The sequence below is a fragment of the Campylobacter sp. CFSAN093260 genome (assembly GCF_012890095.1).
In the GTDB taxonomy this organism is placed as follows: Bacteria; Campylobacterota; Campylobacteria; order Campylobacterales; family Campylobacteraceae; genus Campylobacter_D; species Campylobacter_D jejuni.
The window spans coordinates 748,371-862,870 of the sequence record NZ_CP040618.1; the positions used below are offsets into that span (position 1 = coordinate 748,371).

The window sequence follows — 114,500 nt, forward strand, 5'->3', positions numbered from 1 at the left end:
AAGTTCTTCTAGACTTTTTAATACCATACCTTTAAGTGATCCTTTTGCAGTTTTGCAAATCATTCTAGCAAGCTGGAGTATAGATTTAATGGCTTTAATAGGAGCTTTGATTATATTTTTTATCTATGGTTTGCTTTTAGGAAGGGTTTTTTGCTCTTGGGTTTGTCCTGTTAATTTAATCACAGATTTTGCTGCTTTTGTGCGAAATAAATTAACCCTTAATAATAAATTTTTAATTTTGCCTAAAAATTTACGCTATTTTGTATTGGTCTTGGTTTTAGTCCTTTCTTTTGTATTTTCATTGCCTGTGTTTGAAAGTTTTTCTTATATAGGAATGATACATAGAGGGATTATTTTTGCTACAAGTTCTTGGATTTTTGTAGCCTTTATACTTTTTTGTATCGATACTTTTTTAAGTCCTAGGGCAATTTGTTCACATTTTTGTCCACTAGGAGCTTTTTATGCTTTTATTTCTCGTTTTGCTTTGCTTAAAATAAAGCATGATAGTGATAAATGCACTAAATGTTATGAATGTATCCGTATTTGTCCTGAAAAACAGGTTTTGTGGATGGTTGGAAAAGAAAGTACTAGCGTGAAATCAGGAGAGTGTATAAGGTGTGCAAGATGTATAGAAGTTTGTAATGATGATGCTTTGAATTTTAATATTTTTGATTTAAGGAATAAATGATGAAGAAGAAATTGGTTTTATTAGGAAGTGCTGCAGTGGTATTTTTTGCCGCTTGTGCAATGAATAGTGGGGTAAGTTCAGAACAAATTGGACTTAGAAAAGCAAGTTTAGAAAATGAAAATAAAGTAAATTTAGTGGAGGCAAATTTCACAACTTTACAGCCTGGGGAATCTACTCGTTTTGAGCGTTCTTATGAAAATGCACCACCATTAATTCCGCATGCTATTGAAGATTTGTTACCTATAACTAAAGATAACAATATGTGCTTAAGCTGCCATGATAAGGCTATAGCAGCAGATGCTGGTGCAACTCCACTTCCTGCTAGTCATTATTATGATTTTAGACACAATAAAACCACAGGAGATATGATTAGCGATAGTCGTTTTAATTGCACTCAGTGTCATGTTCCACAAAGTGATGCAAAACCTTTAGTGGGAAATAGCTTTAAACCTGAATTTAAAAATGAACAATTAAAAAGTCGTTCAAATTTAATTGATGTGATTAATGAGGGTGTAAAGTAAATAAATGAAAAAATTTCTTTTTATTTTGAGTCTTTTTTGTGTTTTGTCTTATGCTTATGAGCTGAAATTAAATGCCAATATAACAGCTTTAAAGCTTGATAAGCAAAACTTATATATAGGCACTGATAAAGGTGAAATTTTGCAATATAACATTAAAGATAAAAGTTTAAAAGAACTTTTATCTTTGCCAAAGATTAAAAATTATTATGGTGATGATTTTGCTAAAATTTACAACATTGATATTTTTAAACATACACTTTTAATACTTAGCGAGGGTGATTTTGGTGCTAAAAATTTAAGTTTTTATAAGGAAAATTTACAAATCAAAAAGCTCGAAGAAAATAGCATAATAAAAGCATTTTTTATCAATGAAAATACTTATCTTTTGATTTCTATTGGTTCTGAAATAGAATTGATTGATAAAAGTTTAAAAAATATAAAAAAATTTAATTTTTCCCATTCTAGTCTTAATGATGCAGTTTTAAATGAAGATAAGAGTAGACTAATTGCAGGTTTTGAGAGTGGCGAAGTAGAACTTTTTGATTTGAAAAATTGGAAGATGTTGAAAAACTATGATAAAATGCATAAAGATAATATCTATCAAGTAGATTTTAAAAATAATGTTATTTTAAGTTGTGGAACGGATAGGCGTATAGGAGTTGTAAAAAATGAAGAACAAAATTTTTTACAAAAAGATTTTTTGATATATACTTGTGCTTTAAGTCCTAGTGGAGAATTCGCTGTTTATAGCGATAATGAAGCTGGAGTTAGTGAAGTTTTTAGCACAAGTGATTTTAAGCCTGTTAAAACTTTTAATAATGAAAATTTGATGAGTGAGTTTATTATTTTTTTAAACAATAAAGATTTTATCGTTTCAGGCTTTGGTGATAGTATAATGTTTAGGAGTATTGATGAATAATCTTTCTAGTGTTTTGATTTTAGCAAAAGAAGAATATATAAATGATTTAAAAAAGGCTATATCTGAAATTCCTTTTTGTTCTGTAGAACTTTGTGAAAATGAAAAGATTATAGTTGTGATTGAAAGTGAAAATTTAGAAGATGAGTTAAACTCTTATAAAATGCTTGAGAAATTGCCAAATATTATCAGTATTAATATGGTTTTTTCTTATCAAGATTTAAATGATGATATCCAAAAAGCAATCAATAGCGGCGCAATAGAAACGATAGAAAAAAATGAAAATGCTGAGAATGTTCGCTACTATGGTAGTGTATTTAATCAATTTTCTTAAAGTGTAAAGATGGTATTTTTAATCCCATTGCTTATTATAATTGGTGTTATTTTTGGAATTGATTATGTGTATTTTAAAAATCAAGATTTAAAAGCGCAAGTTAAAAAAGAACAAAAAGAATTAAATTCTAGTTTAGAGAAAGAAAAAAAAGAATATATAGAAAAACTGTTTAAAACAAAATAGACATTAAAAAACATCTTATTTTCTTAAAGATAAATTAAAAAGCTTTTTGCTAGAATTAAAGAAAAATTTTAGGAAACAGTGATGAAAAATACAGTCACTGAAGCTTCTATCTATGAGGCTCAAGGGTTAAAAGACGAAGCTTTAGAAATTTATAAAAATATCTTAAAAGAAGATCCGGATAATCAAAACGCTATCGATGCGGTTCGTCGTCTTAGTGGTTTTAGATCCAAGCATAAAGACTTAAACACTCAAATGTTGGATTTTTTTATTAATATGAAAAGCGATGAAGAAATTAATGAATTTAAAAGGTGGTTGATAAAAATATGAATTTGGAAGATTTAGCTAAAAAAACCATTAGCGAAGTTAGCTCTATCATGGAAGAGCAAAGAAGACAAAATGAAATTTTAAAAGAACAAGAATTAAATAGAAAAACTGAAATAAAAGATGAATTACCACCTATGGAGTTTGTATGCGAAGAGCTTGATACTCCGCAAGACTTAGAAGATAAAATTTCTATGGCAAAATTTGAAGAAGAGCAAAAAATACAAAATAATATTGAAATTTCTACTCAGGAAAATAAAGAGTTTAAAAAAGAAGAGCCTTTTTTACAAAGTGAAATTTTAAATCCTAGTGTTATGACAGAGGTTCAAACGCTTAATGAGGATATTTTTTTAAAACATCTTAGAGAGAGAATTTTAGTTCTTTTTGAAGGTTTAAATAGCATAAAAAAAGATGATCTTGAAAATAGGTTAAACTTGACCATAAATTTTTTAGAGTTTTTACTTGCAAATATCGAAGATAAGCTTAAAAAATAATCCCGATTTACAGTTTATTGCTGAGTTTTTAACGCCTTATACCAAACGAGCGTATTTGGTTGGAGGTAGCGTTAGGGATTTGTTTTTAGGCTTAAAAATTTGTGACTATGATATAGAGCTTTATGATATAAAACCTAAAGATTTTGAAAAGATTATGCAAAAATTGGGCGCACAAGGCTTTGGAAAAAGTTTTTTTGTGTATAAGTTTAAAAATTATGATTTAGCTCTTGCTAGAACCGAAAATAAAATAAGCTATGGACATAAAGGTTTTGAAGTTCAAATTTGTAATGATGAAAAACTTGGCGCCAAAAGACGCGATTTTACCATAAATTCTATGATGATTAATCTTTTTAACGATGAGTTTTTAGATTTTTATGGAGGATTAAAAGATCTAGGAGCAGGCTTTTTAAGGCATATTGATAAACAAAGCTTTCAAGAGGATAGTTTAAGAGTATTAAGAGCGGTAGTATTTGCTTCAAGGTTTAACTTTAAGATAACTAGCGAAAGCTTGAAATTGATGCAAAGTATGGATATAACTGATCTTAGCAAAGATAGGATCAATGCAGAGCTTTATAAATTCTTTAAAAGTCCTAGACTTGATGTCGGCTATAGATATTTACAAGAACTTGGCTTAGAGAAACAGGTTTTCGGCTTTGAGAGTGTTTTTAAGAGTTTGGAATTTCAAAATTTACTCAGACAAAGTAGAGAATTTGTAAAAAGCGATGCTTTATTCTTGTATTTGTATTTGAATTTTTTTAATTTAGAAAAAGATATATTTTTTAAAAGAACTAAACTTAAAAAAGAATACCTAAAATACGCAAATCAAGCTTTTTATCTTGATGATATAAGTGATTTTGAACTAGCAAAAATTGCTTTTGAAATGCCTTTGAAGGAATGGCTTGGACTTTGGAGTAAAAAGCGTATTGAGCAAGCTAAAAGATTAGGGCTTTATGAGAATAAGTTTGAAAGTAAAATTTTAGCAAAAGATTTCATAAATGCTGGATTTTGTGGTAAAATTCTTGGCCTAAAGCTTCAAGAAGCAAGAGAGAATGAATTAAAAGAATATATAAAAGGTTTAGCTAAATGATTTCTGTATTAAAAATTTGCACCAAAGATCAAAAAGGTTTAATCTATAGAATTTCTGATGTTATTTTTAAATATCATATCAATATAGTAAAAAACGATGAATTTGTAGGCGAAGGAATGTTTTTTTTTCGTGCTCTTTTAGAAGGTGAGTTTGATAAAGAAGCTTTTATAGGAACGCTTGAGGCTATGCTTGGACAAGAAGCCTTGATAGAGCTTTGCGAGAAGAGAAAAAAAGATATTGTTGTTTTTGCTACTAAAGAAAGTCATTGTTTGGGAGATTTGCTAATAAAGCATTATAGTAACGAACTTGAAGCAAATATCAAAGCTGTGATTTCAAATCACAACTCTTTAAAGGATTTAGTTGAGAAATTTGAAATTCCTTATCATTTTATCAGCGCTGAAAATTTAGATCGTAAAGAGCAAGAAAATCAGATTTTAAAATGTCTTGAACAATATAAATTTGATTATTTGGTTTTAGCAAAATATATGCGAATTTTATCTCCTGATTTTGTTAGGCATTTTGAAGGCAAGATTATAAATATTCACCATTCTTTTTTACCTGCATTTATAGGAGCAAATCCTTATAAACAAGCCTTTGAAAGAGGGGTTAAAATAATTGGAGCTACGGCACATTTTGTAAATAATAATCTTGATGAAGGTCCTATTATCACTCAAGCTGTTTCGCCTGTAAACCATGAATTTACTTGGCAAGATATGCAGCAAGCAGGTAGAAATATAGAAAAAGATGTTCTTTCAAAAGCACTTGATTTGGTTTTTGAAGATAGAATTTTTATACATAATAATAAAACTATAATATTTTAATGCGATAATTTTACTATAGTTTTATTTAAAGCATTAAAAAAATAATCAATATTCTCTTTTTCATGCGTATAATGCAAGCTTATTCTTAACCAACCTGGTTTTGTTTTAAGTTTTTGATTATCTTTTAAGCCTAGCAAATCATGACCATAAGGCCCAGCACAAGCACATCCAGCGCGTGTTTCTATGTGGTATTTTTTACTAAGTTCGTAAGCGATATCAAAAGGAGAAATTCCTTTGATATTGAAAGCAAAAATAGGCAATCGGGTTTTTAAATTCTTTGCGTATAAAATTAAATTAGGTATAGTTTTTAGTTTTTCAAAAAAATAATCTTTTAAAATTTCTTCTTTTTTTTCTATATTTTTAACCCCTATAGAATCTTTGATTTTAAAAGCTAAGCTAGCGCGAATGAGTTGTAAAATTCCAGGTGTTCCTCCTTCCTCTAAAGCTTCTTCATTACAAAGGTAGCATTGTGAAGTGCGAGAAACATAGCCCACAGTTCCACCTGCTGCAAAGCTAGGCTTGTTTCCACAAAGATCTTTTTTGATAGCTAAAAGTCCAGAACCGCCAATACCACCGATTAATTTATGAGAACTTATAAACAACGCATCATAGTATTGACAAGATATGTTTTTATAGGGAATAAAACTAGATGCATCAAAAGCAACTATCCCTTTAAATTTACGAACCATTTCAGAAATGCGTTTGTAATCACTTAGTATCCCAGTAACATTTGAAGCTAAAGAAAAGCTAGCGATTATTTTTCTTTTTTTGTTTTTTTGTAAAGTTTTTTCTAGAAAATCAAAATCAATTTCCCCATTTTTATCCAAGGGAATTCTAATACATTCGCACAAGCCTTCTCGAAATGAAAGTTCATTAGAATGATGCTCATAAGGCCCTACGATAACTAAAGGTAAAGTATTTTTATCAATTTGCGTAAAATATCTTTCTTTTACAAGAGGGGGAATGTAAATGCCGATCAATTCTTGAAATTTTTTAATAGCACTGCTTGATCCTGTTCCGCAGGCTATAAGGGCAAAATTTTCATCTAATGATAAACTTTTTTTTATATCTTTTCTTGCTTGTTCGTAAATTTGTTGAGTTTTAAAAGAATTTAAAGAGCTATCAGAATGTGTGTTTGCATAGGTTGGGAGAATTTTTGAAATTTCTTTTTCTACACATTTTAGAGCTAAAGCACTTGCTGTGAAGTCAAAATGCAAAATACCTTTTTTTAAGATCAATTCTTTTTTTAAATCTGAAATTTGCAAATACAATCCTTATAAAAATTTGCTAAAATTATACTATAAAAATGCTTTATAAAAGGAAAAATATAAAATTTAAGAACTTTGTAGATTTGCATAAGAATTTGTCTTTAAGTAAGCTTTTTGATTTTTATAGTGTGTTTGAAGGTTTTGAAAAATTAAACATTTTAAATTTTGAAGACGATGTATTTACAAATATAGAGCGAATTTTGCTTGATGATTATCTAAAAATTAAAAGTTATTTCGCCTTGGATGAAACAAGTTCTTACGCTCTTACTTTACTAGCTAAAAACAATCGCAAGCGTTTTTCTATCAATAGAAAAATTCAGCATTTTAAAGCTTTATCTACACTTAAATATCTTTTAGAAACAGGTATAATAAAACTTGAGTATAGTAAGGAAGCTAAAAAAATAAAAGATAAAAGACAAAAAATCAAAAAAGAACTAAGATCTTATGTTGTCCAAGATAAGATTATATTTAACAACCATTTTACTCGTTTCTTTTTTTATTTTTTAAAGCCCAATGAAAAGCTTATTTTGCAAAATCGCTATAAAGAAGTTTTAGAATGCATTAAGGAAAAATTTGAACTTTATCAAAGTTTTTGTTTTGAACAGCTTTCTAGAGAATTGCTTGAGAAAAAATTCAATATCAATGGAGTGCAAAGTTACTGGGATAAGAATTTAGAACTTGATCTTTATTATCAAGATGAAAATTTGTGTTTTGTCGGAGAAGTTAAATTTAAAAATAAAAAAATTTGTAAAAATATTTTAAATCTTTTAAAATCAAAAGCAAAGTCTTTAAATTTGGCTCCAAATTATTATATTATAATCTCAAAAAATGGTTTTAGCAAGGAATTTGATAAAATATGCGAACAGAATTTGCTTTTACTTGATTTGAATGATTTTAAGATTTTATTAGAGGAATGATAAATGAATGAAAGTATTTTAAAAAGTTTAGACTCAAATGAAAAAGAAACCCTACAAAAAGGCTTAGAAAGTCTCATAGAACAAACTTATGTAATAGAAAATGAATACAAAACTTTAAATGAAAACTATAATTCCTTACGCGCAATGGTTGATGAGATTATAGAGGTGTTGCCTAGTGCGCTTTGGATTTTAGATAAAGAAAAAAATATTATTTTACAAAATCAAGAAGCCTTGAAAAATCCAAAATTACTTAGTATCATTAGTCTTGATAAAATTCGCGATGAGCTTGAATTTGAAGGTAGGTTTTATGCGGTAAAAATCATAGCACATAATGAAAAAACTATAGTTTCAGCTACAGATATTAGCGATGAAAAACGCAATGAAAGGCTTGCAAGCATGGGTAGTGTAGCGGCTCATTTGGCACATGAGATAAGAAATCCTATTGGATCTATATCTTTACTTGCTTCAACCCTTTTTGCTCGTAGTGAGCTTAAAAATAAGCATATAGTTCTTGAAATCCAAAAGGCTATTGCCAGAGTAGAGCGTATCGTAAATTCAACTCTACTTTTTACTAAGGGTGTACACATCAATGCTTTAAATTTTAATCTTTTAGAGTTAAAAGAAGAGTGTGAAAGTGCCATTAACTCTTATAATTTCACTTCTCAAATAGACTTTGAAATATCTTTTTTGGATAAGCAGATTTGTGCTGATAAAGCTCTTTTTGGTTTGGTTTTGCAAAATTTGATTTATAATGCTATTGATGCGATAGAAGAAAGCGAATGTGAAAAGCCTATGATTAAAATTTTAGCAAGTTGTGATAATGAAAAAATATGTATCAGAGTGTATGATAATGGTTGTGAAATAAAAGATGAGAAATTGGTTTTTGAAGCTTTTAAAACAACAAAACTTAAAGGCAATGGGCTTGGCTTGTCTCTTTCTAAAGAAATCATAAACGCTCATAAGGGAGAGTTAAGTTTTCAAAGTGATCCTAAGAATTTTTATTTTACCTTACCTTTGGTGTGATAAATATTTTCTTTTCACCCCAAAATGGAACAGATTTTGCTTATATTATTTTAATATATTTAGATTGAAGGCAAAAAATCTAAATTAAGGAATTAATATGAGTATCTTTAGTATCAATGATAACTCAAACTATGGTTCTATACTTTCACAAGCAAAAGCTAATAAAGAAAGTAAAGAAAATTCTAAAATAAGTTTTGCTAATGCTTTTTTAAAACAAAATGCCAGCAAGTTAAGTGATATAGAAAGTAAAAATTCACAAACTCTAGCAAGAAGTGAAATATTAAGTAACAACAATGCATTAAGCAATAATTCAAATTCTACTAATATATCAAATAGTAGTAATACTAACCTTAGTATTAATAATGCTACTAAAACAAGTTCTCCTAATTATGATATATCAAGTGAATTTAAAAACTCTATTTATACTCTAAAATATAAACAAGCAGATTTAAGCACTGATACAGCCTATGGTTATAGTGTGGATAAAGATGGTTATATGGGAAGTGATTTTAACAAAGCCGCAGGATTACCTGAAGATTTTAAGATACATAAATCTACTTTGGATGAGATAGAGAGATTTAATCAACATGGTATGGCTGATGAAACTAGTGGTAATTATTATAATAGTTTTGATATGGCTTCTATTGTTAAATCCCATTATAATAGTTTTAATCAAGTAATAAGTGCATTTCCAAATGATAAAACAAGTTTTAGCGAAGCTGATTTAGAGCAATTACCAAAAGGACTAAATGATGGTTGCAATCAAAACAAAGAATATATTGTAACACATATATTTAACGCAGAACAATTTCACGAAGCACAAGCGATTAAATATTCTACTATGAATTTGGGTATGAACCTTATGAAACTTGACTTTTCTCCACAAAGCATGGAGCAAGGACCTTCAAATGAAGGTGAATTTAATCCTGATATGTCAGTTTATCCACAAAATGAAGATGGAAATTATTCTAAAGAAGCTTTATTTATGAGTTTTTTAAAATCCTATCCGCCTTTTCCATCTCCAAATCAAGTTGTTTTTAGTCCTGAAGCAAAAGTTTGTGAAGCAAAACTTGAGCTAGAAATGAAAGCAAATCCTTCTTTTGATATTTCCTTAGATGACATTATGACAGGCAAAGTAGATTTTGCAAGTTTATTAAAAGGCTATGCGCAAGATGGTTGGCTTGATGCAGGTATTTATGCAATGGAAAAAGGAGTTAAATGGCAAAATGTATACGTAGGCAGTGGAATCTCTTTTGATAGAGAATTTCATCAAGCAAAAGCTAATGGTTGGAAAGCAAGTAATGAAAGTATAAATTCTTTTGTAAATAATATAATGGATAGATTTAATAATCTTATAGGGCAGACTAGGGTTTAGGAAGTATTTGCACGAAGTCAAATTAAAAATGATGACATTTGCAAATACTTATGCAAATCACATAAAGCTAGGTGCATCGTTTGAAAAGAGTATCAAATCTCCGTGTTTTGTTTCTTTAGCTAGAGTTTGAACTAGCTGACTCTTTTCTTTAAGTATAATGGTTTTTATTTTTAACTCTTTTTTGAAAATTTCAGCATTGATTTGTGCACTAATGATAGCAAGATCAAAACACTCATTGATGATTTTAGCAAGTTTTATATTTTCTTCTTCGCTTACTTCTACTATACCAGGACTTACTAAAACTTTGCGTCCTTTATAGCTTTTACAAAGTTTATAGCTTGTGCTCATACCTTTAAAATTTCCATTAAAACCATCATCTATGATAAATTTAGGCTCTCTTGAAAGCACTTGCAAGCGATGTTCTACGGAATTTATATTTAAAACTTGCTTTTGAATTTTTTCTAGTTTTATGCCAAGATAATGAGCACAAAGTATACAAACACAAAGATTTTGCGCATTAAAATCCCCTAAAATTTGACTTTTAAAATCATAGGATTTATTTTCTATATCGACTTTAAATTCTAAACCTTCAAGACTTGAATGAATAAGACTTAATTTATCATCATAAAGGCTGATGAGTTTATCTTCTTCTTTTTGGGTGCTAGAGTGTAAAAAAGCCTTTTCTAGTCTTTTGGAATTTAAGGCTTCAAGTTTGGTTGAGCGGATATTTTCAACACTTTTAAAATACTCTAAATGTGCATTGCCTATCTCTCCTACTATGCTGATTTGAGGTTGTAAAAAATGCGTGATTTCATCGATATCGCCTTTAAGTCTAGCACCTGCTTCAGCTATGTAAATTTGAGTATCTTGACTTAAATTAGCATTGATATCAGCAATTATACCTAGCAAGGTATTGACAGAGCGTGGTGTTTTGTAGCTTTTAAAGTCATCTTTTAAAAGTTCGTATAAAAAATTTTTAATACTTGTTTTTCCAAAACTTGCGGTAATGAGTATGATTTTTAAATTTTCATTGGCTCTTAGTTTGGCTTTGGCTTGTTTTTTATAATATAAATTTGTAAAAAACTCATAAATTTTAAGACTCAATAAAGCAAAAGGAAGACTAAAAAGATTAAAAAGAAAAGAAAAACGCAAAGCAAGGATGGTAAAAATAGCATTATAAACAAAAACAAAAACAAAAAACCATTTAACCTTACTTGTAAAAACAAGCTTTTTATCTATGTCTTTATTCCAAAAATACAAAATCGGAGTATGGATCAATGCAAAATATGCCAAAGAGTATAAAGGAAAAGCTAAGAATAAAAAATAAGGGATAAATAAAAAATACAAATGCCATAAAGGTTTATGATAATGAAAAAACACGCGTTTAAATTTATAAGAATACCATTGTAAAGCACTCATAAGATAAAAAGCTATACAAAAATTAAAAAATAAAGAATTGATAAAATAAAGAGTATTGATAAGCATTTAAATTTCCTTAATTTTTTGAGCTATGAAAGCAGAATATTTTAAAAAGAAAAAATGATCCCCCTCTAAAGGATAAAAAGTGCTATTTTTTAAAAGTTGATGCATTTTTTCACCACAATACAAAGGCGTGGCTTCATCGCTTTTTCCCCAAAAAACCAAGCTTTTAGCCTTTTGCTTGGCAAAAATTTCACCAAAATCCTCATCAACAACATTTTTAAAGGTTTCATACATCATAGGGCTAAGATTTGCTCCATCTTTACTAGCAAAATAGCGATAAAATTTTCCCAAACCAAAGAGTTTTAAAATTTTAAAAATACGGATTTTAAAACGCACTTTTAGGGATTTTTTAGCTAAAATTCCTGCACTTGAAAGTAAGATTAGGGTGTCTTTTTCTTTTGCGAGTAGGGTGCTTACTTTTCCACCAAAAGAATGCCCCATGAAAAAACAGACATTGAGTTTTTTTTGTTTTAAAAAAAGTTCTGTGATATTGGCATAATCTTGAGTGTTTAAAATTTCTTCCACACTTGAATTTCCAAAACCCGCCAAATCCATATAAATTTGACAAAAGTCTTTCAAAAAAGGATAAAAACTTTGCTTCATAAGTTCTTTATTGGCTCCCCAGCCGTGTAAGATAAGTATTTGCGGTAAGATAAGATCACCTAAAATTTCATAAGAAATTTGATAAGTTTTGTTTTTATAAGAAAGTTGAGTTTGAGCCATTTTAAGCCTTTTGATTTTTGTAGATATTTTCTAAAAGTTGCATGGCGTTTTGTAAGCGTTCAAATTCCTTCATGCTAAGCATTACAGCTTCAAATTTGTTATTTTTTAAAATAACTATTTTTCCACTTTCGCTTTTTTTGAGTTTTTCCATAATGGGGCTAAAATTTCTTACCACTTCGGTGGCAGTGTAAATTTCATCTTGTTTAAAAGAGAGCATTTTTCTTCCTAAAATACGCTAAATTTTATGTATAATTTAGCGTATTTTGACTTAAAAGCTTATAATTTTCCTTTTTGTCCGTTGATAGAGTGAAGGAAGTTGTAGCTGATTTTTATCATTTTTTCAAGTGAAATTTGATCAGCTAAAGCGTTTAAAGTAGTACTAAAATCTTTAAAAAGATAATTAGCCAAAGAACCAGGATTTGGGTTGATTTCATTTAAATATATTTCATTATCCAGTATAAAAAAATCGCAGCGTATTAAAGCACCTTTAAACAAAGGATTGTAGATCTTTTTAAAACTATCTTTGAGTTTTTCTTTTAATTCTTCGCTTAAATTTGCTTCTATAAGCTCATTGTGTCCTGAAAAGCTAAGATATTTTTGTTCAAAGTCTAAAAATTCTTTTTTCTTTGGCTCTTCTATGATGGAAAAAACAAACTCATCATTGATCATACATCCTGCAAGATTGTATTCTTTGATATTGTTTTTAAATTCTTCCACTACAAGATCATTATCAAATTCAAAACCTACATCTTTGGCGTATTCTAAATCTTTTTCATCTTTTACTATACTAATACCTATGCTACTTCCAAGTCTTGCAGGTTTGATAATGCAAGGAAAACTAAGCTTTTCTTTAGAGTTTTGCCCTTTTCTTACCATGGTATAATCAAGTGTTTTTACTCCAACGCTTTTGGCATAAAGTTTGGTAAGTTCTTTGTTGAAAGATAATACGCTGGCTTCAAGCCTAGGTCCTATAAATTTAATAGAATAAAACTCAAATAAAGCTGCAATTTTTCCATCTTCTCCATCTCTACCATGGATAAGATTGATCACGCACTCGCACTCTAGTTTATTTTCTTTTAAAAAGCCTTTGCTAAAAAAACCTCCTTGTTTGATGAAAAGTTCTTTTTCTTTTTTATAAGCTTTGGTGCTAAAAGTTTTAGAATTCATTTTTTCACTTGGGATATGATAAAATCTTCTTTCTTCATCACAAAAAATAAATTCTAAATTTTGATTGATAACTTTTTTAAGTACTACAGCACTTACTATACTGATCTCATGTTCATAAGAATTTCCGCCAAAAAGTATTGCAAATTTCATTTTATTCCTTTATCCTAGTTTTTTAAGAGCTTCTTTGATGAGTTCGCTTGTGCCTGTTGCTTGAGCACTTGCTAAAACACTTATGATTTTTTCTTGTTTAAAGCCTAGAGTAAGAAGTGCGGCTAAGGCTTCACTTTTATCATCGCTTACATTTTCAAGTTTGGTTTTTGTATCTGAAAGTTCTATTATAATGCGTTTCGCACTTTTTGGACCTATACCAGGTACTTTTTTAAGTACGCTTTCATCGCCTAAACTTAACGCTTTGTAAAAAGAATTTACATCAAGACTAGAGCATACCGCCATAGCAGTATTTGCACCCACTCCATTGACTTTTAAAAGCATTTCAAACATTTTTTGTTCATCTTTATCCAAGAAGCCATAAAATTTATTAGAATCTTCTTTGATGATTTGAGTAATAAAAAACTCATGCTTTTCTTGAGTTTGAATTTTAGCAGAACAAAAAAGCGAAATAAATATCCCATAACTTAAACCACTAGCACATTTAACAATGATAAAAGTAGGTTCTTTTTTTGTGATTATTCCTTCGATGCCGACAACCATGCTATATCCTTTTCTTCATAATCTAATTTTTTATGTATTTCTATACTTTCTTGGTTGTTTTGTATGACTTTTTTAATACCTATAAATTTAGCACTTTCATTAACAAATGAAGAGTAAAAAATATCTTCTTTAGGTTCTAGAAGTGAAAATTTGATCTCATTCATGTCAGTCCATTTGCCGCTTTTATTTATAAAAGTTGCTTCAAAAAGCATTTTTTGCAAATTGATTAATTCTAATTGTAAAGATTTTTTGCGTTCAAGAAGTTCTTTTTCTTCATTTTGTAGTTTATTTAATTCAAGATTTTGTAAAGAGAAATCTTTTAGGGCTTTTTCGTATTGTATAGGAACATTTTGACCTTGATTTTTAAGTTCTGTTATCTTTTTTTCAACGCTTAAAATTCCATTTTTGCTTGATAAAATGTATTGTCTTATTTTATTCATTTTATGATTTAACTTAGAAATTTGCTCTCCTAAAATCGCAAATTCTTCATCATAATTTTTATCAAGAGTTTTAATTTTAGCATGAAATTTATTGTTATCCCCGTTGATGCGTTCTATTGTGGTGTTTTCAAAAAACACACAAGAATTATTACTTTCTAAATTTTCTATATAGATTTTATCAGCTTGTATATTTCCGCCTAAACTTTTTTTAATTCTCACTTCTTTAGCTTTGATTGTTCCACCTTCGAGCAAATCTATATTTAAAATTTCGGCTTCTACAAATCCTCTATGAGTTTTTATATAGGCTTGTTTGGCTTGAATTTTGGCTTTAGAATGTGTAGTGCCTTCAATTTTCATTTTAGCGGCATTAAGTTGAGTGTTGCTTCCTACGCTTCCGACTACATTTAATTCTTCACATTCTATCCCAACCCCAGAATTTACAGCATCTTTTACTTCTGAAAGAAATTTTATATTGATTTTGACATTTTTGTCTAGTCCAGCTCTTATAATCCCTATATTTTTAAAATCTACTCCATTAAAATCTAGTTCATTGGCAATATCAAATTTTTCACCATCTTGTACTACATAACCTTTTTTTAAGGCTATATATTCTGTGTATCCATCTTGCTCTACTTGTTTAAAAGCCGAAGAACAAGAAAATTTAACTTTATTTTCATTTGCGGCTAAAACTTTTAAGGTGTGTAAATTTAAGTCTTTTCCTTCTTTACCTTGTTTAAATTTAGCGTGTTTTAAAACAACTTCATTTTCATCAACAACAATAATACCTGAGCGTTTTTCATCGATAGTGTAGTTTTTGGTTTTTTCTTTATAAGTCAAGATCAGAGATTCATCTTGACTTTCTATAGGATCAATACCTTGTGCAACGGTGATTTGTATAGTTTTATTTAAAGGGGTGTTTTTATGTTGGTTGCAAAAAGACATTAATTTTTTCTTAAAATCAAAAATGCGGATACCTATTAAAAATTTAAGTTTCAACATCTTTTTATAAATATTTTGCAAAAGTTCTAGTGCTAGTTTTTCATGAAAGTCTAAATTTGTAAAATCAATTTGAGCAACTATTTTGGTTAAATTTTTATTTGCAACTAGTTTGACTGCTTGAGATGCTTTGCTTTGGTTTATACCGTGGAAAATTTCTATTTTGTATTCTTGCTTGATTTGAAGATCATTTTTTAAAAAAATTTCATCTTTATCAAAAAGAGTTAATTCTTTTTCAGAGATTTTTTCCCATTCTAAATCTCCAAAACGATATTGTGTAGAAAATGCCAATAAACTAAAATCAAGCTCATTTAAGTTAAGGTTTGTTCGTGAAGCTACGCTTAAAAGCTCTCGAGCTGGATTTTCTGTATAGGCAATAATTTTTTCATCCAAAGCCAAAACTTTCCCCTTGTAAAAAATTAAGAATGTAATTATAGTCAATTTTTAATCAATTTTAGTTAAAATAGTTCTCTTTATATTTTGAAATTTATGAAAAAATTTAATGAAGAGTTTAGTATTTAAAAATTTTATTATCAATGCTTTAGGAATTTTATTTTCAAGAATTTTAGGGCTTGCTAGAGATGTTTTAATAGCGCTTTTTTTAGGAGCAGGGCTTTATAGTGATATTTTTTTTGTGGCTTTAAAAATGCCTGCTTTTTTTAGAAGAATTTTTGCAGAAGGGGCTTTTGGACAAAGTTTTTTACCTAATTTTGTAAAAGCGAAAAAAAAAGGAGCTTTTTGTGTTAGTGTAATGATGCAATTTAGCCTTATAGTTTTTTTATTTTGTCTTTTGGTAAGTTTTTTCTCCTCTTTTTTTACTAAGCTTTTTGCTTTTGGGTTTAACGCAGATACTATAGCTTTAGCGGCTCCTTTGGTGGCGATTAATTTTTGGTATTTGTTTTTTATTTTTTTAGTTACTTTTTTAGGAGCTATTTTAAATTATAGACAAAAATTTTTCATTACCTCTTTTTCTGCGGCATTATTTAACTTAAGTATTGTTATAGCTGCTTTTTTTGTGGATAAAAATGCACCGCAAAATACACTTTATTATTTTTCTTATGCAACGGTTTTAAGTGGGGTGGCACAGCTTATTTTACATTTGCTTGTTTTAAAAAACAATCCTGTAATCCGTGCTATGGCTTTAAGTATAAAATTTAAAAAAGCCAAGGCGAAATTACAAGGTTTTTATGGCAATTTTTTTCATGGAGTTTTAGGTTCTTCTGCGACTCAATTTAGCTCATTGCTTGATACAACTATAGCTAGTTTTTTAATGAGCGGGAGTATTTCTTATCTTTATTATGCAAATCGTGTCTTCCAGCTCCCCCTGGCACTTTTTGCTATTGCTTTAACTCAAGTTTCTTTTCCAAAAATTTTAAAACATTTAAAAAGTGATCAAGAAAATTTAGCCTTAAAATTTATGCAAAGAGCATTAGCACTTTTAAGCATTTTGCTTATTGCTTCTAGTATTGTAGGTTCTGTGTTTGCTTTGGAAATTTCAAAGCTTTTATTTGAAAGAGGAAATTTCACTCACGAAGATAGTGTGATTACGGCTTATGTTTTGATTGCTTATCTTATAGGGCTTTTACCTTTTGGTTTGCAAAAGCTTTTTTCTTTGTGGCTTTATGCAAAATTTAAACAAAAAACAGCAGCTTGGATCGCGGTAAAATCTTTAATTATCAGTGCTTTATGTTCTATGGCTTTTATATTTTTGATTAAAGATGAAAGTTTAAAGGTTATTGCAGTGGCACTTTCAAGCTCTATTAGTGCTTTTTATTTGCTTGGAGCTAATATCAAAGAATTTGGTTTTAAGAAATTTTTTGCTTTAATATCTATTAAAATTTGCTTATTGGTTATAGTTGCTTTGATTGTTTTTACAATCTTACTTATTTTGATTAAACCTTATATTTTAAGTTTTTTTATAGGAATTTTTACAAGTTTTAAAGGAGTTTTTTAATGAGATTATTAGATAGTGTAACAAAAGAGAAAATAAAACTTGATAAAAAAGATATTAGTATTTACTTATGCGGGCCTACGGTTTATGATGATGCACATTTAGGACATGCAAGAAGTAGTGTTTGTTTTGATCTTTTGCGTAGAGTTTTACTTGTTCAGGGCAATAGGGTAAAATTTGCTAGAAATTATACAGATATTGATGATAAGATTTTGAAAAAAATGACACAAAGTGGTCAAACTTTAGAGGAAATTACGGAATTTTATATCAAAAGTTATGAAGAGGATATGAGGACTTTAAATGTATTAGATCCTGATTTTAAGCCTCGTGCAACGCATTATATAACAGCTATGCTTGATTTGATTAAAAAGCTTGCTAAGGATGGGTTTGTTTATACTCTAGAAGATGGAATTTATTTTGATACAAGTAAAGATGAAAAATATTTAAGCCTATCAAATCGCAATTTAGAAGAAAATATTTCTCGTCTAAGTAATGAAGTGCAAAAAAGAAATGAAAGCGATTTTGTGCTTTGGAAATTTGATGAAAATTTTTACGAAAATGAATTTGGCAAAGGGCGCCCAGGTTGGCATACTGAATGTGTTGCTATGATTGATTCTATTTTTGAAAATACTCTTGATATACATGCTGGAGGGATAGATTTGCTTTTTCCTCATCATGAAAATGAAGCTGCGCAATGTCGTTGTGGATGTAAGAGAAAATTAGCAAATATTTGGCTTCATAATGGTTTTGTAAAAATCGATGGCGAAAAAATGAGTAAAAGTTTAAATAATAGTTTTTTCATAAAAGATGCTTTAAAAGAATTTATGGGCGAAGCTTTAAGATTTTATCTTTTGAGTTCTCATTATAGATCTCATTTTAATTATTCTTTATTGGATTTAGAAAATGCTAAAAAACGTTTAGATAAATTTTATCGTCTTAAAAAAAGATTGGATTTAGGTGAAATTTCTGATTTTGATGTTTTAAATGATATTGAAATAAAAAGCGAAATTGCTAAGCAAATTTTAGAGATTTTAAATGATGATTTAAATGTTTCTAAAGCCTTAGCTCTTTTGGATGATTTTATCAGTAGTGCAAATTTAGAGTTGGATAAAGAAAGCAAAAATAAAATTTTAAAACAAAATATCAAAGAAGCTTTAAGCGAGCTAGCTAAAATTTTTGGCTTTGGTTTTATGGATACAACTTTATATTTTCAATGGGGTGTAAGCAAAGAAGAACGAGAAGAGATTGAAAAGTTAATTTTAGAAAGAACTGAGGCTAAGAAAAACAAAGATTTTAACACAGCTGATGCAATAAGAGAGCAATTAAATAGTAAAAAAATCACTCTTTTAGATACTCCAAATGGAACAATTTGGGAGAAAATAAATGCATAATGAGATGAATTTAAAAGAGGTTTTAATACGCTTTAAGCCCTTTTATAAAAGATATTGGAAACAATTTGCTATAGCTATTTTTGGTATGATTTTAGCAAGCGGAGGAACTGCTGGAAGTTTTTATGCTTTAGAGCCTATTTTAAATTATATTTTCGTTGAAAAAAATGAAGCTTTACTTTATACAGTGCCTTTTTTGCTAGTATTGATGTATTTTTTTAAAAATCTTGGAACTTATTTACAAAGTTTTTATGTTTCCTTTATAGGAACAGATATGTTAAGAGTATTGCGTGCTAGGGTTTTAAAAAATGTTTTACGCTTGGATATGGATTTTTTTAAACGCTATAGAAGCGGAGAGCTTGTAAGTCGTTGTACTAATGATATTAATGCACTTCAAAGTATAGTATCAAACATTATTCCTGATTTTTTTAGAGAGCTCTTAACTGCTATAGGACTGCTTGCGGTAGTCTTGTATCAAAGTCCTACTTTGGCTTTTTTTGCTTTAGTGATTTTGCCTTTAGCTATTTTTCCTTTGGTATGGTTTGCTAAAAAACTTAAAAAATATGCAAGAAATATACAAGAAACAAATTCGGATTTACTTTCTTATTTGGGTGAAATTTTTTCAAATATTGAATTGATCAAAGCTAATGATAATGAAAAAAAAGAAAGTGATAAATTTGCTAAGCATAATGATACTTTATGTAAATTAAACCTAAAATCCGCACGTATTGATGCACTTACAAGTCCTTTAATGGATATGATGGGTTCTGTTGGGGTTGCTGTGGTGATTATTGTAGGGGGTAGAGAGGTTATCAATGGTTCTATGAGTGTGGGAAGTTTTATCAGTTTTGTTTCGGCACTTTTTGCGATATATACTCCTTTAAAGCGTCTTTCGTCTTTATATGGAAAACTTCAAGGTGCTGTTGCGGCAAGTGAAAGAACTTTTTATTTATTGGATTTAGAACCTCAAATTAAAGGTGGAAGCAAAGAATTAAAAAACATTGAAAAAATTAGCTTTGAAAATGTTGAATTTGCTTATGAAAACCCGCATAAAAGTGTTTTAAAAGGCGTAAATTTTGATTTTGTTAAAGGGCAAATGCTTGCTCTTGTAGGGACAAGTGGGGGTGGTAAATCTTCTATTATTAATCTTTTGATGTATTTTTATGAAAAGCAAAAAGGTAAAATTTTACTTAATCAAGAAGATATTAGCACTTTTACCATAGAAAGCTTACATGCTAAAATAGGACTTGTAACGCAAAATATTTATCTTTTTAATGATAGTTTTGCTGCAAATATTGCTTATAGCGAAGAGTTAGAAGAAGAAAAAGTCATCCAAGCTTTAAAATTGGCCAATGCCTATGAATTTGTTAAAGAAATGGGCGGGATTTGGGCTGAAGTGAAAGAACATGGTAAGAACTTAAGTGGAGGGCAAAAACAAAGAATAGCAATCGCTAGAGCTTTATATAAAAATCCTGATGTGCTTATTTTTGATGAAGCAACTTCAGCTTTGGATAATGAAAGTGAAAAAGCAATAGTTAAAACTATAGAAAACTTAAAACAAGACAGATTGATTTTAGTGGTTGCACATCGTTTAAGCACTATAGAAAATGCAGATAAAATAGTAGTATTGGATAAGGGCAAGGTATTGGCAATAGGTAAAGATGAAGAGCTTTTGCAAACTTGTTCTTTGTATCAAAAATTTAAAAGCAAAGAAAAAACAAAGCCTAGCTTTAGTTAATTTTAGTTAGAATTTCAAAAAGGATTAAAAAATGGCTTATGAAATGATAAAACCTTTACTTTTTAAGTTAAACCCTGAGCATACACATGCTTTGGTTGAATATAGCTTAAGGGCTTTAAGTGCTAGTTTTCCAGGAGCTTTAAGTTTTTTAGCACACAAATATATAGTTGATAATGAGAGTTTAAGGCAAAATTTACTTGGACTTGATTTTAATAACCCTGTGGGTTTAGCAGGAGGCTTTGATAAAAATGCTACTATGATAAGACCTTTGAGTGCTTTAGGATTTGGCTTTTTAGAAGTGGGAACTTTTACTCCAAAACCTCAAGAAGGCAATGAAAAACCACGTCTATTTAGACTTGTAAAACAAGAAAGTATACAAAATGCTATGGGTTTTAACAACGAAGGTGCTGAAAAGATTGCTTTAAGACTTGCAAAAACTTATCCTTTTGTTTTACCCTTAGGAGTAAATATAGGGAAAAATAAAATCACTCCAAATGATAAAGCCTTGGAGGATTATTTTACTTTGTTTAGAGATCTTAAGGATTTATGTGATTATTTTATCGTTAATATCTCATCTCCTAATACTAAAAATTTAAGAGAGTTACAAAATGATGATTTTTTAAATACCTTGCTTGAAGAAGCCAAAAAAATTACTTCTAAGCCTATTTTGATAAAAATTGCTCCTGATATGAAAATAGATGATGCTTTAAATTTATGTGAAAATGCTATTAAAAAAGGTGCAGATGGGTTTATATTAGCCAATACTAGTGTTGATTATAGCTTACTAGATAATAATCGTACTTTTGGTGGTATTAGTGGAAGGTTGATTACAGAAAAAAGTGGTATTTTTTTCAAAGAAGTAGCTAAAATTCTTTTTGGCAAAACCTTGCTTATTGCAAGTGGAGGGATTGATAGTGCTGATATTGCTTATGAGCGTATTAAAAATGGGGCTAATTTGGTGCAAGTTTATACAGCTTTGATTTTTAAAGGTCCTTCTTTGGTAAAAAATATCAATCAAAATCTTATAGAGCTTTTAAGAAAAGATGGTTTTTTACACATTAGCGAAGCTGTTGGGGTAAATTTAAAATGATTGCTTATGAAAAAATTCAATTAAAAAACAAGCTTGAAGTTTATGCTTTGCCTGTAAATAAAAATAGCGATGTGATTAGCGTTGATATTTTTTATAAAGTGGGTTCAAGAAATGAGATCATGGGAAAAAGCGGCATAGCTCATATGCTAGAACATTTAAATTTTAAAAGTACTAAAAATTTAAAAGCTGGCGAATTTGATGAGATTGTTAAGGGTTTTGGTGGTGTGGATAATGCAAGCACAGGTTTTGACTATACTCATTATTATATTAAATGTGCGAAGAAAAATTTAGATAAAGCTTTGGAACTTTTTGCAGAACTTATGGAGAATTTAAATTTAAAAGATGAAGAATTTCAGCCTGAAAGAGCAGTGGTTTTAGAAGAGCGTAGATGGAGAACAGATAATAATCCTTTGGGATATCTTTATTTTAGGCTTTTTAATCACGCATTTATGTATCATCCTTATCATTGGACTCCTATAGGTTTTTTTAAAGATATAGAAAATTGGAGCATTGAAGATATTAAAGAATTTCATAGTATTTATTATCAACCTAAAAATGCGATTTTACTTGTAAGTGGCGATATAGAAAGTAAAGAAGTTTTTGAGCTTTCAAAAAAACATTTTGAAAAGATTAAAAATACTAAGACTATACCTAAAATTCACATAAAAGAGCCTAAGCAAGATGGAGCAAAAAGAATATATTTGCATAAAAACTCAGATACTGAACTATTAGCCCTTGCTTATAAAATTCCAAATTTCAAGCACAAAGATATACCTGCTTTAAATGCTTTATCCGAGCTTTTAGGAAGTGGGAAAAGTTCTTTAATGAGTGAAATTTTGATTGATAAATTAAATTTAATCAATGATTATTATGCTTATGTTAATGATTGTATAGATGACAATTTATTTATTTTTATTTGTAATTGTAATCCCAATGTTAATGCAGAAAAAGTAGAAAAAGAACTTTTAAAAATCATTGATAAACTTAAAATGGGTAAAATTTCTCAAAAAGATTTGCAAAGAGTGAAAAATAATGTCAAAAGTGATTTTATTTTCTCACTTAACAATGCTAGTGCAGTGGCAAATATTTATGGTTCATATCTAGCAAGAGGAGATATCAATCCTTTGTTAAATTATGAGAAAGATATACAAAATTTGGAATTAAAAGATTTGATTTCTTGTGCTAAAAAATATTTTATTCAAGAAAATTCAACTACGGTAATTCTAAGAAAGGATTCAAATGGATAAAAATATTATCATTGGGGCGATGACGGCTCTTATTACACCATTTAAAAATGGAAAAGTTGATGAGCAAAGTTATGCAAGATTGATTAAAAGACAAATAGAAAATGGCATCGATGCAGTAGTTCCAGTAGGAACAACAGGAGAAAGTGCAACTTTAACCCATGAAGAACATAGAACTTGCATAGAAATAGCCGTTGAGACTTGTAAAGGAACTAAAGTTAAGGTTTTAGCAGGTGCGGGAAGTAATGCAACTCATGAGGCAGTGGGTTTGGCTAAATTTGCTAAAGAGCATGGTGCTGATGGGATTTTAAGTGTGGCACCGTATTATAATAAACCTACGCAACAAGGACTTTACGAGCATTATAAGGCTATTGCGCAAAGTGTAGATATTCCTGTGCTTTTATATAATGTTCCAGGAAGAACAGGTTGTGAAATTTCAACGGATACTATTATCAAGCTTTTTAGAAATTGTGAAAATATTTATGGAGTAAAAGAAGCGAGTGGAAATATCGATAAGTGTGTGGATTTGCTTGCACACGAACCTAGAATGATGCTTATTTCAGGGGAAGATGCGATCAATTATCCTATACTTTCAAATGGTGGAAAGGGAGTGATTTCAGTAACTTCAAATTTATTACCCGATATGATTAGCGCTTTAGCTCATTTTGCTTTAGATGAAAATTATAAAGAAGCTAAAAAAATCAATGATGAGCTTTATAATATCAATAAAATTTTATTTTGCGAAAGCAATCCTATTCCTATTAAAACGGCTATGTATTTAGCTGGATTGATAGAAAGTTTGGAATTTAGACTTCCTCTTTGTTCTCCAAGTAAGGAAAATTTTGCTAAAATTGAAGAAGTGATGAAAAAATATAAGATCAAAGGATTTTAATGAATACAGAATTTCAAGGAAAAACTTTAGTGATTAGCGGTGGAACTCGCGGGATAGGCAAAGCTATAGTTTATGAATTTGCTAAAGTGGGTGCAAATATAGCTTTTACTTATAATTCTAATGCGCAAATTGCTGATGAAATGGTTCAAGATTTGGAGAAAAATTATAAAATCAAAGCTAGAGCTTATGAGTTTAATATCTTAGAACCTGAAACCTATAAAGAACTTTTTGAAAAAATTGATGTGGATTTTGATAGAGTGGATTATTTTATCTCAAATGCTATCATTTCAGGACGTGCGGTTGTAGGTGGCTATACTAAATTTATGAAGTTAAAACCAAAGGGAATTAATAACATTTTTACAGCCACAGTAAATGCTTTTGTTATGGGCGCACAAGAAGCAGCTAAAAGGATGGAAAAAGTAGGGGGTGGAAGCATTATTTCTATCTCATCTACAGGAAATTTAGTGTATATAGAAAATTATTCAGGTCATGGTACAGCAAAAGCCGCTGTAGAAGCTATGGCAAGATATGCGGCTACTGAACTTGGAGAAAAAAATATCCGTGTAAATGTCGTAAGTGGTGGGCCTATTGAAACTGATGCTTTAAGAGCTTTTACAAATTATGAAGAAGTAAAACAGGCTACTATAAATTTAAGCCCTTTAAATCGCATGGGGCAGCCTGAAGATTTGGCTGGAGCATGTCTTTTTCTTTGTTCAAGTAAGGCAAGTTGGGTGACAGGACATACTTTCATCGTTGATGGTGGTACAACTTTTAAATAAAAATTAAGAAAAATCAATGGATTTTTCTTAAAAATATTTTTCAATCAAGTTTTAATTTCCACCCTAAAAAAACACTTAATAATGCAAGTAAAAAAATAAAATTTAAAGTCCAATTACCAAAACCTATAAAACCTATAGATAATACGCTGTAAAAAAATCCTCCTACAGCTGAATAAATACAAATCGTACTTAAAGATCCATTTTCTGCCATTTTTTTACATGGGCAGATTTTATAAAATTTTTTATCATTAAATTGATTTTTCTTTTTATTTCCCAAAAATAAACCAAAAAGGGCAAAAAGATTTAAAAAAATAAAAGTATATAATAAAATTTGATCTAATTCCATTTTAATATACCTTAAAAATATCTAAGCCAAGAGGGTAGATGGACTTGCTCTTCTTTTAAAGTAGTTTCTTGTCCATGTCCTGGCAAAAGTTTAAAATCTTCTTTGTAAGTCATAACTTTTTCTAAGCTTTGTTTCATTAAATTTGCATCTGAATAAGGAAAATCCCATCTTCCTATGCTTCTATAAAATAAAAAATCTCCACTAAACATGATATTTTTACCTACAATTTCTATCATAGTGCAACCTGGTGTATGTCCTGGTAAAAAGTGAAATTTAAAGTCAAGTCCGCCTATAGAAATGATATTTTCATCATCAATCAAATAATCCGCTTTGCTAGGCATAAAACCTTGATTAAAAGGATCTTCAAGCATAAAAGTATCATTTTTATGAATATAAATGGGGATTTGATAGGCTTGTTTTACTTTTTCATTATCCCAAACATGATCGTAATGTCCGTGAGTGTTTAAAATCGCTAAAGGATTTTTTGCATGTTTTTTGATGAAATTTAGCGCATCAAAACCGGGATCAATTATAATTTCTCCATGCTCACCAAATAAAATATAACAATTTGTCTCATAAGCTCCACAAGCTTGTTTGATAATTTGCATTTTTTGCCTCTTTAATAAAAAATTTGCCTTAAATAAATATAATTATACATTAAATTTTTAAAAGGCAAGCTTTATGGATTGGCAAAAGATTACGGAAAAAATGTGTGATTTTATACAAGAAAAAGTGAAAAATTCTCAAAGTCAAGGTGTGGTTTTGGGGCTTAGTGGCGGGATTGATTCTGCTTTGGTAGCAACGCTTTGTAAAAGAGCTTTAAAAGAGAATGTTTTTGCTCTTTTAATGCCAACTCAAATTTCAAACAAAGCCAATCTTGAAGATGCTTTAAGGCTTTGTGCGGATTTAAATCTTGAATATAAAATCATAGAAATTCAAAGCATTTTAGATGCTTTTATAAAGCAAAGTGAAAATACCACTCTAGTATCTTTGGGAAATTTTGCAGCTCGTATTAGAATGAGTTTGCTTTATGATTATTCTGCTTTGAAAAATTCTTTAGTCATAGGCACTTCTAATAAAAGCGAATTGCTTTTAGGTTATGGTACGATTTATGGGGATTTAGCTTGTGCTTTTAATCCTATAGGATCGCTTTATAAAAGTGAAATTTATGCCTTAGCAAAATACCTTAACTTGCATGAAAATTTCATCAAAAAAGCTCCAAGTGCGGATCTTTGGGAAAATCAAAGTGATGAGGCGGATTTAGGTTTTTCTTATGCAAAAATCGATGAAGGTTTAAAAGCTTTAGAAACTAATGATGAAAAACTTTTAAGAACGCTTGATCCTTCTTTGATTGCTATGTTAAAAAATCGCATGCAAAAAAATGCTTTTAAGGGAAAAATGCCTGAAATTTTGGAAATTTAAATAATGAATGAAGAAAAAAATTATGAACTTTGGCTTGATAATTATTTTTTTAAGCCCAATTTTTGGCAAAAATGCCTTGCTTTTATACTTTTACCTTTAAGTGTGCTTTATGCTTTTTTTGCGATTTTAAATACTTTTTTTCGTAAAAAAATAGTTTTTAAAAAGCCTGTTATTAGCGTTGGTAATTTAAGTTTTGGAGGTAATGGAAAAACCCCGCTTTGTAAAGCTATAGCAAGGGAATTTGATGGCGTTTTTATAGTACTTAGGGGCTATAAAAGAAAGTCTAAAGGTTTGTTTGTTGTTAAAAATCAAAATGAAATTTTATGCACCTTAACACAAAGTGGCGATGAAGCTATGGAGTATGCTTTTGAAGAAAATATCAAAGGTGTGATTGTGAGCGAAGATAGAGTAAAAGGTATTGAAAAAGCTTTTGAATTGGGAGCTAAAATCGTTGTACTTGATGATGCTTTTTCTAAATTTCATATTAAAAAATTTGATATTTTACTTGAAAGTAAAATCAAACCTTATTTTAATTTTACTTTACCAAGTGGAGCTTATCGTTTGCCAAAATTTTATGAAAAAAGGGCTGATTTTATTGCATTAGAAGGCAGGGATTTTGTGCGTTATTCTTTTGTAAAAGAAAATCCAAAGGCTGTTTTGGTAACTGCTATTGCTAAACCTTTTAGATTGTATGAGCATTTTATCAAAGCAAGGGCTTGTTATTTTTTTAAAGATCATTATGAGTTTAAAAAAGAAGAATTAGAAAATTTGCTAAAAAAACATAATTGCGATACACTAATGCTTACTTTTAAGGATTTTGTTAAAGTTAAAGATTTTGGTTTTAAATGTCAAATTATAGAATTAAATATAGAATTAAAAGATTCATTAAGAGAAAAAATAAAAACTTATATCAAGGAGTTTGAACAGTGAAATTGGTCGAGAGTAGAAATGTAAATAATGTATCAAGTTTTAAGGAAGCTTTGATTAACCCAAACGCCCCAGAAGGAGGGCTTTACTCACCTTTAAATTTGCCTATTTTTGAAGGAGAAAAATATGCCAATTTATCTTATAAAGATTTTGCTTTAAAGCTTATAGAAAGTTTTGGTTTTGGCGAAGAAGAGCTTTTTAAAAAGGCTTTGAAAAGTTACGAAAGCTTTGATGATAAAAATACACCTATTTCTTTGCAAAAAATCTCTGAAAAAACCTATATTAACGAGCTTTGGCATGGGCCTACAAGAGCTTTTAAAGATATGGCTTTACAGCCTTTTGGCGTGCTTTTAAGCGAATTTTCAAAGGATAAGAATATTTTAATTATCTGTGCTACAAGCGGCGATACAGGGCCTGCAACCCTAAAAAGTTTTGAAAATGCAAAAAATGTTAAAGTAGCTTGTATGTATCCAAAAGGTGGCACAAGTGGAGTTCAAGAGTTGCAAATGCGAGCTTTAGATAAGGATAACTTGAAAGTTTTTGCCATAGATGAGGATTTTGATGCAGCGCAACGCACTTTAAAAGAATTGCTTTTTTCAAAAGATTTTCAAAACGAAATTAAAGCTTTAAATTATGAGCTTTGCGCAGCTAATTCTGTAAATTTTGGGCGTATTTTATTTCAGATTATTTATCATTATTATGCGAGTTTAAAACTTTTTAATGAGTTTTTAGAAGAAGTACAAATCATCGTTCCAAGTGGAAATTTTGGCAATGCTTTAGGGGCTTTTTATGCTAAAAAAATGGGAGCTAAAATTTCAAAAATCAAAATCGCTTCAAATGCGAATAATATTTTGAGTGAATTTTTTAATCAGGGCGTTTATGATTTGCGTGAAAAAAGTCTTAAGAAGACTATTTCTCCAGCTATGGATATACTCATTTCATCTAATATCGAAAGACTTTTGTTTGCGAAATTTAAAGATAAAAGAACTAAAGAACTGATGAATTTGTTAAAAAATGAGAGATATTTTAAACTTGAAAAAGAAGAATTACAAAGTTTGCAAGAAGATTTTGAGGCGGATTTTTGCACCGATGAAGAATGTATGCAATTTATCAAACAAAGCAAGATTTTAATCGATCCGCATACCGCAACTTGTTTTAAAATGCTTGATCCTTTAAAACCTAGCATTATCACTTCTACAGCAGAATGGACAAAATTTACTCCAAGTATGATAAAAGCTTTATATGATAGGGATTCTAAGAATGAAAAAGAAGATTTAAAATTTATAGCTAAAGAGTTTAATGTCCAAGTTAAAGATGAAATTTTGGCTTTATTTGACTTGAAAAATAGCGATGAAAAGGTATTTGAAGCCAAAAATATAAAAAAAGAAATTTTAGATTGGATGCAAAAATGATTATTATCCCTGCAAGATTAAAATCAAGTCGTTTTCATGAGAAAATTTTATGTGATGTAGGTGGAGTGCCTATGTTTGTGGCTACTGCAAGAAGGGTAAGTAGTGTGGATGAAGTTTGTATAGCTTTAGATGATGAAAAGGTTTTAAGTATCGCTAAAGAATATGGTTTAAATGCAGTTTTAACAAGCAAAAATCATGAAAGCGGTACGGATAGGATTAATGAAGCTTGTAAGAAACTATCTTTAAAAGATGATGAGATTATTATCAATGTCCAAGCTGATGAGCCTTTTATAGAATGTGAAAATTTATTAAAATTTAAAGAATTTGCAAGTTCTTGCTTGGATAAAAAAGCTTTTATGGCGAGTTGTTATAAAAAAATCACTCAAGAAGAAGCTATGGATTCTAATTTGGTTAAAGTGCTTTGCGATAAAGAAGGATATGCTTTGTATTTTTCAAGAGCTAAAATCCCTTATGAAAGAGAAAATTACGAGGAAAGTTTTAAAGGGCATTTAGGCATTTATGCTTATAGTGTAAAAGCTTTAAGAGAGTTTTGTTCTTTATTAAGTTCTGCACTTGAAAGAGCGGAAAAATTAGAGCAATTAAGAGCTATAGAAAATGGTAAAAAAATCAAAATGCTTGAAATTTCAACAACAAGCATGGGGATTGATACCAAAGAAGACTATGAAAAGGCTTTAAAAATTTATTTAGAAAAATAACTCCACCCCAAAATGGAACAGATTTTGCTTATATTATTTTAATATATTTAGATTGAAGGCAAAAAATCTAAATTAAGGAATTAATATGAGTATCTTTAGTATCAATGATAACTCAAACTATGGTTCTATACTTTCACAAGCAAAAGCTAATAAAGAAAGTAAAGAAAATTCTAAAATAAGTTTTGCTAATGCTTTTTTAAAACAAAATGCCAGCAAGTTAAGTGATATAGAAAGTAAAAATTCACAAACTCTAGCAAGAAGTGAAATATTAAGTAACAACAATGCATTAAGCAATAATTCAAATTCTACTAATATATCAAATAGTAGTAATACTAACCTTAGTATTAATAATGCTACTAAAACAAGTTCTCCTAATTATGATATATCAAGTGAATTTAAAAACTCTATTTATACTCTAAAATATAAACAAGCAGATTTAAGCACTGATACAGCCTATGGTTATAGTGTGGATAAAGATGGTTATATGGGAAGTGATTTTAACAAAGCCGCAGGATTACCTGAAGATTTTAAGATACATAAATCTACTTTGGATGAGATAGAGAGATTTAATCAACATGGTATGGCTGATGAAACTAGTGGTAATTATTATAATAGTTTTGATATGGCTTCTATTGTTAAATCCCATTATAATAGTTTTAATCAAGTAATAAGTGCATTTCCAAATGATAAAACAAGTTTTAGCGAAGCTGATTTAGAGCAATTACCAAAAGGACTAAATGATGGTTGCAATCAAAACAAAGAATATATTGTAACACATATATTTAACGCAGAACAATTTCACGAAGCACAAGCGATTAAATATTCTACTATGAATTTGGGTATGAACCTTATGAAACTTGACTTTTCTCCACAAAGCATGGAGCAAGGACCTTCAAATGAAGGTGAATTTAATCCTGATATGTCAGTTTATCCACAAAATGAAGATGGAAATTATTCTAAAGAAGCTTTATTTATGAGTTTTTTAAAATCCTATCCGCCTTTTCCATCTCCAAATCAAGTTGTTTTTAGTCCTGAAGCAAAAGTTTGTGAAGCAAAACTTGAGCTAGAAATGAAAGCAAATCCTTCTTTTGATATTTCCTTAGATGACATTATGACAGGCAAAGTAGATTTTGCAAGTTTATTAAAAGGCTATGCGCAAGATGGTTGGCTTGATGCAGGTATTTATGCAATGGAAAAAGGAGTTAAATGGCAAAATGTATACGTAGGCAGTGGAATCTCTTTTGATAGAGAATTTCATCAAGCAAAAGCTAATGGTTGGAAAGCAAGTAATGAAAGTATAAATTCTTTTGTAAATAATATAATGGATAGATTTAATAATCTTATAGGGCAGACTAGGGTTTAGAAGTTTTAATTTTTTAAGTTTGAAACAAATTGCTAATAACAAAATAAGATAAAATTAGTATAATTTTTTTACAAAAAATTTTGAAAGGAAATTATGAAAAAAATTATTTTGATTTTTATCTCTTTTTTTGCTTTAAATTTGAGTGCAAAAGATTTGGTTGTAGGAATGGAGCTTGGATATCCGCCTTTTGAAATGAGCGATAAAACAGGCAAAGCAAGTGGAATTAGCGTGGATTTTTTAGAAGCTTTTGCAAAGAAAAACGGCTATAAACTTGTAGTAAAAAATATCGCTTGGGATGGTTTAATACCTGCTTTAAAAACAGCCAAGATAGATCTTATTATGTCCTCTATGACAATTACCGATGAGAGAAAGAAAGTGGTGGATTTTAGCATTCCTTATGCTAAGGCAAATTTGGCTATTTTAACTCCTTTGAACTCTGATATTACAAATATCAAAGATTTAGATAAAAAGGGCAAAGTTTTGGCTTTAAAGCGTGGCTCTACAGGACATTTATATGCGGTTAAAAATTTAAAAAATGCAACTATTAATTTATTTGATAAAGAAAATGCTGCTATTTTGGAAGTGATTCAAGGTAAGGCTGATGGATTTTTTTATGATCAACTTACGATTTATCGCACTTGGCAAAAACATCAAGATGCAACTAGAGCCATTTTGGCGCCTTTTCAAGAAAATCCTGAGTTTTGGGGTATAGCAGTACAAAAAGGCAATGCAGAACTTAAAAAAGAGCTTGATGAATTTATTGCAGAAAGCAAAAAAGATGGGCTTTTTGATTCTTTAGGAGAGAAATATCTTAAAGATGTTAAAGATACTTTTAAAAAGAATAATTTAGAATTCTTTTTCTAAGAAGGATTTTCCTTCTTAGGTTACAAAGCTTTCCACAAGCCTTTGCACTAGCAAATTCCATCCATCCACTAATACAAAAATTAAGAGTTTAAAAGGTAGAGAGATCATAGTAGGAGGTAGCATCATCATACCCATAGCCATTAAAACTGAGCTTACAACCATATCTATGACTAAAAAGGGCAGGTAGATTAAAAACCCTATTTCAAAAGCGGTTTTAAGCTCTGAAATCATAAAAGCAGGAACTAAAACCGTAAGGGGAACATCATCTATGGTTTTGGGATTGGGTAGATTGCGTATGCGATAAAAAAGGGCTAAATCTTTTTCGCGAGTATTTTTAAGCATAAAATCTTTAAAAGGCTTTGCTCCTTTTATAAAAGCCTCTTCATAGCCTATTTTTTCTGCTAAATAAGGTTTTATACCTTCATTATAGGATTTTGTAGCTACAGGTTCCATGATAAAAAAACTTAAAATTAAAGCCAAGGTTACCAAAATAGTGTTAGGTGGCATACTTTGCGTCCCCATAGCTTGTCGTAAAAATGAAAATACTACAATAAGACGCAAGAAAGAAGTCATAACAAAAACTATACTTGGAGCGAGCGCAAGTATGGTTAAAACAATCACTATATTTAAAGTAGTAATAAGCTGATTAGGTGTATTGGGTGCGCTTAAGCTTAAATTTACTGTAGGGATAGTTACTTCAGCAGCAAATAAGCTCATGCTTAAAAGTAAAAATAATAATATTTTTTTCAAAATTTAAAAACCTTTTTTTGTTTTTTATTAAAGAAATTTAAATTTTATCTTTTGATGACTAAAAACTAGTTTAAGGGTATTAGGATTTTAACTTTAAACTGCTAAAATAGTCTTTTAGACTTCTTAATAACAAAGGTAAAAAATGAAAACTTCTATTTTGATTTTAGCGGCAGGATTAGGCACTAGAATGAAATCACAAAAGCCAAAGGTTTTGCAAGAGCTTTGTCAAAAAAGTATGATTTTACACATTTTAAAAAAGGCTTTTGCTTTAAGTGATGATGTAAGTGTAGTTTTATCGCATCAAAAAGAACGCGTTGAAAAAGAAATTTTAGAATATTTTCCAAAAACACAAATTTTAGAGCAAGATTTGCAAAATTATCCAGGAACTGCGGGAGCTTTAAGTGGGTTTGAGCCTAAAAATGAAAGAGTGTTGATTCTTTGTGGTGATATGCCTTTGGTTGAGCAAACAAGTTTGGAAGCTTTGTTGGGTAATAATGCAAAATTAAATCTAGCAGTTTTTAAAGCAAGAGATCCTAAAAGTTATGGTAGGGTGGTGATAAAAAACGATAGCGTTGAAAAAATTGTTGAATTTAAAGATGCAAATACGCAAGAAAAAGAGATAAATACTTGCAATGCTGGGGTTTATGTGATTGACTCGAGGCTTTTAAAAGAGCTTTTACCTTTGATTGATAACAATAATGCGGCAAAAGAGTATTATTTAACCGACATTGTAAAACTAGCAAAAGAAAAAGATGTGATGATTAAAGCAGTTTTTGTAGATGAAGATGAATTTATGGGGATTAATGATAAATTTGAACTCAGTATAGCTGAAAATTTCATGCAAAAAAAAATTAAAAAATACTGGATGCAACAGGGTGTGATTTTTCATTTACCGCAAAGCACTTTTATAGGTGCAGATGTTGAATTTGTAGGTGAATGTGAAGTATATGAAAATGTAAGGATAGAGGGCAAAAGTAAGATTATAAACTCTATCATTAAAAGTTCAAGCGTGATAGAAAATTCCATCGTAGAAAATAGCGATGTAGGGCCTTTGGCACATTTGCGTCCAAATTGTGAGTTAAAAAACACTCATATAGGAAATTTTGTAGAATGTAAAAATGCAAAGTTAAATACCGTAAAAGCAGGGCATTTGAGCTATTTAGGAGATTGTGAGATAGATAGTGGAACCAATATAGGCTGTGGGACTATCACTTGTAATTATGATGGGGTAAAAAAGCATAAAACCATCATAGGAAAAAATGTTTTTGTAGGTTCTGATACGCAATTTATCGCACCTGTAAAAATCGAAGATGAAGTGATCATAGCAGCAGGAAGCACAGTAAGTGTCAATGTAGAAAAGGGTGCTTTGTTTATCAATAGAGCAAGGCATAAAATGATAAAAGATTATTATTATAAGAAATTTCAAAAATGAAAACCATACTTTTAGCCATTAGCGGTAGTATAGCTTTTTATAAATCTTATGAGCTTATTTCTTTGTTTAAAAAAGAAGGCTTTAGGGTAAAAGTTTTGCTTTCTAATGGTTTGTTAAAATTTGCTAGCAAAATGAGTTTTGAAGCCTTGGTTGATGAAGTTTTATGTGAGGAAAATGAAAGTTGGCAAAATTCAAACAATCACATAGCTTTTAGCAAGGATGTAGATCTTGTTTTGTTTACTCCTGCAAGTGTTAATTCTATCAATAAACTTGCTTTTGGTATAGCGGATAATCTTTTTATCCAAACCTTAATCGCAGCAAATAAACCTCTTATCATAGCTCCTGCGGCAAATACAAATATGTTTCATCATTTTAGCACGCGAAATTCTTTAAAGATACTTAAAGAAAATAAAGCTTTGATTATAGAGCCTATTTGTAAAGTTTTAGCTTGTAAAGATGAAGGCGTAGGAGCCTTAGCTGAAGTTAAGGATATTTTTAATATCACCAAAAGAGAGCTTTTAAAAGAAAAGTTTTGGTGCGATAAAAGTGTAGTTATCACAGGTGGCGGCACAAAAGAAAAGATCGATGATGTGCGTTGTGTGAGTAATTTTTCAAGTGGAAAAATGGCAAAGGCCATAGCTGACGCTTTTTATTTTTTAGGAGCTAGGGTAAAACTTTTAAGCTCTGTGGAATTTGATACGCCTTATGAGCTTTGCAAATTTGAAAGTTCTAAGGATCTAAAGGAGCTTTTGGATAAAAATTTAAATCATGACTTTTTGATTATGACGGCTGCGGTGAGTGATTTTATCCCTCAAAGTGTAAAAGGGAAAATTAAAAAAAATGAGCATTTACAGGGTTTAAATTTGCATCTATCTTTAAATGAAGATTTGCTTAAAATTTGCAAATTTCAAGGCAAAAAGATAGGTTTTAAGATGGAATTTGATTCTCAAAATGCCTTAGAAAATGCGAAAAAATCTTTAAAAGATAAGCAACTTGATATGGTTTGTCTTAATATCATTGATCAAAAAAATTATTTTGGAAGCGATCAAAATGAGCTTTATTTTATCACTTTAAACAATGAAAATAAAAGCACTTTGCAAAGCAAAGAAAAATTGGCATTTGAATTAGTAAAATGGTGTGAAAAATTATGAGTATGATTAATTCTACCTTACCTATACAAATGAAAGTTTTAGCTAAATCAGGTTATGGACATTATACGCTTTTATTAAATCATAAAAAGATCCAAACCAAAAGCATGATAGAGCTTGAAATTGGTGCTGAATATTTAGCTGAACTTTATATGCAAAATGGTGGAGTTATACAATTTAAACATCTTTCAAAGCGTCCTAATTTTAAACCTTTTGAAGAGGGATTGGCTTTGATAATCGCTATTTTAGAGGATAAAATTTCTTATAAAAAATTCATCATACAAAATCTTTTAGATTGTAAAGATATAGAGCGTTATCAGATATTAAAAGAAATGCTTTTTGCAAGTTTTGAAAATATTTATCATATTCCTTTTATCTTTAAAAATAAATCTTGCTTGTTTCAAATGCGTAAAAGAGCAAAATATTTAGAAATTTACTTATATTTTAGTGTTTTTGGAGCTTTGAAAATTTTAATAGATTCACAAGGTGTTAGTATTTTTACACCTTTTGCTAAGGTGCAAAAATTTTTAAACGAACATTTAGATTTTAATGTATTACAAGAAAATAAGATTGAACCTTTGTTTGTTTTTAAAAGGCTTTTTGATTTTAAAGGATGAAAAATGAATGAATTAAAACACCTTGCTGTTGTTATGGATGGCAATAGGCGCTGGGCTAGGGCTAAGGGTTTTTTGGCAAAACTTGGATATTCCCAAGGAGTTAAAACTATGCAAAAATTGATGGAAGTTTGCATGGAAGAAAATATTTCAAATTTAAGCCTTTTTGCTTTTAGTACGGAAAATTGGAAGCGTCCTAAAGATGAAATTGATTTTATTTTTGAACTTTTAGATCGTTGTTTAGATGAAGCTTTAGAAAAATTTGAAAAAAATAATGTGCGTTTAAGAGCTATAGGTGATTTATCGCGTTTGGAAGATAAAGTAAGAGAAAAAATTACCTTAGTTGAAGAAAAAACAAAGCATTGTGACGCACTTTGTGTTAATTTGGCTATAAGTTATGGTGCAAGAGATGAAATTATAAGAGCTGCTAAGCGTGTGATTGAAAAAAAACTTGAGCTAAATGAAGAAAATTTAACACAAAATTTAGATTTACCTTTAGATGTGGATTTGATGCTTCGCGTTGGAAATGCCAAAAGGCTTTCAAATTTCTTACTTTGGCAGTGTTCATATGCTGAAATTTATTTTAGTGAAACTTTATTTCCATCTCTTACCAAGAGAGAATTTAAAAGGATTATTAAAGAATTTAGAAATAGAGAAAGAACTTTTGGAAAATGATATTTTTCATAATAATTCTAGGGGCTTGTTTGGGTTCTTTTTGCACAAGTTTGGCAAGTAGGATAATTGAAAAAAAGCCCTTTTTTATCTCGCGATCTTTTTGTTTTTCTTGTGATACAAAATTAAAATACTATGAAATTATTCCTATTTTTTCTTATGTTTTTTTAAAGGCAAAATGTCAAACTTGCAAATGTCATTTGCCTATTTCTTTGTTAATCAATGAAATTTTAGGCATAATTTTGCTTATTTTGGTTTATTCTTTAAGTCAAAATTTTTATGATTTTTTATTTTTATCTCTATTTTTATTTAATCTTTTCTTACTTTCTTTAATTGATATTAAACTCAAAGCCGTACCACAAATTTTACTTTGGAGCGCTTTTTTATTTGCTTTTTTTTACGCCTTTAGGGAAAGTGAAATTTTACATTTTTTGATTTTTAAAGAGTTTAGCGGAGGTTTTTTACTAAATGCTTTTAGTTTTGGAGGATTTGTTTTTTTATTAAAAAGTTTGGTTTTTTTTCTAATGAATTTCCGAAAAAAAGATGAAATTTTAGAAAATTTGGGCGATGCTGATATTATCATTATGTCTTGTATAGGTGGAATTTTAGGTTTTGAGTATGGATTTTTAGTATTACTTATAGCTTCTATTTTAACTTTGCCTTTTTTTATTTTTTTTAAAATTAAAGCAATAAAAGAGCAAGAACTTGCTATGATACCCTTTTTAAATATCGCTTTTGTGGCAGTTTTATTTTATAAAAACTTAGGATTATTCTAATGAAGCTTAGTTTAAGATATGTTTTAAATCAATTTTTAAGTACGAATTTGTCTATATTTTTCGTACTTTTTGCTATTGTATCTATGGTGTTTTTTATTCAACTTGCAAAACTTACTTCAAGTATAGAGATTAGTTTTTTGGATCTTTTAAAGCTTTATGGATTTATGCTGCCTAGAATTTTAATTTTTACCTTGCCTATATCTTTTTTTATTTCTTTAACTTTAGCTTTGTTTAGGCTTTCTAAGGAAAATGAAAGCATAGTACTTTTTACTTTGGGATTTTCACCAATGATTTTGGCAAAATTTTTCCTTAAAATTGCAAGCTTGATTAGTGCTTTTATGCTTGTTGTGGCTTTGGTAATGATACCTATAGTATTTGAACTTCAGGATAACTTTGTAAACTATAAAAGCACTCAAGTGAAATTTAACTACAAAACAGGAGAATTTGGACAAAAATTTTTAGACTGGATGATTTTTATAGAAAAACAAGATAGTGATAAGTATGAAAACATAATTATGTATCGCCCTAAACATAAAGCAGATGATAAAGAACAACTTATCATAGCCAAAGAAGCGCATGTGCAAAGAAAAGATGATAGCTTTGCTTTTAGCTTGAATCAAGGCAAAATGTATAATTTTGAGCAAGGTCAAAGTATTTTTAGTGGAGAATTTGACACTTTAGTAGTAAATACTCAGTTTAATACAGACAATCTTCAAACAAAGAAATTTTATGAATACTGGAATGATTTAAACGAAAATCCACAAAGAGCAAGAGAATTTGTGATTTATACAACTATAGCCTTGTTTCCACTTGCTAGTACGCTTTTTGCGCTTTGTTTTGGTTTGGTTACTTATCGCTATGAAAAAGGCTATGTGTATTTAGGTATGTTTGGAGTGATTGCTATATATTTTGGACTTTTAAGTTCTTTTTCTCAACCTCCAATTTTGGCTTGTCTTGGAATTTTTTCTTTAAGTTTATTTGTTTCGGCTTATTGTTTTAAGAAAATGATTTTGAGTCGATATTGATGAAAATAAAAATTATATTTTCTTATGATGGCTCTGCTTTTTTAGGTTCTGCTACTCAGCCTCATAAAAAAGGTGTTCAAGATGCTTTAAGTGGGGCCTTATCGCATTTGGGTATTTTTTCACCTCTTTTGATGGCTTCTCGTACAGATAAAGGAGTACATGCAAGCTATGCTGTAGCTAGTGTGGAGTGTGGAGATTATTTTACAAATTTAGAATATCTTCAAAAACAACTTAATAAATTTTCTCATCCTTTTATCCATATCAAAAAAATTGAAAAAGTAAAAGATGATTTTGAAGTAAGATTTGATGTAAAAAGTAGAGAATACCGCTATATATTTTCTCACGCTTCTTATAGTCCTTTTATGGCTTCTTATGTACATTTTTATCCTAAATTTGACCTAGGTAAAGCTAATGAACTTTTGGGTTTTTTTGTAGGAAAAAAGGATTTAAAGTTTTTTTGTAAAAGTGGAGGGGATAATAAAACGACTTTAAGAGAAATTTTTATTGCTAGAGCTTATGCTTATAAAGATTTTAGCATTTTTCATTTTAAAGCTAATGGTTTTTTAAGAGGGCAAATTAGATTAAGTGTAGCAAGTGTTTTAAAAGTTTTAGAAGGAAAAATGAGTGAAAAAGAACTCAAAGAACAGATTGAGGCTAAAAAGCAATACAATCACTTTTTAGCACCGCCAAATGGGCTTTATTTAAGCCGTATATGTTATTAAAAACTTTCATAGAAATTAAAAGCCTTTTGGGTTAAAATTTTTCTTATTTCTTCTTGATGTTCTTTACCTTTGGTTTCTAGGGTAATTGAAATCATCGCATCGCCATAATCAAGCTTGGTAGAAAATCTATCATAGTCGATTTTTACTATATTTGCATTGGCTATTTTTAAGCTGTCTGTAAGGTGTAATAATGCCCCAGGTTTATCTACTAAAGTAACATGAATTTGCATTTTTCTGTAAGATTTAAATAAACCTTTTTCTATGATGATATTTAGCATTTGTGCATCGATATTGCCTCCGCTTAAAACTACGCCAATTTTTTTATGATTTTGTGTATTTATTTTTTGATGAAGCAGGGCGGCTACACTCGCAGCTCCTGCGCCTTCGACTATGATTTTATGTTTTTCGAGTAAAAACAATACCGCATTAGCTATTTCTTCATCATCAACTTGGATAAAATCATCTACGCATTCTAAAATAATATTAAAATTAATAGGATTTGCATCACGCACAGCAATACCATCGGCTATAGTGCGTACGCTTTTTGCATTTTTGATTTTTTTGGCATGAAAACTTTCATACATTGCAGGAGCTCCTTTGGCTCCAACTCCGATGATTTTAATGTTTGGATTGATTTGTTTAGCTGCACTTGCGATACCACTTATAAGTCCTCCACCTCCAACAGGTGCGATAATCATATCAAGATCGCTTATTTCATCAAGCATTTCAAGCATCAAAGTTCCTTGTCCTGCCATTACAAATTCATCTTCAAAAGGATGGATAAAACTAAGATTATTTTCTTTAGCATAAGAGGTTGCAAAGACATAAGCTTCATCAAAATTGTCCCCTTTGAGTATCACCTCTGCTCCTAAGGCTTTTGTAGCAGAAACTTTTAAGAGCGGAGTGGATTCTGGCATTACAATAACTGCTTTAATGCCAAATTTTTTTGCACTAATGGCCACGCCTTGAGCATGGTTTCCTGCACTTGCCGCAATGACTCCGTGTTGTTTTTGTTCAGCGCTAAGATTGGCTATTTTATTATAAGCTCCACGAATTTTATAAGCACCTGTAATTTGTAAATTTTCATTTTTAAGATAAATCTCACTTTGACAAATATCACTTAAAAAAGAAGAGCATATGAAAGGAGTTTTGTTTACAAACCCTGAAATTTGTTGTTTTGCTTTGTAAATTTTATTAAGCTCTAACACTATTTTTCCTTTGTTTTAAAATACGGATATTCTAGCATAATGCAACGATTTTGTATAAAATTTATATCTAATTTTTTACATTCTTCTTTGGCTGTTTCATTACTAATACCAAGTTGAAGCCATAGGTTTTTAATATTTTTTTCAACAAGCTTAGGAAGAATTTCTAGCGCCACTTCGCCTTTTCTAAAAAGTATAAGTGTATCGATTTTTTCTTCTATTTGATCTAAATTTCTATAAACTTTTTCATTTAAAATAAACTCTTTTTTAGGATAAATAGGAAAAATTTTATAATTTTTTCTTTGTAAAAATTCTGCTACCCTATAAGAAGCTTTTGTTTTATCTGGACTTAAAGCAAATATGGCAATATTTTTACTTGTATTTATAATATAAGAGATAGTTTCTTTTTCATTCATTGTTAACCTTTGTTTTGGTATTTTATCTTAAATGATTAAAAAATTAACTAAAGTGAATTTAAAAAATGAAAAAAGTGTTATAATATAGCAAATTCCGAAGTTTAATAAGGAGGGAAAAATGGAAGAATTTTATCCATATACTTTAACAATCCATCTTCTTTGTGCTATTTTGTTTATAGGTTATTTGTTTGTTGATGTATTTGTTTTGGGTGTAGTTAAAAAGAAAAATCCTAATTTTGACAAAAGTCTTTTTAGTGCTACTGGGGTTAAAATAATGCCTTTTGTGGTTCTTTTGCTTTTTTTAAGCGGAGGTGCTTTGGCAGGTTTTCATTTTAAACCTTTAAATTTACTTTTTGCTGTAAAAATTATTTTGGCTTTTGGAATTTTATCTTTAGTTGTTTTTTCTTTATTTTGTCATTTTATATTAAAGAAGAAAAATCCACTCGGTGCTTTTATCCACCCTTTTGTATTTGTGCTTTGTATTGCAATAGTAATACTGGCTAAATTAATGAATTATTTTTTTATACCTTGCTAAGAAATACTCCGCATTCAAGATGTGGAGTATTGACAAATTGATCAAACAGAGCAAACTCTTCCACTCTATGTGTTAGGCTTAATTCTTTTAAATTTTCTTTTAAAGTGATAGGATTGCAAGAAATATAAATAATATTTTCATATTTTTTTATTAAGTCAATTACGCTTTTATCAAGTCCTGCACGGGGTGGATCAACTAAAACATGAGAGAAATTAAAATCATCTAATCGAATATCTTTTAAACGAAAAAATTCTCTTTCTTTTTTGATAGCAAGACTTAATTCTTCGCTTGAAAGTCTTGCAAAGTGGATATTTGTTGTATTGTTAAGCTCGCAATTTTTTAAAGCAAAATTAATATTGCTTTTTGAAATTTCAGTGGCTAAAACTTTAAAAAAGAATGGTGCTAAAGCTAAAGTAAAATTTCCATATCCACAGTAAAGCTCAAGTAAATCCATTCTTTTTTGAGTGTTTAAAATTTCACACACCCAAGTAATCATTTTTTCATTTATAGTAGTGTTAGGTTGAATAAAACAATCGTTGTTAAATTCATAAAATATTTTTCTACCTTGAATATTTAAAGTTTGTCTTAGATTTTCTGTTTTAAAAATAAGCTTTTTGCCTTTACTTCTTGCTATAAGGTTGATATGAAGAATATTGCTTAAATTTTCTAAATTTGACTTTATATCTTCTATATTTTTATGATAGAGTAAAGTTACGCTAAGTTCTTGCTTTGTGGTTAAAAACTCCACGCCAAAAAGTTTTTCTTTTAATTTATTATCTTGACGCAAGTATTCTAGAAGTTTTGGCATAAAAGTACAAATTTTTTCATCAGCAAAATCTAAATATTTTATAATGTACTTTTTTTTGTTTTTTGGATCAAACATCGCATAAAAAAGCGTATCGTTTTCATGATAAAATGAAAGTTCAGCTCTTGTACGATAATGCTTATCTTTTGAAGCAAAAAGTTTAAAATCCTTTGTATAAAATTCTTTAAAATATTTTTTTATGAAAGAATGTTTTTCATCTAAAGTGAGAAAATTTCCAAAATTTTCAAGACTCATGGAACTTTCTTTCCGATGAGTCTTAGTAAAAGTGCAATAAGTATGAAATTTAAAGGCAAGACAAACCAAACGCTAAGTCCTAAAGATACAGGAATATATCCAGCGATTAAAGAAATGCCACAGATAAATAAAGCATAAGGAATTTGTGTTCTTACATGCTCCATATGATCGCATTTTGCACTCATAGATGAAAGGATTACATTGTCTGAAATTGGTGAACAATGGTTTCCAAAAATCGCACCTGTTAAAACGCAGCTTATATTAATAACCATATAATGATGCATAGCGTTTGCATCCATGCCATTGATTTTAGCGATTTCATGAGCTAAAGGCACAGCCAAAGGCATTAAAATCCCCATAGTTCCATAGCTTGTTCCTATGGCAAAAGAAATGGCTGAAGCAAAAGCAAAAATAGTAGCAGGCAAAATAAACTCAGGCAATTTGTCTGCAAGCAAACTAGTGATAAATAAAGAAGTTCCTAGATCTTTTACTATGCTTGAAAGTGACCAAGCAAATAAAAGCAATACTATGGTAAAAATCATGGTTTTCCAGCCATATATCCAAGTTTCTACCGCTTCTTTAAGATTGAAAATTTTACGACGCACCCCGATAAAAATCGCTACAATAGCAGCAAACAAAGCAGCTTGGAATAACACCACAGAAGAATCAGCATTTCCAAAAGCAGCTCTAAAAGTTTCAAAAGACAAAGGATTGACACTTGCTTTTGCAAGTTCTTCGCCTTCTAAAGTGCTAAGTCCATTAAAATAAAATCCTAATATAGCTAAAATGATTAAAGTAAAAATAGGAACAATAGCATCAAAAGCACGAATTTTAATACCTTCTTTTGGCGCTAAAAACTGATCTTCTAATTCAGTAGTATCTAGTGTGCCTGATTTAGGTAGAGGTGCAATTTGTCCTGTGGTTCTTGCACGCACTTCAGCCTTGTACATAGAACCAAACTCACGTCCCATGATTGCAGTCATGACTACAAAAAAAAGCATGAAAATATTATAAAAACGATAAGGTATGGTTTCGACAAAAATTCCAAAAGCACTAATATCGCTAATGCCTATGTGTTCATAAGCGGTTTTAATTAAAGAAACTTCTAAGCCTATCCAAGTAGAAATTACAGCTATTCCTGCTACAGGAGCTGCGGTAGAGTCGATAATAAAGGCAAATTTTTCACGAGAAATTTTAAATTTATCTGCCAAAGGACGCATAATTGGACCTACGATCAGTAAATTAGCATAATCATCAAAAAATATTAAAAGCCCTAAAAACCAAGTGTTAACTTGAGCTGATACAGCTGATTTGGCTCTTTTGGCAAATTTTAATGCTACAGCTTTTGCACCACCCATTTTTGTGATGAGTGCCACAAGACCACCTATACAAAGAATTTGTAAAATGATTCCTGCATTTACTGGATCTGAAGTTGAACCTAAGATATAGGAAATAATTTTTGAAAAAGATTCTACTGTAGTATTGTAATAATTTACAAAAGCTAAATGTTGTGCTTTGAAAATATTTGCAGAAAGACTGAGCAGAAAAGTTCCGCTTAAAACTCCAGCAAAGAGTGACAAAATAACATCTTTTGTGATAAAGGCTAAAGCAATAGCAACTAAAGGCGGTATAAGCGTAAAAGCTCCAAATAAATTAGCATTTGCAGCTGCTTCTGAGGAGTTTGCAAATGCAACTAAAGGTAAAAACAATAAAACTAAAAATTTATTCATTCATCTCTTTCTATATAAAATCCATTCCAAGTTTGTGTTACCGGCATAAGCTCGATTTCATTAACATTAATATGGCTTGGTAGGTTAATGATAGACATTACCACTTTGGCAATATCATTAGCACTGATAAATTGCGTATTTTCATACACTGCATCAGCTTTTTGGATATCTCCTTTAAAACGCACTTCACTAAATTCAGTTTTGCAAAGTCCTGGAGCAATGTTTGTTACTTTGATATTGCTTCCTCTAAGATCATTTCTTAAGGCCAATGAAAATTGTCCTACAAAGGCTTTGGTTCCACAATACACATTGCCTCCAAAATAAGGATTTCTTCCTGCAACCGAACCTAAGTTAAAAATATAAGCATTTTTTTGTTTGCGAAGTATAGGAATAATAGCTTTTGCAACATATAAAAATCCTTTGATGTTTGTATCTACCATAGTGTTAATATCTTCAAGGTTTAATTTATCAAATTCATCTACCCCTAAAGCTAAACCTGCATTATTAAAAAGCACATCAATTTCTTGAAATTCTTTGGGTAAATTTCCAATAGCCTCAAAGATTTCTTTTTGATTTCTTACATCTATGCAAAGCGTGTAAATCTTATCTTTGTAAGCATTTTTTAACTCTTCTAGACGCTCTTTGCGTCTAGCAAGGGCGATTGCTTTGTAGCCTTCTTGTATAAAAGCTTCAACGCAAGCTCTACCAAAACCTGAACTAGCTCCTGTAATAAATGCGGTTTTCATTCTAAACTACCTCCGTAAAATAGATTTTCGTTTGCTTTTAAACCCAAGCTTTTTAGATAATCAGCATTTTCTTTTTTACCTGCTGATAGCGCAAAGTCGAGTGCATTAAAACCAAGATCATCAACAGCATTAAAATTTGCTCCTTTTGAAATAAGAAGTTTTAAAATTTCAACATTTCCATAGGCTGCAGCATGCATTAAAACATTTTTTGAAGTGTGCTCTAGAGCACAAAATGTAATAAAATAAGGCGTATTTGAACCTATGTTCGCGCTTAATGCTAATTTTTCATTGTTATTAATATATTTTTGATTAACATTTGCTCCATTATCAAGAAGTAGTTTTATGATATCAAGACGATTAAACTCTATGGCATAAAAAAGTGGGGTTTTACCAAAGGCATTGGCTTGATTAACATTTGCTCCATTTTGGATTAAAAAGTTTGTATTTTCATAACTTTCCAATGCATAAAAAATAGCACTTTCATAACCTTCGTCAATCCTAGCGCCAAAACGAATCAAAAGTTCTAAAATTTCTTTTTCTCTTTGATTTAGAAGCGCTGCTTGCAAGGCTATAGTAAGGTCATCTTGGCTTGGATTATTTGAAAAAATAAAATCTTGTATATAAGATACTGAATAATTTTTATTTGACATGATTTTTGCTAAAGGACTAATGTCTTTGTAAATTTTTGTTTCACCAACAGCCCAATTTAAAAATTCGTTTAAGGCATTGCTAGTATAGTAAATATTACTACCTTTGTCAAAATTAAAATTACTTTCAAAATACTTTTCTAAAGGTTCTATAGCATTATTGTATTCTTGCCAAAAAGCTTTGTAAAGTCTAAAATTTCCTATGCTTTGATATGCCCAATATCTAAAATAAGATTTTAAAATATCATATTTTTTTTCTAAATTTTCGGGTGTATCTAAAGTTTTTTGATAAGCGATGGGATCGATAGCTATTTTTAATAATAAAAAATCAAATTGTTGTAATTTTGGCAAATAAGCCACACCATTACAAGAGCTATTGCTTCCGCGAATTTCATTGGAAATTGCATAGAGTTTTTTTGTAAAATCTTGATTTTTTAAAGATTCTTTACAGCTTGAAGCTATATTTAAATAATCTAAATTTGAACTTTCATTTAGCAATGTTTTATTATTTTTAATGTTGTCGCAGTTAATGGCATCGCTAGCCATTAAACTTGCAAAACAACAAAAGGAAGTGAATAATAACTTCAATATTTTTCCTTTGAAAATTTTAATTTTGTTATTTAGTATTAAATTTGAATTAATTTTCAAGTTTGAAATTTTCAATCTCATTAAAATTTAAATATCTATAGATATTTGCCTTATGCTCATTACTTAGTTTTTCGCTGACAATTTGTAAGTATTCTTCCTTGCTTGGAATTTTACCCAAAATCGCACAAACTGCCGCAAGTTCTGCACTGCCTAAATATACTTTAGCACCCATTCCCATACGGTTGTCAAAATTTCTTGTAGAAGTTGAGAAAACTACAGCTCCATCATTTACTCTAGCTTGATTACCCATACACAAAGAACAACCAGGAACTTCTATTCTAGCACCTGCTGCGCCAAAGATGCTGTAATAACCTTCATTGATAAGTTGTGCTTTATCCATTTTTGTTGGAGGCACTACCCAAAGTCTGGTTTTAAGCATGCCTTTATCTTTTAAAATTTCTCCCAAAGCTCTATAATGTCCTATGTTTGTCATACAAGAACCTACAAAAACTTCATCTATATTTTTTGGACGCTTATCATCGGCTAAAATTTCGCTTAAGGTTGCCACATCATCAGGGTCATTTGGACAAGCTAGGATTGGCTCTTTAATGTCATTAAGATTAATATCTATAATATAAGCGTATTTTGCATCTTTATCTGCTCTTAAAAGAGTAGGGTTTTTAAGCCATTCTCTCATTTTTTCAGCCCTTCTAGCAAGGGTAGCTTTATTCTCATATCCTGCTTCTATCATAGCTTCAATTAAAGAAATATTGGATTTGATATATTCGCTTACACTTTCTATGCTTAAATCTACACTACAAGCAGCTGCAGATCTTTCAGCACTTGCATCACTGAGTTCAAAAGCTTGTTCGACTTTTAAGTTTGGCAAGCCTTCTATTTCTAAAATTTTTCCTGCAAAAATATTTTTCTTATTTTTCTTTTCAACGGTAAGTTGTCCTTGTTTGATTGCATAATAAGGTATAGCATTAACCAAATCTCTTAAGGTAACTCCGGCTTGCAATTCTCCACTAAAACGTACTAAAACACTTTCAGGGACATTTAAAGGCATAGAACCAGTAACTGCAGCAAAAGCTACAAGTCCGCTTCCTGCAGGGAAAGAAATTCCTATAGGAAAGCGTGTGTGAGAATCCCCACCCGTTCCTACGGTATCTGGCAATACAAAACGATTAAGCCAAGAGTGGATAACTCCATCACCTGGTTTTAAACTTACCCCACCACGACTTGTCATGAAATTGGGCAAGGTTTTATGTAAATTTGAATCGCTTACTTTTGGATACGCAGCTGTATGGCAAAAGCTTTGCATAACAAAGTCTGCATTAAAACCTAGGCTTGCAAGTTCTTTAATTTCATCTCTAGTCATAGGACCTGTGGTATCTTGAGAGCCTACGGTTAAAGTTATAGGTTCTATATACATACCTGGACGCACACCTTCAACTCCACAGGCACGACCTAGCATTTTTTGAGCCAAGGTATAACCACCGCTTGAAGATTTAGGTTGTTCAGGTTTGGTAAAGATATTTTCGCTTTCCATTCCTAAAAATTCTCTAGCCTTAGTACAAAGCCCACGACCTATGATAAGTGGGATTCTTCCTCCTGCTCTAACTTCATCTAAGAGAGTGTTTGGACTGAGTGTAAATTCTGCGATTGCAGAGCCATTTTTTATGATTTTTCCATCATAAGGATGAATTTCAAACTCATCGCCCATTTCTAAGTTTGTTACATCACAGATGATAGGTAAAGCCCCGCTATCTTGAGCAGTGTTAAAGAAAATCGGTGCTATGGTTGAACCCATTACTATACCACCGCTGTGCTTGTTTGGCACACCTTCTATTTCTTTTCCTAAGTGCCATTGTATGGAATTTATTGCCGATTTTCTACTTGAACCTGTTCCTACAACATCACCTACATAAACCACTTCGCGACCGCTTTTTTTAAGCTCTTTGATTTTTTCTAAGGATCCTGTTTGTCTTACCTTTAGCATGGCATTTGCATGTAAAGGAATATCGCTTCTTGTAAAAGCATCTCCTGCAGGGCTTAGATCATCGGTATTTGTTTCCCCTGCTACTTTAAAAACTATACATTTAATCACTTGTGGTAGTTTTTCTTTTTTATTAAACCAGTCCGCATTTGCCCAGCTTTGTAAAACTTCCTTAGCGTGTGGATTGTTTTTGCTAAGTTCAGCTATGGTATGGAAATTATCATGTACAAAAATAATATTTTTCAACACTTCTGCAGCATCTTTGGCTATGTTTTCATCTTTTAAGGCATCGATTAAAACTTTAACATTATATCCGCCTAGCATAGTTCCAAGCATTCTTAAGGCTCTTTTTTTGTCTATATTTGGAGCACTGATTTTGCCTTTAAGTATGGAATCTAAAAATTCACATTTTACTAAAGCTGCATCATCAACACCAGGATTTACTCTATTTTCTAAAAGATTTGCAAGCTCTTCATTATTTTCATTTTCAAGTAATTTACAAAGTTCTCTAGTTTGATTTGCATTTAAAGGAAGGGGTGGTATACCCAAAGCGGCTCTTTCTTCAACAAGTTTATTGTATTCTTGTATAAAAGACATTTTCTACTCCTTAAATATTTTTTATTATAATTGTAGCTCTTTGAAGGATAAAAAATGTTTAAAGTTTATTATAAAATGCCTTTATGTTACCTATCTTTACATAGTGATGGAAAATTTTTAACTAGAGTCGATTTTTGTGATAATAAAAGATCAGAAAAAAATTGTAGTTTGCTTGACTTAGCAAAATATGAACTTGATTTATATTTTACTCATAAGCTTAGAAAATTTAGCATTCCTGTTTTGATACAAGGTACGGATTTTGAATCAAAGGTTTATAAGGCTTTAATGGAAATTCCTTATGGCAAAATAGCTACTTATAAAGATATAGCAGAAAAAATTAATCATCCAAAAGCTTTTAGAGCCGTTGGAAATGCAAATTCTAAAAATCAAATTCCTATTTTTATACCTTGTCATAGAGTTATTGCAAACAATGGCATAGGAGGATATAATGGAGGGCTTGAAATAAAAAGATTTTTGCTTGAAAATGAAGGAGTGAATTTAAAATAAGCTTGGGGTTTGATTTTCTTTGTTTTCAAATTCTTGTTCAAAAATATCATAATTTTCAAGAATTAAACAATATTTAAAATTTTTTAATTTTCTTAAATCTGAAAGCTGATTATAGGAAAAATCGCAAAATAAAGAATTTTTAGAAGCAATTTTAAAGTCTTTTATGTTTTTAAATTTTTCTTTCCAGAATTCAAAGGTATTTTGGTTGTTGCTTACAATAAACGCTTGAGAGCTTGAACCAAAAGGAGTGATTTCAAATTTATCATCAATAAAATAAATTTTAAAATCATCAATCTTATTAAAATCAAATATTATTTTTTGACTTTTTTCTTTTAAAAAAGAAATAATTTTTGCAAAACTATTTGCGTAAAAAAAAGGCAAATTAAGATTTTTAAAATATAAATTTTCACAAATCAAAGTTGTAAAAAAGAAGCTAGATCGCGATAATAAGGTAAAATTAGCATCTTTTAGACTATGAGAATAGGCGCAAAGTTTATTTAAGTAATTTTCTTCACAGTAGCAAAAAATTTCACCCTTTTTTGCTTTGATTAGTTTTTCAAAATCAGTAAAAATATTTCCTTTTAAAATGTTAAAATAAAAAGCCTTGCAAAGACTTAGTTCGTAAGATTTAAAAAGTAAAAATTCACATTCTTTATCTTCGCAAAAAAAGCGTAAAAATCTTACAAGAGCTTGTTCTAGATTTTCTACTCTAAAGTAAAAAATGTCTTTATCTTCAATAGTAATGTCATTTTCTGTAATTATAGCATAAGCGCCTTTTTTTACAGCTTGGGCAATTTCTTTTTTATCGTTATTAAAGAAGGCAAAGCCTGTTTTAAGTTCGTTTAAATTTATGGCAAAACCTTCCACGCTTAAAACACTACCTTCATGAATGAGTGTTGCGTTTAACAGTTCGCCTAAATTGCTAATTTGCATATTTTAACCCACTAAAGAGCCGTTTTGCACAAGTTGTTCAGGGGTGATTAAAACAAGTTTATCTCCGCTTTTTGCAGAAAGTATCATACCATCGCTTTCATGTCCAAAAATTTTAGCTTTTTTAAGATTGCTTATAACGCAAACTTGTTTACCGATTAAATCACTGGCCTTATAGTATTTTGCTATGCCTGAGAGTACTTGACGGATTTCTTTATCGTCAAGTTCGAGTTGAAATTTTAAAAGTTTTTCACTCCCTTCTATATTTTGACAATCAAGTACCTTAGCAACTTTGATTTCAATTTTTGCAAAATCATCGATTTTTATTTTAGGACTTTCTTCTTTTTTAGGTTCTTCTTTAATTTCTTGTTTTAAAAGAGCTTTTTCTACTTTTGGAAATAAAGCTTCGCAAGGATTTGCTTTAAAATCTAAAAGTTCATTATCAAGTATCATTTTTGTGTAATTTGCAGACGAAATTTCAAAATTTAAAGCTAAGGCCACCTTTTGAGAGGACTTTGGTAGAGTAGGGCTTAATAAAAGGCTTGTTTTGGCTAAAATATTTGCACAAAGTGCAATTAAAGCATTAGCTTGTTCGTGTTTGTTTTCTTTGATTAAATTCCAAGGTTCGTATTTACTAATGGCTAAATTTGCCACACTTAAGGCTTTAAAAAGTTCTTCTAAATAACGATTACACTGTAAGTTTTCTAAAAATTCTACCGCTAAATTTAAGTGTTCTTTTGCTTGATTTAGTTCGGCATTGTAAAATTTTAAAACACCTTCTTTTGAAATATTTCCTTGAGAATATTTTGTACTCATACCTATAATGCGATTAAGTAAATTTCCAAATTCATTGCTAAGCTCTGCATTGATACGATTTATCAGCATATTTTCGCTAAAATCCCCATCGTTACCAAAAGGCACTTCTCTAAGCAAGAAATATCTAAAAGCTTCACTTCCATAGGCATCAACTACTTCTTTAGGTTTTACAACATTGCCTTTAGATTTGCTCATTTTTTCACCTTCTTTAGTCCACCAGCCATGTGCACCTATAAATTTTGGCAAAGGCAAATCCACGCTCATTAAAAAAGCTGGCCAATAAATGGCATGAAAACGCAAGATATCTTTTCCTACTAAATGCACATGCGCAGGCCAAAATTTAGCATTTTCTCCCTTGTTTTGAAAGTCAAGTGAGCTTACATAGATAAAAAGTGCATCAAGCCATACATAAATAATATGTTTATCATCATTAATTTCTTGAGGCAGTTTAATCCCCCAATCAAAACTTGTTCTTGTAATGGAAAGATCTTTAAGGCCGTTTTGGACAAAATTTATAAGTTCGTTTTTTTTGTTTTTTGGCAAGATGGGATCTTTTTCTTCATACCATTGTAAAATTTTATCTTGATATTTTGAAAGTTTGAAAAAATAGCTTTCTTCTTTTAAAATTCTAGTTTGTTTGCCACAATCTGGGCAAGAACAATCGTTAATAAGCTGACTTTGAGTAAAAAAGCTTTCACAAGAAATACAATAGTGTCCTTCGTATTCATCTTTATAAATATCACCTTTTTGCCACATTTTTAAAAACATAGCTTTAACAAATTCAATATGCCTTGTATCAGTTGTTCTTGCGTAAATATCATAGGTGATTTCAAATTCATCCCATAATTTTTTAAATTCAAAACTGATTTTATCAGCGTATTCTTGAGGAGTGGAATTTCTTAGTTTGGCAGCTTCTTCGATTTTTTGTCCATGCTCATCTGTTCCTGTTAGAAATCTTGTTTCATGTCCTTGCAAACGATAAAATCTTGCTAAAGTATCGGCTATGATGGTAGTATAAGCATGACCTAAATGAGGTACATCATTTACATAATAAATTGGTGTTGTAATATAACGCATTTTTTTCCTTTAAAAGTCAAATCCGCCTTCGGTTTTACCCTTAGACATACTGTTATAGACTGCATCAACATAATTTTTTCTAGTTTGGCAGTTAAAAATTTCATCGCAATTATAACAAGAGTTTAGGTTTTTTGAGTTTTGACATGAAAGTAAAATTTCTTTTTTTTTATCCATATCTTGCTCAAATTCATCTCTAACTTCATTCATTGTAAGCCTTTAAAAGTTTTGAAATTTCATATTCTGAGCCAAAAAAACAAGGAGTTGTCGCATGGATTTTATCAAATTCAAGTTCAAGTAAAGAGCGGTTTTTTCCATTTGTAGTTTTTCCGCCTGCTTTTTCTATGATAAAGGCTAGAGGAAAGACTTCAAAAAAGGCACGAAGTTTGCCATTAGGCGCATCTTGTGTTGCAGGATAGCTAAAAATGCCACCCCCTTTTAATAAAATTTGATTGATATCGCTTACCATGGCTCCAGAATATCTTAAGCGATAGCCTTCATCAAAAAGACTTTTGATAAATTTAGCGTGTTTTTCTTCCCAAAATTTTTGCGTTCCGCCTGTAGCATTAATCTTGCCTTTTTCATTCATTTTAAGATCTTTTATAAAAATAAATTCATTATTTGCATTTAAGCGATAAAGTTTTGGCTGATCTTTGCAAATCACAAGTTCTAATCGCGCTCCATACATACTATAAAGCGCAGCTCTTAAATTTTTAGCACTTGCTTTTTCTTCATAGATAGCAAAAATAGAACCTATGGCAAAATTAACATCCATTAAGCTAGAACCGTCTAAAGGATCATAAGCTACGATAAAATTTGCCCTCTCGTTAAGCGTTAAAATTTCATCTTTTTCTTCACTGATGATGGCTTTAATACTTGAACATTGACTTAGGGTTTTTGTGATGATTTCATCACTTAAAACATCAAACTTGAGTTGGGTATCGCCTGTAAAATTTTGATTTTGACTGTAGCTTGTATCGGGAAATTTTAAAGCGTTAGAAATTTCTAAAACCGCTTTTTGTATATAAGAAATCACTTCTTGCATTTTATAATTCTCCTTGTAAATTTTTAGCATTTTTAAGTATGTATTGGCAAATAGCTTGTATATCGTTTAAATCAAGCCAAGTAAGATAAGGGTGAGAAATTTTTTCATAGCTTGCAATGGCGTTTGAAAAAATAAAATAACTTTCATCAATTTCTTTGCAAAATACGCTAATGCGTGGTAAATCAAGAGTTTTTAATCCTTCAACCAAACAAATGTCAAAATCAGGGCTTAATTTTAAAGCTTTTAAAATATCTCTATTTTCATGAGAAAAAAAAGTTGTTCTTGTAGGGCTTAAAACCATGACTTCAGCTCCACTTTGAAAAAATTTAAAACTATCTTTACCGTTAAAATCAAATTGAGCTTTATTGGCAGGATCATGTTTAATGATTAAAACTTTTAAATTTTGTTGCAAAAAATTATCAGCTATTTTGGTTATGAGTGTAGTTTTTCCTGAATTTGAAGGCCCGCTAAAAGCTATAATAAGTTGTTTCATAAAATATACTCTTAATTTTTTTGCAAAATTATATCTTTTTAAACCAAAAAATAGGGTTAAAAGGCTACAATAATACTAAAAAATATGGAAAAAGAATGAAAATTTATAGTGTAATTTTAGGTGCTTTTTTGCTTGGAGCTTGTTCTTTAAAAGATCAGGCGATTGTGGATACAAATTTAAAATCTCAAACTTTAATGTTTACTCAAAAATACAAAATCACACAAGATAAGATTAATGCCATTATAACTATGTCTTATTTAAACCCAATTCTAGACAAGACAAGTAAAGATGATGTATTGGCCTTGTCTTTTACTCCAAATACATTAAAAATTCAAAATTTAGAAGTTTTTATCAATAATAAAAAAGCCAATATTGAAAAATTGGATGATGAGTATTTAAAATATATAATACAAAACAACTATACTGATTATTTTAAAGCATCTCTTCCTAGTGTCAAGGAAGAGACTAGGCTTGTAGCTAAGATTTGTTTAGATCATTTGCCTTGTTTTGAATTAAATTTTCAAAAATATCCGAAATCTTTATACTATCGTTCAGAAGATGTCGATACACAATATAATTAGCTAGAACTTTTTTTCCGTAAATTCGGCTTTCTTGATAAGGAACTAGCTCCATAGACAAGAAAGGTTCAAATTTGCCTGTCTTAAACATATCATTTCTTGCAAGCATACGGTTAGTAAATCCTATACCGCCATTATAAGCATAAGCGACAAAAAGTGGAGATTTTAAACGTGATTCAAGGTAATTTAGATGATAGTTTCCAAAGTAATATGCTATTTCAGGTTTAAACATAAAATCTTGATCGAAATTTGGAATTTTTAATTCTTTTTCCCCTATGTGATTGGCCAAAAATGGCATAAATTGCATCATGCCTAAAGCATAAGAAACTGAAATAGCAGTTGGAATAAAACGACTTTCTTGTCTGGCAATAGCCAAAATTAAAGCTTGTCTTGTTTTGTTATAGTCTTTTATATTGTCATAATAAGGCATTATAAAATAATGTTTTTTAAAATTATTTTTGCGTTCTAATATGTAAGCATAAATAGGCAAGGTTTCTTGTGTGTCAAATTCTTTTGCCAAGACATCTAGTTGACTTGCGTTAGCATCGCGAATTTGTTTGTTTATTTTTTGCCAAGCAAAAGGATCTTGCATATTAAAATTATTTTTTTTCTTGCTTGGATTAAGGCTTTCTATCTTTGGAAAAGGTGTGTTAGTAAGTTCTTTTGCGTAAAGACTATAAATATTTAAAGAAGAACTTTGCGATAAAGTTTTTAAATCTTCTTCATTGTTTTTAATCAACCACATCCAAAATATAGCATTGTCTTTATTACTTTGCGATTTAAAACTTTGTGCCGCCTTTTTAAAAAAGTCATAAGCAAGCTCTGTTTTATCATAAGTTAAGGCATTGACTCCTAAATAGAAAGCAGAATCTTCACTTATATTTTCAGGATTTATTTCTAGCATAGAATATCTAAATTTTGGATTTTCTTTTTTAATAATAATATTTTGTGCAAAATCTTTAAAACCAGTGTGGTTTGGTAGTTTATTGACTAAACTTGTATTTAAATCTAAGTCGTATTTTTTAGAATAATTATAAAGTTTAAAAAAACCATTAATATCTTCTTTTTGTACTATATAGCTCATAGGATCAGAAGTATTAAAAGCTAGCAATAAATTTGTCAAATCAGGTCTTTGATTTTTAAAGGTTTGAGCTAAAGTAGTTCGGTCTTTGGAATTTAGACTCGCTATAAAAACTAATGAATTTAAGCGCACACTTTGACAAGTTAAATTTGCATCTAAGATAGTATTTGCTGTATAGGTATAGCATTTAGCATATTTTGGGTTGATATAAGGCTTTAAAGGGATGATTTTTTCAAGTTCAGATTTAATTTTTCCTATATAGCGAAAAATATGAGAATTTAAATCCTGTGCATCTTTTTTACTGATTTTATTTTTTTCTAAAAGCCTATAAATATAATAATCCTTAGCAAGTGAATTTTCTTCCTTTTTGAGTTTTTCTATACTATATTGTGTAGCATTTAAACTTGAAAAAATAAATAAAAAAACGAGTATTTTTTTTATCACAATATACTCCTTAAGATATTCCCAAGAAAAATGCCAAGAAACTGCAATGCTAAGACTATAATCAAAGGCGCAAGATCAATATTACCAATGCGTGTTGGAATTTTTCTAACTAAGGCGTAAGCAGGGTAGCTTAGTTTATATAAAATTTGCACTATAGGATTATAAGGATCAGGGTTTACCCAGCTTAGAAGTGCTGTGATGATAATAATCCAAGTATAAATGTTAATGACAATTTGTAGTACTTGAAAAATAGAAATAATAAAAGAGTCTATAACCATAGTTAAATCCTTGCTAATTCGTGAATAAAATTTTTAATATAAGGATAAAGATCGCTAAGCTCAGGTCCGTGGATATTTCCTGTTAAAATTATCCTTAAAGGCATGAAAAATTTTTTACCTTTTAAGTTGCTTTTGTTTAAAAGTTCATTTTTAAAATCTTCATAATTTTCAAAAAGTTCAATATCTTTTAAGAGTTCTTTTAAAATTTTACATTCTGTTTCAAACTCGCCAAAATTTTTTGCGTTAAAAATAGCTTGCATTTTTTCTTTAAGTTCTTTTATAGTACTTGCTTCTTGAGTGTAAAATTTAGCAAGTGGTGCAAGATCTTTGTTTAAATCTAAAATTTTATTAAGCTCATCATCTTTTATCATTTTGATATGTTCGCGATTAATTTGTAAGAGTTTTTTAAGATCAAATCTTGCTGGAGCTTTTGAAACTTTAGAAATATCAAACCATTTTATAGCTTCTTCTAAGGTAAAAATTTCACAAGGAGTTTTATTGCCTAGTATGACAAGATAATTCGCGATTGCGCTAGGTAAAATTCCACTTTCAAGTAGCCATTTTACAGAAGAATGTGCTTCTCTTTTACTCATTTTAACACCTTCTTCGTTTAAAATGATAGGCAAGTGTGCATAAGTCATGGCTTTATTATAACCTAAGCTTGCGCGGATATGTTCTTGTTTTGGAGTGTTTGAAACATGATCTTCTCCGCGTATAATACAAGTGACATTTTCAAGCATATCATCAACCGCACAAGCAAAATTATAAGTTGGAGTTTTATCCGTTCTCATAATCACAAAAGAGTCTATGTTTTCAGGCTCAAAACTAAGCTCGCCTTTGATAAAATCAGTAAATTTCATAGTATGAGTAGGTTTTTTAAGACGGATAACAAAGGGTTTTTCACATTCTAAAACATCAATATCGGCTAGTTTTTCACAAGTGCCATCGTAGCGATAAGCTTTACCTTGTTTTTTAGCCAGCTCTTTTTTTGCTTCAAGTTCTTCTTCGGTGCAAAAACAAGCAAAAGCTTTTTTTTCGCTTACAAGTTTTAAAGCCATTTGGCGATGGAATTTTAAATTTTCACTTTGTATATAGTAATGCTGCCATGAAATACTAAAAAGATTTAAAATTTCTTTGATTTCTTCTTCTTTTCCTGCTATATTTCTAGCCTTATCAGTATCTTCAATACGTAAGATAAAATCCATATTTTTTTGTCTTGCACAGATATAATTAAAAATTGCTGCGCGTAAATTTCCTATGTGCATATCACCTGTGGGAGAAGGTGCAAAACGGTACATCTTATAGCCTTTAAAATTATTTAAAGGCTTATTATAACAGAAAAATTTATACGGATATTTAATTTTACTTGGTTATAATACTTTTATGATATTTTTAATTTTTTCTTTCATTGTGTTATTGATTTTTGGCTTAGCAAATGTTTATATTTATAAAAGATTAATCAAGAAAATTACTCTTTTTAAGTATTTTTATAAAATTTTTTCCTTTATTTTTATTGTGCTTTTTTTAGCTCAAGCTGTGTTTTTAATATTTCGTAGAGATGAATATTTAAGTGATACTTGGTATGAAATTTTAGCCATGTTTTATGCGCCGACTTATTGTTTGTTTTTTATGACTTTAGCTTGGGATTTTGTTAAATTGATTTTAGCTCTTATGGGTAAAAGAGATAAAACATATAATCTTATTTTGCGTTTGATTTTTGAACTTTCTCTTATAGTTTTAAGTGTGTTTTTAATTTATGCAAGTATAAATAATGCTCTAAAAACACCTGAAGTAAAGAGTGTTGATGTTGAAATACCAAATCTTAAAAAAGATTTAAAAATTGTCATGCTTACTGATATACATTTGGGTAAAAATTTGCATGAAAATTTTTTAGACAAGCTCATCACTAAAGTGAATTTGCAAAGTCCTGATATGGTTGTAATAGTAGGGGATCTGATTGATACTAATCCTAAAGATTTAAAAAATTACATCTCAAAACTTAATGATTTTAACTCCACTTACGGAACTTTTTATGCTTTGGGAAATCATGAGTATTATCATGGTATCAATGAAGTTTTGGATTTACTTAGAAAACATACTAATATGAAAATTTTAGTCAATCAAAATTTAGATTTGGGTTTTATAAATATTGCTGGACTTGGAGATTTAGCCGGACTTGATAGGGGTTTATATGCTCCTGATTTAGCAAGAATAAAAGTGGATTTAAATACAAGTAAAGCTAGTATTTTACTCACACATCAACCTAAAACAGCTTTGCTTTATGATTTAAGTGATTTTGATCTTGTTTTAAGTGGGCATACACATGGAGGGCAAATTTTCCCTTTTATGTTTTTAGTTAAACTTCAGCAAGGTTTTGTTCATGGGCTTTATGATTTAGGAGAAAAAACTAAGCTTTATGTGAGTAGTGGAGCAGGATTTTGGGGGCCAAGTCTTAGAGTTTTTGCTCCGAGTGAAATAGTGATTTTAAATTTAAAAGGAAAAAAATGAGTTTTTCAAAAGAAAGTTCGAGACTTTTTGGTTTTGTAGCGGGGATTAAATTTCCTAAAATGATACAAAAAGTTATTAATGAAAATTATGTTAAGTATTTTAATATCAATATGAGTGAATTTAAAGCTCCTTGTGAATATGAGAGTTTAAATGCTCTCTTTACAAGAACTTTGCAAATTCCAAGAAAATTTGAAGAAGGTTTTATCAGTCCAAGTGATGGTAAAATTTTAGAGTGTGGAAGTACTTTTTTAGCAAATGAAGAACATTTTGCTTTTTCTATAAAAGGACATGCTTATAGCGTTGAGGAGCTTTTAAAAGATAGCTTTGAAAAAGATGAACTTAAAAATGGGCTTGATTATGTCAATATTTATCTTTCTCCAAAAGATTATCATCGTTATCACAGCCCTTGTGATATGCAAATTTTAAGTGCAACTTACACAAGTGGAGTGCTTTATAGCGTAAATGAAAAACATTTAGAACGCATTAGTAATTTATATGTAAAAAATGAAAGAGTGAGCTTGAAATGTCAAAATGAAAAAGGTATTTTTTGGCTTGTTTTTGTAGGAGCGCAAAATGTAGGAAAAATGCGTTTTAATTTTGATACAAGCATACAAACCAATGCTAAAATTTCTCATAATTTTACTAGAAAATATGAAAATTTAAATTTCAAAAAAGGCGAAGAACTAGGAAATTTTGAACTGGGTTCTACTATAGTTTTAATCTCTCAAAAAGGGATTTTAAATTTTAATTTAAAAGCAGGGCAGGGTATTAAATTTGGAGAAAAAATAGCGGATTAGTTTTTAGGAGTTTTATTTGCCATTTGATAGATAAAGGCAAAAACTTCAGCTACAGCTTTATACATATTAGGTGGAATTTCATCGCCTAAGTCAAGTTTGCTTAAAATTTCTATTAAATCTTCATCTTCTTTAATAGGAACTCCGTGTTCCTTGGCTAAAGAAATAATTTTAGCAGCACTTTCACCTTTGCCACTTGCAAGCACTTTTGGGGCAGAGTTTTTTTCTTTTTGATAGCCTAGAGCTACAGCTTTTTTAATCGATCTTTTGATTTTGCTCATACTTTTTTATCCATACCCATTTCAAGATCTAAATTTTTCATATTTCTAGTATCAAATTTACTTCTTATGATATCACCTACAAAGAAATTTGCACTTAAAAGTCCTGCTTTATTGATATTTCTTTTAAGCTCATGGGCATTTTCATAGATGGTTTTTCTAAATTCAATATTTTCTGCCATAATATTAATATCTATATATTTTTCATTATTTAAAGAAATAAGAATTTCCAAATCCCCAAGTTTTGCAAATTCGAGTTTAATCTGAGCAAAAAATTTATCCTTTTTTCCGCGTCTAAACATAATTTTAGAATCATTTAAATCATCCCAAGAAAAAGGCAGATAAGTATTGATAGAATCATTAGCTAAAGACATAAGCTGATTGATTTCAATTTGTGCTAAAAGACGATTAGCTTGATTATATATAGCTTCATTGCCTTCATTTTTAGCCAAATTTGAAATTTGCAAAAGTGTTGATTTTACATCATGATGTAAAGATTCAGCTATATCTTGTTCTGTTTTTGGTTTAATTTGCGCTAGATCTTTGGTAGAAAGATTGAGTTTGTGTTCGAGATTTTTAAGTTCTGCTTGATTAAGCTTGGCATTTTGAGTATAGGGTTCAAGTTCTTTCAAGCTTTCATTAAGTCTACGAGAAAGATTGTTTAAATTTTTACTTAAATCTTGCACTTGTTCTAGATCTAAATTTTCTACATTAAATGCTAAATTTTTTACAATATTTTGTTTTATAAATTCCTGATTTTTAAAAATATTTTGCATAGTTTGGTTATTGTTAGATTGAATATTTTGAGTATTATTTAAATTTTGCGTATTGTTTGTGTTAGGATTTGAAGTGTTGGTATTTGTATTGATTGAAGTTTTGTTTTCTATTTTTGTTTCATAAAATTTTGGATTTTCTTTGATATTTTCTTTTGATTTTTCTTGTTTTTCATCTTTAATTTTTTCTTGGTTTGGAGTAGAATTTTTTATATCATTGTCTGGCTTATTTTCTGTTTCATTATTTTGAATATCATTTTTTGTATCTTGGGTATCTTCTTCATGGGTTTTTATACCAGAATCTAAATTTTCATCTTCTTTTGATGCTTTTATATGTTTTTCTTCATCTTGGTTTTTTGTATTATGATTAAGTTTTTCTTCTTTCATATTTTCTTTGTTACTTAAAAGATTTTCTAAAATATTTTCTTTATCTTGTATTTTAGAAGCTTGATTGCCTAGTATATTTTTTAAAGTATTTTCAAGTTTTTCAAAGGTGGTAGCAGTTTGCTTAAGGATGTTTGGATCTTTTATCATTAAATTTTCTGGCTTATTAAGAGCTTTGAAAAAATCATTTTTGATGGAATTTAATTCTTTTAAAATTTTATTAGCTATAGGGGTGATTTTTTCTTGAGCATGACTGGGATTTTTACTTATATAATTTTTAAAATTTTCCAATTTAGAACTTAAATTTAAAAGTGCTTTAAAAGAACTTTGATTTAAAATTTGCTTATTTTCATTTTTGCTAGAATTAATAATATTTTTTAATTCTTTTAAAGTGTCTTTTGGGCTTAAATTTGTATTTGCAAGCTGGGCTATCTGAACCCTTAGTTTTTCGCTACTAAGACCTTTGATTGTACTTAAAAGAGAGTGAAAACTTTTGGGTAGTAATTCTTCGTTTAGGGCATCTTTTAATTTAGCTTCTAAAAATACGCCTGAATTTTTAAACAAAGGAGCTAAGTTATTGTTTTTTATTTCACTGGCAGGTTTTAAAATTTGATTTAATCTGTCTAAAACTTGTGTAAAAGTATCACTTTTTGCAAGTTCTGTACTTAAGATTTTTAATTCATTAGCAAAATTAGGAGCTAAATTTAAATTTTTTCCTTGTTTAAGTACAGGGGAATCGGGATTTTTTTGAGCATTGATTTGATCTAAAAGTTTATTAACAAGTTCTTTTAATTTGGTACCTGTTTCATTTTGAACAAATTTTGCTAGTATTTCCTCACTACTAGCGTCCTTGCTTAAACCTAAATTTTGCTTTAAAGCTTGTGCAAGTGCTTCTTTTGGATTGTCTTTTAAATTTGTTTTATCTTTTGAAGCAGAGTTATCTACTTTTAAATCATTTTTTTGCGTATTGGCAATTTGACTTGCTAGTTGAGTATTAATCATCAAATATCACCATATTTCCAGGCTTTTTCTTAAATTTTTTATTTAAAATATTTGGTTTATTGATAGCAAAAAGAATTAAAAATGCTAAAGAAACTATATAAAACCATATAAAACCTTTGATTTCAAAGTATTGCATTAAAAAACCTAAAATCAAAGGACCAAAAAAAGAGCCTAAAGAATAGCAAAAAAGAACCCCACGACCTAACTCTACACCTTTATTTTTGCTTACTAAAACATCATTTGCTCTAGCAAGTGCTAAAGCATATAAGCAAAATATTCCTATACCAAGAGTAATTCCTAAAAAATATTGCATATATAAATGAAGTTTAAAAAAGATAAATATAAGCATAGTGATAAATCCTATACTTGCACAAGTGATAATGGCAAATTTGCGACCAAGTTTGTCTGAAATAGTTCCTATGATGGTTTGTGCAATAAAACCACCTAAAACCCCACAAAATATAAAATAAGAAACCGCTTTTGTATCAAAACCTTGCAAAAGTATAAATAAAGATGCCATAGAAAAAAAGCCATTTATAAGCATTCCGGCTATAAAGCTTGTGACGATAGCTAAAGGAGCTATATCAAAAATTTTAGGTATAGAAATAGGACTTGATGCGGGTAAAACAGGTTCTTTGATTTTAATTAGATTTAAAGGTAAAGATGAAAGTAAAATTAAAGTTGCACTGAGGATAAATACACTATGTTTGCTTAAATTTAACGCTATGATTAAAACTCCAATACCAAACGCAAGATAAAAAACAATTTCATAAAAACCTAAAATTCTAGATCGAATGGCATTTTTGCTTTTTTCATTAAGCCATGATTCTATGACCATTAAAAGTCCATAGTAGCAAATTCCTATGAAAAATCTTAAAACAGCCCAAAAAATAAGATTTTCGCTTACTGTATGAAGCATAGCTGAAATTCCAAAAATAGCACCAAATAGCCCAAAAGAGCGTATATGACCTATACGAGAAATAATTTTATGAGCACTGATGGTTCCAATAAGAGCGCCTACAAAAAAACAAGAACTTACTACTCCAACAGCTAAAGAACTTTCTCCGTTTTCTTTTAATATAACACCTATAGAGCTTACTATCAAGGCATTACCTGCAAATAAAAATGCCATACCAGCAAAAAGTGCTGTCATTGATTTAATAATTTTTTTTGGACTCATACTTTTTTATATATAAAATAAAAATAAACACACAAACTAGCAAGGATGAAATTCCACAAATATAAGCAAAGATATCTAATTTATCTTGGCGATGTAAAAATAAAAATCCAGCAACCAATACTACATAAGCCATCAATTTAAAGAGAGTAAAAAACATAGCAAAAAAATGGATTTTCTCTTTAACATTTGGCTTTAAATCGTCTTTTAGAACTTTAAAATGAATAATTTTTGATAAATTTTGTTTTTTTTTGATAAAAAGTGATGAAATGAAATTAAAATCTTTTTCATAATTTTTTGATTTTTTTATAATGACTTTTTTATAATTTAAATAAGAAGCAAAAATAATCAATAAAACACTAAAAAAAGCTATTTCATAGCTTAAAAATGTATCTAATTTAAAATGATTTAACGATGAAAATATGATCCAAAAAAATAAATGAATAATGGCAAAAATACAAAATAGAGCTTTTTTATGTTCCATTATTTGTTCTTTTCTTTTTGAATTTTTTCTTTGATCAACTCATCTCTTTCTTTAAATTCTTCATAGCTTTTTACTTGAACTTTATAAGCTTTGTAAACATTAAGTATAGCAGCACTGATCCCCCAAAAAACTCCAAGCCAAAAAAGCCAAGGATAAGGAGTAAATTTTTTAAGTAAATATCCTATTCCCACACCTATAAATACAGCAACAACCATAGAGATACCAAGACTTAAACCATCCGCAGCTTCAAGAGTTTTGCGAATGATTTTTTGTCTTTTGCTGTTGGAATTTTCTAAGTGATTTTTTTCTTCTTTTAAAATATTGCTCATATTCTTTTAAAGCTTTCCCTAACAGCCTCTAGTGTTGTATCTATAATTTTATCATCCATTTTTGAACATATAAAGCCTGTTTCAAATTGAGAAGGTGCTAAATAAATTCCATTTTCAAGCATATTTTTGTGAAATTTTGAAAATAATGCTAGATCGGATTTTAATGCATCTTGGTAGTTTGATACAGGATCTTTGGTGAAAAAGTATCCAAACATAGAACCTACATGACAAACTTGCAGTGGAAGTCCTTTTTCATCTGCTAATTTTTTCATTCCTTGGGTAAGTTTTTTTGCTAATTTTCCAAGTTTGTCATAAAGCTTGGTTTTCTTTTTGGCTTTTGTAAGACTTGCTATACCTGCAGCCATTGCTAAAGGATTTCCACTTAAAGTTCCTGCTTGATAAACTCCACCCAAAGGACTTAAAATATCCATAATTTCAGCTCTAGAAGCAAATGCTGCTGCAGGTAGACCGCCTCCTATTACCTTACCAAAAGTAATTATATCTGCTTGGATATGATTGATTCCATAGGAACCAAGGTAAGATGCTCTATATCCACTCATTACTTCATCAAAAATCAGCAGAGTTTGATTGTTTTTACAGATCTTAGCAAGTTCTTCTAAAAAATCTTGTTTAGCTGGAACTAACCCCATATTTCCAGCAATAGGCTCAATGATAACACATGCAATATCTTTATTTTTTTCAAAAAGCTCTTTAACGCTATTTATATCATTATATTTAGCTACTAAAGTGTGTTTAGCTACATCTTCTAAAACACCCAAAGAACTAGGAGAGTTAAAAGTAGCAGCACCACTTCCTGCACTCACTAATAATGAATCAGAATGCCCGTGATAACATCCTTCAAATTTTAAAATTTTATCTTTTTTAGTAAAACCACGGGCAAGACGAATAGCACTCATGGTTGCTTCTGTTCCACTGCTTACAAAGCGGATCTTTTCTAAATGAGGAAAATCAGATAAAACAAGCTTGGCAAGTTCAGTTTCTAATAAAGTTGGAGCTCCAAAACTTGAACCTTTATGAAGTGCTTTTTGACAAGCTTTTTGTATATCTTTATCGCAATGTCCAAAAAGTAAAGGCCCCCAGCTTTGAACATAGTCTATATAAGAATTTCCATCTATATCGAAAATATAAGCACCTTTTCCATGAGAAATAAATTTTGGCTCACTTTGAACATTTGCAAAAGCACGAACTGGAGAATTTACACCACCTGCGATGAATTTACACGCTTCTTTAAAAGCTTTTTTGTTTGTCATTTTTCTTCCTTGCTAAATTGCTTGATGTAATTATATAAAGTTACAATTTCATCATTTGTTAAAGAGTAATTTGGCATGATTGATTTTGCGTCTTTACTCTGATTAAGAGAATTTTTAAAATTCTCAAAACTAAGATTTTGTATACTTGGAACTTTATAAGCTGTTTTAATACCATTTTTCATATAATATCCTAAAATTTGTTCGCTTCCATCTGTTCCATGACATTCTTTACAACTAATGCCCCTTGGATTTTCATAAAGCATTTTAGAGTATTCTTTAAGAGTGATAAAATCAGCACCAAAAAGACTGATACTAAATAAAAAAAACATTAAAACAATTTTCAAAGTTTCACCTTGTTAATGAAGTTTTAATATGATACAATTTTTACTTTAAAAAAGTGATTAAATTTATAGAAGGAAAATAATGACTTTGCTTGATGGTAAAGCTTTAAGCGCAAAAATCAAAGAAGAATTAAAAGAAAAAAATCAATTTTTGAAAAGCAAAGGGATTGAAAGCTGTTTAGCTGTTATCTTGGTTGGAGATAATCCTGCAAGTCAAACTTATGTAAAATCTAAGGCTAAAGCCTGTGAAGAATGTGGAATTAAATCTTTAGTTTATCATCTTAATGAAAATACTACACAAAATGAACTTTTGGCATTGATTAATACCTTAAATCACGATGATAGTGTTCATGGAATTTTGGTTCAGCTTCCCTTACCTGATCATATTTGTAAAGATTTAATACTTGAAAGTATTATAAGTAGTAAAGATGTTGATGGCTTTCATCCTATTAATGTAGGATATTTAAATTTAGGCTTAGAAAGTGGGTTTTTGCCTTGTACTCCACTTGGAGTTATGAAGCTTTTGAAGGCTTATGAAATTGATTTAGAAGGAAAAGACGCTGTTATTATAGGTGCTTCAAATATAGTAGGTCGTCCTATGGCTACTATGCTTTTAAACGCTGGAGCTACAGTAAGCGTTTGTCATATTAAAACCAAAGATTTGAGCCTTTATACTAGGCAAGCTGATTTGATTATAGTAGCAGCAGGTTGTGTGAATTTACTTCGATCGGATATGGTAAAAGAAGGAGTGATTGTTATTGATGTTGGAATCAATCGTCTTGAAAGTGGAAAGATAGTTGGAGACGTGGATTTTGAAGAGGTATCTAAAAAATCTAGTTATATAACTCCTGTTCCAGGTGGAGTAGGTCCTATGACTATAGCCATGCTTTTAGAAAACACAGTTAAATCTGCTAAAAATAGACTTAATTAGGGAAAATCTATGGAAATTTTAAAGAAATTATATAAATTTTCACAGTCTTGGACTGGAACTGTAGTTATTGTTCTTTTGGTGATTTTTTTCTTTATACAAGCTTTTGTTATTCCTTCTGGTTCTATGAAAAACACCTTATTGGTAGGGGATTTTTTATTTGTTAAAAAATTTAGCTATGGTATCCCAACTCCTCATATTCCTTGGTTGGAAATTCCTGTTTTGCCGGATTTTAATAAAGATGGGCATTTGATAAAAGCACAAGGGTCACAAAGAGGAGATATAGTTGTTTTTAGAAATCCTAGAAATGAAAAAGAACACTTTGTAAAGCGTTGTGTAGGCACAGGAGGAGATAGGATAGTTTATGCAAATAAAACACTTTATGTAAGAATGCATGAGGGTGATGAATTTATGAAAGAACATTATCCGAATGATCTTGTTACTCTTGGAGGGCAAATTTATGTAAAAGAACCTTATAAACAAAAAGGTATTCATTATGATCCAAAAAAAGATATAGAAAGCGATATTTTACGCTTTCTTAGCATAGGTGATTTTGCTATGTCTCCAACTTATATTAAAGAACTTGGAAATCATATAGGTTTTAGCGGCGGAAATGCTTATGTTTTTGATGTACCTGAAAATGAGTATTTCATGATGGGTGATAATCGCGATTATTCTTATGATAGTCGTTTTTGGGGTTCTGTTCCTTATAGGTTGATAGTAGGTAAACCTTGGTTTGTATATTTCTCTTGGGATAAAGATAAAAATGTTCGCTGGGAAAGGATAGGGCGTTTTGTTGATACCTTGGAAAATGATGAACAATATATCCATGATCATGATGATGAGGATAAATTAAGCTAATGTTTGTGAAAAACACAAACATTATATTTTTAAAAGCGTGATTTCATCACCTTTTTTTAATTCACTCGTATTTTCTTCGCTTATAAGCAAAAACTCACTTTTAATAAGTGGAAGTATCATACCAGAGCCAAATTTGTTTTCGTTAAATGGTGTAAAAATACCTTTTTCTAAATTTCCTAAAATGAGATTGTTTCTTCCGCTTTTAAGTTTTAAATCCATACCCATTTTGCCATAAAATGTTAAAGGATTGTCTAGGTTTCCACTTAATAAATTAATGATTTTTTTAGCAAAAATAAAACAAGAAAGATAAGCTGCCATAGGGTTTCCTGGTAAAATCAATACGAAATTTTCACCTTTTCTATAAAGCTTAGTAGGTCTTGCAGGGCGTGCTTTTAAACCTTTAAAAAGCGGAGTAAAGCCTAATTCATCTAAAGCTTTTTCCATAAAATCAGCCTCGCCAACGCTTGCACCTCCTGAAGTGATTAAAAGATCAAAATTTGTATTTTCTAAAGCCTCTTTAGTGCTTTTAAAATCATCTTTGATGATGCCCAAATAAGAAGCATTTTGAAGCATGGTTAGTAAAGGCAAAGCATTGGCATTATAAATACTTTCTTCATCACACTCTTGCCAAGGTTCTTTAAGTTCATTTCCACTTGAAAAAATACCTATGCGAATTTTTCTTATGACTTCTATTTTATAAAGCCCTTGAGAAGCAAGTAAGGCGATATGTTTATCATTAAGTTTAGTGCCTTTTTGAAGTAAAATTTCACCTTTTTTTAATTCTTCACCTTTATAACGATAGGCATTGTATTGTTTAGGAACTTTTTTAATGATGAGTTTATTTTCTTCTATATACTCATCTTCTAACATTAAGATAGTATTAGCATTTTTGGGCATTTTAGCCCCTGTCATGATTTTATAGCATTCATTTTTAGCAACTGTATAAAAATTTTTATCTCCTGCAAAAATAGTTCCTTTAATTTCCAAAGCCTCATTGATATCAGCATAATTAAAAGCATAGCCATCAAGAGCAGCATTGTCAAAACTAGGTAGATTTTTTCTAGCGTATAAATTTTTAGCTAAAATTCTATCTTTTGCTTTTTCAAGGCTAATAAGCTCACTTTCATCTAAGCATGAAATTTGATCTTCTAAGTCTTTTAAGGTTTCAAAGATATTTTTCATTCTTCAAGCCTTGTGATTTTTACACCTAAACCTTTAAATTTTTCTTCTAAATTTTCATAACCCCTATCAAGATGATAAATTCTATGGACTTTGCTTGTGCCTTTGGCTGCAAGAGCTGCTAGGATAAGGGCTGAAGAAGCACGCAAATCTGTAGCCATGACATCAGCAGCGTTAAGTTCTTTTCCGCCTACTATAGTAGCAATATGACCATTGAGTTTAATATCTGCGCCCATTCTTAAAAGTTCACTTACATGCATAAAACGATTTTCAAATAGTCTTTCATCGATAATGCTAGTTCCATTAGCCTTTAAAGCTAATGCCATAAACTGCGCTTGCATATCGGTTGGAAAGCCTGGATATTCGCTTGTCATGATTTCTACAGGTTTAATTTCTTTAGCAGGAAGTAGGGTGATGCTATCTTCTGTAATCAAAGTTTCAAAACCCATTTGATGAAGTTTTGCTAAAACTGCACTAAGATGAGTGGCGTTAACTTTATCTAAAGTAATTTTAGAATTTGTAATAGCCCCTGCGCAAAGATAAGTTCCTGCCTCAATTCTATCAGGTATAACGCTAAATTCTTTAAATTCTAAAAGTTCTCCATCGGTGCCATAAATTTCAAGTTCATCTGTGCCTATGCCTTTGATTTCAAGTCCTGCGTCTTTTAAAACTTCGCAAAGTTGAACTACTTCAGGTTCTTTTGCAACATTTAAGAGTTTGGTTTTACCTTTAGCTAGAGCTGCTGCCATGATAATGTTTTCGCTACCTGTAACCGTGATTTTATCAAAAAGAATTTCATTGCCTTTTAATTTTCCACTAGCTACGACATAGCCTTGTTTGATTTGTATATTTGCTCCCATTTTTTTTAAGGCTAAAAGATGTAAATCAATAGGTCTTTGTCCTATGGCACATCCTCCAGGTAAAGATACTTCACAATGCCCAAAACGAGCAAGCAAAGGTCCTAGAGTAAGTATAGAAGCACGCATTTTACGCACAATGTCATATTTGGCTATGGTTTGATTAAGAGTGTTTGTGTTTAATAAAGCACTATTGTTTTGAAAATTGACCTTAGCTCCTAAATTTTCTAGCAAAGATATAAGAGTTTTTATATCGGCAACATTAGGAACATTGTTGATTTTTACTTCATTTTTAGCAAGTATACTTGAAACGATCAAGGGTAGGGCAGCATTTTTTGCTCCGCTTATTGTAACATTTCCGCTTAGATGATTTGTGCCTTCGATTTCTAGATAAGTCATATTTTTCCTTGAAAAAGTTTAAAAATGCATCATTATAGCATTCTTAAACTTTTGAAAAAATATAATCAAGCTTGTTGACTTTGGAGTTCTTGAATTTGAGCTTGAATTACATCTGCTTGAGATTTTAGCACATCAATTTGTTTTTGAAATGTCGTTTTCATTTGTTCGTTGGCGTTTGTCATTTTTTGAGTAAGTTCTGCAATTTTAGCTAAAATTTCAGCTAATTTTGCTATTAAAGCCTCTAATGCGGGATTTACGCCATCTTTGCTACTTTGAATGGAATTTTGGTCTTTGTGGTTTTCTATTTTTTCTTGACTTACTTTGATTTCGTATTCTTTTTCATTTTTTGAATTTGCTTGACTTAAACTTCTTGCTTCATCTGAAATTTGAATTTTAACCACATTGTCACTACGAACATTACTTACCAAATCATTGTCTTTGTTTATTTGTGTTTGATAATTGCTAAAATTTTTTGTCAAAGTATCTATTTTCATCTTAAATCTTTTTAAATTAATTTATATTGTTATCGGTTTTTTTATTTATAAATTTATATTAATGATAATTATTTTAAGGATATTTTATTTTAGATTTTCATATTTATATTTTAAATGCAAAAAAGACTAAAGTTTCATAAAGTTTTTAAGTATTTTTTTACCTTTTTGAGTTAAAACCGCTTCGGGGTGAAATTGCAATCCATAAATAGGATACTTTTTATGTTTAATTGCCATAATAATATTTTCTGAATTATGAGCTAAAATTTTGCATTTTTTAGGCATAAAACTGATATGTAAAGAATGATATAAACAAATTTCAATTTCTTTTTTAATACCCTTAAAAATAGGATCTTTTTTAAAATAAAGTTTAGAAATTTTGCCATGCATGGGATTTTGCATTTTAGAAACCCTACCGCCAAAAATTTCAGCTATACACTGATGTCCTAAACATATACCTAAAATTTTTTTATTTTTTTTAAAATATTTGATTGCTTTTAAGCTTAATTTAGATTCCTTAGGAGAATGAGGACCAGGAGAGATGATAAGATGAGTGAAATCAAATTTTTCTAATTCTTTAGCTTTTTTAAAGGCATCATTTTTTATCACTTTACATTCAAAACCAAGTTCTTTAAGATAATAGATGATGGTGTAACTAAAAGAATCATAATTATCTATAAATAAAATTTTCTTCATTGTAATTTTACCTTTTTTAAACCACGCACGGAATTAATGCAATAAATATTTTCTGCTTCAAATAAATCTTGTTTAAATAATACTTTTTCTTTTATCAAACCAAGATTGACTAAGAAATTTCTATATACGCCATTTAACATACCACTTTGAATTTGTGGAGTATAAAATTGAGCGTTTTTTTCTAAGATGAGATTGGTTCTTGAGCCTTCGCAAAGTTCATCTTTTTCGTTAAAAAAAGCTATGTCATAACACAAGTTTTGCTGCCATTTGTATGAGTGTTGATTATAAAAACTACGTAAAGAGCTTTTGTGATAGAGATTGTCACTTTTTGAGTTAATTTTATCATCACTTAAAAGCAAAATATCGTTTGAATTTTGTTTTAAGGCACTTTGTTGAAATTCGTATCTTCCGTCTCTGTATAAAATAAGCTTTAAAATTCCTTCTTTATGTGGATTTTTAAAGGGTAGGGGAAAATTATAAAATAAAGAGTGTTTTTTGTGGAAAATTTTTTCATCGAGTTTAAAAAGTGTAAAATTTTGATATTCTTTATAAGAACTTTTTTGATTTAAAACATTATAAAAATCTTTAAAGAGCTTGTGAGTATTAAAATTAAATTTAAGAGCTGAATTTATAAGCCTTAATAAATGTTCTTTTAAAAATAAAATTTGAGAATTTTTAAAATACATGGTTTCAAAAAGATAAAAATCACAAGGATTTAAGATTGCACTTTTAAGTTTTAATTCTTCAAATTCATCTTTGAATTTTGAGTCCCAAACTAAGCCGCTACCCGTGCTATAAGTATAAATTTCATCTTGTTTTTCTAAGGTGCGTATGGCTACGCTAAATTTATTTTTATTTTTGTGTATTAAACCTATAGTTCCGCAGTAAATACCACGATCTCTTTGTTCTAATTCTTCAATAAATTTAATGCTTTCAAGCTTTGGAGCACCTGTAATAGAACCACAAGGAAAGAGAGCTTTAAAAATTTGATATAAAGAAATATTTTTTTTAAGTTTTCCTTGTACGCTTGAAGTCATTTGATGTAAAGTAGGGTGACTTTGAATTTCAAAAAGTTTGGTTTTTAAGCTTTTTTTTGTGATGATTTTTGAAAGATCGTTGCGTAAAAGATCACAAATCATAACATTTTCACTCAGATTTTTTGTATCATTTTGCAAGAAAATTTTATTTTCTTCATCTTTTATAGGATCTTTATCACGCTTAATTGTGCCTTTCATAGGTTTTGTAAATATTTTTCTTTTTTTGGTTTTGAAGAAAAGTTCAGGAGAAAAGGATAAAATTTCTCTTGTTTCATCTTTTATAAAAGCTTTAAATTCAGTATCTTGTCTAGAAAGCAAAAGTTTAAAAAGTTCAAAAGAATCCATTTTGCTATGAAATTTAAAATTTTGAGTAAGGTTGATTTGATAAACTCTTCCTTTAGAGATTGCCTCTTTAACCTTGATGAAATTTTCTTTGTAATTATCTTGATCTAAAAAATTTATAAATTCAGGAATAAATTTTTCTTCATCGATATCTTCTTTTTGAAATTTTTTTCTTTTTTTAAAAGCAAATATAGACAAATAAGCTTTTTTGCTTGTGAAATTTTTATCTTGAAAATATCTATATAGCTCATAATCAGCAAGCATTAAAATATAAAAATCATTTTTATATTTTTCTATAAATTTAAAGCACTTTTTACTTTCTTTGTGGTTAAAGGCTTTTAAAGTGTGTTTTAAATCATGGTAAAAATATTTATCAAAAACAGCATAGTTTTCAAGAGTCACTTAATTCCTTTGCAACCTGTGCGGCAAGTTTTAATTTATCATTATCAAAATGAGTGTAAATTCTTGAGGTATTTAAACTTGCATGCCCTAAAGCTTCTTGAACTAAAACTAAATCTTTTTGCTTTTTATAAAGCAGGGTGGCAAAAGTATGACGCAACATATGAGCACCATTTTTTTGTTTGCGAATTCCTGCACGAAATAAAAGCTGTTCTACTATGCGACTGACATAAGATTGAGTCAGTGGAGTGCCTTTTTTATTGACAAAAAGTAGGGCGTCTTTACTCATATAATTAATACTTACATTTTTAAGCAAATCGTAAATAAGTTCCTTTTTTATCATTACAACACGATATTTATTGCCTTTAGCTCTTATTCTTATGATATAAAGATCGTTTTCTTCGCTAATATCACCCATTTTGATATTGATAGCTTCGCTTACCCGTATGCCTGTAAAAATGATGATTTTAATAATAAGTTTATTGCGTATGGTATTGTTTCTAAAATCTGCATTTTCAATAGCATCAAGAAATTTTTTAAGTTCTTCTTCACTCATAAATTCAGGTAATTTTACCCCTTTAGAACCCGCTATACCTACCCAGTTTTTAAGATTGATATCGAAAATATGCGCTTTTTCATCTTCTTCATTTTGCTTGTCTAAAAAATCAAAAAAATTAATCACAGCAATACGGTAATTTTTTTTACTTGCATCTGATAAAGCACCTGTTATACTTGCTAAAACTTCTACAATAAGTTCTTCATCAATCTGTTTTAAAGAGTAAAGCTTGTAAAAATTTAAATATTCAAACACTTTTTTTAAGGGGTTAAAATAAGTATTAACCCCACTTAAACCAGCATTTCTTGCTTTTTTTGCTAGAGCGTCAAGTTCTTCGATGTTCTTTACACCTTTTGTAAGAGCAAAATTAACTTCTGCTAAAGCTTGTGGATTTTTTAACTCTTTGTTAGATAGCGAGTTGAGTTTAAATTTTACATATTTTGCTAACCAAAATAAGAATGATTTTTCAAAATTTTCTTCACAATCTAAAGGGTATTTCATAAAAACTTTTCCTAAAATCTAAAATTTTTAGCTTTTTAACTAGAAAAGGTATTTTAGTATTAACTTAGTAAAAAAAAGCTTTTTTAGGAAAAAGTTTGTTTTTATATGCAAGGCAAAAAGATTAAAATATTTTTATTAAATAAATCTTATATCAATCATAAAAAGATATGATAAAAGGTAAAAATATATAAAATTTATAATTTTGTATTGAAAACTGTAATTTTCAAACTTTTTTATATACACCTAGATTATTCTACTTTGATATAGATTAAGCTACTATTTTTACATACTTTTATGATTTTACCTTTTGAGTGAAATAAACTTATCCATAAAATATAATGTAAAAAATTGATAATTTTATTTCGTAAATTAAAATTATATTTTACTTTTCTTGAAAACTATAAAGAATATTTAAAAATTAAATTATTTTATATTATTGTCAAAATATACATAAAAATGATAACTTGTGCATTAAATTTTTTAATCCCCTATTCTTGATTTTTAGTTAAAGTAAATATTCTTAGTTATAAAATTTTTTAAGAATATTTTTATTTTAATAGTTTTATAATAGTTATTACATAAAAACTTAATAAAAAGTTTTATCAAAACCAAATTCCAAGGAGAGGGTAATGAAATTTCCAGTAAAATTAGCAAGATCTATTGTTGTATGTGCTTTTTTAGCAGGTATAAGTGCTAGCGCATTAAGTGAAGGTAAAGAATATGTAATTCTTAAAAATCCTATTGCTAACGCTGATAATTCATTGATTGAAATTTTTTCTTATCACTGTACTCATTGTTATGATCATCACAAATTTAATACCATGGGTAAAGTTAAAGAAAAATTACCTAATTTAACTTATAAATTTTATCCTGTAAGTTCTATGGGAGATTATGGAAGGCAAGCTAATGAAATTTTTGCTTTTGCGACATTTAAGGATGGTGTAAATAAAATTGATCCTACGGATAAAAATAGCTTAACTCATAAAGTTGCTGAAGCTTATTTTAATGCATATTTTAAGAAAAAACAAAGATGGGAAAATGGTAAAAATCCTGAAGCTTTTTATAGTGTCGGTTTAAAAGCAATGAATGTAAGTAAAGCTGATTTTGAAAATTTCTTAAAAACTCCAGAGGCTGCAGAGCTTTTAAAAAGTTATGAAATTGCCAATCCTATTTCGCAAAATTATGGCACCCCTGCTTTTGTTGTTAATGGAAAATATCAAATCGTTCCAAGTGCAATCAACTCTCCAGAGGCTTTGATTGAAATTACTAAAGAACTTAGCAAGCAAAAATGAGTTGTATAAAAATGAAAGATAAATGCAGAAATTTTTCACTTTCTAAATGGCAAGATACGCGTGAACCTTGGTTAATTTTGATTATAGTTACTATAGGACTTACTTGTATAGCACATTTTTTATTTCAAGAATATCTTTTTATGGAACCTTGCGAACAATGTGTATATATAAGATTTGATATGCTTGTTATGGCTATAAGCGGTATGATTGCATTAATCAACCCTACAAATAATATTATAAAAATTTTTTCTTATAGCTTAGCTTTTTATGGAATTTGGCTTGGCTTGGAGCATTGTCTAACTTTAAATCATATTCATGAAGTGGTTCATTCTGAAAATCCTTTTGCAGGTGTAGATGGATGTCGTGAAATTCCTATTTATCCATTTAATTTACCTTTGCATGAGTGGGCTCCTAGTTGGTTTTTGCCAACAGGAGAATGTGGGATGGATACCCCTGTAGTTCCAAAAAATACTTATAATCATCTCGATGCTTTTCAAAAATTTTTTATAGGAACTCTACCTGATTTTGAAAATGGGCTTTATAGCAATGGTTGGTATTTGATTCCTAGTTTAAAGTTTATGAATATGGCAATTTGCTGTCTTATAGCATTTTTATGTTGTTTTATTGTGCTTTTTGCAATGTTTATAGCCTATGTTTTAGATAAAAATAAACCTAATGCTAAAATTTTTGCATTGGTGATTGTTATTTTGGTTTTAGTGCTTAAATTTATAGGCGAACCAAAAAATCCAAATCAAAATATAGTTAGTTTAATTCATTTGAATCAAGTCGTTTTAAGATGCTCTTAAAATACGCAACAAATTATTTTTGTTGCGTATTATTAAAATTTTATTAAGCTATTTTAGGATGGCTTAAATAATTTTAAAGGATTTATCATGAGACTTAGCAAAACTCTTTGCATGGCACTTTTGGCGTGTTCTACCCTGCTTGCGCCTAATGCTTTAATGGCCATGGGTGATCCTAGTGGAGTGAAAATAGATTAGCAAATTCAAGGACAAATGGGTATGATTAAAATGAATCCTTATGGATTATCTCCTTTGACCGCTATTATCATGAATAATGCCTATGTTTTAAGTGATATAAAAGTAACCATTGTTCCTAAACCAAATGGCCAAACTATCTCTTATGATGTGAATTCTAAAATGGCTAAGACTTATGGTGGAATTCCTATTTTTGGACTTTATCCTTCTTATAGTAAAGGTAAGTTATGCTAAATCTACAAATAGTAAAAGTCAAAAAATCATTGATGAGATTTATAAAATTGCAACTCCAGGGGTTAGTATAGAACCAAGTGGAAGGCACTGATCAAAGAGGAACTCTTTTTGAAAATGTGAAAGTATTAAAAATGGATCCAAAATTTTCAGATAGGCTATATTTAGTAAATAATGCTCCTGGAAAATAATCTGGCAAAGACTCATAATCTGTATGGAATAATCTTGTAGGTGGTGCTATGGAATGGGATGGAAATTCAAATGTCTTTATTATAAGATACCAAGGGTGAAATCAGATGGTATTATGATAACAATAAACTAATGAACTGGGGCAATATTTACAATCGTGGAATTATGATAAGTTTTCGTCAAAACAAAGATGGAGCTTTAACTTGGGGATTTGGTCAAAGATATGTAAAATACGATGTCTGGGAAGAGAAATTTTCAATCGCAAATTACCTGCTGCCTATATAGATTTTTTCTCATGCTATGGACAATATGCAAAAAATGGGCATTATCTTTGCGTCCAAGATAGTAAGCATATACGCACAGTGTGTGATACTATTATAGAAGTAGATGAGGATGGTAATGTTGTTGATGATTGGAGATTGTATGAGATTTTAGATCCTTATAGAAGTACCATTATCAAAGCTTTAGATCAAGGTGCAGTGTGTTTAAATATAGATGCAAGCAAAGCGGGTAAAACTTTAAGCGATGAAGAGCTTGCCAAAATGGATGAAAGCGACAAATTTGGAGATATAGCAGGTATAGGTAGGAATTGGGCGCATATAAAGGGTGGAATAAAGAATTTCAAAAATATTTATTGCAACCTGTAGATAAAAATGGCAATGAATGGTTTTATCCTGTAACTTCTTTAACTTAATATGAACCAGATAAAGATTCTATTATGGTTTATAGTGCAACGCTGGAATGGCTTTTAATCTTAGTAAAGGTGTAAGTCTTGGAGAACCAAAACCTAAAATTGATGAATTTAACTGGGGCGCTAAGGAGTCTTCGGTTCAAATTCAATTCAGCGGTTCAGGCACGGGTTATCAAGCAATGCCTTTTAGTGTTGATCAAGCATTCAATCCTAAAAAATAAATAAGCCCAAATTTATTTTTGGGTTTATTTATTTTTTTTAAATAAAATTATCTTTGAAAATTTTATTTAACCAAGGATATAATATGCGTAAATTTTTTTGCAAATTTGTTTTAACGCTTGTATTTTGTTCAAGTTTTGCATTAGCAAATAATAGTTTTATTACCCTTAATCCAAGTTTACCCAACTCTGAAAATAGTGTAATAGAAGCATTTTCTTATAAATGTATACATTGTTATAATCATCATAAATTTGGAACTCTTGAAAAACTGAGAGAAGCTTTTCCAAATTTACATTTTAAACTCTATCCTGTAAGTTTAATGAATGGGGAATTTTCCAAAGAAATGAATGAGCTTTTTGCCTTTGCTCAATACAAAGATGAACAAAATGGTAAAGACGCGAGTTATTCTGATAGTTTATCTCATAAACTTGCTGATGTTTATTTTGTTTCTTATTTTTTAAACAAGCAAAGAAATTTTTCAAATTTAAATGAATTTTACGACATAGGTTTAAAGGCTATGAATGTAAATAAAAATGAAGTATTAAATTTTTTAAATACCCCAAAAGCTAAAGAAATTTTAAGCGAGTTTCAAAGAGCTAATGATATAGCTAAAACCTATGGCACCCCTGCTTTTGTTGTTAATGGAAAATATCAAATTAACCCAAGTGCAATCAATTCGATGCAAGATTTAGAAGATCTAGTTAAAAAATTAAGTAATATGAAATAATAAATTTTTAAGGCAATAAAAATTGCCTTAAAAATTATTTTTTGATCATATTTGTATAAGGTCCATAGCGATGTTGGGTTGTAGAAAAGCTATCATCATAAGGTCCTACATCCATATCTAAAGGCTTAACCTTTCTATCTGGAAAGTCTTTATTTCTATTTGCTTTAATAGGGCGAGCTTGTGAATTCATGTAAGCTACTACATCATAAGCATCTTCAAGACTTAAGTCAGGCGCACCTTGAGGCATATTTTCTTTAATATAAGAAGCAGCTTTGATAAGACGATACATTCCAGCTCCTGTATTATAACTATCATCACCCCAAAGTGGTGGATAAAGATAATACGCCCCTGTGCTATCCTCATTTTTAAGCCCTAATCCATTTTCTTGATGACAAACGCACATTTATCCATATAAATTGCCTTACCTTTTTTAGGATCAGCTGCTCTTAAGATGAAATCTATCTTCTTAAGTCCCTGTCCTTCTATCTTAGCTCCTACTGGAACTCCTTGAGATAACCATTGCATATAAGTTAGCATGGCTTTCATTTCAGGTGTATCTAGGCATTCTTTTGCCATTTGTAGAGCGTTCAAAACAGCCATTGATCCTATCTGCTAAGGTAATTACTTTATCTCCTCTTGCATTATATTGTGGAAATCTTGCCCAAATTCCTACAAAATCCGATTGATTTTGCACACTTCCACCATTAGCATGACAACTTGAACAAGAAAGATTATTTCCCGCAAATCTTTTTTTAGGATCTTTGGCTTGTGGACCCACATATTTGCTTGTTTCATTAAGAATTTTATTTCCCAAAATAACCATTTTGCTATATTCTGAATTTTTTGGCATTTTAGTTTCATCTATAGTGCCATCTTCATTTAATTCCTTAGGTAAATTCCATTTGGCAGTAGGCAGATCAATACCTGTTGCACTCTTAGTTTTTTCCAAATTTGGATCTAAGGCTAAAGCACAACTTCCACATAACAACAAAGTTAAAACTATAGAAAATTTATTCATCAATTTCCCTCCTTATTTTGCGTAATTTAAATTCAGTATAAGACTTTATTTAGAAAAAGTCAATAAAACCTAATTACATTTTAAGAAAAAAGCTTTAAACCTTAAAATAATATTCGTTTATATTTAAAATAGAACTTATATATTTAAAGCAAAAATAAAGTTTTTTCGCTATAATAAAATCTTGCAATATTTTTAAAGGTTAGGTTAATGAAAAATTTAAGCATTCAAGAAAAAAAAGACTTAGACAACTGCGTTTTTCAAAATCTTGGAAGGCAAGATACTTTTACTTTAAGTGTGGTTTTTAAAAATTTTTATTTAAAAATTAAAGCATTTATTTATTCTAAATAATACCACTTAAAATCCTTTTTTGTGTAGGAAAGATCTTTAAAAGAAGGTGATTGGATAAATAGTTTGCACTCTTTATCCAAATTTTCTATCCCGTATATTTTCATAGCCATTCTTGAGTCATGTCTTGTAAGTTCTATTCCAACACAAGCTTGATTGTTGATTTTGTAAAGTAAAGTGCCACCATCTTTTTCATCTATATTTAAAATATCCAAATTCTTATTTTTACTCATATCTTTTACATCTTTACTAAAAGAATATCGGAGTTTATAATATATCATAATATCCTGCATGGTATTTTTCAAATTTTGTAAATTTTCATTAATCAAATATCCATTATTTTTATAAAGTTTTAAAAAATCTTCATTAAGAAATTTTTGAAAACTTTCATCTTTAGATAATTTTTGACAAGAATTATAGCTATTTAAAATTCTAACTTGACTGGCTTCTATTAAAAGTTCAAGGCAATCTTTATTTTCTTGTGAAAATTGCACTAATTTAACTTCTTGAATCTTAAAATCTTTATTCGGTTTTTTTTCATAAGCAAAATCATTTAATTTTTCATAAATATTAGCAAAACTTAAAGAATATAAACTAAAAAAAATTAAAATATACTTTTTCATTGAAAAAAATCTTTGTATTTATTTTTTAGAAATTCCACCACTTCTAAAATTTCATCAACCCCTTCTTTGTTGGAATTTTCGAGTACATTATCTATATTATCAATATAAGCTTCTATTGCATTTTCTAATTTTTCTCTTTTAACTCCAGCGTATAAAAGCATAGCTTCTAAAACTATGCTAAGCTCATATTGTAAATCTTCTAATTCATTTTTTAAGGTTTTATTATTGTTTTGATTCATTGTTTTCCTTTTTAAGTTCTTTGCTTTTAATTAAATCAATAATTTGAGCCTTAATATAATTATAATTTGCTCCATCTTTAAATGTCGCAAAAAGTCCACCACTAGCATTTTTATGTCCGCCACCACCTACTAAATTTTTAGCCATTAAACTTACATCTATTTTTCCATTTGCACGAAAACTTAAGGTTTTTCTAGAACTAACATCAATAAAAAAGTCATAATCAGGATTTTTTACTAAAAAATCATTTCCAATAACAGAAGTATTGCCTATATTTGAAGTTAAGATGCCTTTATGGCCTTCATATTCTATGCTGAAATTTTCTTTTAGCTCACTTAGTTTTTCAACTACAAAATAAGAAATTAAATTAGAAAGAGTATCATCATTTTTTCTGGCAAAATAATCCTTTTTTATAAAATGAGTAGCATTATCGAGTAAAATATTTGCATTTTCTTTTCCTATAAATTTCCAAGCCTTATCAAGCAAGAAAAACATATAATCAATTTGAGATTCTTTAAACATTACACGATTTATTTCTTTTGCATTGGCAATCAAGCCTAAAAAAACCTTTCCAAGTTCAAAATTTTCATCCTCGCTTAGCCAAATATCAACAGCATTAACCACATCAACAAATTTTGAAAGTTCTAAAACAGGAGTACAGATTTTAGAGAAAAAATCATAAACGATTTTAGTTGCACATCTTTTAGAATCAAGTAAATACCAAGAATATTTTTGAGCACATTCTTCGCCACTTTGATGATGATCAAGAAGAAAAATTTTAGTATTTTTCTCTTTGCAAATTTTTTCAAATTCTTCGCATTGATTTAAATTTAAATTTAAATCTGTTATTAGAATAATAGCTTTTCCGAAATTTTCATCTTTTTCTATATCGCCTATAATAAAGTTAAAATTTTCATTAATTTCTTTGCCATAATTAGAATTATAAAATTTCACATTTTTAAAATAAAAATTTACTATAAATTGACAAGCATAGCCATCAAGATCTGTATGTGAAAGATGATAAATTTTCATTATATTCCTTAAAGTTCTATCCTAATAATACCCTCGGTATTAAAATTTGTATTTTCTGCAATTTCTGCAAAACTTAACACTACTATATTAATGCTAAAATTATAACAAATATCAGCAATGAATTTTCTAAGCTGCGGTTCAACGCAAAGTATAAAAGGCTTGATACGACCATTTGCTACTGCGGCAACTTCAGCCCTTAGAGTATCTACTAAAGTACCTGTTTGAGCTACACTTAAAGGCAAGTGATAACTTCCATCTCTAAATTGTACATTTTCCATTAAAACCGCAGAACTAGCAGAGTCTAAGATAAAAATATCCAAATTTCCTTTATCATCTAAATACATATTTGTAATCATCCTAGCTAAGGACGCCCTTACATGTTCAATAATCATATCAAAACTCTTGCTTACTTCTGCTATATCGCTTACAGATTCTAAAATAGTAAGCATATCTTTAATTGGTATGTGATGCTTAAGCAAGTCTTTGAGAATTTTTTGAATAAGACTTACAGGTGCAACACCTAAAGCACCTTCTACGATGATTGGATAATCATTTTTAACCTTATCAAGAAGATTTTGTACCTCTTGGCGTGTGAGAAGTTCGCTTGCGTGCGCTTTGATAAGTTCGCTCATATGTGTTGAAATAACACTTGCAGGATCTATTACTATATAGCCATTTAACGTTGCTTCATCTTTTAAATTCGCATCAATCCAAAGTGCATCAGAGTTAAAAGCGGGTTCTTTTGTAGCAATCCCTTCTATCTCTTCTGTGATAAAACCACTATCCATGGCTAAATATTTATCCGGATAAATTTCAGCACTTGCTATAGACACGCCCTTGAGTTTAAAACTATACTCATTTGGTTTAAGTCTTAAATTATCTCTTATTCTTATTTTTGGCATTAAAAATCCTAAACTTTCAGCAATACTTCTTCTCATTGAGCGAATTCTTTCTGTAAGTTCGTTTTCAGCAAGCTTAATAAGTCCGTATCCAAGTTCAAGTTCTAAAATTTCAACTTTGAGTATATCGTTAATCTTGTGCTCTTCTTCTTTGAGAATTTCTTCTTCGCTTTTCTTAGCAGGCGCTGCCGTTGTCCCACCTGCTCCACTTTGAGATGCAGCTGCGGCACTTGGTTTGCTTTTTTTAACTGTAGTTATATCAATTTTACCTTCCTTAACCTGCTTGGTAAGATAGCCAAGGCTTAAAAATACTAAAGCCATAAAGCCCAAGGATAAAGTTGGCAAACCAGGCACTAACGCAAAGATAAAAAGTACAAAACCTACTATTAAAAGCGTGCGATATTCGCTTAAAAGTTGAGTTAAAGTTCCTTCTGCAAAATTTTCCTCATCTTTGCTTGCACGAGTGATAATTATAGCGGTTGCAGTAGAAGTAATAAGTCCTGGAATTTGAGATACAAGTCCATCACCTATGGTTAAAATAGTATAAGTAGATGCAGCATCGCTTAAAGCCATATCGTGCTGAAAAGATCCTATTAAAAAACCACCTATGATATTTATAATAGTTATGATAATCCCTGCAACAGCATCTCCTTTGATAAATTTAGAAGAACCATCCATTGCACCATAGAAGTTTGCCTCAGCAATAACTTCTTGACGTCTTGCTCTAGCGGTTTGTTCATCAATAAGTCCTGCATTTAAATCCGCATCAATAGCCATTTGTTTACCCGGCATCGCATCAAGTGTAAATCTTGCTTGTACTTCAGAAACCCTTGTACTACCTTTTGTTACAACCATGAAATTAATCAATACTAAAATACAAAATACAATCACGCCAATGACCATATTTCCACCAACAACAAATTCTCCAAATGCTGCTATAATCTCACTCACAGCTTCAGGGCCGTTTTGCCCTTCGCTTAAAATCATCCTTGTGGTAGCTATATTTAATGAAAGCCTAAATAAAGTGATAATCAAGATTAAAGTTGGAAAAGTTGTTAAATCTGTCGGTTTGGGTATATAAATAGAAATTAAAATAATTAATACCGATAAAGCTATACTTAAAGCCAAGAAAAAGTCCAAAATAGGACTTGGTAAAGGAACTATAATAATAGCTAAAATACAAACTAAAAAACCAACAATAGTCAAGCTTTTAGCTTTTAAAACAGGAGCGATTAAAGGCCCCAAGAAAGGAAAAACTAAATCGACTATTTTATTTTTTGCCATTATTTTTCATAATATCTTCTAAAGTAATAGAATCTAAAAATTCATCTACTTTATTTTGTAAATTTACTAACATAGGCATTAAGGTGCAATTTTCTTCTTTATTATTTGGACAAGTGCCACCACTGCATTCAAATACACTGATATCCTTTTTTTCAGCACTATTAACAATTTCTTTTATAGTATATTGACTTGGTTCTTTGATTAAAACAAAACCACCTTTTGCCCCTTTAAAGGATTTTAACAAGCCATCTTTAGCTAAAGTTTGTAAAATTTTAGCTAAAAAACTTTTAGGAATATCAAGCTCTAAAGCTAAAGAATCTACATCTTGAGGTGTTTCTTTTTGAGAAATATAAATTAAAGAAAGTAAAGCGTATTCGCTAGCTTTGGTAAATAGCACAGATTCTCCTTGTTATAACTACAGAAATAGCTGTAATTATAATAAATAATTCTTAGAAAAAGACTTAAATTTTGACAAAACCTTCTAAAAAAGATAAATTCAGTTTATTTTTTGCTTTTTAAGATAAAATTACAGTTCTTTAATTTTATTATTTTACCAATCAGGAGGTCTATCATGGCTTTGGATTCGGCCAAAAAAGCAGAAATAGTTGCGAAATTCGCTAAAAAACCAGGTGATACTGGTTCAACAGAAGTTCAAGTAGCTCTTTTAACTGCAAGAATTGCAGAACTTACAGAACATTTAAAAATCTACAAAAAAGACTTTTCATCAAGATTAGGACTTCTAAAACTTGTAGGTCAAAGAAAAAGACTTTTATCTTATCTTAAAAGAAAAGATTATAATTCTTATAGTAAGTTAATTACTGAATTAAATCTTAGAGATAAATAATTTTTAAGCCCTTTTTACGGGGCTTTTGCCTTTTAAATTTCTTCTTTTGTAATCAGTTTTATATATCAAAAACACAAGAAAAATCTTACAAGATTTCCCTTTGTCCTTTGGCATCAGGTTCGCTTAAAATCCCGTTTTGCGTAAGTTGTTCAATAATATTTGCAGAGCGGTTATAGCCGATTTTTAAACGGCGTTGTAAATAAGAAATGCTTGTTTTTCCATCTTCTAAGATTACTCTTTTAGCTTCTTCGTAAAGCTCATCTACTTCCCCATCAAAGCTTTCATTTGTTGTAACACCTACGCTTTGTTGATCCTTTAAAAAGCTTTCATCATATTCTACGCTTTGTTGATCCTTTAGAAAATCCACGATTTTTTCTATTTCAAATTCGCTTGCAAAAGGCGCATGCAAACGCACTATAGAGCTTGTTCCAGGAGGAGTAAATAAACAATCCCCTCTTCCAAGTAAACTTTCAGCACCCATAGCATCTAAAATAACTTTAGAGTCAATTTTTTGCCCTACTTTATAAGAAATTCTACTTGGTAAATTCGCTTTAATTAGTCCTGTTACAACATCAACAGAAGGTCGTTGTGTAGCTACAATCAAGTGGATTCCACTTGCTCTTGCCATTTGCGCAAGTCTTCCTATATAAAATTCTACATCTTTACCCGCAGTCATCATCAAATCAGCAAGTTCATCGATAATTACTACAATAAAAGGAAGTTCTTCTCCGCCTAATTCTTTCATTTTTTCATTGTAATTTTCTATATTTTTGGTTTTTGCATCAGCCATTAAGCGATAGCGTCTTTCCATTTCAGCTACCATATTTGAAAGCGCATTGACTGCTTTTTTTGGATCTGTGATAACAGGAGTTAAAAGATGAGGAATGTCATTATAAATGCTAAATTCAAGCATCTTAGGATCTATCATCATCAAACGCAAGGTTTTTGGAGAGTTGCGATATAAAAGACTTAAAAGCATAGAATTTATCCCCACACTTTTACCACTACCTGTCGTTCCTGCGATGAGTAAATGCGGAAGTTTTTTAAGATCGGTTACAAAAGCATTGCCTACTATATCTTTACCTAAAGCTATGGTTAAAGGACTTTTAGCGTTTTTAAAAACTTCACTTTGTAAAATTTCTCTTAAATAAATGGTTTGAATTTCATCATTTGGAACTTCTATACCTACAACATCTTTTCCTGGTATTGGAGCTTGAATACGGATTGATTTTGCCATTAAAGCCATAGTTAAATCATCTTGTAAATTTAAAATACGACTTACTTTCACATCTGCACTAGGACGAAATTCAAAAGTAGTTACCACAGGACCAACATAAGTGCTTATAACATCGCCGCCTATTTTAAAACGACGCAATTTTTCAAGAAGATTATAAATTTTTTTATCTATTTCACTTTCATTGATTTCTTGTTTGTGTTCTTTTGGATTAGCTAAAAAATCTAATGGCGGCAAGGTGAAATCTTTTGGTTTTTCTACTTCGCCCTGCTCTATTTCACGCAATAAAGCTTGGTTAATAGCAATTTCTTTGGCTAAAACTGCTTTTTGAAGTTTAATTTCTTGATCATTTGTTTTTTCATTATCGATTTTAGTTTCTGTATTTTGGATAAAATCGAGTGTATTTTTTTCTTCTATAACTATTTCATTTATATTTTTTATAGGAGTAGGTTCTATATAAGGATGATTTAACTCTTCTACAATGGGAGCAAATTCAAAGATATTGTCTGCTTTATCTAGATTTTTATTTTCATTTATTTTGTCTGATTCTTCTGTTTCTGCTTTAATTGTTTTTGGGCTATTAAAACTATATTTATTCCCTTCTATAATATCGCTTGAATTTATCGCATCATATTCTTCTAATTTTTTAATTTCTTGTTTTACTTTATTTTCTAAAATTTCATTTTGATAGGCTTTGTATTCTTGTTCTAGTTTTTCTTTTTTTATCAAATTCTCTCTAAGTTCAAGCTCTTTTGTAAAAATTTTTGGTTTAACTTCTTGATTAGAAACTGGAATTTCAATATTTTTACGTTTATAACTTGGCTCATCTAAATTTTTATTTGTATCTATTTGCTTTATATCTTCAAGTTTTTTAGGTTTTAAAAAACGTTCAGGAATCATATCTACCTCTTCTTCTGAAATAAAATTAAAATCTTCATCAAGACTAATGCTCATTTTACTAGCCTTTTGTGCGAAATTTCGCACTTGTTGAGAATGCTCATGAACAAAACTTCTTGATTCTTTTAAACTTTGTTTATCAATCTCTATGGTTTCATCTAAAATTTGATTTTTTAGTTTTTCAAAATTTTCCTTGGCCGTGGTAATTGAATTTTTACTTGCATTGATATTGCTATCTTTAATTATCTGTTCTAAGTTATTGGTTTCCCCTTTTTTGTTTATTTGTAAATTTCCATAAATACTATCTTGCAAAATATTTAATTTTGGAGCTATAGGTTCTGATTTACCTACATCTTCTTTCTCGTTTTCTCCACCAAATACACGCATAAGTAAAGATTTAAAAGCTTGCTCTACTTTTAATAAATAAGTAAAATCTAATTCTATTTTTAAAATTTCTTTTGCAAATTTTGGAAACAATAAAACCAAAGAAAATAGTAGAAGTAAAAGAGCAAAAATTCCACTCCCTGTACGCCCTAAGATTATAGAAAAAAATCCATATACAATTTCTAAAATATACCCAAACTCTCTATAAAAGACAGAAAATAAAAGCAAGGTAGAAAAAAAGGCCAAAGAAAAACCAAAAAGCTCCCTACGCTTAAAATTTTCTATTTTATATTTTTTTTTATAGTAGAGATAATTTAATATAAGCAAAGAAAATGGATAATAATACCCAAATTCTCCAAATAAAAATAAATTAGCCTTGTAAACCCATTCTCCCATGCCAGGTGCTAGCATACAAAGACAAAGATAAAAAATAACAAGCGTGGAGCTGGTAAAAATGGCTTCTTTTTTAATATTCTTTCCTTGAAAATAAAATCAAAGCCAAATTATACCATAAAAAATTTTACATATAATTTAATAAGCTAAGTTGAGAAATTGTTGTACTAGCTTTAAGAGAAGCTTGATATGCAAGTTGAACTTGCATTAAATTCATCATTGCCTCACCATAATCTACATCAATCACATTTGATTTTATACTTTGGACATTAACGCTTAAAAAGGATGTGCGTGTATTAACACCTTCGATAGTATTATGATATGCTCCCATAGTTGTATTAAGCTTGCTAACATGATCTGCTAAATGATCAAGTCTTTCTAAAGCTCCTTGCATACCTGTATTTCTAGGGTTTTCACTTTCGGAGTCTGCTCTCATATTGCCTTTTAAAACAGCATCAATCATTGAATCTAAATCTTTAATAATATCCACATTTGGCTCATCTATAGTTAAAGAATTATTCGCGCTAAAACTAAAATTTGGACCATTTTGTACAGTAGAAGTTGTGGTAAAAGGAGGTGCTGGAAATTGGCCACTTTGAGAATCACTAAGAGAAATTTCTATATTAGTGCCTGAAGAAAGTTTATCAGTAACACTAATACGACCTTTATAATCCATACTTACATCAACAGTAGCTTGTGAATCTTTCATGAGTTGTTGTATTTGGGTATAATCTGCATTATTAATTTGACCATTATTGGCTTGTATGGTTGTTGTAGGAATTTTATCTGCAGCAAACATACCTATAATATCATTAATTTGACCATAAGTAATATCATTTGATCCTGTAACAACCCCACTATTTCCAGTTGCAGGATTAGTATGCATAATAGGAAAGCTTATGGTTTGACCTGGATTATTAGGATCAAGATAGCTTACAGTTGAAGTTTGTAAATTTATAGTAACATCGTAAGAATTTCCACCTTTGGAATTGACTTTTAAATTTAAAGTAGTACCATTTAGGCTATCTCCTGCCATTACCTCGCTAAGTTTGGTTGAATCAGTGGCATAAGCATTGCTTCCTTTGATAACTTGAGAAACATTACCATAAACAGTATTGCCATTTTTTTCAAAATACACATTATCGTAATCAGCTCCATTAGCAGCATTTCCATCTGTATCTGTCATTTTACTTTTGATAAAATCAGTTTGTTTTAAATCAATTTCAAAGTTTTGTCCGTTAATTTGAATGGTTACAGGATTATTTAAATTTGTAATATCTCCATTATTGGGATTTCCTAGTGCAGCAGTCATAACCCTGTTTGTAACATCTTCCATTGTAATACCTTCATTCTGTGCTGCTTGGATAATATTATTTAATTCAGTTTTATCATCAGCTTGTGGTGTGAAAGCTACAGCATGAAAATCGAGTTTATTATTACCTTGCTTTAGATCTGTAATTTGAATTTGACCACTATCATTCATACTTACTTCTACTACTTTATTATTTGGAGTATTACCATAAAGAGCTCCAATATTTTCCATTACATCTTCTAAAGTATCTTCGGGTTTGACGAGTACAGCACTTTTAAAACTTGTTCCATCAGGCTTGGTTCCTTGAACATAAAGAGTTGTTGGAGGAAAATCTAGTTTGCTATCATCATACTCAAAGTCTTTGTCAGCATCTAAGCTATTATCTTTTACATAACTTTGTCCGATAAGTTGTTGCCATTTAGAATCTCCTGTGAGATATTTAGTTTTATCAGGGTCTTTATTTAAATCCCAACGATTATCTGTAAAACCAACATTAGTGCTTATTTGTTTTTTATAGTCTCCATCTGCTTTAAAAAATAAATCCCAACCTGGTATATTGTATGGGCTTTCAGTTCCGGCTCCAGTTACTACATTAATATTATTTTTATCTCCATAATAATTTCCATTAGAATCAAAAGGTTTGTTTGCAACTTGAGAACCTGCAAAAAGATACTGACCATTAACACTGGTATTTGCAAGCTGAACTATGCTTTCTTTTATACGTTCTAGTTCTTTTGCTATAGCTTCTCTTGAGGTTTGAGAATTGCTATCGCTTGCAGCTTGGGTTACTTTAACTTTAAAATCTTCAAGAAGTTTAACCATATCTTGTAAAGCTTTCATACTATTTTGAGTCATTTCTTGAGCTCTACTTGTTGATTCTTTTACTTGTTCTAACGTTTTAATTTCATATTCAAGACGCGTATTATCTATATAAGTGCTTGCATCTTCATATGAATTTTGTATTTTCAAACCTGAAGCAAGTTGTTGAGATATCTGATATAAAGCACTTTGACCGCCCATAGAATTATTCACACTATTTGTGAAGTTAAGTTTATTTGTAATTCTCATTTTTTTCCTCTAAAGTATTAAAGTTAAAATCTTTTCAAACATTGCTAATAAACAAAAGCAATAACTGTTCCAAAAATTTAAATTATATAATTTTATATTGTCTTTTTGAAAATACTTTTTATTTTTAAAGTATTTTTTAGCCTAAAAAAGTATAATTTTAGCTTTAAATCTTAAAAATGAGCCCGAGTGGTGAAACTGGTAGACGCGCCAGACTCAAAATCTGGTAAGGGCAACCTTGTGTCGGTTCGAGTCCGACCTCGGGCACCACTTATTTTTTGCGGGAATAGCTCAGGGGTAGAGCACAACCTTGCCAAGGTTGGGGTCGCGGGTTCGAATCTCGTTTCCCGCTCCATAGAATAAAAAATATAAAATCTCTTTAATTATAAATTCTCGCTTTTCTCTAATACTAAAAAATACTCATTTTCTAGAATTTCAAGTTCTTTTTGCATTACTTCAAGCTCTTGATAAAGCTTGTTAATACCTATTTCTTGATATACATTTGGATCGGATAAATCTTGATTTAATTTAGCTATCTTTTGCTCTAAAAAATCTATTTTTTCAGGATGGTTTTTTAATATCTCATTTTCTTTGTAGCTCAATTTTTTGGAGCTTTTTTCTTTTTGGTTATTATTTTGCTCTTGGGTTTGAAGCTCTAAAGCAAAATTATCCAATTCTTCAATTTCTTTTTCATTTTCAAGATATTCAGTATAAAGAGTGTGTAAAATATTTATATATCCATTTCCCTCAAAAGCATAAAGTTTTGTTGCGATTTTATCAACAAAATATCTATCGTGTGATACTAGCAAAATAGCCCCTTCAAAACTAAGTAAGTATTCTTCTAATATATTAATCGTAGCTATATCAAGATCATTAGTTGGCTCATCTAAAATCAAAACATCATATTCTTTAGTAAAAAGCAAGGCTAAAGCAACGCGATTTTTCTCTCCGCCACTTAAAAGAGCCACGCTTTTATCTAAAAATTCCTTAGGAAATAGAAAATTTTTCAAATATCCATAAACATGCATATTTTTACCACGAACTTCAACCCTATCTCCACCATTGGGACAAAAAATTTCAAGCAAGCTTTTATCAGAATTTACCAAGCTTCTAGCCTGATCAAAATATCCTATCTTAAGCTCTCCGCGTTTTATTTCACCGCTATCTTGTTTTATTTGCCCTAGAAGAATTTTTAACAATGTTGATTTTCCACAACCATTTCTTCCTACGATAGCTATGCGTTCACCTTGTAAAATACGCGTTGAAAAATCTTTAAAAAGATTTTTATTGTTTATATTTTTGCTTATATTTTTAAGCTCAAAAAGCATTTTTTTACGATTGATCGTTTTTTCTCCATTAAAATTTAAAGCCGCTCTTGAAATTTCAAGTTTTAAGCGTTTGATTGCCCCAGGATTTTTTTTCGCTTCTTCACGCATTTTAAAAATGCGTTCTTTTCGTCCTTCATTTCTTTTAAGTCTTGCTTTAACCCCTCTTCTAAGCCATTCTTCTTCGCTTTTTAATTGCTTTAAAAGAGTTTCATGGCTCTTAGCAAGGCTTTGCAAAATTTGTGTTTTTTTCTCTAAATAGTTTGCATATCCGCCTTTAAAAATACTAAGCTTACCCTGCTCTACTTCTACACACTTGTGTGCTATAGCGTCAATAAAATATCTATCATGGGAAATAAAAATCACACACATCTTTGAATTTTTTAGCAATTCTTCCAAAAAGCTTGTCATATATACATCTAAATGATTAGTTGGTTCATCAAGCAATAAAATATCAGGATTTTTTAGTAAAAGTATGCAAAGCCCAACGCGGCGTATTTCTCCACCACTTAAAGTAGATATAATGCGATTTTCATACTCAAGTAAACTAAATTCTTTTAAAACGCGTATTATTTTAGATTCTATACTCCAAGCATCTTTACTATCAATCAAAGTCATAAGCGTATCTATTTTTTGAAGATAATCTTTATTACTAGGATCTTCTTCTAATTTTTTATGCAGTATTTCATATTCTTCTAAGGTATTGTAAATTTCTACAAGCTCTTGCTTGATGGCTTCTTTTACGCTTAAATTTGCATTAAAATCAACGGTTTGTGAAAGCATGGCTATGCTTTTTCCATTTTGTCTTATTATTCTACCGCTATCTAAAGGAAGTGTGCCTAAAAGCGTTTTTAAAAAAGTAGATTTTCCTTCTCCATTTTTGCCTATAATAGCAATCTTTTCTCCCTCGTTTGCGCTAAAATTTACTTCATTTAAAACTATTTTGTCTCCAAATTTTTTTGAAGCTTCAATTAAATCTATAAGAGCCATTTTTTATCCTTGACTGAGTTTAAAGCTAAAACTAGAACCATAACCTAAAGTGCTAGAAATTTCAAGATAACTTTTATGTATATTTAAAATTTTCTTTACTAAAAAAAGTCCCAAACCAAAAGAATTATCACTTTTTACATCAATTTTATAAAATTTTTTTGTAATCAATTTTATTTTATCTTCTTCTATGCCTTTTCCAAAATCTTGCACTATTATCTTTTGATCTCTTGCCGTTAAAATGACTTCTTTTTGACTATATTTTAAAGCATTAGAAAGCAAATTTATAATCACTTGCTCGATTAAAAATTCATCAGCCTTAACTTTCGTGCTTTTACCTTGCAATGCAACTCTTTCAAAGCCTGGGTTTTTAGTGATTTTTTCACATAGAGAAAAAAGATCGAATTCTTGCATCTGCAAGGCTTCACTATTAAGATTAAAAACAAAATTAAGCTTATGGGTTAAAGCATTAAGTTTAACGCTTTGACGTGAAATTTTTTCTAGTAATTCCTTTTTTAATTTTTTATCTTCCAATTTCTCATCTTTTAGCATCTCTAAGCTAAGATCAATCACGCTTAATGGATTTTTAAGCTCATGAGAAATAGCAGAAATCACGCTAGCAAGCTGAGTATTTTTTAAAGTGATTTTATCGCTTTGTTTTTTATTTTTTTGGGTATTCTTTAGAATTTTATCCTTAGTTTTTAAAAGTTTCTCATTTAGTAAATTAAATTCTTTAAACATTCCTTTTTCTAATATAACAACTTTATGATCCCCTATAGAATCCAAAAAATCCAAAATTTTATTAAAATTTTTCTCTATTCTTCTACCTAACAACAACATTAAAATAAAAACAAACAGCAAGCATACTCCAAAACCGATTGCCATTTTTGTCCAAAAAAGTTCTAAATCTAAAAAACGAGGATAAACAATAATAATATATTTATATCCTTTGTAAATAAAGCTTTTAGTGAGAATTTTTTTTGAATTGAAATTTAAAATTTCTCCTTCTTTAAGATTAGAAAAAAAATCAGGATTTTTTACAGAACTTATTTTCATATCATTGTTTAGGATAATAAAATCAGCCCTAGTATCTTTAGCAAAATCCTTGATATTAGCATCATTTAAATGCTCTAAGAGAGAAAATTTTAAAACATCATCAAGGCTTTTGATTTTTTGTTCATATTGTTTTATAAGCAAGAAATTAAGATAAGAATTAGTAAAAGTATAAAAAATAAACCCAAAAATCAAAGCCAATACAACAAAAAAAACTATAAAAATATTTTTAGTTTTTAGCATAATTTATAGCCAATACCCCTAACACTTATAATATGATCTTTTAGTTTTGGAAATTTATTTCTAAGTCTTGTTAGAGCTATATTGATTGTTTTATCACTTGTAGTATCATCTTTCCAAACACTTTCGCTTAAAAATTGTCTAGTAAGCAAGGTATTTGGATTTTCAAAAAAACATTTTAAAAGCTCATAGTCAAGATTTGAGATTTCTAATTTTTGATTTTTGTAAAAGAATTCATAACTAACCAAATCTAAAATAAAATCACCAAAAGATAGTTTTTCTTCTTCTTTTTTATGGCGTTTTAAAATTGCTTTAATGCGAAGCAAAAGCTCATTGAAATCAAAAGGTTTACAAACATAATCATCACAACCACTTTCAAAGCCTTCGAGTAAATCTTGATGTAAAGCCTTGGCTGTAAGAAAAATAACTGCTTCTTTATATCCTTGCTCTCTTAAATCTTGAATTTTTTCTAAAGAATCTCCACTGGGCAAATTTCTATCGATTATTAAAAGATCGATTTGCTCATTATCGAGCAAATCTTCAACTCCAAAAAAATCCGCTAAAGATATAACTTCATAACCACTAGATTTTAACTTTAAAACAAGCAGTTCGTTTAAATCTATATCATCTTCTATAATTAAAATTTTAAATTTCAACATATTGGACAAATACACACACCTCTAATTGTTTTAGTTCATCTAATACTTCTTTTTGAACTTTTTCATCAATCAAAACAACAGCCAAAGCATACCCAAAACCATCTCTACCAAGCCTAAAATCAGCTATGTTGATATTTTTAGTTGCCAAAACGGAACTGATTTTAGCTATAACTCCTGGTATGTCTTTGTTTTTGAAAATAATCATTTTTCCCTTTGGCTTAAAATCAGTTTTAAAGCCATTTAATCCAACTATGCGTTGTTCATTTTCATTAAACACTGTTCCTGAAACACTGATATTTGAATTTTCGGTGATAATTTTAACGCTAAGTTTATTATTATAACCACTATTTGGAAGAGTTTCGCAAGATAATTCGACTCCTTTTTCTTTGGCTACAAATTCTGCATTAACATAATTAATTTTTTCTCCTAAAATTCCACCCAAAGCACCAACAGCTGCAAAGGTTAGCATAGAATTTGCATACTCGCCAATAATTCCTTCAGCCTCTAATTTAATACTTTTTATAGGATTTTTATCAATTTGAACAGCTAAAAAAGCCATTTTAGAAACAAGTTCTATATAAGGAGCTACAAAAGGTGGTAAATCTTCAGTTTTAATTGGTAAATTTAAGGCATTAGGATAAGCCACGCCTCGTGCTGCACTTAATGCTTGCTCACAAGCTTCTCTTGCGATATTGTCTTGACTTTCTAAAGTATTTGCTCCTAGGTGAGAAGTAACTGAAATATTTTCAAAGTCTAAAAGAGGATGATTGGTCGCGGGTTCTTTATCGAACACATCTATACCAAGCCATGCTATTTTACCACTTTTTAAACCTTCATATAAAGCCTCTTCTGTGTATAATCCTCCGCGAGCACAATTTATTAATCTTATTCCATCTTTCATTTTTGCAATTTCTTGCTTTCCTATCATACCATTGGTTTCTTTGGTTTTTGGTGTGTGAATGGTAATAAAATCACTTTTTTCTAAAATTTCATCCAAATTTTTTGCTTGCTCCATATCTAAATCTGTAATCTTAGAAGCAGAAATATACGGATCATAGGCTAAAATTTTCATACCAAATGCTTTAGCACGGATAGCTACTCTTGAACCTATATTTCCAAAACCTATAACCCCTAGCGTTTTATTCATCAATTCAATGCCATACCATTTTTCTCTTTCCCATTTTCTTTCAATTTTTAAAAAATTATGAGCATTGACAAAGCTTCTAGCTGATGTTAAAAGATGTGCCATTGTTAGTTCAACTGCGGCAATAGTATTTGCAGTTGGGACATTCATCACAATCACTCCTCGTTTAGAACACTCTAGAATATCAACATTATCTACGCCCACCCCAGCACGCACAAGCGCTTTTAATTTTTTGGCATGATTTAAAAAATTTACATCTACATCCGTAGAACTTCTAGTAATCGCAACTTCAACATCGCTTAGCATTTGCATAAGTTCATCTTTTGGAAATTTTGCAGCTTCTATAAGCTCAATATCTTCAGCTTTTCTTAGAATATCGACACCTTTATTCAAAATAGCATCACACACTATAATCTTTTTTTTCATAACCAAATTTCCTTTACTTCTGTATTTATTTTATATTTTTTTAATTCTTTGATAATATCATCTATAAGTTTTTCATTACCTGTATCCAAAAAGATTTCTGGACTATCACCTGATTTAAGAAGAAAATACTTCACATTAAAAGAATTTAAAGTCTGTCTTAAGCAAAACATAGAATAAATATCATATTTTCCAACTATAAGTTGATAATATTTATTTTTCTCCTTAAGCTCGCTAGTATCCGCATCAAAATATAAGGTAAATTTTTCTGCTGCTGGGGTAAAATCTCTTGTAGGCCATTTTGCTAATTCTTCTTGCCATGAAAGATCTTGATTTTGGGTTTGAATGCTTGGCTGTGTATTTGTATCTTTAGCAAATTGCGGAATGAAATTTACATTAGCTTTAAATTTCCAAAGCAATGTAAAAACAACAGCAAGCAAAATGAGTAATAAAATACTCAAAATGCTTATTGTAATGTATTTTTTCATTAAGCTAGCTGATCTTTAATGATATCACCTAAAGTCACTTTATCATCATTATTGATTTCATTAAGAACTTCTCTTTCTTTCATTCTAACAAGATTTTTAACACTTAGGCGAATTCTATTTTTCTTTTCATCAATAAAAACTATAGCAGCTTCAATATCGTCGCCAATTTTTAAATTTTCAAGCATAGAAGTGCTTATATCTTCTTTATGAATTAAAGCATCAACATTTTTACTTAGCTCTACAAAAACACCAAAATCTTTAATATCACGGATAGTGCCTTTTACAATATCGCCGACTTTATGAATTTTGGCATATTCTTGCACTGGAGAACTGCTTAATTCTTTTGTGCTTAATGATATTTTTTGGTTTTCTTCGTCTATTTTGATAATTTTTACCTTGATTTTATCCCCTTGAGAGAATTTGTCTTTGCATTTATCGTTTCTATCCCAAGAAGCATCTTCATTATGCAATAAACCTTCAATACCACCAAGTTTAACAAATGCACCAAAAGAAGTTACTGAGGTAATTTCTCCTTCAACCACATCTGCAATTTTGTAAGATTTCATAAATCCATCAAAAGGTCTAGAAAGTAAATTTCTTAAAGATACTCTTAAGCGTCTTTCATTTGGATTGATTTCAATTACTTCAACATCAATTTCTTGACCTTTGTTGATATAATCTTTTGGATTTTTAATATTTTTATCCCAAGAAATTTCACTGATATGTAAAAATCCTTCTATATCATTTCCTAAATCTACAAAAGCACCATAAGGTTCTATATTTGATACTATTACTTTAATGGTATCACCTACATCAAGAGTATCTTTTATCTCGCTCCATGGATCAGGTAAAGCCGCTTTTATAGATAAGGATAAATGTTTGCGTTCTTTATCATACTTTATTACTTTAACTGGAACTTTATCGCCCTCTTTATAAAGTGTTCCAGGATTTACAGGTCCTTTGTAAGAAATTTCGCTGTAATGAACAAGACCATCAACACCTCCTACATCTACAAACATACCATAAGTGGTAATTTTTTTTACAATACCTTCAATTAAATCTTCTTGTTGTGCTACATTATTGATCAATTCTTTGCGTTTTCTTCTCTCATCATCTAAAGTTTTTTTACGAGAAACAATGATACTTTGCTCATCTTTGTCGATTTTAATAATTTTAACTTTAAACGTTTTACCTATAATATTATTTGTTTCTTTGAAGCCATATTGAGATTTTGGTAAGAAAAATTCAACATCATTTTCATCAACAACTATCAATCCGCCTTTATTTTTTCCAACTACTTTTACGGTAAAAATATCATCTTGATTTTCTTGATAGTTTTTAATAAATTCAATAACTTTTTCTTTTCTCAAAGCTTTTTTATGAGAAAGTAAAGATCTGCCACCACGAGAACCCATAACAGCAACTTTAATACTATCGCCTACATTAAATAATAGCTTAGAATTATCATCTTGTATTTCGCTAAGAGCTAAAATACCTTCAGATTTTTTACCTATATCTACATAAACTTCATCATTTTTGATCTCTACAATCACACCCTCTGTTGTAGCCTCTTCTCTTGATTTATCGAAAGCCTCCAAAAGCTGTCCAAAATCTTCTTCCTCAAGATAATCATATACGCCGCCTTGAACTTTTTTGTTCACCTCGCTCATTATGGTCCTTTAAAATAATTTTTAGAAATTGATTGATTTTACCTTATTTTTCTTTAATTAGTGTTAAGTTTTTTTATTTTTGTTAATTTTTTTTAAATTTTTGACTTTTTTATTCTATTTGAAAACATTTTTTAATTAATCTTAAAATTTTCTATTTTGGCGATAACTTTTTGTATGATCCAATCAGGAGTACTAGCACCTGCACTAATGCCGCAATGTTTTTTATCCAAAAACCATTCTTTTTTTAACTCTTCTTCGGTTTCAATTAGATAGCTATCTTCACAATTGGTTTTTGCAATCAAAAAAAGTTGTTTTGTATTGGCTGAGTTTTTACCCCCTACAACAACCATAACATCACTTTTAAGCGAGAGTTCTTTAATGGCATCTTGATTTTTAAAGGTTGCATCACATATAGTATTAAAAACCCTTACTTCTTTGGTTTTAAGTATTAAAAAATTTACTATCTCCATAAAATGCTCAGGCTTCTTAGTTGTTTGGCTTACCACAGCTATTTTATTAGGAAGTTTTATATTTTGAAGTTCTTTTTTATCCAAAACCACATAAGCTTTTGTACTTACATAACTTTTTACTCCTTTAACTTCGGGATGATTTTCATCTCCAAAAATAACAACTTCATAACCCTCCTTGCTCATTTGCTCGCAAATTTGTTGTGGTTTTGTAACAAAAGGACAAGTGGCATCAAAAATTTCTATATCTTTTTTTCTCAATTCTTCTAAATCTTGCTTTGTAATACCATGAGTTCTTATAATAGCCTTTTTTTCATTGCTTAAAGCTTGTATATTTTCCAAAGTTTTGACATTAAAATTTTTTTGCAAACGAGAAATTTCTTCGTTATTATGAATAAGAGGGCCTATAGTTGCGGCATCTTTTATTTGTTCTGCTTTTTTAATAGCTCTTTTAACACCAAAACAAAAACCATAGTTTTTTGCTAATTCAATAATCAATCCTAGCTCCTAAATTTGATAAAATCTCTATAAAATTTGGAAAAGAAGTTTTTATACAATCACTATCATCAATCTCGATTCCACAAAGCAAACCTAAAATAGCAAAACTCATAGCAATACGGTGATCTCCATAGCTTTTAATTTTTGAAGATTTTAGTTCGCATCCACCTTCTATTTCAAAACCATCATCAAGTTCTCTAGCTTTAACACCACAAAGCTTTAGATTTTCAACCATCACAGCAATCCTATCGCTTTCTTTAACGCGTAATTCTTTAGCATTTATTAAACTAGATTTACCCTTAGCCAAAGCAAAAGCTATAGCCAAAGCAGGCGCTTCATCTATCAACCAAGCAATATTATCTTTAACTTCTATGCCATTAAGCTTGCTAGACTCCACCCTGATCTCACCAATAGTTTCAAAATCATTTTGAGTTATTATCATTTCAAGTTTGGCACCCATTTTTTGCAAAATTTTATACGCCTCTATACGAGTAGGATTAAGCAAAATATTTTTTAAAATAATTTGAGATTTAGGTAAAATAATAGCTGCTAAAACAAAATAAAAAGCCGAAGAAGGATCATTAGGAATGATTATATTTTGAGCTTTTAAAGGTTTTTTTAAAGGATTTATTTCAAGACTTAAGCCATCATTACTAACCCTTATTGGAGCTTTCATAGCCTTTAGCATGTTTTCACTATGATTTCGACTAAGAGAAATTTCACTAAAAGTGCATACATTATCAGCTCTAAAAGCAGATAAAATCATAGCTGTTTTAACTTGAGCCGAAGAAATTTCGCTTTTAAAATTAAAAGCTTTTAATTTTTGACCTTCTATACAAAGTGGAGCTAAATTTGCCTCATTTCTTCCATAAATTCTAGCGCCTATTTGAGTAAGTGGTTTGCTTATCCTTCTCATAGGACGATTGTTTAAATACTTATCTCCACTTAAAACAAAAAAACCAGAAATTCCTGCTAAAAATCCTATCATCAAACGCATAGCAGTTCCTGAATTTCCACAGTCTAAAATACAATTTGGAGATAAAATTTCTTTAGGGGGTATAATTTTGACGCAAGAATCTTTTTGTTCAATTTTAGCTCCAAGATTTTTTATAATTTCAAGAGTGTTTAAAGTATCTTGAGCTAAGAGATAATTTTGAGCCTTATTTTCTTCTTGTGTTAAAAGCGAAAATATAGCAAAACGATGAGATATGCTTTTATCTGCTGCTATATTTTCAAGTATGGCATTTACAGGGGTTTGCAATTTGTAAATTTTCATCTTAAATCAAGACCCAAATTTTTAAGAGTATTTAAAATTTTATCCATACATTCATTGACTTGATTATCCTCTAGAGTTTTATTTATATCCCTAAAAGAAAAACTTATAGTAATGCTATAAAATTCTTTAAGGTTTTCATCACTATAAATATCAACTAAACGAAAATTTTCAAGTATTTCTAAATTCAATTCTTCGATACAATTTTTAATCTGATTGTATTCAAAACCTTTAGGTATTAACACGCTAAGATCTCTAGTGATAGCTGGGAATTTGGAGTAAGGCTTAGCTATTTTAAAATCTTGCCTGATTAAATCTAAATCAAGTTCGCAAATATATGTTTTTGGTAAATCTCTCTCATTTTCTATTTTTAAATGCAAACGGCCTATAAAACCTACTTTAATATCCGATAGGTAAATATCTGCTTGTTCATAAGGGCTTAAAATATTATATTTTGATGATTTTAGTTTAAAATCACCTATAATATTTTTAATGTCTAAAAGAAAATCATAAAATTGCACCGATTCAGGTTTGGCCTTGTTGGAAATTTTAGCTTCTTCTTTTAAGCCAGAATGGATAAATGCGATACGATTTAATTCTTGATTATTAACATTGAAAACAGCCCCTAGTTCAAAAAGTTTAATAATTTTTTTAGAATTTTTTGCATTTAAACTTGCTGCATTTAACAAATGATTTAAAAGGGTTGTTCTTAAAGTATTAAGTTCTGCTGTAATTGGATTAATTAGTTTTAATTTAACAGAGTCAAAACCCAATCTTTTAAGTTCTTCTTCATTATCCAAAACATAATGTAAGCTTTCAAAATAACCACTAGCTACTGCTCTTTTCCTTAAATTCAAAAACTCAATATAATTTTTATATGCAGAATTTAAACGATTTTTTTCTATAAATTCTAAACCCTTGGAAGCAATATTATCAATACCTATAATTCTTACAACTTCCTCGCAAATATCTGATAAATTTTTAATATCAGGACGATGTAAAGGTGCTTTAACATTTATAAGCCCTTCACCTGAAAGTATGAGTTCAAAACCTAATTTTTTCAATATTTTTAATACTTCATCTTTATCAACATTTTGCCCTATTATATCGCCAATACTTTCAATGCTTATTGGTATGATTGGTAATTCTTTGTCGGTTAAAATTTGTTGAGAAGAACTATAAATAACAAGATTTGGAATCTGCTCAAAAATACTAAGCAAAAAATCCATTCCTAAATTTAATTTAGGTTCACTTCCCCTAAAACTTCTATAAAGCATTTTTTCATCTTGATCTTTATGATATATTTTAGCATCTGCAATTACCAATGGATCGGTATAATTAGCCTCAATAATAATTATTTTAGAATCATCTTTGCATCTACTTTCATTATTTTGGAAAATTCCACTAAAGCTTAAAAGTTTATCTTTGCAAGATACTTTTGTTTCTCCATGCACTTGCTTGCTTAAATTAATGGTAAATTCTTCATCTTTTTCAGAAAAACTACTTAAATCATAAGCATTAAAAAGAACACCAGTTGAATGCGTTGCATAATTTAATAAATTTTCTATGGAATTTTTTCCCAAACCTTCAATTTGAGCAAGTCTTAAACTAAGTAATAAGTTTGTTTGAATTTCTTCTTTTAACTCTATGGCTCGATAATTATAAAGTCCATTAAGTTCTTTCTCAGCTGCTAAGCGCAAAATTCTACCGATACCTAAAACATTTTCACTTTCTTTGAATGGTTTTGGTTCTTTTAAATTTAAATTTAAAGCTGTAGCCAAATCACGAGCAATACCATAAATACTTAAACAATCACCCCTATTAGGAGTAAGTTCTACTTCTATTAGCTCATCATTAAAAATTTCATAAGTATTTAAAGCTCTCCCAAGTTCTAATTTCCCTATGCTCTCATCTAAAAGCATAATTCCTTCATTGATTTTTTCAAAACCCAGTTCTAAACTAGAACAAAGCATACCACAAGAATCCACTCCTCGTAATTTTGCTTCTTTTATTTCCATACCGTTTGGCATGATAGCATCTTTAGTTGCAACAGCTACAAATTGTCCTGCATCAACATTCGCAGCACCGCAGACAATTTGCAAGGTTTCACTTCCGATATCAACTTGACAAATGCTTAATTTATCTGAATTTTCATGTTTAATTTTTTCCTTAACATAGCCTACAACAACTTTATCTGGAGCCTTTAAAGCGCCAACCCTATCAACTTCTATACCTATAGAGTTTAAAGTTTTAGCTATTTTATCCGAACTTATTTCTTCAAGTTCTAACCAATCATTCAACCAACTTTTAGTAATTATCATCTAAACTGCTCCAATAATCTCAAATCACCTTCAAATAAAGATCTTAAATCTGGAATTTGATGCAAAAGCATTGCAAAACGCTCTACTCCCAATCCAAAGGCATAACCACTTACATTTTCATAACCAACAAAATTATAAACATTAGGATCAACTATTCCACATCCTAAAACTTCAAGCCAACCTGTATGTTTGCAAACTCTACAACCCTTTCCTTTGCAAAATACACAAGAAATATCAACTTCAGCAGAAGGCTCTGTAAATGGGAAAAAACTTGGACGAAAACGAACTTTCACATCTCCGAACATATAACGCAAAAAATCTTCCAATACACTTTTTAAATTTGCAAAGCTAACCTTTTGCCCTTCTTCCACCACAAGGCCTTCAACTTGATGAAACATAGGAGTATGCGTAATATCAAAATCTCTTCTAAATACAGCACCAGGGGCTATCATCCTAATAGGAGGTTTTTGTGCAAGCATTGTCCGTATTTGCACTGGCGAAGTTTGTGTTCTTAAAAGCCTTTTATCATCAAAATAAAAGGTATCTTGCATATCTCTTGCAGGGTGAGATTTAGGCAAATTTAACGCTTCAAAATTATGAAAGTCATCTTCTATTAAAGGCCCTTTTTCTATGCTAAAATTCAAAGCTATAAAATACTCTATGATTTTATCCATGGTGCTCATAACAGGATGCAAGGCACCTGTTGTAATACTTTCATCAAAATAGTTAAAATTTAAAGCATCTTGTTTCATTCTTTCTTCTAAAGCAAGATTTTCCAAATCTTTAAATTTGGCTAAATAAGCCTCATTAAATATTTCTTTTTGTGCATTTAATTTGGCAGCAAATTCTTTTTTCGCCTCATCTTCTAACTCTTTAAGCTTTGTAAAGCCTTCTGTTAAAATACCTTTTTTTCCAAGAACGGAAATCCTAATGGCTTCCAAATCATTTAAATTCTCACATTTTTGAATCTGTTCTATAAAATTTTGCAATTTTCTTACCTTAAATAAAATATTTCAAGTTCTAATTCTATTAAAAACTATTTTAAATTCAGCATAAAAACCAAACTTTAAAGATATAATTGTATCAAACCAACAATAAAAAAGGATAAATAATGCAAGAAAAAACAATTTTTGAACTCATAGTTGAAGGTAAACTTCCATGCAATAAAGTGCTTGAAAGTGACGATTTTCTAGCATTTCATGATATTGCACCCAAAGCACCTATACATATACTTATAATCCCTAAAAAACATTTTAAAGACTTTCAAGAATTTGATCCTGAACTTATGGCCAAAATGACAAGTTTCATACAAGAATTAGCTGTTCTTTTAGGTGTAGATAAAAGTGGATATCGCTTGGTAACAAACTGTGGAAAAAATAGTGGACAAGAAGTTTTTCATTTACATTTTCATATGCTTGGAGGTTTTGAACTGCCTAAGGAAAAAACAAAAAAAGAAAATCCTCAAGCTTTATTTTAGTTTAAATGGTAGAAAAACTACCATTTAAACTATTTTGTCAAAGGTAGCAACATTCCCTCATATAATTTTTGATAAATTTCATCACCGCATAACTTTTTAGCTAGCTCTAAACCAAAAAGAATTGCCGTAGCTGGACCTGCTGAAGTTATAACATTTTTATTTACAACTACAGCCTTGTTAACACGATTTCCATTAAGTCCAACTTCACAACTAGGATAGCAAGCAAACTCGCCCTCTAAAACACCTGCTTCATTTAAGACTATAGGAGAAGCACAGATTGCGGCAACAATTTTATTTTTGCTATGAAGTTGTTTAATGATATTTAAAATAACATTTGAATTCTTAAGATTCATCATACCTTCAAAGCCACCCGCCAAAGCAATGGCATCTAAATTTTCTATATCAACATCCTCTATAGAACAATCTGCTTTTATACTAATGCCATTAGCACCTTTTACTAATAACTCACTGTTTAACGAAGCTATAACAACTTCCAAATCTGGATTTAATTCTCTTGCTCGTTTTAAAACATCCGCAATTCCTATAAATTCAGCTTCCTCAAAACCTTGAGCCAATGGAATTAATACTTTTTTACTCATTTTGTTCTCCTTTTTTATATTTTTTAAATCTTTCTTCTCTTTCTTTGTTTTTTTGCATCATTTGACGATTAAAACCTATGACCAAAACAATCATTAAAAACACAAAAATAACTATTAGAATGAAATCTAAAATTTCCATAAATACAACCTTATTTTTGGGAAATTCTAACACATTTTTTTAAATCTTTAGAGAAAATTCAAAGATATTTCTATAAAATCTTTTTTTAAATAATTTCTCTGAAAAGGTTTACAAATTGAATCAGAAAAATATAAGAATTTTTGTTTTTTTTGTTATTATTATTTTATGGGGCTATTTTTCTTTCCCGATAGAAATATTAAAAATTCAAGATCCTAGTGGAGTTGTAAGCTATGGCTATACAGAAAATGCAAAAGCTTATTTAAAAAGTTATCTTATTACGCTTTTATTAACTGCTTGTGCTGTTATTATCGGAGTGATTATTGGTTTTAGCTTAGCTATTTTACGCTTCTCTAAATTTAAAACACTTAATTTTATTATAGATGAATATATAGACATTATACGAGGAACACCGGTAATTTTACAATTGATGATTTTTGCTTTTGTAATTTTTACTTTTATAGACAACCTTTATGCAGCCATTCTTGCACTAGGACTTAATAGCTCGGCTTATATAGCAGAAATTGTAAGAAGTGGCATTAATAGTGTAGATAAAGGACAAATGGAAGCTGCAAGAGCAATGGGACTTGATTACAAAACTTCAATGAAAGAAATTATTCTTCCTCAGGCTACTAAAAACATTCTACCTGCATTAGCTAATGAATTTATTTCTTTATTTAAGGAAACTTCTGTTGTAGGATTTATTAGTGTTATTGATATTACCATGCAAAGTCAAAGCTTGCAAGCCGTACTTTACAATCCAAAACCTATTATTTTCACTGGACTTGTTTATTATGTAAGTGTAAAAATTTTTAGCTATTTTGCAAAAAAACTTGAACTTAGGATGAATAAAAATGATTGAAGTTAAAAATTTACAAAAAAAATATGGAGAATTAGAAGTTTTAAAAAATATTAACACTACAATCTCAAAAGGCGATGTAATAGCTATCATAGGTCCAAGTGGAGGCGGAAAAAGTACATTTTTACGCTGCATCAATCGCTTAGAACTAGCTGATAGTGGGGAAATTTTAATCAATAAGCAAAACATACTTGATAAAGAAATTGATATTAATAAGATCAGGCAAAAAGTTAGCATGGTATTTCAGCATTTTAATCTTTTTGCCAATAAAAATGTTATGGAAAATTTATGTTTAACGCCCATTAAAACAGGAATTTTAAGTCAAGAAGAAGCCATAAAAAAAGCAAAATTACTTCTTGCTAAGGTGGGTTTAGCAGACAAAGAAAATATAATGCCCCATAAGCTCTCTGGCGGACAAAAACAACGCATAGCTATTGCTAGAAGCTTGATGATGAATCCTGATGTTATTTTATTTGATGAACCTACTTCAGCTCTAGATCCTGAAATGATAGGCGAGGTTCTAAGCATTATGAAAGATGTTGCAAAAGAAGGTTTAACTATGCTTGTAGTAACTCATGAAATGGGCTTTGCTAGAAATGTTGCCAATCGTATATTTTTTATGGATAAAGGAAAAATTGCTGTTGATGCAAGCCCTAAAGAAGTATTTGAAAATCCTAGCAATGAAAGATTGAGAGAATTTTTAAACAAGGTTTTAAATCATTAATTCATAAGCCACTAAGGCTTATGAATTTTAATCCCAACATTCAGCGTTTTTAATTCCAAGTTTGCTAGCATTAAATTTAGGATCTATACCAGATTTTTGTTGCATATTAAAATCTTTTAAAACTTTATTTACTATACCACCTAAAAGCAATAAAGATATAATATTTGTCGTTGCCATGAAAGCCATAGTCAAATCAGCCAAATTCCAAGCAAGTTTTAAATTCATTTGCGAGCCTATAAAAATCATAGCCACAGCTGTAATTCTAAACAAATTCATTACAAATTTGGAATTTGTTAAATATTTAACATTAGCTTGAGCATAATAATAATTTCCTATTAAAGAAGTTATTGCAAAAAGAACAATAGCTATAGTAATAAAATGGATTCCAAAGCTACCGTAATACTCACGCATAGCTTCTTGAACTAAAGGCATTCCACCATCAATTTTACTTTCTCCAAGTCCTAAATATGCCATAGAAAAAAGAACTAAAAATCCAGAACTTGTACAAACAACAACATCAATTAAAACTGAAAAGGCTTGTATAACACCTTGTTTAGCTGGATGACTTGTCAAAGCTGCTGCAGCTGCATTAGGTGCCGAGCCCATACCCGCTTCGTTTGAAAAAAGTCCTCTTTTAATCCCTATAACCAAAGCAGAACCAGCAAAACCACCAAAAATCGCTTTAAAATCAAAAGCACTTTGTAAAATCATATGAATCACAGAAGGAATTTTATCAAAATTCATTAAAACAGCAATCACGGCAAGTAAAACATAAGCTAAAGCCATAAAAGGAACAATTAAAGAACTAATTTTACCTATTTTAGTATGGTGAGAAAAAAACATCCATGCACCAAAAATAGTTAAAACAATACCAATAATCATTGGCCAAGAACTTGATGCAAAATCTACAGCAGCATTTGGATTAAACATATCATAATAAACTTTAAAAGACGAAGTCATTGTTTGACTTTGAAGTCCATTAAATCCATAAGCATAAGTAATAATAAGAATAAAAGCAAAAAAAGCTCCAAAAAAATGTGAGCCTAAGGCTTTTTTTATATAATAAGCTGGACCACCTTTAAACCCGCCTGTATCATCTTTTGATTTGTAAACTTGAGCTAAGGTACTTTCAGCAAATGCTGAGGCACCACCAAAAAATGCCATAACCCACATCCAAAATAAAGCACCAGCTCCACCTGTAGCCAATGCCAAAGAAATTCCAGCAATATTTCCTATACCAACTCTAGAAGCAGTTGAGATCATTAATGCTTGAAAAGGTGAAATATGTTCTTTAGCGTGTCCTTCGTTTTTTTCTGTAAGAATTTTAAATACAGAACTCAACATACGAAACTGAACAAAGCGAGTTAAAAAACTATAATAAAGCCCACAAACAATAAGTAAAACTACCATAATAATGTCTGTATTTGGGACAATCTTATTAGCTATAATATCAGACGCTTTATTGGCAAAATCTAGCATAATATCTAATTTCATCCAAACTCCTCAAAAAATAATCTGAATTTTACTTTAACATAATTTTTATAAAAAGGACTTTATGATTTTATTTGTTTTAAGCTATTGTGTAAATTTGAAACTTTTAAGAAGCAAAATTTCTAAAATTTTGTCTTAAAGCTTCATAAGAGATTATACCAACGCTTGTGGCTAAATTTAAACTTCTTCCATAAGATTTCATAGGTATAGTTATAGCATTTTCCCAATTTAATTGCATTAATTCCATAGGCAAACCATAACTCTCACTTCCAAAGAATAAGAAATCATTTTTTTGAAATTCTGCATCAAAATAAGCTTTTTGACTCTTAGTTGTTGCGAAAAAAAAGCAATTTTTATAAATCATATTTTCATTCAAAAATTCTTCAAGATTCTCCCAAATAATAGGCTCTAATTTATCCCAGTAATCAAGTCCTGCCCTTCTAACAGCCTTTTGTGAAATATCAAAAACAGTTGGTTTAACAATATGAAGTTTAAAACCAGCATTAAAGCACATTCTACCTATACTACCTGTATTTTGCGGTATTCTAGGGTGGACTAAAACTATATTAAACATATTTATACTAGAACTCTTTGAATATTAGGATTTAATTTTACTAAAATTTCATAGTTAATAGTATGAAAAAAATCAGCCCAAATATCAGCATCTTTAAACACGCAAATTTCCTCACCAGAATTTTCACAAGAAAAACTATCCATTGACATCTTTCCAAGCATTACTTTTCCATTTCCAAGCACTAACTCCCCTTTTCCATTGTATCGGAAAAGACCATCAGCATAACCCAAATCATAAGTTGCTACTTCCATATCCTTTGCAGCAGTAAAAATGCCTCCATATCCTATACTCTGTCCTTTTTGTAAAATCCTTTGACTTAATCTATGAGCATACAAGCTTAAAACTCTTTTTAAATTTGAATCCCCATATCCAAATTGAACAAGCCCAACTCTACAATATTCATCTTCGGGAATTTTCCCTCTAAATAATGCTGCAGAATTATGCGAATGAAATAATAAATTTGAAAAATATTTTTTTACTATCTTTTTAGCTTTTTGAAAATTTTCTTTTTGAACAAAAAAACTTCCATCCATTTCATCTGCACCAGCAAAATGTGTAAACATTCCAGTAAATTTTAAATCACTACTTTGAATAAGATCTATAGCATGCTCTAAATTTTCTACACAAATTCCATTGCGATGCATGCCTGTATCTATTTTTAGATGTATTTTTATATCTTGCTTGTATTTTTTTACTTGGGAAATATCATTTAAAGCATAAATAAATCTAGAATTTTCATTACCATGAGGACGATGTGATAGTATTAATATATTCTCAAAAAATTCTTCGATTTCTTGAGCTTCTTCTTCACTCTTAACAGCAACAAAAGAAACTCCTAAATTTTTGGCTAATGGAGCTAAAAGCTTAGCTCCATGTCCATATGCATTATCTTTAAAAACACAAATTAATCTTTGAAAACTCCCTATTTTTTTAGCAATATGTCTTAAATTGTATTCATAAGCTTTTTGATCAATTTTTATTAAAGACATTTATTGCTCTGCTAAAATTTTCATTTTACCTTTACTATCTATCTTAACGTATAAAATTTTATCGCCTCTAAACTGATAGTTTTTAGTGTAATAATCCTCATAAAATGAAATTCTATACATAGTTTCATTTTCTAAATTCGGATAAGGGCTGATATTAATATCTGAAAATTTAATCTTTTTATCTTCTTTACGAGAAAAAATAGATTTTTTCATGGAAGCAAACTGTTCAAATTTCATTTTATCAAAACGTTTAAATTCTTGCTCATCATAAAAACTTAAATAGGCATTAGTGTCACTATTTGTCCAAGCTAGTTTCCATGTAAAAAGATCAGCCAATAAACTAGCGATTTGATCCTTTTTAGCTCTAATTTTTTCTTTTTCTTCTGTCATAACAAAAACTTTTTTATCTTGCACAACTTTTGCAAATTTCTCCAAATTATTATTAAATAAAGCAATACACCCTCTTGTTTTAAATTCATCAAGTCTAGAACCATCTAAAGGATAGCCATGGATCCAAATACCACCACCTGTTTTTCCTTGTACTTTATCAAGTAAATTTGGATAAGTTGTGGCAAAAGCAAAGGGACCATAATAAGGATCACCTGGATTAAACTTACGGCCTAACTCATAAAAACCTACTGGCGTTTTCAAATCTCCTTCTATTTTTTTATCACCCATTAATCCAGTTATTATTTCTTTTTGTTCAAAATCTTTTCTTATTTTTCCGTCCTCGTAAGAATAAACACGGAGAATTTTATCTGTTTTATTTGTAAGCACGATAGCAACATTATCATCATAGTATCCAAGTGAAATATTTTTATCTCCTATTTCACTTAACCAAAAATCCTTTTGAGTTAATTCTTTTTCAATCGCTACACCAACAGCATCTAATCCTTGATTAAGATAAATTTTAACAAGATCTGAGGCATGCAACATCAATGAAGAAAGTGCAATTAATAAAGCAAGTCGTTTTAACAATGTTTTTCCTTAGGTATTTCAAATTTTTTAAGTCAAAAATGTTTGTGATTATAATATTTTTTTTCTTAAAAAATATTAATTATATTAACAATGCAGCCTTATTTATGATATAATTTTTACAAATCATAAAGGCTTGTTTTAAAAGGTTGTCTATAATGATAAGAAATTTTTTTATAGGAATGTCTTTTTTAGGCATTTTGTTTTTAGCTTTTTATACATTATATGATAAAAAGAAAGAAAGTATATTTAGCTTAAATACATGCCAACCTCTAACTTGTGACTTAAATTTACAAGATTGTGTTTTTTCTTTTAATAAAAAAAATATTGAAGTTTCAGCCTACCCAAAACCTATAAAAATTTTCAATAAAACTACTATAAAAATTAAGAATTTTCCTCATTATTCTAATTTAAAGATTAAAATTTATAGTTTAAATTCCTATATAGGCGATATCATTCCTAAATTTAATATAGTTAATGGTGATATTCTTATAAATTTTATAGGTAGAAGCATTACCGATGATTCTAGATTTAGGGTTGAATTTTTAAACAATAATGCTCCAACTGGTTTTTTCTTTGATTTTGATGTTACTATGCAAAAAAATTTTCAAACAGGTAACACACATTGAAAAATTTTCAAAATTTTATATTCAAATAAAAATATTTTTTGATATAATGAACAAATATTTAATATTATAAAAATAAGGATACAATATGAAAAAAATTCTTCTCTTAGGTGCTCTTTTTGCTGTAAATCTTTGGGCTGTTAATGATATAGAGGTAAAAAATGCCTTTGTAAAACAAACTCCACCTCATGCGCAAAATAGTGCTATTTTTCTTACTATTTTTAATAATACTAATAAGGATATTGCTCTAATAAGCGCCAAAAGCGATATCAGTGAAGTCAGTGAACTGCATACACATATACATAAAGATGGAAAAATGATGATGCAAAAAATTCCTGAAATTATTATAAAAGCTCATTCAAGCACAGAGCTTAAATCTGGAGGTTACCATATAATGCTTTTAAAACTAAAAAAACCTATTATTAAAGACACGAAGGTAAATTTAGATTTAAAATTTAATAATCACAAAACCATAGAGTTAAAAAATATTGATTCTAAAGAATTTTAATTAATGAGAAAAATTATTTTTATCCTAGCTTTTGCTTTTGTTATTGCTATTTTATATATTATTTTTGATTTTTATGTAATAAAAGATTCTCAAAAAATAACAAAAACTGATTTTTCTACCCCATTGACTTGCGATTTTAATGTTAAAGACTGCACATATAGTTTTAACAATAAAAAAGTCTTAATTTCCCTAAATCCCAAACCCTTACAATCTTTAGATGTTACAAATCTAAAGATTGTAAATCTAGGAAATTATAACAACTTAGGAATTAAAATTTATGGATTAAATATGTATATGGGCGAAATTAAACCTAAAATACATCGATTAAATTCAACAGACTATGAAAGTAAAATAGTTCTTGCTGCTTGCGTTTTAGATACTATGCGTTTCAGGGTAGAATTTATGGATAATAATAAACCCATAGGGTTTTATTTTGATTTTGAGCTAAAAAAATGAAAAAAAATATTATTTTGTTTATAGTTATAGTTGCCATTATTTTAGGTGTAATATTTTTTATTAAAAATCATCAAAATTCTTATGATTTTATCTTAAAATCAGACTTAAAAGAGGAAACCACTCTAAAAGATTTTAAAGGAGATAAGCTTATTATCTATTTTGGATATACTTATTGCCCTGATGTTTGTCCGGCAACTCTTAGTTTAGTAGGCAAAGCCTTAAAGCAAATCAATAATCCTAAGGCTCACCTTCTTTTTATTTCTTTAGATCCAAATAGAGATAATAACTTAAGCAATACAAACGAATGGTTACGATACTTTTACCCAAAAGCAGATGCCTTAATTGCAAAAGATGAAAAAACTCTTCAAAAAATAACAAAACAATATAATGTTCAATATCAAAAAATAGATCTAAATGATTCTTTTATGGGTTATTCTATAGCACATAGCAATATGCTTTATCTTATTGATGAAAAAGGTCATTTTTATAAAGAAATTAGCGATTTAAATCCACAAGAAATTTTAAGAGAACTTAGAATTTTTCTAAATTCTCAATAATTATACTTAAGCAAAAAGATCAGTTGAGAGGTATCTTTCAGCCGTATCGTTTAGCATAGTTAAAATTCTTTTATCTGGAAATTTCTTTGCTAGCATACTTGCGGCAAATACATTTGCTCCACTTGATATACCTACCATTAAACCACTTTTGGCAAGTTCTTTGGCTGTATTTATAGCATCTTCATTACTTACTGTGATCACTTGATCTATAACTTCTTTATTTAAAATAGCAGGTATAAAATTCGCCCCTATTCCTTGTATTTTATGGCTTCCCGCTTCACCTTTGCTAAGCAATGGAGAATTTAGAGGCTCGACTCCAACAATATGCACTTTTTCTAATTTTTCTTTTAGTATTTCCCCAACTCCACTAATAGTACCGCCAGTTCCAAAACCAGCTACAAAAATATCAAGTTCATTATCCAAATCTCTTAAAATTTCTAAAGCCGTATTCTTGCGATGCGCATTTTTATTTGAAATATTTTCAAATTGAGAAACCATAAAAGAATTTGGAGTATTTAATAATATTTCATTTGCTTTATCAACCGCTCCTTTCATTCCTAAATTTGCAGGAGTTAATTCTAACCTAGCGCCAAAGAGTGTTATCATTTTTCTTCTTTCTAAACTCATAGATTCAGGCATTACAGCAATAAATTTAAGTCCCAAATCTGCACAAATCATAGCCAAAGAAATTCCAGTATTTCCACTAGTTGCTTCAACTATTGTAGTATCTTGATTAATTTTTTTACTATCTAAAGCATCTTTAATCATTTCAAAAGCTGCTCTATCTTTTATAGAATGACTAGGATTTAAAAATTCACATTTAGCAAAAACATTGATACCAAATTTTTTCAAATGTATAATAGGAGTATTTCCTATAAGCTCACTTACTTTTTCATGTACTTTCATAATTTTAATATCCTTTTTTGTTTAATAATGATAGTTTTATAAAAGTTTAAAAAAATAAAGTAAATAAAAGATACAAAATATCTGAATTAATTAAGAAAGAAGGCTAGAATTTATCTAGCCGAAGTCTTATTTTTTCTTTTTGCCGCTTGCTTTTGCAACAGCTTCTTTAAGGTTTTTACCTACCTTAAATTTTGCAACTCTTGTAGCAGGAACTTTGATTGTTTTTCCTGTGCTTGGTACTCTAGCTTCTCTAGCAGCTCTTTCTTGAGTTGAAAAAGTACCAAAACCAATAAAACTGATGCTATCACCTTTAGCTAAAACATCAGTAATAGTAGAAATAACTGCATCAGTAGCAGTAGTAGCGTCTTTTTTTGTTAGCCCAGCTGTTTGAGCAACTAATGAAATGAAATCTGCTTTAGTCATAAAAGCTCCTTTGTTTTAATTGAAACGCCTAATTTTAGCATATTTAAAAAACAATATCAAGTAAAAAACAGCTTTTTTTAAGTTTTTTTCAAAAAACTTTATTATTTTTTCTTATATCTTTCAAATTCTCCGCTATTATCAATTTCATTGCCAATTTTCTCGTATAAATCATAATAAAATTTAACAAATTCTTTACACTTAGACATAATAGGAAGAAAAATATTATCTTCAATTTCACAAAATCTACTTAAAAACTCTTTTGCATCAAGTCTTAAAGCATAGTGTTTTGCCAATTCATGATAATTTTTTAAAGTTAGTTCTTTAAATTTTTCATAATGCCCTAAATCAAAATTTATCTTCAAATTATTATTTTCAAAAATCAATACTTCGCTTTCAAAAAGCAAGCTAAGATGAATAAGTGCTTCTGTATAATAAGGTCTAACTTCATCAACCCTTTGCCAAGAAATAAGTCCAATAGCTCTTTTTATAAGTTCATGAAAAACAGGCATTATCAAGTCATCTTGTTCATGATAAAAGAAATTTATAAGTCCACCTGTAGTAGCTTTATATTCTTCTATATTTTTAAAAAAACCATTCTGATTCATTGTTTTTTCGGTATCATTAGCAATAAAAAATATATGACCAAATTCATGGCCTATAGTTGATACTTCATAAACCCTTTTCCAAATTTTTTCCTGATAAAATAAAATATTTCTTCCAAAATCCAAAAATTCTTTATCAAAAATCTCGCTAGAAATTTTCATAAAAGGCTTTGTTTTAGCATTTTCATATACAAAATTTATAAAGGCAAATATTTTTTTGCCCGCCTTAGAACTTACAAACTCATCATTTGGAACGACTTGAGCTGAGAATAAACCTTTAAGTTCAGCACCATAAAATATCATCGGAGTACAAATATAAAGTTGAGTTTTTTCTATATTAGATAAAACTTCTTTTTCTAATTCACAATCTTCAAGTCCTATATTTTTATAAACATGTTCAAAACTTTCCTTAATTTCATTACCAAATTTCAAAACATCAAAATCATTCTCATCTTCTATTCTTATATCCCATTCTAATGCCACCGCATGAGTATAATTATCTTCATAATATTCTAAAGGATGTCCCACTTGTAAAGGTGATTTTACTTTCATCCAAGCAAATTCAGCTTCTTGCCAAGCTTTTATAACTCTATCTTCATCTTTTTCACAAAATGCCAATTTTAATTTTTCAAAATATTCTATATAAGCTTTTTCCTCTTCGTTGCTAGCAAATATTTTAAGCTGATCAATCATATTTTCAAAAGCAAATTCTAATTTTAAAATTTCATTCTCGAAAAATCTCGCATAAGGAACAAATTTCCATAAATTTCCTATTCTAACTAAAACACCATAGCTTCGCTCACAAATTTCTCCTTCTGGAGTTTTTTGATATAAATGATTTTTACGTAAAAATTCCATTGCATCATCTAAATTTGGAAATTGAGTAGATAAAATTTTGTTATTTTTTTCTATAATTTCTTTAGTCCAAGAAATTTCAAAAATATTCATAATTAAACCTATATTATGCACTCCTTGTATTAAGGACAGATAAAAATTATTTAAAAGTTTTTTCTCTTTTATTTCATTAATTAAATTTTGATGT

The 114,500-nt window shown here is 29.6% G+C and carries 120 protein-coding genes, 2 tRNA genes and 2 pseudogenes (2 of these 124 cut by a window edge); 57 read left to right on the plus strand and 67 right to left on the minus strand.

All coding sequences use genetic code 11. From position 1 onward, the window contains the following. The 9 genes from napH to purU all read left to right on the plus strand — a co-directional run. Nucleotides 1–688, plus strand: the 3' portion of a protein-coding gene (gene napH, locus FBF22_RS03815; RefSeq protein ID WP_010891886.1) for a quinol dehydrogenase ferredoxin subunit NapH. The gene continues 95 nt to the left of window position 1, outside the view; only the last 688 of its 783 coding nucleotides appear in the window; its start codon lies beyond the left edge, outside the window; the stop codon is at nt 686–688. Then, nucleotides 685–1,209: a nitrate reductase cytochrome c-type subunit gene (locus FBF22_RS03820; RefSeq protein ID WP_010891887.1), complete on the plus strand. Its 525-nt coding sequence runs from the start codon at nt 685–687 to the stop codon at nt 1,207–1,209. The genes napH and FBF22_RS03820 overlap by 4 nt, the downstream gene beginning before the upstream one ends. A gap of 4 nt (nt 1,210–1,213) precedes the next feature. Further along, nucleotides 1,214–2,128, plus strand: a complete 915-nt coding sequence (locus FBF22_RS03825; RefSeq protein WP_002852557.1) for a WD40 repeat domain-containing protein — start codon at nt 1,214–1,216, stop codon at nt 2,126–2,128. Continuing rightward, nucleotides 2,121–2,459 carry a chaperone NapD gene (locus FBF22_RS03830; RefSeq protein WP_002852435.1) on the plus strand — a complete coding sequence of 113 codons (339 nt, stop codon included), beginning with the start codon at nt 2,121–2,123 and terminating at the stop codon, nt 2,457–2,459. Before FBF22_RS03825 ends, FBF22_RS03830 begins: the two co-directional genes overlap by 8 nt. A 9-nt stretch (nt 2,460–2,468) precedes the next feature. Beyond that, a complete protein-coding gene (gene tatA2, locus FBF22_RS03835) occupies nt 2,469–2,642 on the plus strand; it encodes a Sec-independent protein translocase subunit TatA2 (protein ID WP_002859817.1) in 174 nt (57 codons plus the stop codon). 78 nt (nt 2,643–2,720) lie between these two features. Next, nucleotides 2,721–2,969 carry a tetratricopeptide repeat protein gene (locus tag FBF22_RS03840; protein ID WP_002859818.1) on the plus strand — a complete coding sequence of 83 codons (249 nt, stop codon included), beginning with the start codon at nt 2,721–2,723 and terminating at the stop codon, nt 2,967–2,969. Further along, on the plus strand, nt 2,966–3,457 hold the full coding sequence (locus tag FBF22_RS03845) for a hypothetical protein (protein ID WP_002856776.1): 492 nt from the start codon (nt 2,966–2,968) through the stop codon (nt 3,455–3,457). The genes FBF22_RS03840 and FBF22_RS03845 overlap by 4 nt, the downstream gene beginning before the upstream one ends. Then, nucleotides 3,426–4,544: a CCA tRNA nucleotidyltransferase gene (locus tag FBF22_RS03850; protein WP_165433286.1), complete on the plus strand. Its 1,119-nt coding sequence runs from the start codon at nt 3,426–3,428 to the stop codon at nt 4,542–4,544. The genes FBF22_RS03845 and FBF22_RS03850 overlap by 32 nt, the downstream gene beginning before the upstream one ends. Beyond that, nucleotides 4,541–5,365 carry a formyltetrahydrofolate deformylase gene (purU, locus tag FBF22_RS03855; RefSeq protein ID WP_002885176.1) on the plus strand — a complete coding sequence of 275 codons (825 nt, stop codon included), beginning with the start codon at nt 4,541–4,543 and terminating at the stop codon, nt 5,363–5,365. Before FBF22_RS03850 ends, purU begins: the two co-directional genes overlap by 4 nt. Here purU and FBF22_RS03860 read toward each other — a convergent pair. Next, on the minus strand, nt 5,362–6,636 hold the full coding sequence (locus tag FBF22_RS03860) for an aminotransferase class V-fold PLP-dependent enzyme (protein WP_021137666.1): 1,275 nt from the start codon (nt 6,634–6,636) through the stop codon (nt 5,362–5,364). The genes purU and FBF22_RS03860 overlap by 4 nt on opposite strands. Before the next feature lie 35 nt (nt 6,637–6,671). Here FBF22_RS03860 and FBF22_RS03865 point away from each other — a divergent pair, with 35 nt between their 5' ends. The 3 genes from FBF22_RS03865 to FBF22_RS03875 all read left to right on the plus strand — a co-directional run bounded on the left by FBF22_RS03865 (nt 6,672) and on the right by FBF22_RS03875 (nt 9,948). Continuing rightward, the gene (locus FBF22_RS03865; protein ID WP_079264893.1) at nt 6,672–7,550 is read left to right on the plus strand and encodes a DUF234 domain-containing protein; all 879 of its coding nucleotides are present in this window, start codon (nt 6,672–6,674) and stop codon (nt 7,548–7,550) included. A 3-nt stretch (nt 7,551–7,553) separates the two neighbouring features. After that, on the plus strand, nt 7,554–8,573 hold the full coding sequence (gene flgS, locus FBF22_RS03870; RefSeq protein ID WP_165433285.1) for a fla regulon two-component system sensor histidine kinase FlgS: 1,020 nt from the start codon (nt 7,554–7,556) through the stop codon (nt 8,571–8,573). 97 nt (nt 8,574–8,670) lie between these two features. Beyond that, nucleotides 8,671–9,948 (plus strand): hypothetical protein, encoded by a 1,278-nt coding sequence (locus FBF22_RS03875; RefSeq protein WP_002885305.1) that lies wholly within the window; start codon nt 8,671–8,673, stop codon nt 9,946–9,948. Nucleotides 9,949–10,005: 57 nt separating this feature from the next. Here FBF22_RS03875 and murF read toward each other — a convergent pair whose 3' ends face one another. From murF to FBF22_RS03905, 6 genes are read right to left on the minus strand one after another with little or no spacing between them, the layout of a single operon-like run. Further along, the gene (gene murF, locus FBF22_RS03880) at nt 10,006–11,433 is read right to left on the minus strand and encodes a UDP-N-acetylmuramoyl-tripeptide--D-alanyl-D-alanine ligase (protein WP_002871725.1); all 1,428 of its coding nucleotides are present in this window, start codon (nt 11,431–11,433) and stop codon (nt 10,006–10,008) included. Continuing rightward, complete coding sequence (locus tag FBF22_RS03885; RefSeq protein WP_165433291.1) at nt 11,434–12,153, minus strand: alpha/beta hydrolase; 720 nt, start codon at nt 12,151–12,153, stop codon at nt 11,434–11,436. 1 nt (nt 12,154) lies between these two features. Beyond that, nucleotides 12,155–12,370, minus strand: coding sequence for a type II toxin-antitoxin system Phd/YefM family antitoxin (locus tag FBF22_RS03890; RefSeq protein WP_002852622.1), 216 nt, complete (start codon nt 12,368–12,370; stop codon nt 12,155–12,157). Nucleotides 12,371–12,429: 59 nt separating this feature from the next. Then, complete coding sequence (locus tag FBF22_RS03895; RefSeq protein WP_002869413.1) at nt 12,430–13,470, minus strand: D-alanine--D-alanine ligase; 1,041 nt, start codon at nt 13,468–13,470, stop codon at nt 12,430–12,432. Nucleotides 13,471–13,479: 9 nt separating this feature from the next. Then, entirely contained in the window at nt 13,480–14,031 is a 552-nt protein-coding gene (ruvA, locus tag FBF22_RS03900) for a Holliday junction branch migration protein RuvA (RefSeq protein WP_002871726.1), read from the minus strand. Beyond that, complete coding sequence (locus FBF22_RS03905) at nt 14,007–15,866, minus strand: flagellar assembly protein A (RefSeq protein ID WP_002884907.1); 1,860 nt, start codon at nt 15,864–15,866, stop codon at nt 14,007–14,009. Before FBF22_RS03905 ends, ruvA begins: the two co-directional genes overlap by 25 nt. A 103-nt stretch (nt 15,867–15,969) precedes the next feature. Here FBF22_RS03905 and murJ point away from each other — a divergent pair, with 103 nt between their 5' ends. From murJ to FBF22_RS03940, 7 genes are read left to right on the plus strand one after another with little or no spacing between them, the layout of a single operon-like run. Next, nucleotides 15,970–17,421 (plus strand): murein biosynthesis integral membrane protein MurJ, encoded by a 1,452-nt coding sequence (gene murJ, locus FBF22_RS03910; RefSeq protein WP_002872969.1) that lies wholly within the window; start codon nt 15,970–15,972, stop codon nt 17,419–17,421. After that, complete coding sequence (gene cysS, locus FBF22_RS03915) at nt 17,421–18,809, plus strand: cysteine--tRNA ligase (RefSeq protein ID WP_002884909.1); 1,389 nt, start codon at nt 17,421–17,423, stop codon at nt 18,807–18,809. The genes murJ and cysS overlap by 1 nt, the downstream gene beginning before the upstream one ends. Continuing rightward, nucleotides 18,802–20,544, plus strand: coding sequence for an ABC transporter ATP-binding protein (locus FBF22_RS03920; protein ID WP_002858782.1), 1,743 nt, complete (start codon nt 18,802–18,804; stop codon nt 20,542–20,544). Before cysS ends, FBF22_RS03920 begins: the two co-directional genes overlap by 8 nt. A 31-nt stretch (nt 20,545–20,575) precedes the next feature. Continuing rightward, complete coding sequence (locus FBF22_RS03925) at nt 20,576–21,634, plus strand: quinone-dependent dihydroorotate dehydrogenase (protein WP_002884914.1); 1,059 nt, start codon at nt 20,576–20,578, stop codon at nt 21,632–21,634. After that, a complete protein-coding gene (locus FBF22_RS03930; RefSeq protein WP_002884915.1) occupies nt 21,631–22,881 on the plus strand; it encodes a pitrilysin family protein in 1,251 nt (416 codons plus the stop codon). Before FBF22_RS03925 ends, FBF22_RS03930 begins: the two co-directional genes overlap by 4 nt. Continuing rightward, nucleotides 22,874–23,770, plus strand: a complete 897-nt coding sequence (gene dapA / locus FBF22_RS03935) for a 4-hydroxy-tetrahydrodipicolinate synthase (protein ID WP_165433292.1) — start codon at nt 22,874–22,876, stop codon at nt 23,768–23,770. Before FBF22_RS03930 ends, dapA begins: the two co-directional genes overlap by 8 nt. Then, nucleotides 23,770–24,549 carry an enoyl-ACP reductase gene (locus FBF22_RS03940; RefSeq protein WP_002884922.1) on the plus strand — a complete coding sequence of 260 codons (780 nt, stop codon included), beginning with the start codon at nt 23,770–23,772 and terminating at the stop codon, nt 24,547–24,549. Before dapA ends, FBF22_RS03940 begins: the two co-directional genes overlap by 1 nt. 40 nt (nt 24,550–24,589) lie before the next feature. Here FBF22_RS03940 and FBF22_RS03945 read toward each other — a convergent pair whose 3' ends face one another. Beyond that, a complete protein-coding gene (locus FBF22_RS03945) occupies nt 24,590–24,895 on the minus strand; it encodes a hypothetical protein (RefSeq protein WP_002884923.1) in 306 nt (101 codons plus the stop codon). An 11-nt stretch (nt 24,896–24,906) separates the two neighbouring features. Then, nucleotides 24,907–25,503, minus strand: coding sequence for an MBL fold metallo-hydrolase (locus tag FBF22_RS03950; RefSeq protein ID WP_002884925.1), 597 nt, complete (start codon nt 25,501–25,503; stop codon nt 24,907–24,909). A 73-nt stretch (nt 25,504–25,576) separates the two neighbouring features. Here FBF22_RS03950 and FBF22_RS03955 point away from each other — a divergent pair, with 73 nt between their 5' ends. The 6 genes from FBF22_RS03955 (at nt 25,577) to FBF22_RS03980 (ending at nt 31,599) form a co-directional block, all read left to right on the plus strand. Next, a complete protein-coding gene (locus FBF22_RS03955; protein WP_002857155.1) occupies nt 25,577–26,317 on the plus strand; it encodes an NAD+ synthase in 741 nt (246 codons plus the stop codon). Between the two features lie 3 nt (nt 26,318–26,320). Then, entirely contained in the window at nt 26,321–27,247 is a 927-nt protein-coding gene (locus FBF22_RS03960; protein WP_002852582.1) for a tetraacyldisaccharide 4'-kinase, read from the plus strand. Continuing rightward, on the plus strand, nt 27,244–28,656 hold the full coding sequence (gene thrC, locus FBF22_RS03965; RefSeq protein WP_002884926.1) for a threonine synthase: 1,413 nt from the start codon (nt 27,244–27,246) through the stop codon (nt 28,654–28,656). Before FBF22_RS03960 ends, thrC begins: the two co-directional genes overlap by 4 nt. Beyond that, a complete protein-coding gene (gene kdsB, locus FBF22_RS03970; protein WP_002860776.1) occupies nt 28,653–29,372 on the plus strand; it encodes a 3-deoxy-manno-octulosonate cytidylyltransferase in 720 nt (239 codons plus the stop codon). Before thrC ends, kdsB begins: the two co-directional genes overlap by 4 nt. A gap of 85 nt (nt 29,373–29,457) precedes the next feature. Next, nucleotides 29,458–30,735, plus strand: coding sequence for a hypothetical protein (locus tag FBF22_RS03975; RefSeq protein ID WP_002885305.1), 1,278 nt, complete (start codon nt 29,458–29,460; stop codon nt 30,733–30,735). A gap of 93 nt (nt 30,736–30,828) precedes the next feature. Beyond that, nucleotides 30,829–31,599: a transporter substrate-binding domain-containing protein gene (locus FBF22_RS03980; RefSeq protein ID WP_002885096.1), complete on the plus strand. Its 771-nt coding sequence runs from the start codon at nt 30,829–30,831 to the stop codon at nt 31,597–31,599. A 15-nt stretch (nt 31,600–31,614) separates the two neighbouring features. On the opposite strand, the gene fliP is transcribed toward FBF22_RS03980, so the two are convergent. Next, nucleotides 31,615–32,349: a flagellar type III secretion system pore protein FliP gene (fliP, locus tag FBF22_RS03985; RefSeq protein ID WP_165433272.1), complete on the minus strand. Its 735-nt coding sequence runs from the start codon at nt 32,347–32,349 to the stop codon at nt 31,615–31,617. A gap of 142 nt (nt 32,350–32,491) precedes the next feature. On the opposite strand from fliP, the gene glmU reads away from it, so the two are divergent. Genes glmU through truA form a run of 7 tightly spaced genes read left to right on the plus strand, consistent with a single transcriptional unit; the run spans nt 32,492 to nt 38,738 of the window. Beyond that, on the plus strand, nt 32,492–33,781 hold the full coding sequence (gene glmU, locus FBF22_RS03990; RefSeq protein WP_002885094.1) for a bifunctional UDP-N-acetylglucosamine diphosphorylase/glucosamine-1-phosphate N-acetyltransferase GlmU: 1,290 nt from the start codon (nt 32,492–32,494) through the stop codon (nt 33,779–33,781). Further along, nucleotides 33,778–34,932, plus strand: coding sequence for a bifunctional phosphopantothenoylcysteine decarboxylase/phosphopantothenate--cysteine ligase CoaBC (gene coaBC / locus FBF22_RS03995; protein WP_002885091.1), 1,155 nt, complete (start codon nt 33,778–33,780; stop codon nt 34,930–34,932). The genes glmU and coaBC overlap by 4 nt, the downstream gene beginning before the upstream one ends. Then, nucleotides 34,929–35,546, plus strand: coding sequence for a hypothetical protein (locus FBF22_RS04000; RefSeq protein WP_165433271.1), 618 nt, complete (start codon nt 34,929–34,931; stop codon nt 35,544–35,546). Before coaBC ends, FBF22_RS04000 begins: the two co-directional genes overlap by 4 nt. 3 nt (nt 35,547–35,549) lie before the next feature. Further along, on the plus strand, nt 35,550–36,218 hold the full coding sequence (gene uppS, locus FBF22_RS04005) for a polyprenyl diphosphate synthase (RefSeq protein ID WP_002852565.1): 669 nt from the start codon (nt 35,550–35,552) through the stop codon (nt 36,216–36,218). Continuing rightward, nucleotides 36,215–36,991, plus strand: a complete 777-nt coding sequence (locus tag FBF22_RS04010; protein WP_032599734.1) for an A24 family peptidase — start codon at nt 36,215–36,217, stop codon at nt 36,989–36,991. The genes uppS and FBF22_RS04010 overlap by 4 nt, the downstream gene beginning before the upstream one ends. Then, nucleotides 36,991–38,016, plus strand: coding sequence for an LptF/LptG family permease (locus FBF22_RS04015; RefSeq protein ID WP_002856798.1), 1,026 nt, complete (start codon nt 36,991–36,993; stop codon nt 38,014–38,016). Before FBF22_RS04010 ends, FBF22_RS04015 begins: the two co-directional genes overlap by 1 nt. After that, a complete protein-coding gene (truA, locus tag FBF22_RS04020) occupies nt 38,013–38,738 on the plus strand; it encodes a tRNA pseudouridine(38-40) synthase TruA (RefSeq protein WP_002852636.1) in 726 nt (241 codons plus the stop codon). Before FBF22_RS04015 ends, truA begins: the two co-directional genes overlap by 4 nt. On the opposite strand, the gene ilvA is transcribed toward truA, so the two are convergent. Both ilvA and FBF22_RS04030 read right to left on the minus strand, forming a co-directional pair. Beyond that, a complete protein-coding gene (ilvA, locus tag FBF22_RS04025) occupies nt 38,735–39,946 on the minus strand; it encodes a threonine ammonia-lyase (protein ID WP_002885084.1) in 1,212 nt (403 codons plus the stop codon). The genes truA and ilvA overlap by 4 nt on opposite strands. Continuing rightward, a complete protein-coding gene (locus FBF22_RS04030) occupies nt 39,946–40,359 on the minus strand; it encodes a CoA-binding protein (RefSeq protein WP_044258829.1) in 414 nt (137 codons plus the stop codon). The genes ilvA and FBF22_RS04030 overlap by 1 nt, the downstream gene beginning before the upstream one ends. Nucleotides 40,360–40,477: 118 nt before the next feature. Between FBF22_RS04030 and FBF22_RS04035 the strand changes: the two genes are divergently transcribed. Next, on the plus strand, nt 40,478–40,894 hold the full coding sequence (locus FBF22_RS04035; protein WP_002856751.1) for a membrane protein: 417 nt from the start codon (nt 40,478–40,480) through the stop codon (nt 40,892–40,894). On the opposite strand, the gene trmA is transcribed toward FBF22_RS04035, so the two are convergent. The 5 genes from trmA to FBF22_RS04060 are packed head-to-tail and all read right to left on the minus strand — an operon-like array spanning nt 40,881 to nt 48,261. Then, nucleotides 40,881–41,954 (minus strand): tRNA (uridine(54)-C5)-methyltransferase TrmA, encoded by a 1,074-nt coding sequence (trmA, locus tag FBF22_RS04040; protein WP_002874176.1) that lies wholly within the window; start codon nt 41,952–41,954, stop codon nt 40,881–40,883. The two genes, FBF22_RS04035 and trmA, sit on opposite strands and share 14 nt — an antisense overlap. Further along, entirely contained in the window at nt 41,951–43,684 is a 1,734-nt protein-coding gene (locus FBF22_RS04045) for a Na+/H+ antiporter NhaC family protein (RefSeq protein WP_002885081.1), read from the minus strand. The genes trmA and FBF22_RS04045 overlap by 4 nt, the downstream gene beginning before the upstream one ends. After that, nucleotides 43,681–44,430: an SDR family NAD(P)-dependent oxidoreductase gene (locus FBF22_RS04050; protein WP_002885080.1), complete on the minus strand. Its 750-nt coding sequence runs from the start codon at nt 44,428–44,430 to the stop codon at nt 43,681–43,683. The genes FBF22_RS04045 and FBF22_RS04050 overlap by 4 nt, the downstream gene beginning before the upstream one ends. Then, nucleotides 44,427–45,665, minus strand: a complete 1,239-nt coding sequence (locus tag FBF22_RS04055) for an ankyrin repeat domain-containing protein (RefSeq protein WP_002867487.1) — start codon at nt 45,663–45,665, stop codon at nt 44,427–44,429. The genes FBF22_RS04050 and FBF22_RS04055 overlap by 4 nt, the downstream gene beginning before the upstream one ends. Before the next feature lie 49 nt (nt 45,666–45,714). Then, nucleotides 45,715–48,261, minus strand: coding sequence for a bifunctional aconitate hydratase 2/2-methylisocitrate dehydratase (locus tag FBF22_RS04060; protein ID WP_002885076.1), 2,547 nt, complete (start codon nt 48,259–48,261; stop codon nt 45,715–45,717). Nucleotides 48,262–48,315: 54 nt separating this feature from the next. Between FBF22_RS04060 and FBF22_RS04065 the strand changes: the two genes are divergently transcribed. Then, a complete protein-coding gene (locus FBF22_RS04065) occupies nt 48,316–48,768 on the plus strand; it encodes a methylated-DNA--[protein]-cysteine S-methyltransferase (RefSeq protein WP_002859517.1) in 453 nt (150 codons plus the stop codon). On the opposite strand, the gene FBF22_RS04070 is transcribed toward FBF22_RS04065, so the two are convergent. From FBF22_RS04070 to mobB, 5 genes are read right to left on the minus strand one after another with little or no spacing between them, the layout of a single operon-like run. Beyond that, nucleotides 48,760–49,701, minus strand: coding sequence for a hypothetical protein (locus FBF22_RS04070; RefSeq protein ID WP_002885075.1), 942 nt, complete (start codon nt 49,699–49,701; stop codon nt 48,760–48,762). The genes FBF22_RS04065 and FBF22_RS04070 overlap by 9 nt on opposite strands. A gap of 3 nt (nt 49,702–49,704) precedes the next feature. Next, a complete protein-coding gene (gene metG / locus FBF22_RS04075; RefSeq protein WP_002885074.1) occupies nt 49,705–51,591 on the minus strand; it encodes a methionine--tRNA ligase in 1,887 nt (628 codons plus the stop codon). A gap of 9 nt (nt 51,592–51,600) precedes the next feature. Further along, nucleotides 51,601–51,798, minus strand: a complete 198-nt coding sequence (locus FBF22_RS04080; protein WP_002797008.1) for a hypothetical protein — start codon at nt 51,796–51,798, stop codon at nt 51,601–51,603. Beyond that, nucleotides 51,791–52,633 (minus strand): class 1 fructose-bisphosphatase, encoded by an 843-nt coding sequence (locus FBF22_RS04085; RefSeq protein WP_002868153.1) that lies wholly within the window; start codon nt 52,631–52,633, stop codon nt 51,791–51,793. The genes FBF22_RS04080 and FBF22_RS04085 overlap by 8 nt, the downstream gene beginning before the upstream one ends. A gap of 1 nt (nt 52,634) precedes the next feature. After that, entirely contained in the window at nt 52,635–53,126 is a 492-nt protein-coding gene (mobB, locus tag FBF22_RS04090) for a molybdopterin-guanine dinucleotide biosynthesis protein B (RefSeq protein ID WP_002885058.1), read from the minus strand. Between the two features lie 95 nt (nt 53,127–53,221). Between mobB and FBF22_RS04095 the strand changes: the two genes are divergently transcribed. Next, on the plus strand, nt 53,222–53,707 hold the full coding sequence (locus FBF22_RS04095; protein WP_002859520.1) for a lipoprotein: 486 nt from the start codon (nt 53,222–53,224) through the stop codon (nt 53,705–53,707). On the opposite strand, the gene FBF22_RS04100 is transcribed toward FBF22_RS04095, so the two are convergent. The 3 genes from FBF22_RS04100 to gltX are packed head-to-tail and all read right to left on the minus strand — an operon-like array spanning nt 53,604 to nt 56,805. Beyond that, the gene (locus FBF22_RS04100; RefSeq protein ID WP_002885056.1) at nt 53,604–55,229 is read right to left on the minus strand and encodes a lytic transglycosylase domain-containing protein; all 1,626 of its coding nucleotides are present in this window, start codon (nt 55,227–55,229) and stop codon (nt 53,604–53,606) included. The two genes, FBF22_RS04095 and FBF22_RS04100, sit on opposite strands and share 104 nt — an antisense overlap. Beyond that, the gene (locus tag FBF22_RS04105) at nt 55,226–55,507 is read right to left on the minus strand and encodes a YggT family protein (RefSeq protein ID WP_002852501.1); all 282 of its coding nucleotides are present in this window, start codon (nt 55,505–55,507) and stop codon (nt 55,226–55,228) included. The genes FBF22_RS04100 and FBF22_RS04105 overlap by 4 nt, the downstream gene beginning before the upstream one ends. Nucleotides 55,508–55,509: 2 nt before the next feature. Continuing rightward, nucleotides 55,510–56,805 (minus strand): glutamate--tRNA ligase, encoded by a 1,296-nt coding sequence (gene gltX, locus FBF22_RS04110; protein WP_002859522.1) that lies wholly within the window; start codon nt 56,803–56,805, stop codon nt 55,510–55,512. 85 nt (nt 56,806–56,890) lie between these two features. Here gltX and FBF22_RS04115 point away from each other — a divergent pair, with 85 nt between their 5' ends. Continuing rightward, nucleotides 56,891–58,015: a metallophosphoesterase gene (locus FBF22_RS04115; protein WP_002873515.1), complete on the plus strand. Its 1,125-nt coding sequence runs from the start codon at nt 56,891–56,893 to the stop codon at nt 58,013–58,015. Then, nucleotides 58,012–58,812: a phosphatidylserine decarboxylase gene (locus FBF22_RS04120; RefSeq protein ID WP_002885054.1), complete on the plus strand. Its 801-nt coding sequence runs from the start codon at nt 58,012–58,014 to the stop codon at nt 58,810–58,812. Before FBF22_RS04115 ends, FBF22_RS04120 begins: the two co-directional genes overlap by 4 nt. Here FBF22_RS04120 and FBF22_RS04125 read toward each other — a convergent pair. Genes FBF22_RS04125 through FBF22_RS04155 form a run of 7 tightly spaced genes read right to left on the minus strand, consistent with a single transcriptional unit; the run spans nt 58,809 to nt 64,851 of the window. After that, nucleotides 58,809–59,090, minus strand: a complete 282-nt coding sequence (locus FBF22_RS04125) for a FlhB-like flagellar biosynthesis protein (protein ID WP_002852641.1) — start codon at nt 59,088–59,090, stop codon at nt 58,809–58,811. The two genes, FBF22_RS04120 and FBF22_RS04125, sit on opposite strands and share 4 nt — an antisense overlap. Beyond that, nucleotides 59,087–61,246, minus strand: a complete 2,160-nt coding sequence (locus FBF22_RS04130) for a flagellar hook-length control protein FliK (RefSeq protein WP_002885053.1) — start codon at nt 61,244–61,246, stop codon at nt 59,087–59,089. Before FBF22_RS04130 ends, FBF22_RS04125 begins: the two co-directional genes overlap by 4 nt. Next, nucleotides 61,239–62,426 (minus strand): MFS transporter, encoded by a 1,188-nt coding sequence (locus FBF22_RS04135; protein WP_002885052.1) that lies wholly within the window; start codon nt 62,424–62,426, stop codon nt 61,239–61,241. Before FBF22_RS04135 ends, FBF22_RS04130 begins: the two co-directional genes overlap by 8 nt. Further along, the gene (locus FBF22_RS04140; protein ID WP_002868148.1) at nt 62,404–62,907 is read right to left on the minus strand and encodes a membrane protein; all 504 of its coding nucleotides are present in this window, start codon (nt 62,905–62,907) and stop codon (nt 62,404–62,406) included. The genes FBF22_RS04135 and FBF22_RS04140 overlap by 23 nt, the downstream gene beginning before the upstream one ends. Continuing rightward, complete coding sequence (locus tag FBF22_RS04145) at nt 62,907–63,236, minus strand: AtpZ/AtpI family protein (RefSeq protein ID WP_002852414.1); 330 nt, start codon at nt 63,234–63,236, stop codon at nt 62,907–62,909. Before FBF22_RS04145 ends, FBF22_RS04140 begins: the two co-directional genes overlap by 1 nt. Beyond that, complete coding sequence (hemL, locus tag FBF22_RS04150; protein ID WP_002860511.1) at nt 63,233–64,507, minus strand: glutamate-1-semialdehyde 2,1-aminomutase; 1,275 nt, start codon at nt 64,505–64,507, stop codon at nt 63,233–63,235. The genes FBF22_RS04145 and hemL overlap by 4 nt, the downstream gene beginning before the upstream one ends. Continuing rightward, the gene (locus tag FBF22_RS04155) at nt 64,504–64,851 is read right to left on the minus strand and encodes a hypothetical protein (protein WP_002859529.1); all 348 of its coding nucleotides are present in this window, start codon (nt 64,849–64,851) and stop codon (nt 64,504–64,506) included. Before FBF22_RS04155 ends, hemL begins: the two co-directional genes overlap by 4 nt. Nucleotides 64,852–64,930: 79 nt before the next feature. On the opposite strand from FBF22_RS04155, the gene folD reads away from it, so the two are divergent. Further along, nucleotides 64,931–65,779, plus strand: a complete 849-nt coding sequence (gene folD / locus FBF22_RS04160) for a bifunctional methylenetetrahydrofolate dehydrogenase/methenyltetrahydrofolate cyclohydrolase FolD (RefSeq protein WP_002859530.1) — start codon at nt 64,931–64,933, stop codon at nt 65,777–65,779. Between the two features lie 9 nt (nt 65,780–65,788). Then, on the plus strand, nt 65,789–66,637 hold the full coding sequence (lepB, locus tag FBF22_RS04165; protein WP_002867474.1) for a signal peptidase I: 849 nt from the start codon (nt 65,789–65,791) through the stop codon (nt 66,635–66,637). Between the two features lie 21 nt (nt 66,638–66,658). Here the strand turns inward: lepB and FBF22_RS04170 are convergent, their stop codons facing one another. The 6 genes from FBF22_RS04170 to FBF22_RS04195 all read right to left on the minus strand — a co-directional run bounded on the left by FBF22_RS04170 (nt 66,659) and on the right by FBF22_RS04195 (nt 73,094). Continuing rightward, complete coding sequence (locus FBF22_RS04170) at nt 66,659–67,819, minus strand: molybdopterin molybdotransferase MoeA (protein WP_165433270.1); 1,161 nt, start codon at nt 67,817–67,819, stop codon at nt 66,659–66,661. Beyond that, the gene (gene murA / locus FBF22_RS04175) at nt 67,816–69,072 is read right to left on the minus strand and encodes a UDP-N-acetylglucosamine 1-carboxyvinyltransferase (RefSeq protein WP_052777664.1); all 1,257 of its coding nucleotides are present in this window, start codon (nt 69,070–69,072) and stop codon (nt 67,816–67,818) included. Before murA ends, FBF22_RS04170 begins: the two co-directional genes overlap by 4 nt. Before the next feature lie 65 nt (nt 69,073–69,137). Further along, nucleotides 69,138–69,566: a flagellum-secreted nonflagellar protein FspA2 gene (gene fspA2, locus FBF22_RS04180; RefSeq protein ID WP_002885045.1), complete on the minus strand. Its 429-nt coding sequence runs from the start codon at nt 69,564–69,566 to the stop codon at nt 69,138–69,140. Nucleotides 69,567–69,692: 126 nt separating this feature from the next. After that, a complete protein-coding gene (locus tag FBF22_RS04185) occupies nt 69,693–70,259 on the minus strand; it encodes an aminodeoxychorismate/anthranilate synthase component II (protein WP_002885044.1) in 567 nt (188 codons plus the stop codon). Further along, nucleotides 70,256–72,040 (minus strand): bifunctional anthranilate synthase component I family protein/aminotransferase class IV, encoded by a 1,785-nt coding sequence (locus FBF22_RS04190; protein WP_002885042.1) that lies wholly within the window; start codon nt 72,038–72,040, stop codon nt 70,256–70,258. Before FBF22_RS04190 ends, FBF22_RS04185 begins: the two co-directional genes overlap by 4 nt. Continuing rightward, entirely contained in the window at nt 72,030–73,094 is a 1,065-nt protein-coding gene (locus FBF22_RS04195) for a tyrosine-type recombinase/integrase (protein WP_002885041.1), read from the minus strand. The genes FBF22_RS04190 and FBF22_RS04195 overlap by 11 nt, the downstream gene beginning before the upstream one ends. Nucleotides 73,095–73,723: 629 nt before the next feature. On the opposite strand from FBF22_RS04195, the gene FBF22_RS04200 reads away from it, so the two are divergent. From FBF22_RS04200 to FBF22_RS04215, 7 genes and pseudogenes are all read left to right on the plus strand, one after another. Next, nucleotides 73,724–74,386 (plus strand): thiol:disulfide interchange protein DsbA/DsbL, encoded by a 663-nt coding sequence (locus FBF22_RS04200; RefSeq protein WP_002860520.1) that lies wholly within the window; start codon nt 73,724–73,726, stop codon nt 74,384–74,386. Continuing rightward, entirely contained in the window at nt 74,383–75,192 is an 810-nt protein-coding gene (gene dsbI, locus FBF22_RS04205) for a protein-disulfide oxidoreductase DsbI (protein WP_002885400.1), read from the plus strand. Before FBF22_RS04200 ends, dsbI begins: the two co-directional genes overlap by 4 nt. Nucleotides 75,193–75,402: 210 nt before the next feature. After that, entirely contained in the window at nt 75,403–75,618 is a 216-nt protein-coding gene (locus FBF22_RS08515) for an aryl-sulfate sulfotransferase N-terminal domain-containing protein (protein ID WP_032599759.1), read from the plus strand. A 276-nt stretch (nt 75,619–75,894) separates the two neighbouring features. After that, a pseudogene (locus tag FBF22_RS08520) lies at nt 75,895–76,089 on the plus strand (aryl-sulfate sulfotransferase); the annotation flags it as partial. Further along, nucleotides 76,008–76,451, plus strand: a complete 444-nt coding sequence (locus tag FBF22_RS08525) for an aryl-sulfate sulfotransferase (RefSeq protein ID WP_237914465.1) — start codon at nt 76,008–76,010, stop codon at nt 76,449–76,451. The pseudogene FBF22_RS08520 and the gene FBF22_RS08525, both read left to right, overlap by 82 nt. A gap of 94 nt (nt 76,452–76,545) precedes the next feature. Further along, nucleotides 76,546–76,716 (plus strand): hypothetical protein, encoded by a 171-nt coding sequence (locus tag FBF22_RS08530; RefSeq protein WP_237914468.1) that lies wholly within the window; start codon nt 76,546–76,548, stop codon nt 76,714–76,716. Nucleotides 76,717–76,799: 83 nt separating this feature from the next. Beyond that, complete coding sequence (locus FBF22_RS04215; protein WP_052777662.1) at nt 76,800–77,441, plus strand: thiol:disulfide interchange protein DsbA/DsbL; 642 nt, start codon at nt 76,800–76,802, stop codon at nt 77,439–77,441. A gap of 34 nt (nt 77,442–77,475) precedes the next feature. Here FBF22_RS04215 and FBF22_RS08535 read toward each other — a convergent pair whose 3' ends face one another. From FBF22_RS08535 to FBF22_RS04225, 3 genes are read right to left on the minus strand one after another with little or no spacing between them, the layout of a single operon-like run. Then, nucleotides 77,476–77,844 (minus strand): hypothetical protein, encoded by a 369-nt coding sequence (locus FBF22_RS08535; RefSeq protein WP_002884811.1) that lies wholly within the window; start codon nt 77,842–77,844, stop codon nt 77,476–77,478. Then, on the minus strand, nt 77,814–78,017 hold the full coding sequence (locus FBF22_RS08540; protein ID WP_237914470.1) for a hypothetical protein: 204 nt from the start codon (nt 78,015–78,017) through the stop codon (nt 77,814–77,816). Before FBF22_RS08540 ends, FBF22_RS08535 begins: the two co-directional genes overlap by 31 nt. Then, on the minus strand, nt 77,989–78,459 hold the full coding sequence (locus FBF22_RS04225) for a cytochrome C (protein ID WP_237914472.1): 471 nt from the start codon (nt 78,457–78,459) through the stop codon (nt 77,989–77,991). The genes FBF22_RS08540 and FBF22_RS04225 overlap by 29 nt, the downstream gene beginning before the upstream one ends. A 207-nt stretch (nt 78,460–78,666) precedes the next feature. On the opposite strand from FBF22_RS04225, the pseudogene FBF22_RS04230 reads away from it, so the two are divergent. Then, nucleotides 78,667–78,817: pseudogene (locus tag FBF22_RS04230) on the plus strand (hypothetical protein). Here FBF22_RS04230 and FBF22_RS04235 read toward each other — a convergent pair. The 5 genes from FBF22_RS04235 to FBF22_RS04255 are packed head-to-tail and all read right to left on the minus strand — an operon-like array spanning nt 78,795 to nt 83,276. Further along, a complete protein-coding gene (locus FBF22_RS04235) occupies nt 78,795–79,427 on the minus strand; it encodes a hypothetical protein (protein ID WP_002860525.1) in 633 nt (210 codons plus the stop codon). The pseudogene FBF22_RS04230 and the gene FBF22_RS04235 sit on opposite strands and share 23 nt — an antisense overlap. Then, nucleotides 79,424–79,666, minus strand: coding sequence for a hypothetical protein (locus FBF22_RS04240; RefSeq protein ID WP_002852415.1), 243 nt, complete (start codon nt 79,664–79,666; stop codon nt 79,424–79,426). Before FBF22_RS04240 ends, FBF22_RS04235 begins: the two co-directional genes overlap by 4 nt. Further along, complete coding sequence (locus FBF22_RS04245) at nt 79,650–80,696, minus strand: DHH family phosphoesterase (RefSeq protein ID WP_002884820.1); 1,047 nt, start codon at nt 80,694–80,696, stop codon at nt 79,650–79,652. Before FBF22_RS04245 ends, FBF22_RS04240 begins: the two co-directional genes overlap by 17 nt. A gap of 8 nt (nt 80,697–80,704) precedes the next feature. Continuing rightward, a complete protein-coding gene (gene flhA / locus FBF22_RS04250; protein WP_002852599.1) occupies nt 80,705–82,879 on the minus strand; it encodes a flagellar biosynthesis protein FlhA in 2,175 nt (724 codons plus the stop codon). Then, nucleotides 82,866–83,276, minus strand: coding sequence for an RrF2 family transcriptional regulator (locus tag FBF22_RS04255; RefSeq protein WP_002852609.1), 411 nt, complete (start codon nt 83,274–83,276; stop codon nt 82,866–82,868). The genes flhA and FBF22_RS04255 overlap by 14 nt, the downstream gene beginning before the upstream one ends. A 174-nt stretch (nt 83,277–83,450) precedes the next feature. Here FBF22_RS04255 and rpsO point away from each other — a divergent pair, with 174 nt between their 5' ends. Next, nucleotides 83,451–83,723: a 30S ribosomal protein S15 gene (gene rpsO / locus FBF22_RS04260; RefSeq protein ID WP_002852579.1), complete on the plus strand. Its 273-nt coding sequence runs from the start codon at nt 83,451–83,453 to the stop codon at nt 83,721–83,723. An 85-nt stretch (nt 83,724–83,808) separates the two neighbouring features. Here the strand turns inward: rpsO and FBF22_RS04265 are convergent, their stop codons facing one another. Next, a complete protein-coding gene (locus FBF22_RS04265; protein WP_011812744.1) occupies nt 83,809–86,649 on the minus strand; it encodes a DNA translocase FtsK in 2,841 nt (946 codons plus the stop codon). Between the two features lie 109 nt (nt 86,650–86,758). Then, complete coding sequence (gene flgL, locus FBF22_RS04270; RefSeq protein ID WP_002884821.1) at nt 86,759–89,011, minus strand: flagellar hook-associated protein FlgL; 2,253 nt, start codon at nt 89,009–89,011, stop codon at nt 86,759–86,761. Nucleotides 89,012–89,191: 180 nt separating this feature from the next. On the opposite strand from flgL, the gene FBF22_RS04275 reads away from it, so the two are divergent. Both FBF22_RS04275 and FBF22_RS04280 read left to right on the plus strand, forming a co-directional pair. Then, nucleotides 89,192–89,278 (plus strand) — tRNA-Leu (locus FBF22_RS04275). A gap of 10 nt (nt 89,279–89,288) precedes the next feature. Further along, nucleotides 89,289–89,363, plus strand: a tRNA-Gly gene (locus tag FBF22_RS04280). A gap of 28 nt (nt 89,364–89,391) precedes the next feature. Here the strand turns inward: FBF22_RS04280 and abc-f are convergent. From abc-f to pheS, 10 genes are all read right to left on the minus strand, one after another. Beyond that, nucleotides 89,392–91,323, minus strand: a complete 1,932-nt coding sequence (gene abc-f / locus FBF22_RS04285) for a ribosomal protection-like ABC-F family protein (RefSeq protein ID WP_002859546.1) — start codon at nt 91,321–91,323, stop codon at nt 89,392–89,394. 3 nt (nt 91,324–91,326) lie between these two features. Next, complete coding sequence (locus FBF22_RS04290; protein WP_002884308.1) at nt 91,327–92,616, minus strand: HAMP domain-containing sensor histidine kinase; 1,290 nt, start codon at nt 92,614–92,616, stop codon at nt 91,327–91,329. Beyond that, entirely contained in the window at nt 92,610–93,272 is a 663-nt protein-coding gene (locus FBF22_RS04295; protein WP_002884307.1) for a response regulator transcription factor, read from the minus strand. The genes FBF22_RS04290 and FBF22_RS04295 overlap by 7 nt, the downstream gene beginning before the upstream one ends. After that, nucleotides 93,259–94,842: a phosphoglycerate dehydrogenase gene (gene serA / locus FBF22_RS04300; RefSeq protein ID WP_002884306.1), complete on the minus strand. Its 1,584-nt coding sequence runs from the start codon at nt 94,840–94,842 to the stop codon at nt 93,259–93,261. The genes FBF22_RS04295 and serA overlap by 14 nt, the downstream gene beginning before the upstream one ends. Next, nucleotides 94,839–95,327: a hypothetical protein gene (locus tag FBF22_RS04305; protein WP_002884305.1), complete on the minus strand. Its 489-nt coding sequence runs from the start codon at nt 95,325–95,327 to the stop codon at nt 94,839–94,841. Before FBF22_RS04305 ends, serA begins: the two co-directional genes overlap by 4 nt. Beyond that, nucleotides 95,327–96,997 (minus strand): 30S ribosomal protein S1, encoded by a 1,671-nt coding sequence (locus FBF22_RS04310; RefSeq protein ID WP_002884304.1) that lies wholly within the window; start codon nt 96,995–96,997, stop codon nt 95,327–95,329. Before FBF22_RS04310 ends, FBF22_RS04305 begins: the two co-directional genes overlap by 1 nt. 131 nt (nt 96,998–97,128) lie before the next feature. After that, a complete protein-coding gene (locus FBF22_RS04315) occupies nt 97,129–97,962 on the minus strand; it encodes a 4-hydroxy-3-methylbut-2-enyl diphosphate reductase (protein WP_002857098.1) in 834 nt (277 codons plus the stop codon). Further along, nucleotides 97,952–99,238, minus strand: coding sequence for a 3-phosphoshikimate 1-carboxyvinyltransferase (aroA, locus tag FBF22_RS04320; protein ID WP_002884303.1), 1,287 nt, complete (start codon nt 99,236–99,238; stop codon nt 97,952–97,954). Before aroA ends, FBF22_RS04315 begins: the two co-directional genes overlap by 11 nt. Continuing rightward, nucleotides 99,235–101,556, minus strand: coding sequence for a phenylalanine--tRNA ligase subunit beta (gene pheT, locus FBF22_RS04325; RefSeq protein ID WP_002869166.1), 2,322 nt, complete (start codon nt 101,554–101,556; stop codon nt 99,235–99,237). The genes aroA and pheT overlap by 4 nt, the downstream gene beginning before the upstream one ends. Then, complete coding sequence (pheS, locus tag FBF22_RS04330; protein WP_002852567.1) at nt 101,553–102,545, minus strand: phenylalanine--tRNA ligase subunit alpha; 993 nt, start codon at nt 102,543–102,545, stop codon at nt 101,553–101,555. Before pheS ends, pheT begins: the two co-directional genes overlap by 4 nt. A 122-nt stretch (nt 102,546–102,667) precedes the next feature. Between pheS and FBF22_RS04335 the strand changes: the two genes are divergently transcribed. After that, nucleotides 102,668–103,033 carry a histidine triad nucleotide-binding protein gene (locus FBF22_RS04335; protein ID WP_002857192.1) on the plus strand — a complete coding sequence of 122 codons (366 nt, stop codon included), beginning with the start codon at nt 102,668–102,670 and terminating at the stop codon, nt 103,031–103,033. A gap of 29 nt (nt 103,034–103,062) precedes the next feature. Here the strand turns inward: FBF22_RS04335 and FBF22_RS04340 are convergent, their stop codons facing one another. Together FBF22_RS04340 and FBF22_RS04345 are read right to left on the minus strand one after the other, a co-directional pair. Then, on the minus strand, nt 103,063–103,632 hold the full coding sequence (locus FBF22_RS04340) for a DJ-1 family glyoxalase III (protein ID WP_002869165.1): 570 nt from the start codon (nt 103,630–103,632) through the stop codon (nt 103,063–103,065). Then, nucleotides 103,625–103,804: a hypothetical protein gene (locus tag FBF22_RS04345; RefSeq protein ID WP_011812746.1), complete on the minus strand. Its 180-nt coding sequence runs from the start codon at nt 103,802–103,804 to the stop codon at nt 103,625–103,627. Before FBF22_RS04345 ends, FBF22_RS04340 begins: the two co-directional genes overlap by 8 nt. A gap of 82 nt (nt 103,805–103,886) precedes the next feature. Here FBF22_RS04345 and FBF22_RS04350 point away from each other — a divergent pair, with 82 nt between their 5' ends. Both FBF22_RS04350 and FBF22_RS04355 read left to right on the plus strand, forming a co-directional pair. Next, a complete protein-coding gene (locus tag FBF22_RS04350) occupies nt 103,887–104,630 on the plus strand; it encodes an amino acid ABC transporter permease (RefSeq protein WP_002865915.1) in 744 nt (247 codons plus the stop codon). After that, complete coding sequence (locus FBF22_RS04355) at nt 104,623–105,351, plus strand: amino acid ABC transporter ATP-binding protein (RefSeq protein WP_002858785.1); 729 nt, start codon at nt 104,623–104,625, stop codon at nt 105,349–105,351. The genes FBF22_RS04350 and FBF22_RS04355 overlap by 8 nt, the downstream gene beginning before the upstream one ends. A 27-nt stretch (nt 105,352–105,378) precedes the next feature. Here FBF22_RS04355 and FBF22_RS04360 read toward each other — a convergent pair whose 3' ends face one another. The 4 genes from FBF22_RS04360 to FBF22_RS04375 form a co-directional block, all read right to left on the minus strand. Further along, nucleotides 105,379–106,845, minus strand: a complete 1,467-nt coding sequence (locus FBF22_RS04360) for a sodium:alanine symporter family protein (protein ID WP_002860540.1) — start codon at nt 106,843–106,845, stop codon at nt 105,379–105,381. Between the two features lie 103 nt (nt 106,846–106,948). Continuing rightward, entirely contained in the window at nt 106,949–107,416 is a 468-nt protein-coding gene (locus FBF22_RS04365) for a tRNA (cytidine(34)-2'-O)-methyltransferase (protein ID WP_165433269.1), read from the minus strand. A gap of 2 nt (nt 107,417–107,418) precedes the next feature. Beyond that, a complete protein-coding gene (locus FBF22_RS04370; protein WP_002885588.1) occupies nt 107,419–108,405 on the minus strand; it encodes an alanine racemase in 987 nt (328 codons plus the stop codon). Further along, a complete protein-coding gene (locus FBF22_RS04375; RefSeq protein ID WP_002870168.1) occupies nt 108,406–109,383 on the minus strand; it encodes a murein L,D-transpeptidase family protein in 978 nt (325 codons plus the stop codon). 155 nt (nt 109,384–109,538) lie between these two features. On the opposite strand from FBF22_RS04375, the gene FBF22_RS04380 reads away from it, so the two are divergent. From FBF22_RS04380 to FBF22_RS04395, 4 genes are all read left to right on the plus strand, one after another. Then, nucleotides 109,539–110,009 carry a hypothetical protein gene (locus tag FBF22_RS04380; protein ID WP_002852438.1) on the plus strand — a complete coding sequence of 157 codons (471 nt, stop codon included), beginning with the start codon at nt 109,539–109,541 and terminating at the stop codon, nt 110,007–110,009. An 85-nt stretch (nt 110,010–110,094) separates the two neighbouring features. Next, nucleotides 110,095–110,514 (plus strand): copper chaperone PCu(A)C, encoded by a 420-nt coding sequence (locus tag FBF22_RS04385; RefSeq protein ID WP_002852580.1) that lies wholly within the window; start codon nt 110,095–110,097, stop codon nt 110,512–110,514. Nucleotides 110,515–110,517: 3 nt separating this feature from the next. Continuing rightward, nucleotides 110,518–110,970, plus strand: a complete 453-nt coding sequence (locus FBF22_RS04390; RefSeq protein ID WP_002885587.1) for a hypothetical protein — start codon at nt 110,518–110,520, stop codon at nt 110,968–110,970. Next, a complete protein-coding gene (locus tag FBF22_RS04395) occupies nt 110,967–111,527 on the plus strand; it encodes an SCO family protein (RefSeq protein ID WP_002859560.1) in 561 nt (186 codons plus the stop codon). Before FBF22_RS04390 ends, FBF22_RS04395 begins: the two co-directional genes overlap by 4 nt. Before the next feature lie 6 nt (nt 111,528–111,533). Here the strand turns inward: FBF22_RS04395 and cysM are convergent, their stop codons facing one another. The 3 genes from cysM to ciaB all read right to left on the minus strand — a co-directional run. Beyond that, nucleotides 111,534–112,433, minus strand: a complete 900-nt coding sequence (cysM, locus tag FBF22_RS04400; RefSeq protein WP_002860543.1) for a cysteine synthase B — start codon at nt 112,431–112,433, stop codon at nt 111,534–111,536. A 126-nt stretch (nt 112,434–112,559) separates the two neighbouring features. Continuing rightward, nucleotides 112,560–112,856, minus strand: a complete 297-nt coding sequence (locus FBF22_RS04405) for an HU family DNA-binding protein (RefSeq protein ID WP_002859562.1) — start codon at nt 112,854–112,856, stop codon at nt 112,560–112,562. 101 nt (nt 112,857–112,957) lie between these two features. Beyond that, nucleotides 112,958–114,500, minus strand: the 3' portion of a protein-coding gene (gene ciaB, locus FBF22_RS04410; RefSeq protein WP_002885584.1) for an invasion protein CiaB. Its footprint extends 290 nt past the window's final position; the window shows 1,543 of its 1,833 coding nt (coding positions 291–1,833); the start codon falls outside the window, past its right edge; it ends in the stop codon at nt 112,958–112,960.

Excerpts from the sequence above, each read along its gene's own strand:
- tatA2 (WP_002859817.1), top strand. The coding sequence starts at position 2,469 with ATGGTATTTTTAATCCCATTGCTTATTATAATTGGTGTTATTTTTGGA.
- cysS (WP_002884909.1), top strand. The coding sequence starts at position 17,421 with ATGAGATTATTAGATAGTGTAACAAAAGAGAAAATAAAACTTGATAAA.
- FBF22_RS04130 (WP_002885053.1), bottom strand. The coding sequence starts at position 61,246 with ATGATTAATACTCAACTAGCAAGTCAAATTGCCAATACGCAAAAAAAT.
- FBF22_RS04195 (WP_002885041.1), bottom strand. The coding sequence starts at position 73,094 with ATGAAATACCCTTTAGATTGTGAAGAAAATTTTGAAAAATCATTCTTA.
- hemL (WP_002860511.1), bottom strand. The coding sequence starts at position 64,507 with ATGACAAACAAAAAAGCTTTTAAAGAAGCGTGTAAATTCATCGCAGGT.
- FBF22_RS04085 (WP_002868153.1), bottom strand. The coding sequence starts at position 52,633 with ATGCAAGAAGTGATTTCTTATATACAAAAAGCGGTTTTAGAAATTTCT.
- FBF22_RS04235 (WP_002860525.1), bottom strand. The coding sequence starts at position 79,427 with ATGAAAAAGTATATTTTAATTTTTTTTAGTTTATATTCTTTAAGTTTT.
- dapA (WP_165433292.1), top strand. The coding sequence starts at position 22,874 with ATGGATAAAAATATTATCATTGGGGCGATGACGGCTCTTATTACACCA.
- kdsB (WP_002860776.1), top strand. The coding sequence starts at position 28,653 with ATGATTATTATCCCTGCAAGATTAAAATCAAGTCGTTTTCATGAGAAA.
- gltX (WP_002859522.1), bottom strand. The coding sequence starts at position 56,805 with ATGTACCGTTTTGCACCTTCTCCCACAGGTGATATGCACATAGGAAAT.
- FBF22_RS03930 (WP_002884915.1), top strand. The coding sequence starts at position 21,631 with ATGATTGCTTATGAAAAAATTCAATTAAAAAACAAGCTTGAAGTTTAT.
- FBF22_RS04245 (WP_002884820.1), bottom strand. The coding sequence starts at position 80,696 with ATGAAAATTTATCATCTTTCACATACAGATCTTGATGGCTATGCTTGT.
- FBF22_RS04035 (WP_002856751.1), top strand. The coding sequence starts at position 40,478 with ATGGAAGAATTTTATCCATATACTTTAACAATCCATCTTCTTTGTGCT.
- FBF22_RS04395 (WP_002859560.1), top strand. The coding sequence starts at position 110,967 with ATGAAAAAAAATATTATTTTGTTTATAGTTATAGTTGCCATTATTTTA.
- FBF22_RS03950 (WP_002884925.1), bottom strand. The coding sequence starts at position 25,503 with ATGCAAATTATCAAACAAGCTTGTGGAGCTTATGAGACAAATTGTTAT.
- metG (WP_002885074.1), bottom strand. The coding sequence starts at position 51,591 with ATGCGTTATATTACAACACCAATTTATTATGTAAATGATGTACCTCAT.
- FBF22_RS03945 (WP_002884923.1), bottom strand. The coding sequence starts at position 24,895 with ATGGAATTAGATCAAATTTTATTATATACTTTTATTTTTTTAAATCTT.
- FBF22_RS04265 (WP_011812744.1), bottom strand. The coding sequence starts at position 86,649 with ATGCTAGCACCTGGCATGGGAGAATGGGTTTACAAGGCTAATTTATTT.
- FBF22_RS03865 (WP_079264893.1), top strand. The coding sequence starts at position 6,672 with ATGCTTTATAAAAGGAAAAATATAAAATTTAAGAACTTTGTAGATTTG.
- FBF22_RS03820 (WP_010891887.1), top strand. The coding sequence starts at position 685 with ATGATGAAGAAGAAATTGGTTTTATTAGGAAGTGCTGCAGTGGTATTT.
- FBF22_RS08535 (WP_002884811.1), bottom strand. The coding sequence starts at position 77,844 with ATGTGCGTTTGTCATCAAGAAAATGGATTAGGGCTTAAAAATGAGGAT.
- FBF22_RS04145 (WP_002852414.1), bottom strand. The coding sequence starts at position 63,236 with ATGAGCAATATTTTAAAAGAAGAAAAAAATCACTTAGAAAATTCCAAC.
- FBF22_RS08530 (WP_237914468.1), top strand. The coding sequence starts at position 76,546 with ATGGCTTTTAATCTTAGTAAAGGTGTAAGTCTTGGAGAACCAAAACCT.
- FBF22_RS04340 (WP_002869165.1), bottom strand. The coding sequence starts at position 103,632 with ATGAGTAAAAAAGTATTAATTCCATTGGCTCAAGGTTTTGAGGAAGCT.
- FBF22_RS04105 (WP_002852501.1), bottom strand. The coding sequence starts at position 55,507 with ATGGTTATAGACTCTTTTATTATTTCTATTTTTCAAGTACTACAAATT.
- FBF22_RS04120 (WP_002885054.1), top strand. The coding sequence starts at position 58,012 with ATGAGTTTTTCAAAAGAAAGTTCGAGACTTTTTGGTTTTGTAGCGGGG.
- FBF22_RS04390 (WP_002885587.1), top strand. The coding sequence starts at position 110,518 with ATGAGAAAAATTATTTTTATCCTAGCTTTTGCTTTTGTTATTGCTATT.
- FBF22_RS04405 (WP_002859562.1), bottom strand. The coding sequence starts at position 112,856 with ATGACTAAAGCAGATTTCATTTCATTAGTTGCTCAAACAGCTGGGCTA.
- pheT (WP_002869166.1), bottom strand. The coding sequence starts at position 101,556 with ATGATAATTACTAAAAGTTGGTTGAATGATTGGTTAGAACTTGAAGAA.
- FBF22_RS03830 (WP_002852435.1), top strand. The coding sequence starts at position 2,121 with ATGAATAATCTTTCTAGTGTTTTGATTTTAGCAAAAGAAGAATATATA.
- FBF22_RS04240 (WP_002852415.1), bottom strand. The coding sequence starts at position 79,666 with ATGAATCAAAACAATAATAAAACCTTAAAAAATGAATTAGAAGATTTA.
- FBF22_RS04215 (WP_052777662.1), top strand. The coding sequence starts at position 76,800 with ATGCGTAAATTTTTTTGCAAATTTGTTTTAACGCTTGTATTTTGTTCA.
- FBF22_RS04365 (WP_165433269.1), bottom strand. The coding sequence starts at position 107,416 with ATGTTTAATATAGTTTTAGTCCACCCTAGAATACCGCAAAATACAGGT.
- FBF22_RS04185 (WP_002885044.1), bottom strand. The coding sequence starts at position 70,259 with ATGAAGAAAATTTTATTTATAGATAATTATGATTCTTTTAGTTACACC.
- mobB (WP_002885058.1), bottom strand. The coding sequence starts at position 53,126 with ATGAAACAACTTATTATAGCTTTTAGCGGGCCTTCAAATTCAGGAAAA.
- FBF22_RS03885 (WP_165433291.1), bottom strand. The coding sequence starts at position 12,153 with ATGGCTCAAACTCAACTTTCTTATAAAAACAAAACTTATCAAATTTCT.
- FBF22_RS03980 (WP_002885096.1), top strand. The coding sequence starts at position 30,829 with ATGAAAAAAATTATTTTGATTTTTATCTCTTTTTTTGCTTTAAATTTG.
- FBF22_RS04290 (WP_002884308.1), bottom strand. The coding sequence starts at position 92,616 with ATGCTAAAAACTAAAAATATTTTTATAGTTTTTTTTGTTGTATTGGCT.
- fspA2 (WP_002885045.1), bottom strand. The coding sequence starts at position 69,566 with ATGAAAATAGATACTTTGACAAAAAATTTTAGCAATTATCAAACACAA.
- flgL (WP_002884821.1), bottom strand. The coding sequence starts at position 89,011 with ATGAGAATTACAAATAAACTTAACTTCACAAATAGTGTGAATAATTCT.
- FBF22_RS04070 (WP_002885075.1), bottom strand. The coding sequence starts at position 49,701 with ATGCAAATTAGCAATTTAGGCGAACTGTTAAACGCAACACTCATTCAT.
- abc-f (WP_002859546.1), bottom strand. The coding sequence starts at position 91,323 with ATGGCTCTTATAGATTTAATTGAAGCTTCAAAAAAATTTGGAGACAAA.
- FBF22_RS04015 (WP_002856798.1), top strand. The coding sequence starts at position 36,991 with ATGAAGCTTAGTTTAAGATATGTTTTAAATCAATTTTTAAGTACGAAT.
- FBF22_RS04335 (WP_002857192.1), top strand. The coding sequence starts at position 102,668 with ATGCAAGAAAAAACAATTTTTGAACTCATAGTTGAAGGTAAACTTCCA.
- ruvA (WP_002871726.1), bottom strand. The coding sequence starts at position 14,031 with ATGGTTGTCGGCATCGAAGGAATAATCACAAAAAAAGAACCTACTTTT.
- FBF22_RS03925 (WP_002884914.1), top strand. The coding sequence starts at position 20,576 with ATGGCTTATGAAATGATAAAACCTTTACTTTTTAAGTTAAACCCTGAG.
- FBF22_RS04095 (WP_002859520.1), top strand. The coding sequence starts at position 53,222 with ATGAAAATTTATAGTGTAATTTTAGGTGCTTTTTTGCTTGGAGCTTGT.
- FBF22_RS03895 (WP_002869413.1), bottom strand. The coding sequence starts at position 13,470 with ATGAAATTTGCAATACTTTTTGGCGGAAATTCTTATGAACATGAGATC.
- murF (WP_002871725.1), bottom strand. The coding sequence starts at position 11,433 with ATGCTTATCAATACTCTTTATTTTATCAATTCTTTATTTTTTAATTTT.
- FBF22_RS04225 (WP_237914472.1), bottom strand. The coding sequence starts at position 78,459 with ATGAATAAATTTTCTATAGTTTTAACTTTGTTGTTATGTGGAAGTTGT.
- FBF22_RS04295 (WP_002884307.1), bottom strand. The coding sequence starts at position 93,272 with ATGTTGAAATTTAAAATTTTAATTATAGAAGATGATATAGATTTAAAC.
- FBF22_RS03825 (WP_002852557.1), top strand. The coding sequence starts at position 1,214 with ATGAAAAAATTTCTTTTTATTTTGAGTCTTTTTTGTGTTTTGTCTTAT.
- FBF22_RS04000 (WP_165433271.1), top strand. The coding sequence starts at position 34,929 with ATGAGTATGATTAATTCTACCTTACCTATACAAATGAAAGTTTTAGCT.
- uppS (WP_002852565.1), top strand. The coding sequence starts at position 35,550 with ATGAATGAATTAAAACACCTTGCTGTTGTTATGGATGGCAATAGGCGC.
- FBF22_RS04305 (WP_002884305.1), bottom strand. The coding sequence starts at position 95,327 with ATGAAAAAATACATTACAATAAGCATTTTGAGTATTTTATTACTCATT.
- FBF22_RS08540 (WP_237914470.1), bottom strand. The coding sequence starts at position 78,017 with ATGGCAAAAGAATGCCTAGATACACCTGAAATGAAAGCCATGCTAACT.
- FBF22_RS03940 (WP_002884922.1), top strand. The coding sequence starts at position 23,770 with ATGAATACAGAATTTCAAGGAAAAACTTTAGTGATTAGCGGTGGAACT.
- FBF22_RS04125 (WP_002852641.1), bottom strand. The coding sequence starts at position 59,090 with ATGAGCAAAATCAAAAGATCGATTAAAAAAGCTGTAGCTCTAGGCTAT.
- FBF22_RS04355 (WP_002858785.1), top strand. The coding sequence starts at position 104,623 with ATGATTGAAGTTAAAAATTTACAAAAAAAATATGGAGAATTAGAAGTT.
- FBF22_RS04360 (WP_002860540.1), bottom strand. The coding sequence starts at position 106,845 with ATGAAATTAGATATTATGCTAGATTTTGCCAATAAAGCGTCTGATATT.
- murA (WP_052777664.1), bottom strand. The coding sequence starts at position 69,072 with ATGACTTATCTAGAAATCGAAGGCACAAATCATCTAAGCGGAAATGTT.
- FBF22_RS04030 (WP_044258829.1), bottom strand. The coding sequence starts at position 40,359 with ATGAATGAAAAAGAAACTATCTCTTATATTATAAATACAAGTAAAAAT.
- aroA (WP_002884303.1), bottom strand. The coding sequence starts at position 99,238 with ATGAAAATTTACAAATTGCAAACCCCTGTAAATGCCATACTTGAAAAT.
- FBF22_RS04080 (WP_002797008.1), bottom strand. The coding sequence starts at position 51,798 with ATGAATGAAGTTAGAGATGAATTTGAGCAAGATATGGATAAAAAAAAA.
- FBF22_RS04370 (WP_002885588.1), bottom strand. The coding sequence starts at position 108,405 with ATGTCTTTAATAAAAATTGATCAAAAAGCTTATGAATACAATTTAAGA.
- FBF22_RS03890 (WP_002852622.1), bottom strand. The coding sequence starts at position 12,370 with ATGCTCTCTTTTAAACAAGATGAAATTTACACTGCCACCGAAGTGGTA.
- FBF22_RS04385 (WP_002852580.1), top strand. The coding sequence starts at position 110,095 with ATGAAAAAAATTCTTCTCTTAGGTGCTCTTTTTGCTGTAAATCTTTGG.
- FBF22_RS04140 (WP_002868148.1), bottom strand. The coding sequence starts at position 62,907 with ATGGAACATAAAAAAGCTCTATTTTGTATTTTTGCCATTATTCATTTA.
- FBF22_RS04380 (WP_002852438.1), top strand. The coding sequence starts at position 109,539 with ATGATAAGAAATTTTTTTATAGGAATGTCTTTTTTAGGCATTTTGTTT.
- FBF22_RS04045 (WP_002885081.1), bottom strand. The coding sequence starts at position 43,684 with ATGAATAAATTTTTAGTTTTATTGTTTTTACCTTTAGTTGCATTTGCA.
- serA (WP_002884306.1), bottom strand. The coding sequence starts at position 94,842 with ATGAAAAAAAAGATTATAGTGTGTGATGCTATTTTGAATAAAGGTGTC.
- FBF22_RS03920 (WP_002858782.1), top strand. The coding sequence starts at position 18,802 with ATGCATAATGAGATGAATTTAAAAGAGGTTTTAATACGCTTTAAGCCC.
- rpsO (WP_002852579.1), top strand. The coding sequence starts at position 83,451 with ATGGCTTTGGATTCGGCCAAAAAAGCAGAAATAGTTGCGAAATTCGCT.
- FBF22_RS03960 (WP_002852582.1), top strand. The coding sequence starts at position 26,321 with ATGAATGAAGAAAAAAATTATGAACTTTGGCTTGATAATTATTTTTTT.
- FBF22_RS03875 (WP_002885305.1), top strand. The coding sequence starts at position 8,671 with ATGAGTATCTTTAGTATCAATGATAACTCAAACTATGGTTCTATACTT.
- FBF22_RS04065 (WP_002859517.1), top strand. The coding sequence starts at position 48,316 with ATGTTTAAAGTTTATTATAAAATGCCTTTATGTTACCTATCTTTACAT.
- FBF22_RS04115 (WP_002873515.1), top strand. The coding sequence starts at position 56,891 with ATGATATTTTTAATTTTTTCTTTCATTGTGTTATTGATTTTTGGCTTA.
- trmA (WP_002874176.1), bottom strand. The coding sequence starts at position 41,954 with ATGAGTCTTGAAAATTTTGGAAATTTTCTCACTTTAGATGAAAAACAT.
- FBF22_RS08515 (WP_032599759.1), top strand. The coding sequence starts at position 75,403 with ATGGGTATGATTAAAATGAATCCTTATGGATTATCTCCTTTGACCGCT.
- FBF22_RS04135 (WP_002885052.1), bottom strand. The coding sequence starts at position 62,426 with ATGAGTCCAAAAAAAATTATTAAATCAATGACAGCACTTTTTGCTGGT.
- FBF22_RS04200 (WP_002860520.1), top strand. The coding sequence starts at position 73,724 with ATGAAATTTCCAGTAAAATTAGCAAGATCTATTGTTGTATGTGCTTTT.
- murJ (WP_002872969.1), top strand. The coding sequence starts at position 15,970 with ATGAAGAGTTTAGTATTTAAAAATTTTATTATCAATGCTTTAGGAATT.
- cysM (WP_002860543.1), bottom strand. The coding sequence starts at position 112,433 with ATGAAAGTACATGAAAAAGTAAGTGAGCTTATAGGAAATACTCCTATT.
- lepB (WP_002867474.1), top strand. The coding sequence starts at position 65,789 with ATGGAAATTTTAAAGAAATTATATAAATTTTCACAGTCTTGGACTGGA.
- FBF22_RS03955 (WP_002857155.1), top strand. The coding sequence starts at position 25,577 with ATGGATTGGCAAAAGATTACGGAAAAAATGTGTGATTTTATACAAGAA.
- purU (WP_002885176.1), top strand. The coding sequence starts at position 4,541 with ATGATTTCTGTATTAAAAATTTGCACCAAAGATCAAAAAGGTTTAATC.
- folD (WP_002859530.1), top strand. The coding sequence starts at position 64,931 with ATGACTTTGCTTGATGGTAAAGCTTTAAGCGCAAAAATCAAAGAAGAA.
- FBF22_RS04060 (WP_002885076.1), bottom strand. The coding sequence starts at position 48,261 with ATGTCTTTTATACAAGAATACAATAAACTTGTTGAAGAAAGAGCCGCT.
- flhA (WP_002852599.1), bottom strand. The coding sequence starts at position 82,879 with ATGGCAAAAAATAAAATAGTCGATTTAGTTTTTCCTTTCTTGGGGCCT.
- FBF22_RS04010 (WP_032599734.1), top strand. The coding sequence starts at position 36,215 with ATGATATTTTTCATAATAATTCTAGGGGCTTGTTTGGGTTCTTTTTGC.
- FBF22_RS04170 (WP_165433270.1), bottom strand. The coding sequence starts at position 67,819 with ATGAAAAATATCTTTGAAACCTTAAAAGACTTAGAAGATCAAATTTCA.
- dsbI (WP_002885400.1), top strand. The coding sequence starts at position 74,383 with ATGAGTTGTATAAAAATGAAAGATAAATGCAGAAATTTTTCACTTTCT.
- FBF22_RS04050 (WP_002885080.1), bottom strand. The coding sequence starts at position 44,430 with ATGAAAACCGCATTTATTACAGGAGCTAGTTCAGGTTTTGGTAGAGCT.
- FBF22_RS03845 (WP_002856776.1), top strand. The coding sequence starts at position 2,966 with ATGAATTTGGAAGATTTAGCTAAAAAAACCATTAGCGAAGTTAGCTCT.
- glmU (WP_002885094.1), top strand. The coding sequence starts at position 32,492 with ATGAAAACTTCTATTTTGATTTTAGCGGCAGGATTAGGCACTAGAATG.
- FBF22_RS03975 (WP_002885305.1), top strand. The coding sequence starts at position 29,458 with ATGAGTATCTTTAGTATCAATGATAACTCAAACTATGGTTCTATACTT.
- coaBC (WP_002885091.1), top strand. The coding sequence starts at position 33,778 with ATGAAAACCATACTTTTAGCCATTAGCGGTAGTATAGCTTTTTATAAA.
- flgS (WP_165433285.1), top strand. The coding sequence starts at position 7,554 with ATGAATGAAAGTATTTTAAAAAGTTTAGACTCAAATGAAAAAGAAACC.
- FBF22_RS04310 (WP_002884304.1), bottom strand. The coding sequence starts at position 96,997 with ATGAGCGAGGTGAACAAAAAAGTTCAAGGCGGCGTATATGATTATCTT.